We start from the raw sequence: 115343 nt of genomic DNA on the forward strand, positions 1-115343 counted from the left end.
TTTTTCGAAGTGGCGGTTGTCTAGTGATGTTGAGCCGGGTGCTTTTGAGCAGCGTTTGTTGGATTTGCGTGAGAGCAGCAGTGCGGATGGGGCGTCGGCGGATGATTTGCTGACGGAGCTTTTGTTGAAGCAGGGCTACTCGTTGACGGAGCAGGTCAATCCTGTGGAGATCGCCGGATTGGAGTTGCGGTCGGTGGCGGGGGGCCTTGTTCTGGCTTATCTGGATGAGCACGTTAAGCCGTCGTTGGAGCAACTTCGGGCGGTTGTGGAGGCTGATCCGCAGCGTCTGATTGTGTTGGAGGATGCGTTCCAGGGTGATGATGAGTTGAAGACGAACCTTGCCCAGTTGTGCAAGGGCCGGGGAGTTGAGCTGTGGACGGCGTAGCACGCGGGGCAGGGTTCCAGTTTGACGCGAGCCAGCCGTATCAGCTGGAGGCGATTGCGTCGGTGGTTGACCTCTTTGACGGGCAGCCGCAGGATGCGCAGAAGCTGGTGACGACGCTGCGCGGTGCAGCGGTGCTGGCTGGGGATGACCAGTCAGCCCTGGAGATTGACCTCATGCAGGAGGTAGGGGCTGTTGGCAACAGTCTGGTGCTTGATCGTGACCTGATCCTGGCGAATTTGCAGCGGGTGCAGGACCGTAACGGCCTGGAAGTCGTCTCGAAGCTGTTCGATGAGGGTTCCCTTGATTTCGATATTGAGATGGAGACCGGTACGGGTAAGACGTACGTGTATCTTCGTACGGTTTTTGAGCTGGCGGTGAAGTATAACTTCACGAAGTTCGTGATTCTGGTGCCCAGCGTCGCGATCCGCGAGGGTGTGAATACGAGTATCCGCTTGATGCGTTCACACTTTGAGAATCTGTATAGGCAGTACGGAATCAACTTTGATTCCTCGGTTTACAGCGGCAAGACGGCTGAGGAAGTGCAGTCGTTTGCGACGTCGACGAATGTGCAGATCCTGGTCATGACGATTGACTCGATCCGCGGCAATGCCAATACCCGGATTATTCATCAGACCCGGGACAAGCTGAACGGGTTGCGGCCGCTGGATTATTTGAAGGCAACGCGGCCTGTGGTGATCATGGATGAGCCGCAGAACATGGAGTCGCTGCTCTCCCAGTCGGCGGTAGGTGAACTAGATCCGGTCTTTACGCTGCGGTATAGCGCCACGCACGCGAAGCAGCGCAATGTGGTGTACCGGTTGGACCCGGTGGATGCTCACGATCTGGGTTTGGTGAAGCAGATCGTGGTTGCGGATGTGCAGCAGCAGGGCGCGGACGCATCCCCTTATATCAAGTTGGTGGAGGTCAGGCGGGAGCCGTCCTGGTCGGCGCGGTTGGAACTGTCGGTCCGTACAGCCGACGGCACCATTACCCGCCGGATTGTGAGCGTGAAGCAACATCAGGAACTCTCTGATGCCCGCCTGACGAACAACCCCGTCTACGAGGGGTGGCGGATCAACGAGATGAGCATTGAGCCTGCCAGCATCGACCTTACCCAGCACGGGTTCCTTTACGAGGGGGAGAGCCTTGGCGCCTCGACGGGAGCGATTTATAAGGAGATGATCCGCGAAACGATCCGGGAACACCTCCGCAAAGCCGTGCTGCTCCGGGGGCGGGGGATCAAGGTGCTCAGCCTGTTCTTCGTGGACAAGGTCGCCAGCTACCTCGGCAACGGTATGAACAACGACGATGCCGACGGTGACTTCGCCCGCTGGTTTGATGAGGTATTCATTGAAGAGCGGGCCAAGAACCCGCGCTACCAGGAGTTGCTGCCGCAGGATCCGCGCGAGCTTCGCCGGGCGTACTTCTCCCAGATCAAACGCGGCAAGACGACGACGTTCAAGGACTCGTCGGGTGCGACCAAGGCTGATGATGATGCTTATGAGCTGATCATGAAGGACAAGGAACGTCTGCTGGACGAGAATGAACCGGTCCGGTTCATTTTCAGCCATTCGGCCCTGCGTGAGGGCTGGGATAACCCGAACGTCTTCCAGATCTGCACCCTGCGCGAAATGGGGAAGGAGACGGAACGCCGCCAGACATTGGGCCGCGGCCTCCGCCTGCCCGTGGCGGAAACCAAGACGGGTTACCAGCGTGTTGGCGAACGAGGAATCGCGACCCTCACGGTGGTAGCGAACGAGTCGTATAAGAAATTCGCCGATGCCCTGCAGAAGGAGTACAAGGATGCAGGCGTGGATATTGGCCGCGTGCGCAGGGCTGAGTTCTCCAAGATCCTGCTTCGGGACGAGGACGGGGTGATGACCGATGAGCGGTTCGGTTTCCAGCGCTCGGCCCAGGTCTGGGAGCACCTGAAAGACAAGGGGTTCATTGACCAGGCTGGTGCGGTTACCTCGGCATTCCAGCCGGATACGCTGGGCTTCAGCCTTCAGCTGCCCGCTGAGTACTCGGTATTTGAGGATGAGATTACTGATCTCATCGGGCGCGCGCACATCGGTAAGTATGTCCGTCCGGCAAGTAAGCGCCGGGCACGGAAGCTCAATAAGCAGCTGTACTTGACCCAGGAGTTTGAAGATTTCTGGGAAGCAATCAGCGGCAGGACTACCTACCGTGTCAGCGTGGGGCGCCGAGAGCTCCTGAAGAACTCAATCAAGGCTATCCAGGACGCGCCGCCAATCGAACCTTTGCGCATCCATGTCACCCGGGCGGGTGTGAGGGTGCTGCGTGGTGGCGCCAAGGGTGAGGAACTCGGCAGCCGGGATACGGATCTTCGGGGAAGCTATGATCTGCCGGACATCATTACCGAACTGCAGGAGGCAACTTCCCTCACTCGCAGAACCATCATCGATATTTTGGTGGGCAGCGGACGTCTGTCCGAGTTCATTACGAATCCGAACGATTTTATTGCCATGGCCAAGCGGGTGCTGCAGGGCGAGCTGGCGAAGATCGTGGTTGAGGGCATTCAATACGAGAAGGTCGCCGGTTCCGTGTATGAGCTGCGGGAGTTGCAGGAGGATGGTGAGGAAGAGAAGGAACGTTTCCTTGACCAGATGTACCAGGTGCAACACACAGGTAAAACGGACTTCGATTATGTGGTGTTCGATTCCGATGTTGAACGCAGGTTCGCTGAGCTTTTGGACTCGCGTGAGGATATCAAGCTGTTTATGAAGCTCCCGCCGAAGTTCAAGATCGATACTCCGGTGGGCCCGTATAACCCTGACTGGGCGATCATCAAGCAGGAGGACGGGCAGGACCGGGTGTATATGATCCGGGAGACGAAGAGCACGAACGATGATTCGAGGCTACGTCCGTCGGAGGTGGCGAAGATCAAGTCCGCAAAGGCGCATTTCGCGGCGCTTGGTGGCGTGAATTATTCACGTTCCGTGCCGGCGGCCTGGAACATCTAACGTTTCCAACCGCCGGCCGTCCGTGCCCTAATCCGCAAGTCACGGATCAGGGCACGGATAGCTCTTCCTTGTGTGGAGGGGGTGGTCCGTGCCCCCTACAGCGAAGAGCTATGCATTAGTTGCACCGAACGTATGATTTGAGGAAGCCGGTGCTACTGGCTTCCGTCTCCAAGCCCAATTAGTTCTAATGCCTCAGCTGTCGACGGCTCGATCCCGTCACTGTGATTGAACGATAAAATGGTTCCGGCGTTGGAACGTGCCACTCACCGCCGGAATTCAATGGTCGCAAGCATCCCGTTGCGGCGCGGCATCCCAGCAGTGTCAGAGGGCGTCGGTAGCCTTGGGGGCGTCCCAGTCTACCTGCTTTGCGTAGGAAATAGTGCCCCACCGTGGGTATGGAGGAGCAACACAAGAATGAGATCCATCGTGGCAGCGTCAACGTGTTCCTGTGTCCGAGTACTCTCGGTTGGTTGGACGCTGACGGTCCGCGTCAAGGTTGTCAAATGACGTCGATCATCAGCGATTATCAGGCAAAGTACTATGCCCACGAGCTGCAGCGGAGCTACGCGAATGACCACGTTGGCAAGCTGGCCGGGCTGCTGTTTGACGCTCAGGTAGAACCGAAACCACATCAAATAGATGCAGCATTGTTTGCGCTGCAGACGCCGTTCCTGCCGGGAGTTATTCTGGCCGATGAGGTGGGCCTCGGAAAGACGATTGAGGCAGGCATCGTCATCTCGCAGTACTGGGCAGAACGTCGGCGAAGCATCCTGATTGTTGCTCCGTCGAGCCTTCGGCAACAGTGGCAGCAGGAGCTTTATGAGAAGTTCCTTATCCCGTCGACCATCCTCGAACCCAAATCTAAGGATGAGCTCCTTAAGCAAGCGGGTTCCCGTTCAGCGCAAGTCTTGATCTGTTCCTATGAATTTGCGCTGCGGAATGAGCTATCGCTGCTGAAATCGTGGGACCTTGTAGTCGCTGACGAAGCCCACCGATTGCGCAATCACTGGACGGGTAAGACAAAAGCAGCCGAGGCCGTCGCTCATATCGTTAAGGGCGCGCGCAAAACGGTCCTGCTGACGGCAACGCCTCTGCAGAACAAGCTCGAGGAACTCTACGGCCTTGTCTCCATCTTCGACCCCTCCTACTTCTACTCGCTCGAGGCGTTCCGTGAGCGGTACATCAAGAACCGTGAGATGACCGGTGATAATGATCTGGTCGAACGCGTGGCGGCGATCTCGAAGCGAACGCTCCGTCGGGATGCGGACAAGTACATTCACTTCACTAAGCGGATGCCGCTCACGGTGGAGTTCACCCCGTCGCCGGATGAGGCTCGGTTATATGACCTGGTGAACGATTATCTGCAGCGTGGTCAGTTGTTCGCGTTCGCCGGTAGTCAGCGTCACCTCTCCGCCTTGATCATTCGTAAGCGCCTAGGATCCTCGACCTACGCTGTCGCAAGCACGTTGGAGAACATCGCTAGTCGTCTGGCAGACGAGGTAGCGGCCGGGCAGCGGCGGGATGGCAGGGGTGGCCTTTTTACTGCGGAGTTCATAGCGGACGACGAACTCACTGGTGAGGTGCTCGAAGAAGCCGAAGAAGTCGGCGGTGCCACAGCCGAGGGACAGCACGGTGCAGTGCAACCGGCTGTTTATCTGGACGAAAACACACTCACGGCCATGAAAGCGGAGGTTGCGGAGTTGCGCGACTACGCTGCCCTCGCCCGCTCGATCACGGAGAACCAGAAGGCCGTCAAGCTCGGCGAAGCACTCGACCGGGGCTTTGAACGGTTGCGCGAGCTGGGAGCGCCTGAGAAAGCAATCATCTTCACCGACTCGACGAAGACGCAAGAATACATCGCGCGGACTCTGACCGGCATGGGACGCGGCGAAGGATTGGTGCTGTTTAACGGGTCGAACAACTCGCCGGAGCAAACCGTCATTTATCAGGAATGGCTCAAAAAAAATAAGGACGGTGAAGTGGCTACGGGGATTGTCGCCGTCGATCGGCGCAAGGCACTCGTGGAGTATTTCCGTGACCAGGGCAAGATCATGATCGCCACTGAAGCTGCAGCCGAGGGCATCAATCTGCAGTTTTGCTCGATGCTAGTTAACTATGACCTGCCCTGGAACCCGCAGCGCGTGGAGCAGCGCATCGGCCGCGTGCACCGTTTTGGGCAGAAGCACAACGTCGTGGTCGTCAACTTCTCGAATAAGGGCAATGTTGCTGAGCAACGAATTCTGGAATTGCTGACGGATAAGTTCAAGCTGTTCTCGAGCGTGTTCGGTGCCAGCGACGAAGTACTCGGTGCGATCGAGGACGGACTGGATTTCGAGAAGCGGATCAGCGATATCCTCACCAACTGCAAGACGGCCGGCGAATTGGACTCCGCCTTCAAGGAGCTGGAGGGACAGTATGCCACTGAGATTTCGAGTGAGATGGAGAAGGCGAAGGCAAAGGTCTTCGATAACCTGGATCCGCATGTACAGGATCGACTCAAAGCCTACGACGCCCAGTCAGGTGAGGTACTTAATAAGTTCGAACGCCTCCTGCTCGCGGTCACCCGCCATGAGCTGGCGGAACAGGCCAGTTTCGAGGGGGACGGCGGCACCTTCGTCCTCCACACAGCACCGATTGCCGAGACCCCCACCGGGCGGTACTTCTTCAAATCGAAGCCGCAGGACAACGCGCACCAGTACAGGTATGCGAGTCCGTTGGCGCAACATGTTCTCGGAACCGCGAAGAGCCACGCCACCCCGGCTCGGGAGCTAACGTTATCGCTCAGCCAGTCAGCACGCGCTAGTAACTCGGTAAAGGAACTCGCAGGCGCTAGCGGTGAACTGACCGTCGACCTCCTGACGTTCACGATGAGGGCCCGGGATGAGGATATTGCCGAATCTTATGTACTCGCCGGTGGCCTGACCGACGACGGACAATGGCTCGATGAGGAATACGTTACTGACATTCTTGACCTAAGTTGTACTGAGGTTGGCGATGAGGAGGTGCGGATCGAACAGGAGAAATTCGAGCCGCAACTGGCGGTACGCCGCACTGAGTTAGAACGCGAGGTACGGGGCCGCAACTCACGGTACTACGACCAGCAGGAAGAGCTGATCTACCGTAACCAACAAGACCGCAAGGCAGAGCACGAGGGCAAAATCCGCGAGTACCGCGCGATGGAGAAGGATGCTCGCAAACGTGCGCGCCAGGCCGACGACCCAATGGAACAGCTCCGGCTCAAGAAGGAAGCCCGCAAGTGGGAGCAACGCGCTGAGGAAGCCGATGAGGAATTTCGGGAAGTCCTTAAACAGCTACGTGCTGAGGCAAACAAGTACCTCGAACTGATCGAACAGTCCCTTCAAGGTACGCAGACCACGGAGCATCTCTTCACGATTCGCTGGCGTATTGATGCCTGAGCGGACCCTCCCCGTGACCGACAAGACTGTATTGACCATGAAAGAAGAAATCACATGACGGACGATGTCCACGAAATACCCTCAACGACACCTAATTTCCAGACCGCGCTAGCAGAGCAGCTTGCCGATTTGGTGCCGGAGGCTATCGCTGACGGCAAGGTAGACGTCGAGAAGCTCAAGGAACTGCTCGACGTCGATGCTGCTGACGGTAACGAGCGTTTCGGCCTCTTCTGGCCCGGTAAGAAGCGCGCCCTGCGAGCGGCACAGGAGCCGACGACCGCGACGCTGCGGCCTGACTTCGAGAACTCCAAGGACTGGGACACCACCAAGAACGTCTTCATCGAGGGCGACAACCTCGAAGTGCTCAAGATCCTGCAGAAGCACTATCACGCGAAGATCAAGATGATCTATATCGATCCTCCGTACAACACGGGTAAGGACTTCGTGTACCCGGACAACTTCAAGGAGGGTCTCGACACTTACCTGGAGTGGACGCGCCAGGTTAATGACGAAGGTAAGAAGCTCTCCTCGAACGCTGAGACAGAGGGTCGCTATCACTCCAATTGGCTGAACATGATGTACCCGCGGTTAAAGCTCGCACGCAACCTCCTAACGGACGACGGCCTATTCTTCATTAGCATCAGCGACCATGAGCAAGCGCATCTTCGAAAGCTTCTGGACGAAGTCTTCGGCGAGTCCAATTTCATCGGCGACATCATCTGGAATTCGACGAAGTCAGTAACTAATACTGCCTTGATTTCAGTCTCTCACACGTACAATTTTGTTTATGCGAAGAATATTCGGCATTTTACCGAAAACCGTTCTGATTTCCGTCTCCCTGACTCAGAGAAGGGATTTAGTAATCCTGACAATGATCAGCGAGGCCCATGGAAAGCTGACCCCTTCCAGGTAGGCGGCTGGCGTCCAAATCAGCAATACGAGATTGTCAATCCCAACACGGGGGTACGATATACGCCAAACCCGGGTTCGAGTTGGAAGAACGAGCGTAACAAATTCGATGAACTGATGGCAGATGGCCGTATTGTTTTTGGCGCTACGGGCAAAGGTGGGCCGATGCGTAAGCGCTTCCTGGTCGAGGCCCTCGAGCGCGGTAAAGTGACCAAGACTCTTTGGGATGACGTCCCGACAACAACAAACGCCACACAAGCCCTGAAAGACCTCTTCGGCGGGCGCTCTCCATTCGATACCCCCAAGCCTGTCGACCTGATCGTTCGAATGCTTCAGCTCGGAACACGATCAGACTCTATAGTGCTGGACTTTTTCGCAGGGTCTGGGACTACCGCTCATGGGGTAATGCAGCTTAATGCGGAGGACGGCGGCACTCGGCGGTACATACAGGTGCAGTTGCCGGAGCCCGTTACTGATGATTCCGAAGCTGCGTCCCAAGGATTGAAGACAGTAGCGGAGATAGCAAGGAAGCGTATCGATCTTGCGGGGCAGCGACTTAAGGCTGAACATAGTCAGCGGGTGGACGTGGCGAATGACCTCGACGTCGGTTATCGCTCCTTCGTGTTGAACGACACCAATTTTTCGAAGTGGCGGTTGTCTAGTGATGTTGAGCCGGGTGCTTTTGAGCAGCGTTTGTTGGATTTGCGTGAGAGCAGCAGTGCGGATGGGGCGTCGGCGGATGATTTGCTGACGGAGCTTTTGTTGAAGCAGGGCTACTCGTTGACGGAGCAGGTCAATCCTGTGGAGATCGCCGGATTGGAGTTGCGGTCGGTGGCGGGGGGCCTTGTTCTGGCTTATCTGGATGAGCACGTTAAGCCGTCGTTGGAGCAACTTCGGGCGGTTGTGGAGGCTGATCCGCAGCGTCTGATTGTGTTGGAGGATGCGTTCCAGGGTGATGATGAGTTGAAGACGAACCTTGCCCAGTTGTGCAAGGGCCGGGGAGTTGAGCTGTGGACGGCGTAGCACGCGGGGCAGGGTTCCAGTTTGACGCGAGCCAGCCGTATCAGCTGGAGGCGATTGCGTCGGTGGTTGACCTCTTTGACGGGCAGCCGCAGGATGCGCAGAAGCTGGTGACGACGCTGCGCGGTGCAGCGGTGCTGGCTGGGGATGACCAGTCAGCCCTGGAGATTGACCTCATGCAGGAGGTAGGGGCTGTTGGCAACAGTCTGGTGCTTGATCGTGACCTGATCCTGGCGAATTTGCAGCGGGTGCAGGACCGTAACGGCCTGGAAGTCGTCTCGAAGCTGTTCGATGAGGGTTCCCTTGATTTCGATATTGAGATGGAGACCGGTACGGGTAAGACGTACGTGTATCTTCGTACGGTTTTTGAGCTGGCGGTGAAGTATAACTTCACGAAGTTCGTGATTCTGGTGCCCAGCGTCGCGATCCGCGAGGGTGTGAATACGAGTATCCGCTTGATGCGTTCACACTTTGAGAATCTGTATAGGCAGTACGGAATCAACTTTGATTCCTCGGTTTACAGCGGCAAGACGGCTGAGGAAGTGCAGTCGTTTGCGACGTCGACGAATGTGCAGATCCTGGTCATGACGATTGACTCGATCCGCGGCAATGCCAATACCCGGATTATTCATCAGACCCGGGACAAGCTGAACGGGTTGCGGCCGCTGGATTATTTGAAGGCAACGCGGCCTGTGGTGATCATGGATGAGCCGCAGAACATGGAGTCGCTGCTCTCCCAGTCGGCGGTAGGTGAACTAGATCCGGTCTTTACGCTGCGGTATAGCGCCACGCACGCGAAGCAGCGCAATGTGGTGTACCGGTTGGACCCGGTGGATGCTCACGATCTGGGTTTGGTGAAGCAGATCGTGGTTGCGGATGTGCAGCAGCAGGGCGCGGACGCATCCCCTTATATCAAGTTGGTGGAGGTCAGGCGGGAGCCGTCCTGGTCGGCGCGGTTGGAACTGTCGGTCCGTACAGCCGACGGCACCATTACCCGCCGGATTGTGAGCGTGAAGCAACATCAGGAACTCTCTGATGCCCGCCTGACGAACAACCCCGTCTACGAGGGGTGGCGGATCAACGAGATGAGCATTGAGCCTGCCAGCATCGACCTTACCCAGCACGGGTTCCTTTACGAGGGGGAGAGCCTTGGCGCCTCGACGGGAGCGATTTATAAGGAGATGATCCGCGAAACGATCCGGGAACACCTCCGCAAAGCCGTGCTGCTCCGGGGGCGGGGGATCAAGGTGCTCAGCCTGTTCTTCGTGGACAAGGTCGCCAGCTACCTCGGCAACGGTATGAACAACGACGATGCCGACGGTGACTTCGCCCGCTGGTTTGATGAGGTATTCATTGAAGAGCGGGCCAAGAACCCGCGCTACCAGGAGTTGCTGCCGCAGGATCCGCGCGAGCTTCGCCGGGCGTACTTCTCCCAGATCAAACGCGGCAAGACGACGACGTTCAAGGACTCGTCGGGTGCGACCAAGGCTGATGATGATGCTTATGAGCTGATCATGAAGGACAAGGAACGTCTGCTGGACGAGAATGAACCGGTCCGGTTCATTTTCAGCCATTCGGCCCTGCGTGAGGGCTGGGATAACCCGAACGTCTTCCAGATCTGCACCCTGCGCGAAATGGGGAAGGAGACGGAACGCCGCCAGACATTGGGCCGCGGCCTCCGCCTGCCCGTGGCGGAAACCAAGACGGGTTACCAGCGTGTTGGCGAACGAGGAATCGCGACCCTCACGGTGGTAGCGAACGAGTCGTATAAGAAATTCGCCGATGCCCTGCAGAAGGAGTACAAGGATGCAGGCGTGGATATTGGCCGCGTGCGCAGGGCTGAGTTCTCCAAGATCCTGCTTCGGGACGAGGACGGGGTGATGACCGATGAGCGGTTCGGTTTCCAGCGCTCGGCCCAGGTCTGGGAGCACCTGAAAGACAAGGGGTTCATTGACCAGGCTGGTGCGGTTACCTCGGCATTCCAGCCGGATACGCTGGGCTTCAGCCTTCAGCTGCCCGCTGAGTACTCGGTATTTGAGGATGAGATTACTGATCTCATCGGGCGCGCGCACATCGGTAAGTATGTCCGTCCGGCAAGTAAGCGCCGGGCACGGAAGCTCAATAAGCAGCTGTACTTGACCCAGGAGTTTGAAGATTTCTGGGAAGCAATCAGCGGCAGGACTACCTACCGTGTCAGCGTGGGGCGCCGAGAGCTCCTGAAGAACTCAATCAAGGCTATCCAGGACGCGCCGCCAATCGAACCTTTGCGCATCCATGTCACCCGGGCGGGTGTGAGGGTGCTGCGTGGTGGCGCCAAGGGTGAGGAACTCGGCAGCCGGGATACGGATCTTCGGGGAAGCTATGATCTGCCGGACATCATTACCGAACTGCAGGAGGCAACTTCCCTCACTCGCAGAACCATCATCGATATTTTGGTGGGCAGCGGACGTCTGTCCGAGTTCATTACGAATCCGAACGATTTTATTGCCATGGCCAAGCGGGTGCTGCAGGGCGAGCTGGCGAAGATCGTGGTTGAGGGCATTCAATACGAGAAGGTCGCCGGTTCCGTGTATGAGCTGCGGGAGTTGCAGGAGGATGGTGAGGAAGAGAAGGAACGTTTCCTTGACCAGATGTACCAGGTGCAACACACAGGTAAAACGGACTTCGATTATGTGGTGTTCGATTCCGATGTTGAACGCAGGTTCGCTGAGCTTTTGGACTCGCGTGAGGATATCAAGCTGTTTATGAAGCTCCCGCCGAAGTTCAAGATCGATACTCCGGTGGGCCCGTATAACCCTGACTGGGCGATCATCAAGCAGGAGGACGGGCAGGACCGGGTGTATATGATCCGGGAGACGAAGAGCACGAACGATGATTCGAGGCTACGTCCGTCGGAGGTGGCGAAGATCAAGTCCGCAAAGGCGCATTTCGCGGCGCTTGGTGGCGTGAATTATTCACGTTCCGTGCCGGCGGCCTGGAACATCTAACGTTTCCAACCGCCGGCCGTCCGTGCCCTAATCCGCAGGTCACGGATCAGGGCACGGATAGCTCTTCCTTGTGTGGAGGGGGTGGTCCGTGCCCGCATCGCTAACGACCGGTTCCTGTGCTGTTTGCCGCCGCAGTATTCGCCCTGCGCAGGCCACTCCAAATCACAGCCTTAATGGGGTTGTTGGTAGGTGGCCGATCGCGGTGGCGTCGAGGCATCTATCGCGCCCCGGCCATCAGCGACTGTATCGCGACTTGTTCTCCTTCGGGATTCTCGACCTGCCAAAACTCAACACCGGGCACATTGTCCGCACCCGCGTAATGAGCTGCCGCGTTTAAGGTTGCAAATTCGTGGCCGTCGATGACAACCACTCCGTCATCGGTCACCTCTGCTCGCATTCTGATGGAATCGTCGACCGGGCTGAGGAGATCACCTGATGCCAAGACCCCTGCTTCCACCAGGTCTGCGATGTCCCTCTCAGCGTTAGCGGCTGATTGCCCTGCTGTTGGGAGGACGACGGTCAAGGCCTCCGATTGCCCCCACTTGAGGCGTTCGTATCCCGCCCTAGTCACCTGAGCCAGGAGAATACGTCGTTCGTAAAGGAACTCCTCGTAGTCCATGCCTTCCCAGCCGTCAGGAAGGGCGTGCCAGAACATCTGTTGCCGCAATGTCTCTTCATCGAAGCCCCGTTCCCTAACGAGTGCGGGCCAATAGTTGGCAGGCTCACGATCGGATATGACGTTATTGGTGCTCCAATCCGTGGGTGCAAAATTGGCAACTTGGTTGATCTTTTTGAGGTCTCGTATGCCGACGACGTTTTCTAGATATTTTCGGGGATTCAGATGGTGCCCCTCCGTCCCCTTGGTTGCCGGCTGTGAGGGGTCCATCCACTGCTGAACTTTATTGTGGAGCATAAACATGTCTGCATCGAGAATATTCAGGGCAGCCAGGTACGCCTGGTAGGAAGGCGAAAGCGCTGAGGACGACGAGATCAATGATTCGGGCATTCGCAGTGTCCAGAAGTCTTCGGACAGTTCGGCCGCAATCACTGACTCAAGCGTTGAGATGAAACTTCTTGCTTCGCTTCCGCTTATAGCGGTTAACCTATCCAAGTCCTTCTGTAGCTGAGTTTCCGCGCTTCCGGTGTAACGTCCAGATAGCTGGGACATGAAGAGCCAGCGGGCCATGAGGTTACGCAGAGTTGTAATATCCACGCCGAAACGTGTGCGCCCCATAATCCAGAGAGCATAACTGGACAGAATGTTCATGTCCGAGGTGACCATTTTTCGTGACTTGAAGCCGGCTACGGCCAGGCACCGGATGAACTCGGTCCAATGGAGTTCCTTCAGTACCAACGGCAGTGCCGCTTTGAGCTTGGCTAACTCCGCCTCCTGCCGATCCGGTACAACGAATCCGGTGCTACGGTCCTTGGCTTGAAGGGCGTTATAGGCGTCGCCGAGCTTCGCCCGGTTCTGCCCGACAGCCACTAGTACTCTCACTAGTTGCCCTGCGTCGACGGCAAGATAGTTGTTGATTGGAGTCCACGAAACGGGACGCTCGGCAATCTCGCTCGCACGCTGGGGCGTCAGGCGTGAATCCCGGGCGAACCGCTCCAATAGCTCTCTGCCCTCGGGCCAGAAAACACTGAGCCAGGTTAGAATGAAATCGGAGGCTTTGAGGCTGACTCCTTCTGAGTTGATCCTCACAAAGATATCCGCGACTACCTTCTTATCTGCGTCCGGTTGTATTTCAACCACAGTGAATTCATAGTTGCGCAGGCTATCCAGCCGGCCGAGGCGCTCTTCGATGAGCTCTTCCATGTCCTCGGTTAGTTCGCCACGAGCTTCCTCATAGCGTTTTTTGAATGATCGGCGGGTCTTATATGTATTTCCAAAAAACTCCGACACGTTGCTGATCCAGTCCACAGACTTTTCAATCGCAGTGTTAGTAACTTCAAACTTTTCTGTGACCGGGTTGAAAGCAATCGACATACGCCTGGAATTATAATCTGCGTCCCTCACCGTCGCACCCTTGAAGACCGCGTACAAGCTGGTTAGCCGCTGCTGCCCGTCAATGATCTGGTGGCTTCCTATCCGGCCCGTGGCACCGGAGATTGTTCGTGAAGAGTCCTCCTGTGACACGTTCCAGAACATCAATTCACCCACTGGATAGCCGCGATACATGGAATCGAGCAGATCTCGGATTTTCGACTTGGGCCATACGAACGGTCTCTGCAGATCAGGCAACTGCACAACGCCTGACTCGACGCTGTCGACCAGTCCCTGAACTTTCCATCCGACGGGTTTGAATACGGTACTCATAATAGGACTCCTCAGGTGGGGATATTCAGATTGCCAAACGGCCGAATCTCAGTGCTTTGGCCTTCAGCAGACTGCCCACGGCATGTTTGAAGGGTATTCGTGTTCTAGGGGCGTTTCGTCAATTGTATTGCCGTGATCTCCGGGGGCTAACGAGGGCATTCAAAGTTCGAGGATCTGATCAAGGACTGACAGTGTGCAGCTCTTGCGCGTCACAGCTTCGCTCCACATTATCCTCGCAATAAGGCATACCATCACTTACCCGGAGGAGCGGCGCTAGTACCTTGATTCCTTCCGCTCTGGCGAGACATGCAGGCGGTTTGATGGTTAGCACCCAGCAGCTCTACTGCTGCTCGCGTTCAGCTGGTAGGTGCGAGTGGCCGGGCCGAACCTCCTCGTCGATTCGGACCCGGAGCACCATTCTGCAAGGATGCTTCTAAGCCTGCTGATAAAGGAGTCACCCATGCCTTCCCCAACCTCTGTCTCACCCGCCGCCGCCTATGGGGTGCATTCCGAGGTCGGCAAACTGCGCAAGGTCCTCGTCTGCGCTCCGGGTCTGGCGCACGAACGGCTCACCCCCACCAACCGGGAAGACCTGCTCTTCGACGACGTGATGTGGGTGGAAAACGCCCAGCGCGACCACGCCGACTTCGTCACCAAGATGCAAAACCACGGCGTGGACGTGGTCGAACTGCACGATCTGCTCGGTCAGACCATGGACCTGCCCGAGGCACGGACCTGGCTGCTGGACCGGAAAATCGTGGCCAACCGGGTCGGGCTGGGACTGGTGTCCGGCACCCGGGCGTTCCTGGATTCGCTGACCGGCGCGGACCTGGCGCGCTACCTCATCGGCGGGCTGGCGACGTCGGACCTTCCCGCCGACTACCGCACCGGTTACATCGCCCTGGCCCGGGAATCCTCCGGCCGGCCCGAGTACCTGCTGCCGCCGCTGCCCAACACCCTCTACACCCGGGACACCACCTGCTGGGTCGGCGGCGGGCTGACGCTGAACCCGCTGTACTGGCCGGCACGCCACGACGAGACCCTGCTGATGCAGGCCATCTATACGTTCCATCCCGAGTACGCGGCGTCCACCGTCTGGTGGGGCGACGGGGAACAGGACTGGGGCCAGGCCTACCTGGAAGGCGGGGACGTGATGCCGGTGGGCAACGGCACCGTGCTGATCGGCATGGGGGAGCGCACCTCCCGCCAGGCCATCACCCAGCTGGCGCAGTCGCTGTTCGCCGCCGAGGCCGCCGAGCGGATCGTGGTGGCCGGCATGCCCAAGCTGCGCGCCGCGATGCACCTGGACACCGTGTTCACCTTCGCCGACCGGGACCTGGCCACCATCCACCCGGCCATCGTGGACGGCATCCACGCCTTCACCATCCACCCCTCGGACCGCAGCCCCGGCCTGGAGGTGCGGGACCACCGCGACCGGCGCTTCGTGGACGTGGTGGCCGAATCCATGGGCTACAAAAAGCTGCGTCTGGTGGAGACCGCCGGCGACTACTCCGCCTCCGAACGGCAGCAGTGGGACAGCGCGAACAACGCCGTCGCCCTGGAACCGGGCGTGGTGTTCACCTATGACCGCAACACCCAGACCAATGCGGCGCTGCGGAACGCCGGGGTCGAGGTGATCCCGATCGTCGGCGCCGAACTGGGCCGCGGCCGCGGCGGCGGACACTGCATGACCTGCCCGATCATCCGGGATGGCCTGGACTAACGACGACGGCGCGGGGCCGGCTGGCATGTGCCCGCGGCCCAGCCACGGTTTCGACGTGGACTCCAGCGAACGCACCGCCTTTGACGGGTACATGCCTTTCCACTGCAGGGACCCGTCCGACATCCGCCTCCGGGTGCTGGCCGCCGATTCGGACCCTGCCGTCTCCCTCTGAGAGGATTGTGGTGAGCCGCTGACGGAGGAGCCTCCGCAGGAAGCGGTCCGTCCCTCCACAGATGTCTAAGCGGTGTTGCCTCAGTGGCCGCAACATCCGATTGGAAAAGAACCGTGTCTAATGCGCCTGCTTCAGGGGACAAAGCCCCAGCAGCCAAACTCTCCCTGCTGACCCTCACCACAGTGGTGATCGGGTCCATGGTCGGGGCCGGGGTGTTTTCCCTGCCCCAGCGCTTCGCCGAGGAAACCGGTGTGTGGGGTGCGCTGGTCGCCTGGCTGATTGCGGGTTCCGGCATGCTGATGCTGGCCTTCGTGTTCCAGCGGCTGTCCATGCGCAAACCAGCGCTTGATGCGGGGGTCTTCGCCTACGCCAAGGCCGGCTTCGGAAATTACGTGGGGTTCTTCTCCGCAGCGGGTTACTGGGCCAGTGCCTGTGTTGGAAACGTCACCTACTGGGTGCTCACCATGTCCACGCTGGGAGCCCTGTTTCCGCAGCTGGGCGCAGGGGACACCCTTCTCGCCGTCGTGCTGTCCTCGGCCGGGCTGTGGGGATTCTTCTTCCTGATCAGGCGCGGCATCAGGGAAGCCACGGCCATTAACCGGATAGTCACGATTGCCAAGGTTGTTCCCATCCTGGTCTTTGTGCTGTTTGCTGTCTTTCTGTTCGACCCAGCCGTCTTCGCGGGAAACCTTAGCGGGGCGGACTATACGGGGCCGCTGTTCGAGCAGGTCAGCAACACGATGCTGGTGACGGTCTTCGTTTTCCTCGGTGTCGAAGGTGCCAGCGTGTATTCGCGCCATGCCCGACGGCGGGAGGACGTTGGCCGGGCCACCGTCCTCGGATTTCTGAGCGTCTTTGCCATCTTTGCCTCGGTCACGATCGTTTCCTACGGCGTCCTGCCGATGGAACAGCTCGCCGAGCTGCGCCAACCATCCATGGCGGGTGTCCTGGAAGCGGGAGTGGGGACCTGGGGGGTGGTGTTCGTCAGCGCAGGCCTGATCATTTCGGTGATGGGGGCCTACCTGGCTTGGAGCCTGATGGCAGCGGAGGTCCTGTTCGTGGCGGCCACGGAGAAGGACATGCCGCGGTTCCTGTCCCGCGTCAGCGATGACGATGTCCCGGTCAACGCCCTGCTGCTGAGCACCCTGCTCAGCCAGCTGGTAATGGTCATCACCTACTTCTCCGGGGATGCCTTCGACTTCGCACTGGACATGACCGCGGTCCTGACGTTGTTTTCCCTCCTTTTCGCGGCCCTCTATGCCCTCAAGCTCGGTTGGAGCGGGGAAACGTATGAAGGAGCCCCGAGCCGCACCCGGCGGGGCGACCTGGTCATTGCCGTCATTGCCACCATTTATTCAGTGTTCCTGGTCTATGCCGCCGGGCTGCCCCTGGTGCTGCTTTCGATGATCTTCTACGCCCCCGCCACCGTCCTGTTCGTGATTGCCCGACGTGAACAAGGGCAGCGCGTTTTCCGGGGAGGGGAGCTGGTTCTTTTCCTCATTACTTTGGTAGGAGCCGTTGCAGGCGTGCTCGCCCTGACCCGGGGCTGGATAGCGCTCTGAGCAGAGGGCGTAGCGCGGCGTGGTGTCCACCCGGAGGTGGCAAGCTGCGCAAGGTTCTGGTCTGTGCCCCGGGTCTGACCCACGAACGGCTCACGCCGACCAACCGTGAAGACCTGCTGTTCGACGACGTCATGTGGGTGGATCGCCCAGCGCGACCACGCGGCCTTCGTCGCCAAGATGACCAGCCGCGGCGTCGACGTCGTCGAACTCCACGACCTGCTGGGCCCGACCCGGGTACCTGCTGCCGCCGCTATGAATCTTCTACTGGCCGGCCCGGCACGACGTAATCCTGCTGATGCAGGCCATCCAACTGTTCCATCCCGCCTCCGAATGGCAGCAGTGGGACAGTGCGAACAACGCCGTCGCCCTGGAGCCGGGCGTGGTGTTTACCTATGACCGCAACACCCAGACCAATGCGGCGCTGCGGAACGCCGGCGTCGAATCCCGATTGTCGGTGCCGAACTCGGCCGCGGCCGCGGCGGCGGGCACTGCATGACCTGCCCGATCATCCGGGATGGCCTGGACTAACGACGACGGCGCGTGGCGGGCGGGCGGCACTCCGCGCGCCCAGCCGTGTGTACTAAGGTCTGCGAAGTGGTCTGCTCAAGCCTCGACCTGCCCCTCCGCCGTCCGCGGCCTTTCGATCCTCAATGACACGCCCTCACTGGTGCGGCTACCGCCCAAAATGGCGCGGAGTTCGGAAATGGACTGACGTTCGAGCAGCGACGGGTTCTTTTCCAGCATCAGGGAAATGGTTTCTCCGAGATGCTGCGGCGTCAGACCTTTCATCGCGGCCTCCAGCCCGTGAGGAACGCCGTCGGCCTCGATTCTGGCGTCACGTAACGTTCTCATCTGCTGATCGCTGAACGCCCTAGCTACAAGGGCCGCGACGAATCGTTCCCGCGCCTCTGCACTACCCATCCGCGACCGGTAGTCTCTGAACGCGGTTTCCAGCTGAGTGGAAGAACCTGACTTCTTAGGTTCGTTCACGGGCACTGTTGCCCCAGAGATGACAGCCTCCTCGCCCTCCGGGGCGTCGCCTGATTTTGTCCGAGCTGACTTAACTGCTAAGAGTGCAGCACCGCTCTTCGACCGTATGCTGCGGATGGTGTTTTGGTTAGCCGACTTTACTGCCGACATCGCGGTGCCGCTGGCTGACTTCAGCGCCGGTAGAGCGGTGACACGCCACCAGCCCGCGACGTGGGGTGCCGCTTTAACAGCAAGCATGGCTGCGATCACTGCAAGGTTAATCAGTGCTTCGACAGTTTCATCGAGTTCCTCATCGGTTAATTCGTGACCCTTTGTCGGGCGCGAATCTGCCATATAGATGTACTCGACGCTCGGCGACTGGGTTTCCTCGCCCTGTTGTTCGAAGAGCTCTGCATGCCCGACTAGATCGTTGGTTTCATCGTCAAACAGATGAGCGCGATACGCACCATCGGTATCCCTTGAAAATCCCAGATGCTGTCCATCTGGAATTTCGACATCGAATCTCTTCCTAGCCATTTGTCGCCTCAATCTAGTGGGTGAAAAACGTGTGCATCACGAAAGCGGATTCACAGCCTACAGCGCACATCAGATGCGGTCCGATATTCACCTATGCTGTGCCGTGCTCCGCAGCCGTACATCCCTCGTCCCCAGTAGAATCGACGGATGCCCGAAACCCTGCAGCTCCCCGCACCACGCGCCGCCACCACCTCCACCCGCCTGGCGCGCATCGTCACGGAAGCCTCCGCCCCGACGGTCCTCGTGGGAATCCTCCTGCTGCTGCAGCCCCTGCTCACCCCGGGCGTGACCTGGTTGCAGGGCATCGTGGCAGCGCTGTTCACAGTGGGGTTGCCCTTCGCCGGGATTCTATGGCTGAAGCGGCGCGGCAGGGTGACCGACCATCACGTGGGAGTGCGGACGCAACGGGCTCCGATCCTGGCCGCGTCCGCGGTGTCGCTGGGCATCGGCGCGCTGCTCCTGGTCCTGATGGACGCCCCGGCCGCAATGTTCGGCGAAATCGGCGGCGTCTTCATCGGCATGATGCTGTGCCTGGCCGCGAACCTGGTGTGGAAGCTCTCGGTGCATTCCGCCGTCGCCGCCTACGTGGGTTTGGCCCTGCTGGCACCGATCCCGGCGGTGGGTGCGGCGCTTGCCCTGCTGCTGGCGTCAGCCACGGGCTGGTCGCGGGTGAAGCTCGGCGACCACACCCCCACGCAGGTCCTGGCCGGTCATGTGGCCGGATGCCTGACCTTTGCCGCCGCCATGCTGCTGCCGTGAAGACAACGGAACAGAGGCCCGGCACTCAGCTGTCACCGGCGGCTCGCTGGTTCTCCAGGATCCTGCCGCCGGTCCTGGTGCTGGCGGTCCTGGTGGTTGCCGCCGGGATCGAGGCAGGGCTGGGGCCGGTGGGCGTTCTCCTGCTCCTGGCCGGCGTCGTCGTTGTGCCCGGCGCCATTTACAAGGGCACCAAGGGGCTGTTCCGACGCCGCGGCATCCCGGACAGCCGGCGGGCCGCCCTGGTAGCCGCCCTGATGCTTGCCGGCGTCATCGTCTGCTTCCTCCTGCCCGTACCCTCACCGGTGCCGGCCACGGTGACCGCGCTTTTGTTCGGCAACGTGGGCCTCGTCTTCTTCCGGCGATGGCTCAACGTGTCGGCGCATGTGTCGGTGCTGACCTTCGGCGTGCTCTGGATCATCGCGACCTACGGGGCCAACTGGGCGTGGCTGCTGATCTTGTTGCCGTTGATGATTCTCAGCCGGGTGTCCCTCGGGGAACATACCCGGCGGGAGGCACTGTCCGGCGCCGCCCTGGGGCTGGCCACCTTCGCCTTTTTCCTCGCGGTTCGAACGTGGAGCTGACCCACCCCACCGCGTAATGCGCAGCCCTTCCGCAGGTATCCCGCACACCAACACCGGGCAGATGTGCGCCAAAGACGAGCAGTTCTTACCTATACCCAAGCACCGGGATCGGCCATAAATTTACGGCGGTGCTCACCGCAGAGCTGACGGTGAAGCACCCTTCCTCTTTGGGCGGGCCATCGGCAGGCACGCGTAGCGGGCACCCGGCGACAGGCACGGTTTCGGCCGTGCAGCGCTGGAACACCCGTCCTGCACCACCAAAGCGACACCCGCCGCCGGCATCCGCCGCGCGGCCGGGCCAGGGGAACCCATGCCATCTCTTCAGTCTCTGCTCCACGATTCCTTTCTTCGACGCCGCACGCTGGTGATCATCGCCGCGCTCGTCCTGACGGCGCTCGTGCCGATAGCCGACAGCGTCTTTCCTGCCGGCTGGTCCTACACCTTGCTTGCCTCCGGCGCGCTGCTGCTGATGGTCGCCCTGCTGATGCTGGCCCGTCCCCGGACGGCAGGCCCCGGCGAACGGGTCAGCCCCGGCGAAGGCGTCAGGACCACCGGCGAACGGGTCAAGGCCGACGGCGCCGCACGGCCCGGTGCCGGGCTGCTGCTGTACCTCTCACCCGTCATTCTCCTGAACCTTGTCTACCCGCTGGTCAGCCCGGAGATGGCAGCCGTCACCGTAGGCGGCGTGCAGCTCACCCTGGTGGTGCTCGCCTCGTCCATCACCGTGCCGTGGCTGGCGCAGGCCGCGTGCCTGCCCGTTTACCGGGCGATCGGCGACCTGATGGCCGCCCGCGACATGGCCGCAATCACCCGACGGTTCTGCGCCACCTGGCCCGCAATGTTCCTTGGCGCCCTGCCGCTGGTGATCGTCTTCGTGGTTCCGCTCTGGCTCGCCACCGGCTGGTCCCTGACGGCGCTGGCAACCTACGCGGCCCTGTGTGCGCTGCACCTGGTCTTCGTCCAGTCCCTGGTCCTCGCCAACGTCGGGGACCGCCGCGGCCTCTGGGCGATCGCCTGGGTGGCCTACGCCGTCGCGCTCTTCGCCGTCCCCACCGCCTGGTGGCTCCCGCCGCTGCTCGGCGCCCTGACACAGATCATCGCGATGGGACGCGGACTGCGCTCCGTCGGCCTGGTGCAGCGGCCCGCTGCCCGGGACTTCTCCACCGACCTGGTCCGCGGCCTGCTGCTCGGTGCCGTGCTCTGGGCCGACAAGTTCGTGCTCTTCCTGGTCACCGACGGGAATTTCCAGGTGGTGGTGGTGTTCCTGGCGATGCTGCCCTCCGTCATTGCCTACAACTACTACTTCGTGAACCTCGCCCCGCGGGTGGACCTGGCCGTCACCAACCTCCACCGTGCCATCGCCGAGGAACCCCTCACGGTCCTCGCCAAGCGGTCAAGGCGGCTGAGCGTGACGGTGGACCGCGCCATCCTCACCACCGGTGCCGTGGGCATGGTCCTGACGCTCGTCATCGCGCTGCTCTTCGAGGGCCTCCAGCCGGTGAGCGTCCTCCTGGCCGTCGCCGTCGGCGTCGCGTCCTGGGCCTTTATGATCCTCACCCTGCTCAGCTACGAACTGGATTACATCGGCGAGAAGGTGCTGCCGCAGGTGCTGGGCGGCATCCACCTCACCCTCTGCATCGGGGCGTTCCTGCTGGTCGGCTCCACGCAGACCATCGCCGGCGCCGCCCTGATTTACGGCTCCCTGGTGGCGGCGGACCTGCTGCTGGTCGGCGTCGCCTGGACGCTGTACAAGCGCCACTGGACCCAGCCCGAATACACGCTGTTCTGGCGCCACGCCACCTCCTGGTAACCGCCACCTCCTGGTAACCGGCACCCCCCGAAGAACACCACCCCGCCCAGTCTCGCAAAGGAAACTTCCATGTACATGATCAAGACCCCGAAGGCCCGCCGGGCAGCGCTGAGCCAGTTCCCCGCCGTCGTGCTTCCCGCCCAGGAGGCGGCGCAGGGCCGGTACGACGACGTCGACGTGGCGATCGTGATGGAGTCCACCTACCCGTACCTCAAGGGCGGCGTCTCTGCAGTCGTCCACGACATCGTCACGCACAACCAGGACCTGACCTACGGGATCATCCACATCGCCTGGGACTCCGATGCTCCGCAGGAAGACCTGTACGACGTGCCGGAGAACGTCCTGTGGGTGCGGCCGGTCTACCTGAGCATGCAGGAACACCGGCACGACTTCATGGCGGTGTCCTCGAAGGACCTGGGCATGACCCCGGTCCAGCGCCGGGCGCTGGCCCACCGGGTGTTCGACGCGCTGTATGCCCTGTCCGAGCGCCGCGAGGTGGAACCACTCTGGGAACTCATCGACGAGGGCTTCAACGAGCGCACCCGCACCTACCCGCTGTGGGCGCTGCTGGGCACCCGTGAATTCATGGAGGTGCTCTCGGAGCGGATGCCCCAGCTGGGCATGTCGCTGGCGGACTCGTTCTGGACGCTGCGCAACTTCCTCTCCCTGGCCTACGCCCTCCTCAGCGAGACCATGCCCCGGGCCCGCGTCTACCACGCACACACCACGGGCTACGCTTCCCTGCTGGGTGCCGCGGCCGCCCGCGACCACAACACGTCCTTCCTGCTCACCGAGCACAACCTGTACGTCCGCGACACCGTGAACACGCTGCTGGACCGCAACATGGCGCTGTCCATCACCTCCGAGGACTACCGCACCTTCGACGTCACGCCCGAACACCGCGCGTGGATGGCCTGGTGGATCGAAATGGGCCACTTCTGCTATCCGAGCGCCGCACTGATCACCTACCTGTACCCGACGGCGATCACCGAGGCGGCGCGGCTGGGCACCGACATCGACAAGGCCGTGGTGGTGCCCAACGCCATGGTGATCGAGGAGTTCGACGAGAAGTACCGGGCACGGCTCGCCGCCCGCGAACACCTGGTGCAGCAGGGCAGCGACCACACCTGGAACCTCGTGTACATCGCCCGGATCGTACCGATCAAGGGGCTGCTGGACCTGCTCTCCAGCCTGGACCTGCTGCGCCGGCACGGCTTCCCGCACCTGCACCTGGACGTCCTCGGCCCCACCGAGCACGTCCCCGAGTACTACGAGGCGTGCCTGGCAAAGATCGAGAGCCTGGGACTGCAGGACCACGTCACCATCCGCGGCACGGTCAATGTCCGGGACATGCTCGACCAGTTCGACCTCCTCGTCCTGCCCAGCTACAACGAGGGCCAGCCCATCGTGGTCCTCGAAGCCATGGCCGCGGGCATCCCCACGGTCGGCAGCGACGTCGGCGGCATGCGGCAGCTCGTGAAGGACGGCCTGGCGACGGTGGACGGCCGCACCATCGGCCCCTGCGGCGAGCTCGTCGTCGCCGGTGACGTGGAGCAGATGGCGGACAGCATCCGCGCCGTCATCGGGGACATGGACCTCTACGCCGAGTACGCCGACAACGCCCGGACACGCGTGCAGGAGTTCTTCCAGATGCACGAAATCATGTCCTCCTACAACGAGATCTACCGGACCGTCGGCGACATCACCGACATGCACAACCTCGCCACCACGGAACTGGATCACCTTGCCCCCGTGGAGGCCAAATGACCGGTGTGGGTGCCTGGATCCGCTACGGCGGTCCGCTGCTTCCGGGGCAGCTCGCCTTCGCGGCCGAACACTACCGCGCCGCCATCCTGCAGCCGTGGGAGACGGCGGCGGCTGAGGAGCTCAAGCGGCTGCGGCCGGACATGACCGTGCTTTGCTACAAATGCCTGTCCTCCACGCGCAGCTACGAACCCGGTCCCGTCTACACGTCCGGCGTCTCGTTTGCGGAGGCGGAGGCGGAGGCGGAGTCTGGGTCCGGGCTCGGGGGAGCGGCCGACGGCGGCTGGTTCGCCACGCGCCTCGACGGCACCCGCATCGAGTGGGAACAGTATCCGGGGCACTGGCAGATGCGGGTGTGGGATCCGGCCTACCAGCGCCGCTGGGTGGACAACGTCGTCGACGAGCTGCGGGATTCGCCCTTCGACGGCGTGATGGCGGACAACGATGTCTTCGAGGACTATTACGGGCTGCGGCTGCCCGTTTCCGGGGCAGCGGACATGGCAGCGGTCCGCGCCGCGCTGGGCGACCTTGTGAACGCTGCCGGAACCGCGCTCAACGGCGCGGGGAAAATCCTCGTGCCGAACATCGCCGAATCGCGCCGCGAACCGGGCCGCTGGCAGGCCCATGCGGCTTACGGGGGAGGGTTCGAGGAAGTCTGGCTCGGCTACGGCCCGCAGCACCTGTTCGACCCCGTCACCGCGGAGGCGCAGCTGTCCCAGGCTTCCGGACCCGGGCTGTCCATCCTCCGGGTGCCGACCGACGGCGACGACGGGCATCCCAACTTCACGTACGGACTGTCCGCGTTCTGGATTTTCGGGGAAGGGCGCGGAGCCTTCTCCGCCACGGCCCACGACGACTACAGCCGCACCCAGTACGCGCCCGAACTGGACTGGCAGCTGGGCAGCCCGCGGACCGCGCCCAAGGGCAGGAACCACGCCTGGTGGCGGGAGTTCGACGGCGGATTCGCGGCCGTGAACTTCAACCGGGACGGCCGGCGGCGCCGCAAGGTAAGGGTTCCCGCCGGGCTGGTCGACGCCGGCGGCCGGCCCGCGCCGTCGTCCGTGGTGCTGCCGCCGCAGCGGGGAGTGCTGTACCGCCGTCCGGCCTGACTGCGGTGTTCGTGCGGCGGTTAGGACGCTGGATCGGCCACGGACGCGCTCGCAGGCTGCGTCCGGTGCGCGTCCCGGTGCCCTGCACCGCGCACGACGCCGAGCCCGCTGAGTCCGCACGCCGCCGCGGCAACGGCAAACGCCAGTCCGAAGCCGGATGCTTCGATGAGGGCTCCGGTCAGGGCTGCTCCGGCGGCCTGCCCGAGGATGAGGCTGATGAACAGGGCCGAGGTGCCGGCGGCGCTGCTGCTCGCCGTGGCGGTGGCCCAGATGATGAGGACCGACGTCGCGGCGGTGTAGGCGAGCCCGAAGACTGCGGCGGTGGCAAAGGAGATCCCGACACTCTCCGGTGCGAAGGCCATGATGCCGGTGGCCGCCGCGGTGGCCAGCACCGTGACCGGCCAGGTGAGCCGGATCGGATGCCGGGCCAGCCACGGCGCGGTCAGCACCGCGGCCGCGCCGCCGATGCCCAGGGCAATCCACGCGCCGGCGGAGAGGGTTACGGGCATGCCGCCCTGCTCCTCAAGCAGGGTGCGGCCGTACACCCAGACCGCGGCGCAGCCGATGCCGTAGAGGAACGCGGCAGCAATCGGCCAGCGCAGGGCGGCCAGACCCAGGCCCAGGCCCCGGGGCTGGCTTGCGCCGCGCTGCCGGGCGGCGTCGTCGTCGTTCCCCCGAGAGCCGTCGTCGTTCCCGTCGTCGCCTGCCGCGCTGCCCCCGCGGCGCCGCGACACGTCCGCCCGCAGCACCCCGACCATGCCCGCCACCGCGATCACCGCAATCAGCACCCACGCCAGCCGCCACGAGGACCCGAGGATCAGCGCAAGCAGCCCGGCCGCAACCACGCCGAACCCGGTGCCCGAGTTCACCACCGACTGCCGCTTCGCCTGCCGGATCGGCTTCGTGTTGCGCTGCACCAGTTCCACCAGGGCGGGGGAGGCGAAGCCCGCGCCCATTCCGGCCAGCAGCACGGCCGCGGCGAAGAACCCCGTCGACGGCGAGGCGGCGATCCCCGCGGAGCCCAGTGCCGCCGTCGAGCCGGCCAGAATCGTCATCAGCCGCGGATGCCGCGGCGCATAAACGAATCCCAGCCCGGCCGAGACGCAGTAGATCACCGAGGCGCCGGACGAGAGCAGCCCGCCGACGGCCGGAGTCAGCTCAAAGGAGGCGGAGAAGGCCGGGAGGAACAGGCCGTAGCCCAGCCGCGCCAGCCCGTAAGTCGCGGCGATGAGGGTCACCGCGGCGACCGCGAAGAGCGGGCCGGCGGTCGGAACGGAAGGCTGTAACGGTCGTTTCATTGAAACGTACGTTATATGCTGTGCAGATGGTTGCACAACCCAGCGCACGAAACCGTCTGCTTGACGCCGCCGAAGAGCTCGCCTTCACGCAGGGCGTCGCGGCAACGCCGGTGGACCGGATCCTGCAGCGCGCCAACGTCGCGCCGGCGACCCTGTATGCGCACTTCGGCAACAAGGAAGGCCTGATCGCGGCGGCGCTGCGCCGCCGGCTGGAGAACTGGGATGCGGCCTGGCAGCTCGAAATCGCTGCCGCCGCCACCGACCGGGACCGGCTGCTGGCGGTCTTTCCGGCCCTCACGAGCTACCGGTCCGGCGCGTCCGCCGCGCGCTGGTGCGCCGCGCTCGGCGTCGCCGCGGAAACCGCCGACCCGGGCCAGCAGCTCGCCGAAACCCTGTCGCAGGATACCCAGCTGCTCACCGACCGCTTCCGCGAACTGGCCGTGCCGGTGGTCGGTGCCGACGACGCCGCCGCAGTGGCGGCCCACCTGCTGCTGATCTTCACCGGCGTCCTGGGCATGCTGCTCCGCGGTGCGTCTCCGGCGGAAGCGGCCGCTACGGGCCGCGCCACCGCGGAGTTCGTCATTGACGGGTTCGGCTCGTCCCGCTCGGCAACGTAGTTCCGCCGGTCGGGGATGTTCCTCCTTGCGACGACGACGGCGGCCCCTTGCGTGCCGGAGCCTCGCCGGGGCTGAGGTACTCGACGTCGCGGCGGCCGTCGGTGAGGATCCGCAGGTCCTCGTCCAGGTTCCGCCGCAGCTCCATCAGCGCGAACTGGTAGCTGCCCGGATCGGCGGCGACCTCGCGCAGGTAGCGGTTGCTGGCGGCCGACATCCGCATCAAGACCTCCACGGCACCGGAACCGGGCGTGAGGTGCGCGAGTGTCTCCATCACGTTTTCCCGCAGATCCTGCACGGCGGACCGGTGCCGGGCTTCCATTGGTCCGGCCTCCGCCGGCTGCGGCTCGATCTGGGCCAGCGACCGTTTCAGGTGCAGATAGGTGACCAGTTCGTTCAGTGCCCGGGACTCGTGCCGCCGGTTCAAACTGCGCTTGGTCAGCCAGCCGGCGGCGAACCCGGTCAGCAGCCCGAGGACGGGCCAGAGAACGTTCCAGATCCAGTCCATGGCTGCCTCCCGTGTCGGCGTGCAGAAGAGGTTACTGGCCTGTGCGGGCAGCGGCCAGAGGGCAGCGGCAGTACCGGGTGGAAATTGGCGGTTCCGGTTGCTGTCTTCGCCTCCACAAGTCCTGTAGCCTTTGGGTCGATGCATTCGCATCCACATTCACTGTCTTGTCCATGGGGGACCTATGACTGTTTTGCCCACCGGCCGCACCGCGTCAACGACGGCCCGCGGCACCGTATCTTCTGCCCGCTCCCGGGTACTGACCCTCGGTGCGCTTGCGCTCAGCACCGTCGTCGTCCTGTCCGGTTGCGGCGGCGGCGACGCCGAGCCCGCGGCCGCTACGCCGTCGCCCACCAAGACCACCGCGTCTCCCACGCCGACGCCGACCCCGACCGTCACGCAGATCGCCAACAAGGCCTGCAAGACCGCCGGTGTCACCCGGACGCAGAAGCAGGCTGCAACCACCAGCCCCACACCCACCCCGACGGCCTCCACCAAGTCCGCCAAGGCCTCGCCGTCGCCGTCCTCTTCTCCGTCCCCGTCCCCGTCCGCGACAACGGCTTCGCCGTCTCCCACGGCGACTTCGCAGTCCGTGGTCTACGTCTGCACAGAAAACGACAACGGCCTGCTCGTCTGGATGGACGAGGACAGCTCCAAAAAGCTCGTTGCCGAGCGACAGGCAGCTGCCGACAAGAAAGCCGCCGATGAAGCCGCCGCAGCAGCGGAGCAACAGCGTCTTGACGACGAGGCAGCTGCAGAGGCACAACGGCTCGCTGATGAGCAGGCCGCCGCGGCGGAAGCTCAGCGGCTGGCGGAGGAACAGGCCCGCCAGCAGGTTGCTCCAGCGCCGCCTGCTCCCGCCCCCGTGGTCCCGGCTCCGGCCCCGCCCGCACCGCCGGCCAGCGTTTACTACCCCAACTGCACGGCAGCCCGAAACGCAGGCGGCGCTCCCGTTTACGCCGGCGGACCCGGGTACGGAACACACCTGGACCGCGACGGCGACGGCGTCGGCTGCGAGTAATCCACCCCGAGTTTCGGGAAGCAGTAGATGTTGCCCTTGGACCCGCCTAGCGTGGTTCCAAGGGCAACACCCGTTTAACGGCTCCGGCATCCCGGAGAGGACGGCGGCGTTGCCGTTCCAAGCCAGCCGGGGTCCACGGACCGGGGGCGGCCGGCCCGCACCACACCGCTGAGGCATCATGGCGTACGAATCAACACCAGCAGCAGCCCCCTCCAATCCGTCCATGCCGCAGCGAAGTCCCGGTCTCCGCAATCCCCGCTCTGCCTGGTTAGTCATCGGTCTGGCCGCCGGGTTGCTGTGGGTCGCCGCCCTGCAGGGCAGCCTGGGCGTCATTGTGTGGATGCTGGCCACCGGATCGCTGCTGGTGCTCACCGCGCTGTATGCGCTGGGTTTCCGACGCCGTAGCTGGGCCGGGCTCGACACCCTCGAACAGCGGAAATTTGCCCTGTCCCTCGGCGCCGTGGTGCTGGTGGTCGGCATGGTTGCAGGCGTCGTCTCGACACCGGATCCCGTTCCGGGCTCCGTCTCCGAGGACGCCGCAGGCCTCGAGCCCCGGCCGGACCTTTTCGCTTTCCCGACGACGACGCCGCCACCCGGGTCCGTGCTCCGGCAGGCACTCCCGCCGGACGTGGAGGACTCAGTGGAAGAAGCCGAGCCGGACATGTTTGCGGTGCTGGGGGATACGTCCAATGAGGAGCCGGCTGACGAGGCTTCGATTGCGGATGCAGTTTGCGGAACCCCGGGGCAATCCCGTGTGCAGCGGCAGATCGAGTACCGCTGCACCCACAACTCGGCCGGGGACCTGGTCTGGATGGAGAGCGGCATGGCAGATCAACTGGCGGAGGAACGCGCGGCCGCGGTGCAGCAGGCCGAGACGGCACGCCGGGCCGAGGAGGAACGAGCACGGCAGGCCTACGCCGAGTGGGAACAGGAGATGGCACAGCGCAGGGCAGCCGAAGAACGGGCACGGGAAGACGCCCAGGCGCCCCCGCCGCCGAACCCGGCCAATCCGCCGGGGAACCAGCCGCAGCCCCCGCCGATTGAACCGCCGGGAAAGCCTCCGGTAGAACCGCCGCCCGGACCGGGCGAGCCGCCCGCGGAACCGCCCCCGGAACCGGCGCAACCGCCTAGCGAGCCGCCAACCTCGCCGCCGAGCCCGGACCCCACAGCGCCGCCGTCGGTTCCGCCGACGCCGCCGGGACCCACCGACCCGCCGGACCCGGGAACTCCGGAACCGGACATCCCGATTCTTCCGCCGGAATTCCCGGTCCCGCCCAACCCGCCTTCGCCGCCGCGGCCAACCCCGCCGTCGTCGTTCGCACCGCCGTCTGTGGCACCGGAGGCGACCGAGGCGGCCGTCGAAGCGGGACTGCCCGCGGACCGGTAGCGCGGTAATCCGGGCAACCTACCGGAACGCGGAGATCCCCGTGATGTGCTGGCCCAGGATGAGGGTGTGCACCTCGTCGGTGCCTTCGTAGGTCCGCACCGATTCGAGGTTGTTTGCATGCCGCAGCGGCGAGTAGTCCAGGGTGATGCCGTTGCCGCCGAGAATTGCACGGGCCTCCCGGCAGATAGCGATTGCTTCGCGGACGTTGTTCAGTTTGCCCACGGAAATCTGCACCGGTTCCAGCGTGCCCGCGTCCTTGAGCCGGCCGGTATGGATCGCCAGCAGCACGCCCTTCTGAATTTCCAGCAGCATGTTCACCAGCTTCTCCTGGGTGATCTGATAGGCGGCCAGCGGCTTGTCGAACTGCAGCCGTTCCAGCGAATACTTCAGGGCCTCCTCATAGCTGTCCCGGGCCGCACCCATCGAACCCCAGAGGATCCCGTAGCGGGCTTCGTTCAGGCAGGAGAACGGGCCGCGCAGCCCCTTCGCCCCGGGCAGCAGCGCCGAATCGGGCAGCCGCACGTCCTCCAGGAACACATCGCACTGGATGGAGGCACGCATGGAGAGCTTCGGTTCAATGGGCACGGCGGAGAAACCGGGGGTGTCCGTGGGGACGAGGAAGCCGCGGACGCTGTCGTCGGTCTGCGCCCAGATGACGGCGACGTCGGCAATGGAGGCCAGCCCGATCCACCGTTTGGCGCCGTGCAGGACCCAGCCGTCGCCGTCGTGCCGAGCAAAGGTACTCATGCTGGACGGGTCGGAGCCGGCGGTGGGTTCGGTGAGCCCGAAGCAGCCGATCAGCTCGCCGCGGGCCATGCCCGGCAGGTACCGGTTCTTCTGCTCCTCGGAGCCCCATTTATGGATGGCGGTCATGGCCAGCGAACCCTGCACGGAGACGAAGGTGCGCAGGCCCGAGTCGCCGGCCTCCAGTTCCATGGCGGCAATCCCGTATTCGACGGCGGAGCGGCCGGGGCAGCCGTAGCCCTCCAGATGCATGCCGAGCAGCCCGAGGCCGCCGAGTTCCCGGACGATCTCCACCGGGAAGACCGCGTCCTCGTACCAGTCCTTGATGTTCGGGCGGATGCGTTCGTCCACGAAGGCGCGGACTTTCGCGCGGAGGGCGAGTTCGTCTTCGGTGAGGAGTCCGTCCAGGCCGAGGACGTCCGACGCCGCGCGGAGCGCCTCGAGGTCCGGCGCGGCCGGGGCCGTCGCGGGTGAAGGCGCGGTGGACGCGGAGGCGGCGGACGGCGTCGTGGGCGTGCTCATGGTTCCTCCTGCTGCCGCAGCGCTGCGGCCGAAACTGGACGGTTGTGCTCAGGTTGGTGTTGCCCAAGTCACACTACTATTTCGCGGGCAGTACCATTTCCAGCATGACTGAGGCTTATCTGGTGTCCGGCGTCCGCACTCCCGTCGGCCGCTACGCCGGTGCCCTCTCCAGCGTCCGGCCCGACGATCTCGCGGCTCTGGTGCTTCGGGAAGCGGTGAGCCGCGCGGGAGTTCGCCCGGCCGACGTCGACGAGGTGCTCCTGGGCAACACGAACCAGGCCGGGGAGGACAATCGGAACGTGGCGCGGATGGCGACCCTGCTCGCCGGGTTCCCGGACACGGTGCCGGCGATGACGGTGAACCGGCTCTGCGCCTCCGGGCTCAGCGCGATCATCACCGCGGCGCAGATGATCCGCTCGGGGGCGGCTGACATTGTGGTGGCCGGGGGAGTGGAGTCCATGTCCCGGGCGCCGTGGGTGCTGGCGAAACCGGAGAAGGCCTTTGCCAAGCCGGGGGAGCTGGCGGACTCGGCGATCGGCGCCCGGTTTACCAACCCGAAGTTCTACGACCTGCCCGGCACCACCTATTCCATGCCGGAAACCGCCGAGGAGCTGGCCGCCCGGGACGGAATCTCCCGCGAGGACTCCGACGCGTTCGCGCTGCGCTCGCATACCCGGGCGCTGGCCGCCATTGACGAGGGCCGGTTCACTGACGAGATTGTGCCGGTGGAAACGAAGAACGGCGTGGTCAAGACGGACGAGGGTCCGCGCCGGGGAACCAGCATCGAAGCCCTGGCGAAGCTGCGGCCCATCGTGCGGTCCGACGGCGTGGTGACCGCCGGGAACTCGAGCTCGCTGAACGACGGCGCGTCCGCCGTCGTCGTCGCCAGCGCCGACGCGGTCCGCCGGCTGGGGCTGAACGCCCGCGCCCGGATTGTCGACGGCGCCTCCGCCGGGGTGGCGCCCGCGGTGATGGGGATCGGGCCGGTGCCGGCGACGCAAAAGGTGCTGGACCGGGCCGGCTGGTCGCTCGGCGACATCGACGCCGTGGAGCTGAACGAGGCCTTCGCCGCCCAGTCGCTGGCCTGCATGCGCGCGCTGAACCTGGACGAGTCAATCGTGAACCGCGACGGCGGCGCCATTGCTTTGGGGCATGCGCTGGGATCATCCGGGTCCCGGCTCACGGTGACCATGCTGAACCGGATGGAACGCGAGGGTGCTTCCCGCGGCCTGGTGACCATGTGCGTGGGATTGGGGCAGGGCGTGTCGATGCTGCTGGAGCGGGTTTGATGTCCGGCGTTAGGCTGAGAGCCGTGACCGGACTGGCGCGGCGGTCCTAGCCGCGGCAGCTTCACTTTCACTTAGTCTCGAATAAACCAGTCTCAAACGGGGGTATCGCCGTGGCATTGTTCAGTACGAAACCGATTGTGGAGAAGAAGGAACAGTGGACAGCGTCCCAGCCGCCGCAGGAGGTTCTGGACGCACTGGCTTCGGCGTTCGAATCCCACGGAGAAGACGTCCGGCGGGAAAAGTGGTCGCTTGAGGTGCATATGGGTTCAAACGCGCTCTACCGGACGTTGGGCAACATGACGGCTGAAGGCCGCGCGAATATACCGGTGGCCTTGACCTTCACGGCGTCCCAGTCCGGTACCGGCTCCGCCATCGAAGTCCACGCGTCCGACACCTTCGGCTTTCGATTGGGCAGCGGAAAGGCCTTCGGAGTTCCGGAGACCTTCAACCGGCGGCTGGAGGAGTTCCTCAGCTATGCCGCAGGGGTGATCGGCATCGACCGTCCCGTCAGCGGACCCGTCCCTGCCCCGCCTCGCTTCAACTTCTAGGCCGCCGGGCTAGCGTCTGGACAGCCGGTTAGAAGAACCTCACCAACGGACCCGCGGGACTGCATTCTTGGGAATTCCTGTTTGCCAATTCGGGGGTCCGGGTATCTCGTCGGGAGTGGTAAGGAAGTCATCCAATGCCTTCTCCGCCATGCTCAAATCGTGGACGAACACCACGGGTTCCTCATACTCCTGCGGCGCGGTGACGCGGAAGCGGGAATCCGCCGCAGTACCCGAAGATGACCGATCGACAATCAGTACGGCCCATGTTTCCTGGGTGTCAACATCGGGATTGCGGTGGCACACCAGGCCTGTCGTGATGCTTCCGGAGATCTGCAGGTGCGCAGACCCATGCTCGATCAGTATTGCCGGCTTCGCCTTCCGTCCCCCGGTCATTGCGCTCAATTCAGTAACTGCAGCCTGCCGGATTTCCCCTACCGAGTTGAACCCTCGGTACCCTAAAAACCACTCGCCCTGGCGGGCATTCTTGCGCCGCGCGATCCGCACCTCCTGCAGGCCTATTCCCATCAGCATGCCGACAATGAAACCTAGAACCCAGACAAATCCGGGCATACCGACAATGAAAACGGGCATAAATGAGCCAACAAAGACGGGGAAGAAAATCCACGGCGACCGGATCGGAAGCAGTATGAATACTGCGCCAAAGAGCAGACCCGCCCCGAGCAAGGGGAAATCAGGGCGCAACATTCCCTGATATCCGTTGAGCAGGACGTACACGGCGCCAGCCAACGCCGTAACAGGAAAAATGAGCGGCGAAAAGAGGAACTTACGGGAAGGACGTACTCCGCCCTTCAAAGCACCGGGCTGTTGTGACATGAATGAGACCTTTCATAAATCCAGCAAAGAGCGAGTTAGCGGAGCTGATCCTATCCTTGAAAGGGAGCAGCAATCCTTTAGGCTTCACGGCATGACTGCCTTGATTTCCCACACGTCCTTCGACAGCCTCGATGCCCACGCCCAGTCGGTGTTCTGGGCCAAGGTGCTCGATTTCCACGAAGACCCCGAGGATCCCAACCAGCCCGACGACGACGAGTGCATGATCTCCTCCGCCGACGGCTCCCAGCGGCTGCTGTTCATCAACGTTCCGGACCGTAAACAGGTCAAGAACCGGGTGCACCTGGATCTGCAGCCTGCAGAGGTCGGCGGCCGCGACGAGGAGCTCGCACGGCTGCTGGCACTGGGCGCCACCGAGGTTGCCGACCGGCGCCTGCCGGACGGGACGGGCTGGGTGGTGCTCGCCGACCCGGAGGGCAATGAATTCTGCATCCTGCGCAGTGAGGCGGAGCGCTCAGCGGTCTAGGGACTGGAATGGTCGCCCTCGCCCCGCACGAGCCCGAGCCTAGCTCCGCACCAGCCCCAGCATCCGCCGGACAATCTCTTCCCCGGCCAGGATTCCGCGCGCCTCGGTGACCTGCAGGTGCGGCTCGAAGTAGCCGGCGTCGTCCAGTTCGCCGTGCGCGGGACGGAAGGCGATGTCGGCGCACTCCAGCATCGGGCGGTCCAGCAGGGAATCCCCGGCCGCGATGATGCGGTCGGCACCGATCCGGCGGGCGACCTCGGCCACGGCCTGCTGCTTGGTCACCGGAGTGGGCACGCAGTAGAGCTTGCGTCCCTGCAATGACACCGTCCAGCCGCGTGCATCGCACCAGTCCTCCAGACCCAGCAGGAACTCGCCGGGGAGGGCATCTCGATCCACAATCGCGTACGCGAACAGGTCCTCCGCGGAACGAAGCTTCAGAATCCAATCATGGAATTCAGGACGGCCCAGGTAAGCCTCGATCTCGGCCAGCGGCGCACACCCGGACGTGACGAGACCGCGCACGGAAGCCTGCCAGTCGGCGTCGGGCTCCCCGTGATGGAGGATGACGCCGCCGTTGGTGGTGACCGCATACTCGGGCGTGGGGCCGGGCAGCTGGATGCGCCGGTACTGCGCCACGGTCCGCGTGGTGACGGGTACAAACACGGAGGCCTCGGCGGCGGAGACCAGCAGCGCCTCGGCGGTCCGGGTCATAAAGGACAGCGGCTTACCCTCATAGACTTCGGCCACCACCATCGCCGGCGCCAGGGCATCCTCGGTGTTCAGGAACAGCGCATTCGCGGAGTAGATCAGGGTGCGGTCCAGGTCGGACGCGAGCATCGTTTTCACGCGTCGGCCCCCGGAACGGCAGCGGCAACGGCCCGGCCGTCGGCGCCCACGGCACCGGCGGTGAACCGCGGATGGATCAGGCCCACACAGCTGAACGGCAGGTCCGGCACCTCCTCCACGGGGACACCGCGCTGTTCGGCCAGCAGCAGCACATGCGCCACGTCCTCCAGCGCCCCCGGATGCACCAGCACCTTCCACGGCACCCGCCGCAGCAGCACGCGCGTGGTCTCGCCCACGCCGGGCTTCACCAGGTTCACGTTGTGGATGCCGTACTCCTCGCTGAGCCGCTCCACCGCCTGCCAGCCCACCCAGGTGGGGGTCCGGTCCGCAGCAGCCAGCGACGCCGCGGCGGACTCCGCCTCCGGCCGCACCTCGTCGAAGTGCGCCTCGATGGCCGTCAGGAAGTCCCGGGACACATCGGCGCCGGCCAGATGCGCGTAGAACTTCGCGCCGTGGAAATCGGACGGCGCAATCAGGTCCTTGTTGAACACCGTGCGGGACACCAGCCCGGAGACGGTCGAGTTCAGGCAGGCAGACGGAATCAGGTAGTCCTCCCGCGTGCCGAACAGCTCCACCGAGTGGCCGGGATCGGCCAGCACCGCGAGCTCGGAGGAGAACCGCACGCCGTCGGTCGCTTCGAACCGATCCAGCGCCGCGGTCAGCTCGCGCGTGATCGCGCCCTTGCCGGTCCAGCCGTCCACAAACAGGATCCGCTCGGGGGAGTACGTACGCGCCAGGTACCGCAGCGCGGTTTCGTCCATGCCGACGCCGCGCACAATGCTCATGGTGTAGTGCGGCAGGTCCAGCCCGTGCATCCGCTGCGCCCAGCGGCGCATCAGGATGCCGATGGGTGTGCCGGCCCGGGCGAGCGAGACCAGCACCGGCTCGCGGTTCCGGGCGGCCAGCGCCAGCTCGGTCACGGTGCCGACGGCGGACGCGACCCGGGGCGCGGAACGGCGCAGCGCCTCCTCGTACAGGTCCTGGTACTGCGCCGAGGGCAGGTACTCCATCGGCAGCGACTCGGCGTAGTTCGCGCCGCCGGACTGGATGGCTGCCTCCCGTTCCGCGGTCGGGGCCTCCAGCGCGGCGTCGCGCAGGTCCTTGAGCAGCCAGGTCACGTCCTCGGGCGCGTAGGATCCGAACTCCGGTCCGGTCAGCGGCACGGGCGCGGGGTCCGGTACGGTCCAGTCCCCGGGCGCGGGGACGTCGGCGGGCAGCAGTACGACGACGACGGCGCCGGTCACTGCGCGGAGCGCCTCGGTCACGCTGCCCGGGCCGGTGATGGAGGCAGGGTCGGTGCCGGGTTCGGGCAGCAGGATAATGCTGCCGAAGCCCGTGTCCGCGCCCAAACCGTCTGCGTCAGAGCCCTCTACACCCGAGCCGTCGGCAGCTCGGCGCGGACCCACGTTGTAGGCGTGCCGCGGGCCGGGACCGTCCTCGGTGACATCGTGGCTGGCGAAGTCCACGCTATTGGCAATGGCGTAGTCCGGCCGGTCGATCGGCACGATGGGGGAGCGGGTGGTGGTGGAGAACCGGACGGAGGTGCCCGGCAGGGCTTCGGCTACCGCGTTGGCGATGGTCAGCGGCACATGGATGAACTCCTCGCAGCCCAGCACCAGCACGGGACTGTCTTCTGCAGCCGGCAGGGCGGCGGAGATGCGGGCGGCAACGAGTGCCAGGCTCTCGGCGGAGACGGCTCCCGGCAGGCCGTCCGGCAGGCTGCCGAGGTAATCGCTGGAAACGCCGGCACGGTTGCCGAAACGGTCACTGCGAAGCCGGCGTGCGGCACCGGAGTAATCCAGCACGGTCACGGTGCCGGGTTCGGCGGCATCGGATGCGGCAGCGGGCTCCGGAAGCCCGCCGATCAATTTCTCTGCCCGGGCCAGGATGTCCTCGCCCAGTTCGATCCGGCCCGTCCCCAATGCAACCACACGGATGCTGCAGCCCAGTTCTGCGGCCAGCTCGTCGAAGCGGGTCCGGTCCGCGTCGGAGCGCAGGTCGATCAGCGAGGCCACCACATACAGCGGATGCGGTGCGGCGGCATGCAGTTCGGTGATGGTGTTGATGACGGTGGCGCCGGTGCTGAGCTCGTCGTCCACCAGCACCACCGGAGCGGGGCTGTTCAGCAGCGCCGGATCCACGGGCAGCAGCCGGTGCGAGGTGGCGTGGGAATGGGCTTCCTCGAACGCCCCGTAGGCCACGGCTCCTGCCGGGGCGTGCCGGGTGGAGTGGATGTAGTAGGAACCCAGCATGTCGGCTACAAGCCGGCCCAGCCCGGTGGCGGTCTCGGCGTAGCCAATGGTCACCACTCCGGGGTGGGAAATCGGCAGGTCCCACAGCCGTTCCCGGGCATACTGCAGCCGGGCGCGCGGTGACCGGGACGCGGTGGGGCGGCCGCCGTCATCGTCGCTCGCCGGCTCGGCCGTATCGTCGCCGCCCTCGAGCACCGCCGCGAGTTCACCGGCGACGCCGCGCAGCACGGCGTCGTCGACCGTGCTGCCGAGTGCCGCCCCGGCCAGGGCGCCCAGCAGCTCGCCGGCGGCCAGGACCAACGCCGGCTCGGTAGGCACATGCTTGGCCAGCACCCGGGAAACCAGCAGGTGCGCCCGGCGCGGGTTGCGGCGCAGGGCCAGTCCCACCAGGTCCTCCACCGGCAGCAGCGCGGCAGGATCGGAGGTGATCCGCACTCCCAGGGCCTCGTTCACAAATCCGCCGGTCCAGGGGTGGTGCTTCAATTCATGCTCGCTTCCAGAAGATCTACATAAGTGATGTCGGGGGCAGCGACGCCGAAGGCGGCGGCCCGGACGAGGGTGGAAGCTGCCCACGCCTGATGCGGTTTCATTTCGTTCATCTTGTTGCGGTACGGCGACGCCGCGGCACCGCCGCCGGACGCACCGGAAATGTGCAGTGCGTCCAGGTACTCCTCGTGGCTGATCACGGACATGGCGTGGACCAGTGGAACGTGCGAGGGGTGGATAACGGTCTTGCCGAGCAGTCCGTTCGCCTGGTCCAGTTCGATTTCGCGGATCAGCCCGTCCAGGTTCGCGGTCAGCAGCCGCTGGCGCAGGCCCAGTTCGTCGGCGTCCGCGAAGGGGGAGGAGCGCAGCATCGGGCGCAGCAGCCGCTCGCCGGAGCTGTAGTGTTCCCAGACCGGGCCGCTGATGACAAAGCCGTCCGGCCGGCCGAGCATGTTGACGATGTCCCCGATCACCGCCGAGACCACCTTGACGTCGTAAATGGTGAGGTCCCGGGAGCGGCGCAGACCGTAGGCGCTGGACATGTCGGTGGCGCCGATCCGCACGGCAAGGATGTCCGGACGGTTCGCTTCCAGCACCTCGAAGATGCCCGTGAGGGTAGAGGTGCGGGTCTCGGCGTGGATCATCAGGGGCGACTCGAGGATCGGCATGATGCGCAGCGGCCGGGCCCCGGGATCGGCGGCCCACCGGGTGTCATTCACGGTGTGCAGGGCGTCGAGGAAGCGCCGGGCGGCACCGGTGGTGTTTTCGAACTTCGGAATCACGAACCCGGTGAGGACGTCCAGGGAATTTCCGCTGCGCTCGGCGAGGCTCAGCAGCTGCTCCGGGGTGCGCACCCGGACAAAGAGCATCAGGTCTTCGGGATCGCCGGAGCCGCGGATGCCGGCAGTGTGCAGCTCCGCGAGGGCTCCCACGACGTTGGTTTCGGCGGCCGGGACATCGGCGTCGGCAATGGAATCCTCGAGGCAGATGACCATGCTGAGGGCACCGCGGGCGGCCTGCTTGCGGACGTCCTTGACCAGGTCCGGCCGCGTGGCCGGGCAGTAGAGCGTGGCCCCGAGTGCGGTGGCCAGCAGCCCGGCGTCGGAATCGAGGGTCAGTTCCTGCGGGGCGAGGTGGAACAGGCGGGCGGTTTCCGGCTCGCTGAGGTAGGAGAAATGGCGCACGCCGTTACCGCCCCTGGTACGGGTGGCGGGTGGTCATGTTGAACCCGAAGGACTCCCAGATGGCCTTGAACTCCAGGCCGTACGGCAGTTCCTCGGCCCGCAGTTCCAGCACGTTCCCGATGCGGATGACCGAGAGCACGTAGAAGCTGCGCGGGCCGGCCTGCGCGGGAAGCGTCACCGACTTGCCGTTGTAGACGCCCACGCTCATGGGCTGCTTCGGCTTCGGGAAGAACAGTGCCCGCCGCAGCTTGTCCACATGGCGCAGCGGAATCAGGGCCAGGTCATCCTCATAGCCGACCAGCGGCCGGTTGCCCGGAGTGGAGACCAGGGCGCCTTCCAGGTTTTCGGGCCGGAATTCGCCCGCGGCAATGGAGCCGGTGGTGTGCTCCGGTCCTTCCCACACGGCACGGACGGTTCCGGCAACCACCAGGCTGCCCACCGCCGATTCCATGGGGGTCAGGCGCAGTACCGGGTTCTGCCGGTCCAGGCTGCGCAGCTCGCCCAGCCCCGGGGCCGGGAAAAGGCGGCTGTGCAGGGGGGCGGTGGATACGGGTTCCGGTGAGCGTGCCGCGGACGTCGGCCGCGCGGTGGCACCGGCGCGGCTGCTGGCAGCCTCGGCATTGGGGGACAGGCCCAGCGAGAGCGACGGGGAGACCGACGGTGCGGCCTCCTGCCGCGGCGGCGGGGACAGCGAGAGGGACCCCGGAGCAGGCGACGCCGGCCGGGCAGCCGGAGTCGGCGTCGGCGTGGTGCGCGGTGCCGGGTTCGGCGCGGCGGCAGGTGCCGGCGTCGTTTTCGGTGCGGCGGCGGCCGGGGATGCAGCCGGAGCCGCAGCGCGCGGTTTGACCCGGCGGCTCAGGAAAGGAAGGTCGGTGCGGACGGCCGACGAGCGGTTGACGGCCATCGCCTAAAGATCGAATCCGAAGTCGGCAGCCAGGCCGAGCAGGCCGGTGGTGTACCCCTGGCCCAGGGCGCGGAATTTCCAGTCGGTGCGGTGCCGGTACAGCTCGCCGAACATCATGGCGGTGATGCTGTCCCGGTTGGCCGAGGGCAGGTCGAAGCGGACCAGCTCCCCGCCGTCGGGGCGGGCCACCCGGATGTAGGCGCTGCGTACGGCCGCAAAGGTGCCGGGACCGCGCATCTCCGGATCGGCATACACGGCGAACACGATCTTCGAGACGGCCGCCGGCACCCGGGACAGATCGACGTCGATCTGCTCGGTGTCGTCGTCGCCCTCGAACAGAACCGAACCCTCCGGGCTGGCGATCTGGTTGAAGAACACCAGGTGCGCGTCGGAGAGGACCCGGCCGTCGGCGCCGCACAGCAGCGTCAGCGGAACCAGCTCGGACGCGGGTCCGCGGCTGGGGATGACATCCCAGCCCAGGCCCACCATGACGGAGGTCAGGCCGGGGTTTTCCGCGGTAAGGGCGGCGTTGGCGCCGGCTACCAGGGTTCCCATCAGTGCTCCCCGAAGGTCAGGGAGGAGGGGGAGAACTTGTCATCGAGGAACCGTCCGTGGGCGGACAGCTCGGCAATGGCGCCGGTGCGGACCTGGTTCTCCAGGTCCCGGGCAATGCCTTCCAGGATGGTCAGCTGGTCAACGAGCAATGTGGTGGCCTCTGAGGTCTCGGTCCGCTCTCGGTCGCTGAGGGCCACATAGGCACGCAGGGGAGTGGGGAGGTAATTGGTGATGATGGCGTTGAGCAGCACGTTTTGTTCGGTGGAGGCACCGTGGCTGCCCACGTAGTCCACCAGCGGTGCCAGGATGTCGTCGATCTGCCGGACCATGGAGGACACCGACGTCGGCAGGGCGCCGCCGGCCCGGCGCACCGCGGTGCGCAGGTTCTCCAGGGACTTTACGGTCTCCTGGTGTTCGGCGTCGGGGCCCGACGCCGATGCGGCTGCGGACAGCTCCGGGGCCGGTTCCGGCTCGGGCGAGTTGCCAAAGAGGGAACCGAAGAACTTGCCTACTGGCATGGCCGTCCCCTGCCCGCCGGAGCTGTCCTGTCCGGCATCTAGCGGGACTCGCTCTGGCGGGACCGCTCGAGGTACGGCTTGGCCTGCGTGATGGTGGACTCCAGGGACTTCACGGTGCCCTCCATGTTGCGGGCCGCCTCGGAGCGGAACGTATCGATCGCGTCCATGGTCTGGTACACGTTGTCGAACGCCTTCTGCAGGGTTTCCACGCTCACGCCGGAGGTGGAGGCCTGCTGGTGGATCCGGGCGGTCTGGTCCTTGAGCATTTCGCTGGTGCTCAGGATCATGTTGTTCGTGGTGGTGTTCACCGCGTCGATCTGGTCCAGCACCATCTTCTGGTTGGCCAGGGCCTGGGCAACAATCACGGCGGTGCGCAGCGCGGAAATGGTGGTGGTGCGTGCGCGCTCGACGCCCTTGATCAGTTCCACGTTGTTCTTGCGGATCAGGTCCATGGCCAGGTAGCCCTGCACGGACACGGCCAGCTGGGTGAGGATGTCCTGGCGGCGCTGGCGGATGGGGAAGAGCACGTCCGCCTCCAGGGCGTTGGCCTGCTCAATCTGCCCGGAGTTCTTGAGCTTGTTGACCTTCTCCACGCAGGCGGCATCGAGGGACTCGGCGAGCACGGAGTATTCGCTCAGCGTCTGCATGGTCTTCCACAGCTCGACCTTTTCCCCGGCGAGGGCGGCGTTGTCCTTGAGCAGCTCATCCTGGCCGGCCATCAGGGCCTTGATGATCTTGTCCAGCTGCACCTGGGCGGACTCGTACTTCTGGAAGTACTTGGCCAGCTTGTTGCCGCCCGGGATGATGCCCAGGATCTTGCGGCCGGTGCCCAGATTCGCCTGGTTCGGGGTCAGGTCCTCGACGGTGCTGCGCAGGTCGCCCAGGGTGACGGCGACCTTCTTCTGCGCGTCGTTGCCGGATTTCTTCGCCCCGTTCACCGAGGTGGAGGAACGGTCCAGCAGGCGGGAGGAATACCCGGCGGACTGCACCATTTCCGCGCCGGCCAGCTTGTTGATGGAATCCACCTGTGCGGTGAATTCCGGGCTGCGTGCATCCAGCTTGGACACTTCCTCCATGAAGGACTTGGCCTGGGCGGCGATTTCGACGCGGCGTTCCTCCGGCACCGGAACCATGCCCGGAGCGCTCTCGGGAGCGACCGGAGCGGGCGGTTCCGGAGCGTTCAGCACCAGGGCGGCTTCGGTGGCGTCCGGGGGAGTCAGCGGTGAGGTCATGGTCCAGCCTTTTCTTGGATGAGCTGCGTATACGGATGCGGGGAGTGTCCCGGCCTGCGGAACACTCCCCGCAGGGTGTAACTGAAAAAGCGAGTCTAGCCCAGCTGCACACCGAAATCGGTTGCGATGCCGGCCAGACCGGTGGCGTAGCCCTGGCCAACGGCCTTGAACTTCCACTCGCCGTTGTTGCGGTACACCTCGGCGAAGATCATGGAGGTCTCCGGTGCGGCGTCTTCGCTGAGGTCGAAGCGGACAATTTCGCTGTCATTGTCCTGGTTGATCACGCGGCAGTATGCCCCGCGGACCTGACCGAAGTTCTGGTTCCGGACATCCGCCTGGTCGATGGAAACCACGATGACCACGCGGTCGACGTCGTCGGCCATCTGCGTCAGGTCGATCAGGATCTGCTCGTCGTCGCCTTCGCCGGCGCCCGAACGGTTGTCACCCAGGTGGGTGACGGACCCGTCCTTGGCGGCGGGCTGGTTGTAGAAGATGAAGTCGTCGGAGGACCGCACCTTGCCGTTGGGCGCGATGATCAGCGCGGAGGCGTCAAGGTCGAAGGGCTCGCCCGTGGTGGTGCGCGGGTCCCAGCCCAGGCCGACGACGGCCTTCTGCAGTCCGGGATCGGTCTTGGTGAGGGAAAGGTTGTTTCCCTTGGTGAGGGTCAGTCCTGCCATGGTGTTCAGCTCCTTGTAGACGAAGTGGAGATTAGTCGAGGGTGATGCCGAAGTCGGTGGCGACCCCGTACAGGCCGGACGCGTAGCCCTGGCCGATGGCACGGAATTTCCATTCACCGCGGTTGCGGTAGATCTCGGCGAAAATCATGCAGGTTTCCGCCGCGGCATCCTCGCTGAGGTCGTAGCGGACCACCTCTGCATCGGTGTCCTGGTTGACTACCCGGCAGTACGCATCGCGCACCTGCCCGAAGTTCTGGTGCCGGGCGTCCGCCTGGTCGATCGAGACCACAATGACCACGCGGTCGACGTCGTCGGTCAGGATGCTGAGGTCAATCAGGATCTGCTCGTCGTCGCCGTCGCCCTGGCCCGTGCGGTTATCGCCCAGGTGGACCACCGAGCCGTCCTTGGCGGACAGCTGGTTGTAGAAAATGAAATCGTCCTGGGAGCGCACCTTGCCGTCGGCTCCGAGCAGCAGTGCGGAGGCGTCCAGATCGAACGGATCTCCGCTGGTGGTGCGCGGATCCCAGCCCAGGCCGATCAGGGCCCGTTCCAGGCCTGGATCCGCCTTGGTCAGGGAAAGGTTGCTTCCTTTGGAAAGAGTCAGGCCGGACAAGGTGCTCTCCTTACGGACGGGCGGGTGGTTAGAGCGAGCGGGCTGCGGTGGGGATCAGGTCCATGACGGTACGCCCCTGGGCGCGTTCGCCGATGGCCTTGAAGCTCCAGCCGGAGCCTTCGCGGCCAACCTTGGCCATCACCATGGCCGTGTGGGTACCGGCGTCGGTCAGCTGGTAGCGCGCAATCTCCGGGCTGCCCGGCGTGGAATCGTCGATCAGGCGGCAGAAGGCGTTCTGCACCTGGTCGAAGGTCTGCCGGCTGTAGCTGGAGATCACGAACACGATGTTCTGCACCGCGGGGGAGACGGCTGCCAGATCCACCAGGATGACCTCGTCATCGCCCTCGCCGGCACCGGTGAGGTTGTCGCCGGTGTGCTTGGTGGAGCCGTCCTTGCTGGCGAGCTGGCCGTACCAGACCTGGTCAACAGCGTTGCCGTTGGCGTCGAAGAAAATGGCCGAGGCATCCAGGTCAACTTCGGCGGTCTTCTTACCTCCGAACAGTCCGCGCTTGGCCGGGGCTGCGGAATCCCAGCCCAGTCCCAGGCGCGTCTTGCTCAGCGCTCCGCCGTCCTTCTTCGTCAGTGAAAGCGACTGACCTTTCTGCAGGCTCAGGCCCATGATTCTCCTTCTTTATTTGGTGTAGACAGGTTCTTTGGCCGCGCCGGACTTCGCTGCGCGCTTGTTGCGCACAATCGAGGAAGTCAGCGACGCAAGGATGAAGACGACGCCGATCAGGCCGGTGATGACCTCGTTGATCTCGATTTCGATGGTGAGCAGCAGGATGGTCGCAAGGGCGCCAATGGCCCAGTGGGCGCCGTGGTCCAGGTACACGAACTCATCCAGGGTGCCCTGCCTCACGAGGAACACGGTCAGGGACCGGACGAAGATCGCACCGATCAGGCCAAGGCCCAGGGCAATGATGATCGGGTCCGAGGTGATGGCGAAGGCGCCGATGACGCCGTCGAAGGAGAAGGACGCGTCAATGACTTCCAGGTAGAGGAAGAGCATGAAGGCTGCCTTGCCGGTGGCCTTCACCAGGGCGCCGTTGCCGGACTTCGGGGCACGTGCCTCGGCGTCGTCGGCATCGAAGTCGTCGTCGCCGTCGACGTCGAACATGTCACCCAGGCCGGTGACCAGCAGGTAGGTGATCAGGCCGGCAGCGCCGGCGACGAAGACGTCGGTGGTGTGCGAGGGATCCGAGAGGCCACCGGCGGCCAGCAGGGCGCCGAGGCCGACGATCAGGGAGGCGCCGTTGACCTTGCCGATCTTGGCGAACGGGGTTTCCAGCCAGCGCAGCCAGCGGACGTCACGGTCTTCGAACATGAAGTCCAGGAAGAGCATCAGCAGGAACAGGCCGCCGAAGGCGGCAATCTGCGGGTGCGCCTCGTGGAGCAGGTAGCCGTAGCTGCCGGGCTCATCCGGGTCGCCCTTCTCGAGGGCCAGCTGCAGGGCTTCGATCGGGTTGATGCTGGCGGTGACGCCCACAATGACCAGCGGGAAAACGATGCGCATGCCGACGACGGCGATCAGGATGCCCACGGTGAGGAACATCTTCTGCCAGAATTCGCTCATCTTTTCGAGAATGCGCGCGTTGACCACGGCATTGTCGAAGCTCAGGCTGATTTCAAGGACGCCCAGGATGGCGCAGAGAATGAGTGCCTCTACCCCGCCGTAGAAGAACGCCGTGACCAGCGCAGCGGCCGTGATAACAAACGACCAACCGAAAGTTTTGAAGAACACTCTGCTTGCAGCTCCTTCAGTTCCTGCGCGCAGCCGGTGGGGGCGGGAAGGGCAAAAACCAAGTAGGGATGGATGGATTCGAGAAGAATTAGGCTTCAGTATGTCGCACCCCTGATGCCGCGGGCAACTACTGCCGGTGACGTTCGCGGAGAGGGTAGCCGTGGGGGAGTCCACGAAACCGCAGCGGCGGCTCCCATGATTGGTCGGCGGCCCCGGTGGTCTGAAAGAATAATGGAAAGCCTGCTTACTCAGGCACCCGTTTGAAGGAGGACTGCATGCAGGACGAAATGTATGGGAACGGCAGCACGGAACCCGTCATGAACATTCCGGCGGCCGACGTCGTTAGCGGCGGCGCATCCGCCGCCGCGCCTGCCGAGGTGGATCCCGCCGAGGTTGCCATCCTGGCCCAGGCCGAGGACCCCGGAACAGATCCCCTCCGGCTGCAGGAGCTGGCCACCGACTATCCGCTGGCCCGCCCGGCCGTGGCCGCGAACCCGGCTGCCGGCCCGGAGCTGCTTGCCTGGCTCGGCGCGCTTGGCGACGCCGGCGTGAACGAGGCCCTGGCCCGCCGCGGCCGCTAGCCTCCACCGCTCCATCCGCATAAAGAACATCCCGCTGCATGTGCAGCGGGATGTTGCGTTTCCGCTCCGGTTCCTAGATCTCGGCCACGGCCACGAGCGGGAACGTTGGGGTGGTGGAACCGCCCGCCGGTTCCACCGTCAGGGCCACGGCTCCGGCCCGGGCAACGTCGCCGCTGAGCCAGATGCTGACGTCCCCACCGGAAAAGTGCGTATCCGGAACGGGATTGTCGCCGTCAAGCAGCCATAGCTGGTACTCCCGCCCCTCGCCGGGATCGGGCAGGGAGTCCGCGACGAACAGGGCCTCGTCTTCCTCCCGCGAAACGACCAGGGTGGCCGGCCGGCCGTTGACGTCGACACGGTGGGTGGCGAGGTCCGGTGCGGCGAGGAGCCGGTTTTCCCGGCCCTGTTCCTGAGCTGCAAGCTGTTCCTGCTGGCGCTGCTCTGACTGGACGCCCAGGTTCCACCCGCCCAGGGCGATTCCCGGGAGGAGCACCGCGGCTGCGGCTGCGGCCAGCAGACGGCGGCCGCGGCGCCGTCGTCGTTCCTCCAGGGAGACGACGACGGCGGGCACGGCCTGGGGGCCGGGCAGCGGCTTGGTGCCGTGGATGGCAGCGAGCACGGAAGTCCGCAGGGCAGGCGGGGGAGTCGAAGCCGTTCCGGCGGCGAGGTGGGCGGTGACGTCGGCGAAATCGGCAACCTCAGCCTGGCAGCGCGGACATTCCGCCAGATGCTGTTCGAATTCTTCGCGCTCCGCAGGCTCCAGGGCGTCCACGGCGTAGAGCGGGGCCAGCTCATGGAGATCCCCGGCGTTCCGGCTGTGCTCGTTCATGATCGTCCCCCCAATGCTGACCGAAGCTTCTTCAACCCGTCACGGATGCGGGCTTTGGCGGTGCCCAACGGGATGTCCAGGCGCAGGGCGACCTCCTGATAGGTGAATCCCTGATAGTAGGCCAGGGCAACAGCTTCACGCTGAAGAGGAGTCAGGGCACTCAACCCGTTGCGCACCTCGTGGGTGTTCATTCCCTGCTCCACTTCCTGCCACGTCTGGTCCACTGGCGTTCCCGTCCGCTGGTCCTCGTAGGTCTGTTCCCGGTCCCTTTCCCGGGCCACCTGGCGTACCCGGTCCACCGCCCTGCGGTGGGCAAGGGTGCATAACCATCCCAGCACCGTTCCCCGGGCCGGGTCGAATCGCGCGGACTGCTGCCAGGCCATCAGGTAAACCTCCTGGACAACCTCGGCGGCGATTTCCGGAGACCGGGTCACCCGCACCGCCAGCCCGTACACCTTCGACGAGGTGGCATCGTAGAGGGCCGCGAAGGCGGACTCATCCCCTTCCCCGCAGCGCCGCACCAGATCGGCGAGCCCGGCCCCCTGGCCATCCTCCGGAGTTTCCGGCAACGCGGAGGGCGCACGCCAGGCGGTGGAGTCCGTCGGACCGGTCCCGGGGTCAGTCATGGGCTCCCACAGGTCATCCCTTCGGCGACGGCACCCGGCCGCGGCAACGGACGGGGATATGTTCGCTGAGAACACTGTCATACTTTTGCACCGCTCAGATACCGGGTCTCCATACCCGGTGTTCGCAGCCAGGCCGACGCCGGATGGGTCTCGTCCCTTTCTCCCCGGACAAGTAGCCGGTGAAGATTTCAAAGTATTTTTTCCTGGAACCCATCCGGGAACGGATCGGCTCCGAACCTTCCATGTCTAACCACCGATGCACAGCACCTCGATGTGCACACCGACACGACGAAGGAACCGATCATGAACAAGAAGATGCGCCTGCTAGCCGTTCCCACCCTGGCCCTGGGTGCGCTGGCCCTCTCGACGGGCCCCGCCATGGCCCACGGCGAAGACTCCTGGTCGAGCCAGGCCACGCTGAACACCATGAATAATTCCGGCACCACCGGCCAGGCGATGGTGGAGGTGCACGGTATGGAAGCCAAGGTGACGGTCAACGTCTCCGGTGCGGCTGAAACGTTCATGGACGGTCCCTTCCCACACGCCCAGCACATCCACATCGCCGCGCAGGGTGTCTGCCCGGGTCCCGACGCCGACACCGACGGCGACGGCGTCGTCAACACCACCGAGGGCCACCCGTTCTACGGCCACATCGGCAACTCCCTCACCACCGAGGGCGATACCAGCGCAGACTCCGCCCTGGCCGTGGACCGCTTCCCGGGCGGATCCGCCTACACCTACGAGCGCACCTTCGAACTGACTCCCGAGACCGCAGCCTCGCTGAAGGACGGGTCCGCGGTAGTCGTAGTCCACGGCGTGGATCCCGCGCTGATGCCCGCCGCCGCAGCGGAGAAGATGTCCGACCTCGATGAGACGCTGCCTGCCGCAGCGACCCTCCCCGCGGCCTGCGGCACCCTCGCCGGTTCGCAGATGGCTGCGATGCCCGAAGGCGGAGCCGACACAGGCGTGGAGGCAGCAGCCAGCAACGGCAACGCCGCCGGAATTGCCGTAGCCGGCGCCGGTGTCCTGGCCCTGGGCGGCGCAGCGATGGCATTCCGCCGTCGTGCCAACGCCTAAGACTGACTCTTAGCTGAAGCGTCGATTCCCATGACGGCATCCCGCCACGGCCGCCGCGCCAAGCCAGCCTGCAGCCCCGCCGGCTGAGCAACCTCCGGTACTGGCCCGCTCCGCACCGGTGTCCTTATCTATCCCGGCTACCGGCACCGAATCCAGGCTCCTGCAGCTGGGACTGCGGGAGGACGGCTCCCTCGAGGTTCCGCCGGTGCAGCCAGGCTCGCCGGCAAGCTGGTACACCGGCTCGCCTACGCCGGGGGAACGCGGCCCGGCTGTGCTGCTGGGGCACGTCAACGCCACCGGCGGCGGCGAGGGGGTCTTCGCCGGACTGCGGACCCTGAAACCCGGCGACCGGCTTGAGATTGCCAGGGAGGACGGGAGCACGGCAGTATTCTCCGTTGATCGTGGAGAGCAGTACGGCAAAGACGAGTTTCCGACGCTCGCCGTCTACGGCAACACGCCAGGCGCCGAACTTCGGCTGATCACCTGCGACGGTTTCGATCCCGCCACCGGGACCTTCGACGACAACTACGTTGTCTATGCCACCCTCAGCCCCTGAACCTTCCCCGAATCTGCGTCTGAATCCGGGGAAGGAACCGGGTCGGAACTTCCCTTCCTTTTAACCAGTAGCCCGTGACGGCCCGTGCTAGGGTCTTGTGCGATACGTATCTGTTGGCTCGGGGGGACCATCACTTACTCCTTCCCGGGTCCTTTCTGGCATCCTGGGGGAGTCTTGAAACACTGCACGTCCTGCGGCGCTGAACTGCAGCCGCATTGGAAATTCTGTACCAATTGCCAGGCAGCACAGCCGGCGCAGACGCACGGCGTGACCGCCGCATCCCCCGGCACTGAATCTGATGCAGCACCGAACGCCGGAACGCACGACGCCGCGCCCCGGCAGGCCGCAGACTCCCAGCAGGCGGTCGACCAGCAGGCGACCCAGCGGTTCGAGCAGAGCCCCGAGCAGCCGACGCAGCGGTTCGAGCAGTCCCCCGGGCAGCCGCAGCACAGCAACCAGCAGCAGGCACCGATGCACGTACCCGCTGCGGCAACCTCCGTTTTCGATCCGCCCGTTGTCGCGCACACTGCCGGACAATCCGGTCAGGCCGGCTCCGCTTACGCCAGCCCCGCAGGTGCGGGCCAGGCAGCCGCATGTCCGGGTGTACCGGGAGCCAACAACGGCGGTTCCGTCGGCGGCGGACCCACTGGGCCGCAGGGCCCCGCCGGACCCGGCGCACCGTCGTCGGGCGGTAAGAAGCCCTCCCGCAAGATCATCATCCTGGTCTCCGTGCTGGCCCTCCTCGCGGTCCTGGGGCTAGCGGCGTTCTTCTTCGTGCAGAACATGGTCCGCGGAGGTGCCGGGTCTGCCGAAGGAGCCGCGGACAAGATGGTGGAGGCCATTGAGTCCAAGGACTTCATCGGACTGGCCACCATGGTCCCGCCCGAGGAACGCGAACCGATGCAGCGCATCCAGGAACAGCTGGAGGACAAAGCCGAGGAATTCCGGCTGGAGGAAGCCGTCAGCAAGATTTCCGACGAGGACTCCGAAGATGGTGAAGAGCTGACTTTCGACGGCATCAGCATCACCTTTGACGGCGCAGACCCCGAGGTCACCGAGATCGATGACGAGACCGCGCTGATCAAGTACACCACCGGCGAGGCACGGTTCCAGTTGGATCCGGCTGAAACCACGGGAGCCATCCGCTCCGGGCTCGAGGCCGCCGGCTACGAGGACGAAGCAAAGATCGATGAGACCGTCCAGCTCAACGAAATGGGACCGGATGGTTCCCCGCTGACGCTCATTGCCACCCAACGCGACGGCCGTTGGTACGTGAGCCCGCTGTACAGCATTGCCGAAATGATCAACGAGACCGGAAGCTTTGGCCGCGGCAGCGTCCCCGAATCGGCCGGCGGAAGCGACAGCCCCGCTGCAGCTGCGCAGGCCGCGGTGGAGGCCGTGCCGAACGTGGTTTCCGAAGGAAGCCTGACCCCGCTGGCTGGCACACTGTCCATCCATGAAGGCAGCCTGCTGTACCTGTACCAGGACATGTTCGACGAGATCATGGCAGGTGCCGGCGGGGAAGAGCTGAACATCGACGACGTCCGGTTTGCTGACGGTGAGAAGGACGGGGACCGTGCTGTCGCCGTTGTCGAGAACATTACGGTCGAGAGCGAATACGGCGACAAGATCACCCTGAATGGCGAATGCATCGAGGGCGAGAGCGAATCCGACAGCATCTGCCTCAGCGATTCCGGCTACTCCATTGATCCCTCCGTGGAGATGCTGGGCGGTGCCAAGATCATGAGCCTGACCACCATCAAGGAGGACGGCAAGTGGCGGGTGAGCCTGGGGCACACCGTTGCGGACTGGATCATCAACTGGAGTGATTCCCTGACCCGTGAGCAGGCCCTGGCCATGCTGCAGATCGCGCACACCGAGGACACCACCGGAGACATCAGCGTGGACGAATCCACCGACGTGGAATTCAACTCGGCAGGCTTCGCCGTCCTCAACCTCACCGTGGACGAGGACATGGCGCTGGAGGCCGAAGAGGAATACGAGTTCGGCGACATGCTGGTTTATTCGGAGGACGGCAAGGAGAAGATCACGGACCTCGGATGGGGCGAGGAAGTCGAGGCGGGCGACTACAAGCTCGTGGTCTTTGCCGGCTCCGAGTGGCAGGAAGAATTCGCCGAGCAGGGCAACGACTTCAAGTACTCCTCCGAGCTGACCCTGGTCGAGGCGAAGGGCTACGGCTCTTCGGACTCCTCGTACTCTTCGGACGATTCGGATTATTCGGCAGATTCAGTGCCTTCCGGCTCATACATCAGCAGCGATTTTGGTGTGCTTACCACTGAATCTGCGGAGGAAACCATGAAGAGCCACACCATCGCGGGAACCGATGTCGAAGCCGATCTGGAGATCAGCGCCGTCGGCTCATCGACTTCGACAGTGGTACTCGGCATATCGCTGGACGGTAAGGAAGAGAAGCTTGAAATCCCGAAAGGGGAGAGGGTCGATTACTCCATCGCCTACCCCAATGACGGCAAGGACCATGAGCTGACGGTCCACATGCTGTCCTCGACGCCCGAGAGCGACTACGACCTCGTGAGCTATACGGTCGCGGTCAAGACGAAGTAGCAGGCTTCCCGGCGGGCGGTTTAGCCTGCGGCCGGGTCTGCCGGAGAACCGGCATCAACGATTTTTTGAAGATTCAAGGAAGGCAATATGAAATTCTGTCCCGAATGCGGCAAACAACAAGAACCGGGGGGCCGGTTCTGTGCGGAGTGTGGGTACGCCATAGGTGCAGCGCCCGTTGCATCGGCGCCTGCTGCCGAACCCGGAACACCAGCGGCCGGGACCCCCGGCGCTGAGCCCATGGAAGACCGGCAGCTCGCCGCAGTCGGGGCACCCGGCCAGGCGGGCCATGGCTACGGCGCACCCGGCCAGCCCGGCCAGGGTTACGGCCAGCCGCCTTACGGTCAGCCAGGCCAGCAGCAGCGTCAAGAGCAGCAGTACCCGGGGAACAGCAACCCGGGCTACGGCCAGGCCCAGGCGCCAGTCCAGCCCGGCACCAAGCGGCCGTCTCCCTTTGCCGGGGTTCCGATCAGTGACTATGTCCGCGACGGTATTGCCGTCCTGGCCCTGGTCGCCTCGCTGTTCATGACCTGGACGAGCACGGGCAGTTACGACGACGGCAGCAAAGCGGGCACCCGCGTTGATGTACTGCTGATCACCCTCCTGAGCATCCTCTCCGTGGGCGTCAGCTACCTGTGGCGTGCCGGCGTCTTCGGCCCGACGGTTGGATACCGGAAAATCCAGGACATCCGCCTCCTCGCGAACCTTCCATACATCATTCTGGTGCTGGTCTACTTTGTCCTGAGCATGGTCTCGGGCTTTGGCGACGACGGCTCCCGCTACCTGGGCGGCGCCGTCGCCTTCGGTCTCGCCGGTGCCCTCCTCGCGGCACAGCCACGCAGCGGAGAGATCGCTCCCGGCGATGTTGATGCGGCACGCCACCGGCGCTGGCTGTTCGTGATGCTGGGCGTCGTGGGGCTGGCGGCTCTCACCACCCTGGTGCAGATCATCACGTTTGCCGTCGATGCGGGCGACTACATGAGCGATCTCTCCGGCAGTTTCTGGACCTACGTGATCGCACAGTGCCTTGCCGGGCTCCTCTCGGTTGCGGTCCTTGCACTTATTGCGTTCAAGGTCTTCCGTGGGTCTGACACCTGGCGCTTCGCCGGTGTGGCGCTCGGCGTCGGCGCGGCCTTCCTTTCCCTGCTGGCAATCATGGGTGTGGAGACGGTTGGGCTGGCCTACTTCCCGGGTTCCGCATGGTTCTCCATCCTGTTCTGGATGGCCTTCGGCGCTGCAGTTTCCGCTCCGTCCGTCGCCCGCACCACCCGCAGCACTGCAGTAGCCCCGGCGGACCGTTTCACGGCCCTCCGGCCGGTCCTGGTCCTGACCCTGGTCCTGGCGTCTGCCCTGGCGGTACTCATGCTGGTTGGCCTGGTGCAGACGGTGGTGGACGATCTGGACGGCGTGGCCACCTGGTCCGTCGGGCTCGTCCTGGCGCTCCTGCTGGTCGCCGCCACCGTGGTGGTCCGGAAGCTCGCTGGGCGCGACGAGCGTTCCGCCTTTGTCATGGGCAGTGTGTACGCCGGTGCCGTGTTTGTCCTGTCCCTGATCCTGATGATCCTCTTCGAAGTCCAGGACTTTGAAGATGATTCGATGGACGTTGTACTGCTGCCGACCGGAACTGTCACGTCCCTGATCATGGTGCTCACCTGGGTGATGCCGTTCGCCGTACTGGCCGTGCTTTGGCTGGACAAGGCTGCACGGGCGCACTTCAAGTCGCTTCCGACATCCGGTAACTCCGGCAGCGGTTTTGCCTTTGAAGGGGCACCGGCACAGGCCCAGCAGCCGGGCATTCCGACGCAGCAGGCCTTCTTTGCTGGTCAGCAGCAGCAGTTCCCGCAGCAGGGCCAGCTCCCGCAGCAGGGCCAGCCGGTTCAGCCGCAGCAGCAGTTCCCGCAGCAGGTCCAGCCGGTTCAGCCGCAGCAACAGCAGGCCCCCGCCACCGCTGCATCGACAGCTCCCGTTGGGGAACCTGCGGTTCAGTCGGCTCACGCCCAGGAACCGGTCCAGGAACAGGCCCAGGCAAAGGATCCCGCCCAGGAACCTGTCCAGACCGCTCCCGTCCAGGAACCCGTAGCCGAGCCGGCTCCGGTCCAGGAAGAGGTGTCCGAGGACACCGTTCGGCGTGCTCCCGTTGCTGATCCCGATGCAGCCCTGCTTGCCGAAGCCGCCGACCCGGCCACACCCCTGGCCAGGCTCCAGCAGCTGGCAACCCACCCGCGCGCACGCGTGGTGGTGGCAGGCAACCCGTCCACGTACCCGGCACTGCTGAGCTGGCTGAGCCAGCTCGGGGATCCGGCCGTGAACGAGGCGCTGGGCCGCCGCCGGTAACAGGCACTAAGTAATAGGTACTAAGCGGCGGCCGGCGTCGTTGGCACGGATTATCACCGCCAACGACGCCGGCCGCCGGCGTTTAACTTCCTCCAGCTCAGTGACTCAAGGGACGCTCATGAAGAAATCAGCCTCCCGGGATGCGGCACTGCGGCTCGCGGCCGGCGTCGTTTGCGCGACGGCACTGCTCTCCGGGTGCTCGACCGCACCTGCCGCGGGTCCGCCGTCGGGCCGTACGACGGCGGCGGCGCCCAATCCCGCCCCGACCCCGACCCCAACCTCAACCCCAACGCCGGAACCACCCCGGCCCTCCGCCTGGCTCGCCCAGGCAACCGGCGACGCCGGACGCCTGGCCATCCTCGGCGACTCCTTTGCGGCGGGGGAGGGGGCCGGCGAGTACCAGCCTGCCGTGGCCGGCGGCGGGGATTCCTGCCACCGCAGCCTCCACCCGCCCGCTGCGGAACTGTTTGCCCCGCAGGACATCGCGAATCTGGCGTGTTCCCGGGCCACCACCGGGCACCTGACCGGGCCGCAGCGGCTGGCCGCAACGGATTCCGGGGACGGCCCCGCCGCGGACCCGGGCACCGTCCCCGCGCAGCTGGAGCAGCTGCGCGTGTTCGACCCGACCCTGGTGGTGCTGTCGGTGGGTGGCAACAACCTCGACTTCGCCGGGATCCTGCAGGCCTGCCTCCTCGAAGCCACGCCCTGCAGCGACGATCCGGCGCTGGGCGCGCACGCGGCGCAGCAGCTGGCCACCCTCCGGCCGGACCTAGCAGACACCTATGACAGCGTCGCGGTTGCGGTTTCCGCTCCGGTGCTGGTGCTTCCGTATCCCCAGCTTTTTGACGAGCCCGACGGCGGCTGCGGCCGGCTCAGTCCCGAGGAACAACGCTTCGGGCGGGACCTCATCAATGACCTGAACGCCGTCATCCGGTCCGCCGTGGAGAGCTCCGCCGCGCCGAACCTCTACTACGTGGACGCCGTCGAAAATGCCCTGGCCGGGCACGGCGCCTGCAGCCAAGAGCCGTTTGTGCATGCCGCGGATGTCTCCGGCCTGCTGCAGGCAGCCGATTCATTCACCGCCAACCAGGAGCTGCTGCACCCCACCTACGAGGGCTACCGTGCCATGACCGCGGAGCTGGTCCGCTGGGCCGCCGCGCACCCCGTGCCGTAGTGGCCCGCGTCACGGAAAAGCCCTGCACCTGCGTAATACTGGGACCGTCGGCAGGGACGCCGGCAGGACCGAAAGGACAGGCCCATGGTGACCGAACCTCCGCAGCGGACCACGGCATTCGATGGATTCACCACGCTCCGGGCCACCGAAGGCGCGGATCGGGTCCACATCCGGCTTCACCGGCCCGAGGTCCGCAACGCCATCGACGCTGCCATGGTCGCGGAGCTGCATCAGGCCTGCGCCGAGCTGGAGCGGCACCCGCGGGTACTGATCCTGTCCGGAACGGAGGTCGGCGGCAAAGGAATATTTGCCTCCGGAGCGGACATCGCCGAGCTGCGCGAACGGCGCCGCGATGACGCCCTTGCCGGCATCAACTCCGGCCTCTTCACCCGGATAGCCGCCCTGCCGCTGCCCGTGATCGCCGCCCTGGACGGTTTTGCGCTCGGTGGCGGTGCGGAGCTGGCCTACGCCGCGGACTTCCGGCTCGGCACGCCGCGGCTGAAGATCGGCCAGCCCGAAGCGGGGCTGGGAATCATGGCGGCCGCCGGCGCCACCTGGCGGTTGAAGGAACTGGTGGGGGAGCCGCTGGCCAAGGACATGCTGCTGGCCGGGCGGATCCTCTCCGGGCAGGAAGCCCTGGCCGTCCGGCTGGTCACCGAACTCCACCACCCCGCCGGTCTGCTGCCGGCCGCCCATGCGCTCGCAGACCGCATCACAGCCTCGGATCCCCTGGCCCTGCGGCTGACCAAAGCGGCCTTCGCCGCCCCGCGCGGGGCGCATCCGCTGATCGACAACCTCGCCCAGGGCATCCTGTTTGAATCCGAGGCCAAGTTCGACCGTATGCAGGCCTTCCTCGACCGCAAGGAGAACCCCCGTGGCACTCGGGAGCGCTGACAGCTTGCCCGCCCGGGTAGGGGTGCTGGGCGGAGGCCGCATGGGCGCGGGCATTGCGCACGCCTTCCTGCTGGCCGGAGCCGAGGTGGTCGTGGTCGAACGCGACCGGGAAGCCGCCGACGCCGCCCGCATCCGGGTTCGCGGCTCACTCGCCAAAAGCGCGGACCGCGGGGATGCGGACGAAAGCGCCCAGGAGCTGCGTGCCGTCTTCGCCGTGGACTACGCGGCGTTCGCGGGCTGCGGCCTGGTGGTGGAAGCGGTGCCGGAGGACTTTGCACTGAAGTCCGCCGCCCTGCACGCTGTGGAGGAACAGCTCGACGACGGCGCCTGGCTGGCCACCAACACGTCCTCGCTGTCCGTGGACCGGCTGGCTGCGGACCTCAAACGGCCGGAGAACTTCTGCGGGCTCCACTTCTTCAATCCCGTGCCCGCCTCCCGGCTGGTGGAACTGGTCCTCGGCAGCCGGACATCCGACGCCCTCGCGGAGAGCGCACAGGAATGGATTGCTGCCCTGGGCAAGGCCGCCGTCGTCGTCCGCGATGCGCCCGGTTTCACATCCTCCCGCCTCGGGGTTGCCCTGGCGTTGGAAGCCATGCGAATGGTGGAGGACGGTGTGGCCTCGGCCGAGGACATCGACACTGCCATGACGCTGGGCTACCGCCACCCCACCGGCCCGCTGCGGACCACCGACCTGGTGGGCCTGGACGTGCGCCTGGGAATTGCCGAATACCTGCATTCGATGCTGGGCGATCGCTTCGAACCGCCGCAGATCCTGCGGGACAAGGTGGCCCGCGGCGAACTCGGACGCAAGACCGGGCAGGGCTTCTTCAGCTACGAATAGCCTCGCCCGGGGCCACCGTGTCCAGGAACGTCCGGATCATGGCGGGGTGATCCAGGGCCATGGCCACCGAAATGACCGGTGCCGGGGCGAGCAGTCCGTGCACCGTGTCCTCCCCGGCGATGAACCGCCGGTCCACCAGGGTCTGCCCGCGGCTGTGTCCGGCGAGCTCCACGCGCACCGGGTAATCCTGGAGCACCACCGTCTCCGGCGCGGCGATCAGGCAGGCCGCACCGGCGTCGCCGATGGTCATGGGATCCAGCGTGCCGTCATTCGCGCTCACCGCCGGAAGGGGCTCCGACCCAACGACGCCTCCTGCCGCCCGGGTCCGCGCGCCGGAGGCCAGCAGCCTGCCCACCAGCCGTGCACCGGGATCCGCAGAGGCTTCCAGCAACAGGTACTCCGGCGCATCGAGGGTGGCGAGCATAAAAACGTCCAGCCCGTACATGGTCACGGGTACACCGCTGTCCAGCACCACGGCCAGAGCCTCGGGATCGTGCCAGGCATTGAACTCGGCATGCGAGGTGGCGTTGCCGATTCCGGCGGACCCGCCCATAAACACAATCCGCTCCAGCTTCCGGGCCGTGCGCGGGTAGGCACGCAGGAACACCGCCAGGTTGGTCAGCGGGCCGATTCCCAGCAGCGTCACCGGTTCCGGGGAGTCCTCGATGGTGCGGTGCAGCAGTTCGACGGCGGCCAGCGGCGAGGCCTGGGTGCTGGCGGCCGGCAGCTGCAGCCCGCCGATCCCGTTGGCGCCGTGGAAGGCATGCGCATTGCGGGGTTCATTGATCAGCGGCCGCTCTGCTCCGCGGGCCACCGGAACATCCGGCCGGCCGGCAAGGTCCAGTACGTCCAGGGTGTTGCGCAGCACCTGGTCGACGTCGGTGTTCCCGGCCACGCAGGTCACCGCCCGCAGGTCGATGCGCGGGCTGCGGGCCAGGAAGGCCAGGGCCAGGGCATCGTCGACGCCGGTGTCGACGTCGGCAATTACCGGGATGCGGCGCGGCTGTTCGGGGGAGGAAGAGGAAGGCACGGCGCCGTCTTTCGCTTAAACTGCTGGAAATTACCTGACAAGGTAACCAGAGAATCCAACGCCGCGGTACTTCATGAAGGGCAAAAGCATGCCGAACCCGCTTCCGCCGGATACCGTCGCCGTCCTGGGCGGCGGAGTGCTGGGACTTTCCACCGCGGTGCAGCTGCTGCGCGGCGGCGCCGACGTGCTCCTGGTGACGGAGGCAGCGGTGGGCAGCGGAGCCTCGGGGCGCTCGCTGTCCTGGCTGAACGCCGGCGGCGGCTACGGCGAGGACTATTACCGGCTGCGGATGGCCGGTATCGACCGGTACCGGACCCTGCTGGCCCGGAATCCCGGCATCGACTGGCTGGCGTTCGACGGCGGCCTGTACTGGGACGATGATCCGTTCACCGTACTCGAGCGGCACAACCAACAGACCCGGCAGGGTTACGAGGCCCTGATGGTGGAACGCGGGGACGTGCAGGGTGTCGTTCCCGGCGTTGACCCGGGAGCGCTGCCGCACCGGGTGCTGGTCAATCCGGGGGAGGGCTGGGTGTCGCTGCCGCACCTGGTCCGGCACCTGGCCGAGGAGTTCACGCTGCGCGGCGGCACCCTGATTGAACATGCCGGCCGGTGCACTGTGACCCGGGAAGACGACGGGACCGACGGCGGCGTCCGGGCGCGGGGGCTGCGTACCGCCGGCGGCGAGGAATACGCGGCCGACGCCGTCGTCGTCGCCTGCGGAGCCGGTACGCCCGCGGTACTCGCCGAGGCCGGCGTTGACCTACCCGATGCCTCGGATCCGGCAATGCTGGTGATCAGCGAACCGGTGGAGCACGGACTGCAGGCCGTGCTGAATACACCGCGGATTTCGCTGCGTCCGCACCCGGGTGGACGGCTCGCCATGGACTCCACCTGGTACCTGGACCGGGTGACGCGCAACGGGGACGGCAGCTGGAGTGTGGATCCCGACGTGCCGGCCGAACTGGCGGCCGAGGCGAGCCGGGTGCTCGCCGGGCATCCCGAGGTGGTGCCGCAGGGCTGGCTTCCCGGGCTGAAGCCGGTGCCCGGGGACGGCGAGCCGGTGCTTGGCGAGCTGGCGGCGATGCCCGGCTGCTGGACCGCGTTCACGCACTCGGGCGCCACCCTGGGCCTGATCGCCGGGGAGCTGGTGGCCAGTGAAATCCTCCTGGGCCGCCGGCATCCGCTGCTGGAACCGTTCCGGGCCGAGCGCTTCGGCTTCGGCTGGGACTCCTAGGCCGGGCGCGTTCCTAGGCCGGGCGCGGCGCCGCCAGCACTGGAGCGAAGGCCAGCTCGGCGGCGCCGACCAGCAGCAGCTCCGAGCGCAGCGCGGCCCGGCGCAGCCGTACCCGCTCGCCCAGGCCCGACACCGCCTCGGCGGCAACGGCGTCGGTCAGCCGTTCCGGATTGGCGGCAAACAGCGTGCCGAGGAAACCGCCCAGGACAATCGTGTCCGGGTTGAAGATGTTCACGAAGTTCGTCAGCGCCACCGCCAGCTGGTCCAGCTGCCGGTCCGCTTCGGCGCGCACCGCTGCGGTCTGCTGCTGTGCCATCGCGGCGTCCAGGGTGTCCTGGTCCGCGCGGTCCAGGCCCAGCACCTTTAGCAGCCGGGCCAGGTTCACTTCCGTTTCCAGGCAGCCGCGCCGGCCGCAGTGGCACTGTTCCCCGTCGCTGCGGACCAAGGTGTGCCCGAGCTCGCCCGCGTAGCCGTCAGCGCCGCGCAGCGGCGTACCGGCAACGATGATTCCGCCGCCGATGCCGCTCGCACTGCCGTTGAGGTACACGGCATGGTCCGTGTCGACGGCGGCGCCGAAGAGGCTTTCGGCCACCGAACCCACCGTGGCGTCGTTGCCGGCGAAGACCGGCAGGTCCAGTGCCTGGGCCAGGGGGCCGGCCAGCGGTTCGTTCCGCCAGCCCAGATGCGGGGCCAGCAGCACCTGGCCGTCGGAGGTGCGCGTCAGTCCGGGCACGGCAACGCCCACGCCGGCAATCCGGTCCATGGCGGCAAGGTCCGGGGCCATCCCGGCCAGTACGGCCCGGGTAATGCTTATTGTTTCGTCCACGCTCGGCGGCGAGACGGTGTCATGGCGGACCCGGCGGTGCACCCGGCCGCCCAGGCCCACGAGGCCCACGGTGACGGCGTCGACGTCGGGGTGGACCACCACGGCGGCCACCCGTTCGTTGGGGTGGACCAGCGGACTGGGTCGGCCCACCCGTCCGGCAGGCGGATCCGTTTCATAGGCCAGTCCGATGGCGGCCAGTTCGCCTACCAGGGCTCCGACGGTGGAACGGTTGAAGCCGGTGAGCCGGGTCAGGTCCGCCCGGGAGAGCTGCCCGTTCCGGTGCAGCAGGGTCAGGATGCGCGAGAGGTTGGTGGAGCGCAGGTTGTCGGTGCCGCGGCCTGCCGGGGCGGGGGCGCTGATAATGCCGCTTTCCACGTCTGCGTTTCCTTTCCTGGTGCTGGTCATCTTTCAGCCTACCCGCCGTCGTTGTACTTTCGTTGGTGCAGACAACAAAAGCGCGCTCCGGTTGCCGGCAGTGTTGGCGGAAGCTTGGGTTTGTACCGAAGAACCATTGACAGGAGACGCTTCGCAAAATATGTTGTTGCTTCCAACTAATACTTGATCTGGAGCTATCGTGACAATGACGCCATCGCCTTCCGACCGCTTTACCTTCGGCCTCTGGACCATCGGCTGGACCGGAACCGACCCCTTCGGCACCCCGACGCGGGCCGCCCTGGATCCCATCAAGGGCATGCATAAGCTCGCCGAACTCGGTGCCTACGGGGTGACCTTCCACGACAATGACCTGGTTCCCTTCGACGCCACGGCGCAGGAGCGGGACATCATCATCAAGAACTTCACCGACGCCCTGGCCGAAACCGGCCTGAAGGCACCCATGGTGACCACCAACCTGTTCACGCACCCCGTGTTCAAGGACGGCGGCTTCACCTCCAATGACCGCTCGGTCCGCCGCTTCGCACTGCGTAAGGTGCTGCGGAACATCGACCTCGCCGCGGAGCTCGGTGCGGAAACCTTCGTGATGTGGGGCGGCCGCGAAGGCAGCGAATATGACGGTTCCAAGGACTTCGCCGCCGCCTTTGACCGCATGCGCGAGGGCATCGACACCGCTGCCGGCTACATCAAGGAGAAGGGCTACGGGCTGCGCATCGCCATCGAGCCCAAGCCCAACGAACCGCGCGGCGACATCTTCCTGCCGACCATCGGCCACGGCCTGGCCTTCATTGCCCAGCTTGAGCACGGCGATATTGTCGGCCTGAACCCGGAAACCGGACACGAGCAGATGGCCGGGTTGAACTTCACCCACGGCATCGCCCAGGCCCTGTGGTCCGGCAAGCTCTTCCACATTGACCTCAACGGGCAGAAGTCCATCAAGTTCGACCAGGACCTGGTCTTCGGCCACGGCGACCTCACCAGCGCCTTCTTCACCGTGGACCTGCTGGAAAACGGCTTCCCGAACGGCGGCCCGCGCTACGAGGGCCCGCGCCACTTCGACTACAAGCCCTCCCGCACCGAGGGTTACGACGGCGTCTGGGAAAGCGCCAAGGCCAACATGGACATGTACCTGCTGCTCAAGGAACGCGCCCTGGCCTTCCGTGCCGATCCCGAGGTGCAGGAAGCCATGCAGTACGCGGGCATCACCGAGCTGGCCGCTCCGACGCTGGCCGCGGGTGAATCGGTTGCGGACCTGCTCTCCGATACCGCGTCCTTCGAGGACTTCAACGCCGACGCCGCCGCGGAGCGCGACTTCGGGTTCGTGAAGCTGAACCAGCTGGCGCTGGCACACCTGATGGGTGCCCGCTAGGCTTCCTGCGCACGCCGCCGCAATCCACCGCATCGTGCTGCCGCCGGGTCCTGGGGGGACCGGCGGCAGCCCCGTTGAAAGGCTCGACATGCCACTCGTTGCCGGAGTCGACAGCTCCACCCAGTCCTGCAAGGTAGTTATCCGCGACGCGCAGACCGGTGCCCTGGTCCGTGAGGGCACGGCCCGCCACCCGGCGGGCACGGAGGTGGACCCGGAAGCCTGGTGGGTGGCGCTCCTGGAAGCAGCCGCGGCTGCCGGGGGACTGGACGACGTCGATGCGGTCTCGGTGGGCGGGCAGCAGCACGGCATGGTCTGCCTGGACGAAACCGGTGCAGTGGTCCGTCCGGCGCTGCTCTGGAACGATGTGCGCTCCGCCGGTGCCGCAGCCAAGCTCATTGCCGACGCCGGACCCGACGGCGCCCGGTACTGGGCCGACACCACGGGTACCGTGCCGGTGGCCTCGATTACCGCCGCGAAGCTGCGCTGGCTGGCCGACAACGAGCCGGAAAATGCCGCCCGCACCGCGGCTGTCTGCCTGCCGCACGACTGGCTGAGCTGGCGCCTGGCCGGCTACGGCCCCGGCAGCGGCGCCAACGGGCTGGCCGCGCTGACCACCGACCGGTCCGACGCCTCCGGCACCGGCTACTGGTCCCCGTCCACCGGCGAGTACCTGCCCGAGGTGCTGGAGCAGACCCTCGGCCACGTGCCGCAGCTGCCCCGCGTACTGGGTACGCTCGAGGCCGGCGGCCGCACCCCGGCAGGCGCCCTGATCGGCCCCGGCGCCGGTGACAATGCGGCGGCCGGACTGGGTGTTGCTGCCGGAGTGGGAGACGTGGTGGTGTCCATCGGCACCTCCGGCACCGTGTTCGCCGTCGTCGACGATCCGACGTCGGACGCGAGCGGCCTTGTGGCCGGCTTTGCCGACGCCACCGGCCACTTCCTGCCGCTCACCGCCACCTTGAACGCCTCCCGTGTCCTGGACGCCACCGCGTCCCTGCTTGGGGTGGAACTGAATGAACTGACCCGGCTGGCGCTCTCCGCTCCGGCCGGCGCCGACGGACTGGTGATGGTGCCCTACTTCGAGGGGGAACGCACCCCCAACCTGCCGGACGCCACCGGTTCCCTGCACGGCATGACGCTGCGGAACTTCACACCCGCGAACCTGGCCCGTGCCGCCGTCGAGGCCGTGGCCTGTTCCCTCGCGGACGGCTTTGCGGCGTTGAAGGACACCGGAGTGTCCGCGCAGCGCGTGATCCTGGTGGGCGGGGCGGCCCGGTCCGAGGCGATCCAGCAGACCATCGCCGCCGTCTTCGAGCTGCCCGTCACCGTGCCGCGCCCGGGGGAGTACGTGGCCGACGGCGCCGCCCGGCAGGCCGCCGCCGTCCTCACCGGCGCGTGGCCCGCCTGGAACGACGGCGCGTCCGTGGTGGTGACGGCCGATCCCACCCCCGGGGTCCTGCGGCGTTACCGGCAGGCGGCCGGAACTCCCACGCTGCCGGCTGCCCGGTAGGATCGGGGCCATGACTTCCTCCTTCGGGCCCAACGGCCACCCCGTCGAACTGGCTGCAGGGGACTACCGGGCCACCATCCTGCCCGTCGGAGCCACCCTTGCCGGCCTGACGTTAGGGGGCCGCCATCTGGTGCTGCCGCTCGGGGAGAACGAGATTCCGCAGGCCTTCTCCGGCAAGGTGCTGATGCCCTGGCCGAACCGGATTGCCGGCGGCCGCTACACCTTTGCAGGCACCGACTACCAGGTGCCGGTCAACGAACCCGAGACCGGCATGGCCCTGCACGGGCTGGTGGCCTGGGACGCCTGGGACGTTGCCGAATCCTCGCCGGAGCGCGTGGTGCTGCGGCACCGGCTGATGGGCCAGCCGGGGTATCCGTTCCAGCTGGAACTGCAGGCGGTCTACGCGCTCGATGCCGAAACCGGGCTGAGCGTGGAGTTGTCCTCCGCCAATGCGGGTACGGCGTCCGCCCCCTACGGCGTCTCTGCGCACCCGTATCTCACTGCCGACCGGGTGCCGGTGGACCGCTGCGTGCTGGACGTGCCGGCTGCGCAGGTCCTCGGCGGCCCGGAGCAGTCCGGCAGCCCCCTGGATTTGAGTGAACTGCGGGACACGGCGGGAACCCTGCTCTCCTTCTCTGCGCCGGAGCCGATCGGTGCCCGCACCGTCGACCATGCCTTCACCGGCCTGCCCGACGACGCGTGGCGGGTCACGCTCACGAATCCGGAGACCGGCTTCGGCGCCGTCCTGTCCGCTGCGGGCACAGATGCTCCGTGGCTGCAGGTCTATTCCGGCGAGAAGATGGACCGCCTGGGTGTGGCCGTGGAACCGATGACCTGCCCGCCGGATGCCTTCAACTCCGGCAGGGACCTCATTGTGCTGGCTCCCGGTGAGGAGCACCGGCTGTCCTACCGGATTGCGGCTGCCTAGGACGGGGCGCGGCAGTAGACTTCCCGGCATGCAGACCCTGGAGACGCCCCGACTGACCCTGCGCCCGTTCACGTCCGAGGACGCGGACTTCGTCCTGGACCTGTACTCCCGCATGGAGGTGCAGCGTTTCCTGGGAGCCGTTCCGAAGCTGATGACGGATCTCGACGAGGCGAACGCCCTCATTGAAGCCTGGACGCGCCTGGATGACGGAACCTGCGGCGTCTGGGCGGTGCAGGACAAGGAAACCGGACAGCTGGCCGGGACGCTGCTGCTCAAGTCCATTCCGGCGTCCGGCCCGGAGCGGAAGCCCTCGGGCGATATCGAGATCGGCTGGCATTTCCATCCCGACAGTTGGGGACACGGCTATGCTCCGGAGGCTGCCTCCGCGGTCCTGCAGCACGGATTCAAGCAGGGCCTGCCCCGTGTGGTGGTGGTGATCGATCCTGCCAACACGTCCTCCCGGCGGGTCTGCGAGAAGATCGGCGGAGTTCCCCAGGGCAGCACGGACCGGTATTACAACGCCATGCTCGAACTGTTCACCGCCGAGAACCCGGGTTAACCCGCCAGCTGCTTCTGCAGGAACGCCAGTGCGGCGACGTCGTCCTCGATGGCCCCGGCCTCGTGCCCGTTGAACGGCCACACCGTCAGCTCCTTGGGACCGGCGTAGTTGTTGTACGCGGCGTAGACCGTGGACGGAGGAGTGGTGGTGTCCATCAGCGCCACCGAGAACAGTGCAGGGGCGGTGGACCGCGGCACCAGGTTCACGGCGTCGAAATAGGCCAGCGTTTCCATCACGGTCTCCACCTGCCCGCGCTGGACCGCCAGGTAGTCCCGGATTTCGCGGTACGGATAGGAATCGGTGACGGTCACGGCGCGCGGGAAATCGGACAGGAACGGCACGAACGCGACGACGGCGGCCACGTCCGGGCAGAGCGCCGACGCCGCGAGGGCCAGTGCCCCGCCCTGGCTCTGTCCCAGCACGGCCACCCGCGCCGGATCCACCGGGACCGGGCCGTCCTGTGCCAAAGACCGCATCGCCTCCACCGCCCGGACGGCGTCGGTGAACAGGCGACGGTAATAATAGGTCTGCGGATCCAGCACGCCGCGGGTCATCACGCCGGGAACCTGCGGACCGGCGCTGCCGGCGGGGTCGGGCGTGGCCCCCTTGCTCCAGCCGGCGCCCTGCCCGCGGGTATCCATCTGCAGGTGCGCGAACCCGGCAGAGGCCCAGAACAGGTTCTCGTGTGCGTCCCCGCGCCCGCCGCCGTAACCGACAAAGTGTACGACGCCGGGCAGCGGAGCGTCACCGCGCAGGCTCCGGGCCGGCAGCCGCAGCCAGGCCCGGATGGGGTCACCGCCGAACCCCGGGAACACCACGTCGTAGAGCTCCACGGTCCGCAGCCCGCTGGGGTAGGGGATGACCTCTACCGCCAGCGGGTGCTGCCGCGCCTCCTCCAGGGTGTCCGCCCAGAACCGGTCCAGGTCCTCCGGGGGACGGGTGCCGCCGCGATAGGCGGCCAGTTGGTCGGCGGGCAGATCGGCGTACATGTTGGCTCCCGGGTTTGACGGAAAGGTGCTCAGCCCAGCGGCGCCACGTCCGCCGGGCAGTGCAGCCGCCGGGTGTGGTCCACCACCCGCACGGTTCCGGTCAGGCTAACACCGGCCGTTCCGCGGATATCGGCACTCGACGCCCCAAGACGCAGCTCCAGGTCACCGGGCTCCACAATCCGCTGCCCGTCCCGCCCGGTGAAGGACGCGGCGTCGGCCGGAACCGTAAACCGCACCTTCGCTGCTTCTCCGGCGCGCAGCGGAACCCGGGCAAAGCCGGCCAGCCGCTGCACCGGACGCACCACGGAGGCTACCGGATCATGGAGGTAGAGCTGGACAATTTCGACCCCGTCGCGCCCGCCGGTGTTGGCCACCGTGACGGAGACGGAGGTTTCGCCGTCGACGCCGAACTGTGCCGGGCCGTCCAGGGCGACATCGGACCAGTCGAAGCTGCTGTAGCCCAGCCCGTGGCCGAACGCGAAGGCAGCGGTCGGGTCGATGCTGGAGACGTCGCTCAACTCTGCGAGCGGAGCGGCCAGATAGGTGGACGGCTGCGCACCGGGGGACGCGGGAACGCTGACCGGAAGCCGGCCACTGGGATTCACCCTGCCGCTCAGCACGCCGGCAATCGCCGGGCCGCCCTCTTCGCCGGGGAAGAACGCGTGCATCACCGCGGCGGCTTCCGTGGCGGCGCGGCCCAGGGCATAGGGCCGCCCGGTGAGCAGCACCAGGACCACGGGTTTGCCGGTGTCCAGCAGTTCATCCAGCAGTTGCTGCTGCACCCCGGGCAGGACCAGCGATTCGGTGTCGCAGCCCTCGCCGCTGGTGCCGCGACCGAACAGTCCGGAGCGGTCGCCCAGCACGGCCACCACGACGTCGGCCCCGCGGGCTGCGGCCAGCGCGTCGGCGAATCCTTCCGTTTCCGGACCGTCCACGCTGCAACCGGCAGTCACGGTGATCGAACTGTCCGGGAATTCGCCCCGCAGCGAGGCCGCGACCGTGGGCAGCTCGATTCCGGCCGCCACCTCCGGGTGCTGCACGCCCACGTGGGCGGGGAAGGAGTAGCAGCCAAGGAACGCCATCGGGTTATCGGCGTTGGGGCCGACGACGGCGATCCGCTCCGGTGCGGACAGCGGCAGGATTCCGTTGTTGGTGGTGAGGATCAACGCCTGCTCTGCGACCTCGGCCGCCAGGGACCGGTTCTCCGGAGAATCCAGGTCCACCGAACCCAACACCCCCGACGAGTCCGTAAGGTCCGCTCCGGCCAGGACCGAGGGCACCGCGGACCAGTCCGGGTCCAGCAGCCCGAGTTGCACCTTCTGTGTCAGGACCCGGAGCAGCGCGGTGTTGATGACGGATTCGTCCAGCCGCCCCGACTCCACTTCTTCGATCAGGTGGTCGCCGAAGGCATCCACGGTCGGCAGTTCCACGTCCACGCCTGCGGTCAGCGCAGCAGCGGCGGCTTCGCCGAGCGACCCGGCCACCCGGTGCAGTTCCTTGAGGAAGCTGATCCCGAAGTAGTCCGCCACCACTGTCCCGTCGAAGCCCCACGTTTCGCGGAGCAGCCCGGTGAGCAGTGAGCGGTCCGCAGCGGAGGGAACGCCGTCGACGTCGGTATAGGCGTGCATGACCGAGCGCACTCCGGATTCCCGCACGGCCATTTCGAAGGGCACCAGCAGCACGTCGGCGCGTTCGCGTGCGCCGATGGAGACCGGGGCCAGGTTGCGGCCGGCCTTGGACGCCGAGTAGCCCACGAAGTGCTTCAACGTGGCCACGATGCCCGCGCCTTCGAGGCCGCGGATGTAGGCGGAAGCGATGCTGCCCACCAGGTAGGGGTCTTCACCGATGGTCTCCTCCACCCGGCCCCAGCGGGCGTCGCGGACGACGTCGAGCACGGGAGCGAGCCCCTGATGCACGCCCACGGAGCGCATGTCGGTACCGATGGCCGCACCAATCCGACCGATCAGTTCCGGGTTGAACGTTGCTCCCCAGGACAGCGGCACCGGATACGCCGTCGCACCCCAGGCCGCGAATCCGGCCAGGCATTCCTCATGTGCCACCGCCGGGATGCCGAACCGGTTGGATTCGGCGATCCGCTGCTGGGTGCGCATCAGGGACAGGGCGCCCATGCCGGCGTCGACGGGCAGGGTGCCGAACGGGCGGGTGAGCTGGCCCAGTCCGTTCGGCAAGAGATCCTCCAGCGGCACCGGTTCCTTCATGTCGTGCTGGTGGGGTGCCACCTGGCCGCCTTCGCTGGAGGCGCCGACCCAGACGCCGAAGAGCTGGGCCACCTTTTCCCGCAGTGTCATCTGCTCCGCCAGCCGGGCGGCGCGCTCGCGGGCGGGCAGGGAGGTGTCCCGCCAGGGGAGGTGCTGAACTGTTGTTTCTGTCATGTCTACTTTCCGCCAACGCCCATAAGGCCCTGGACCAGTGCGCGGCGCGCAAAGAGGTACACCAGCAGGACGGGAACCATGGAGAGCATCACTGCGGCGAGGATGCCCGGCACGTTAATGCCGTACTGGGTTTGGAAGTTGAAGAGGCCAAGCGTGATCACCTTGGTGGATTCCGACTGGGTCAGGATCAGCGGCAGCAGGAACCCGTTCCAGCCCTGCAGGGCGGCGAACACCGCAATCGTGGACAGGCCGCCTTTGGACAGCGGCAGCACCAGGCGCAGGAAGGTGCGGGCGGTGCTGGCACCGTCCACGGACATGGCCTCATAAAGCTCTGGGGTAATGTCCCGCATGGTCCCGGAGAGGATCAACGTGCAGATCGGCAGTGCGAACGCGGCCGTGGGCAGGATGATGCCCAGCAGGGTGTCATACAGGCCCACCGAGTTAATCAGGTAGAACATCGGCACAATCACTGCCTGGACCGGAATGGCCAGCCCGAGCAGGAAGAACCGGAAGATCAACGTCGTCGAGCGGGACTGGCTGCGCACAATGGCGTAGGACAGCGGCGGCACCACCAGCAGGACAATGGCCACCACGCCGGCCGTGACAATGAAGGTGTTCAGGAAGTACTTGCCGAAACCGCTGTCGAAGACCAGCAGGAAGTTTTCGAAGGTCAGGCTGGTGGGTACGGACAGCGGGCCGTTGGCGCTGAACTCGGCACGGCTCTGCACGCTGGCGGCCACCATGACATACAGCGGCAGGGCAACGATCAGGAGCCAGACGGTGACCGCAGCTCCGGCAATGTAATTGGGGCGGGTACGCATCAGACTCCCTCCATGGTGCTGCGCATTTTGTCGTAGCCGGAGACCTTCACCATGATCAGCGAGATGGCGGTGGCCACCACTACCAGGACCAGCGCGATGGCGGAGCCCATGCCGAAGTTGTAGCGGCGGAAGGCTTCCTCGAACATGTAGAACGCAGTGATGGTGGTGTCCGTCCCGGGGCCGCCGTTGGTCAGGATCAGGACCGTTTCGAAGGTGGTCAGTCCGCCTACGACCATCAGGATCACCGAGGTAATGATGCTGTTGCGCAGCTGCGGCAAGGTGATGGAGAAGAACTGGCGGGCCCGTCCGGCGCCGTCGATTTCCGCGGCCTGGTACAGCACCGGAGGAACGGACTTTGCGGCGCCCTGGTAGATCAGCGTGTGGAAGGGGGTGAACTGCCACATGCCCACGAAGATGATCACGCCGATGGCGGTGGACTGGTGGCCGAAGAGGTTGCCGTCCCCGAACAGCCATTTGAGCTGTGCCGGAACACCGAAGTTCGGATCCAGCAGCGCCCGCCACAGCACCGAGATGGCTGCGGAGGAGAGCAGCAGGGGGAGGAAGAAGATGGCGCTGAGCACGGCCCGGTTTCGCTGCGGTCCGGCCGCCCAGACACCCAGCAGGATGCTCACCGGAGTCTGGGTGACAACGCCGAGCACAATGAACAGCACGCTGAGCCACAGGCTCTTGAGCATTACCGAATCACCGGCGAGTGTTTCCCAGTTCTCAATGCCGACAAACTTCGGTTCGCCCAGCCCCGTCCAGGTCATAAAGGACAGCACAACGACGGCGATCAGCGGCACAACGGCGAAAAGTACGAAAAAGACGGTGGCGGGCAGGGTCCAGGCGACGCCCGGACGGTTTAGCCGGGCCCGGCCCGGCCGCACCGGACGACCCTTGGCGGGGTTGTCCGGTGCGGCCGGAGGCCGGGGTGGAAGCAGAGTGGTCATGGTCTCGGCTTTCGATCCGGCTACTTCTTCAACGACTGCATGGCTTCAATGAAGCCGTCTTCGTCGATGCTTCCGGCGAAGAAGTCGGCAACAGCGCTGTGGATGGTGGGCGTTGCGGCCGGCGGGTAGGCCTGGTCCCAGGACAGCTGGAAGTTGGGCGCGTCCTGCACCAGTCCGAACTGGAAGCGGGCGTAGTCCGGGTTGGTCGCCTGGTCCAGGAACTGCTCAGTGCTGGTGGTGGTGGGCAGGTTGCCGATGGCCATCTGCTCCTGGACAAATTCGTCCGAGTACATCAGCTTCAGGAAGTCGCGTGCGGCTTCGGGGTAGCGGGTGTCCTTGAGTACGGAGTAGTAGTTGTTGGTGTTTCCGACCAGGTTGGCAGGATCTCCCTTGCCTCCCTCGATCTCGGGGAACTCGCTCCAGCCCAGCCCGCTGGCCGCGAACTCGGGGTTGACGTCCTGGATGGTGGAGTATTCCCAGGAGCCCATGAGTTCGAAGCCGGCCTGACCCGTGGAGAGCAGGGTGTGGGAGCCGCCATCGGTGAACTTCACGGACTGGAAGTTGCTGCCGAAAGCCCCGGCGTCCACCAGCTCACGCAGCATGCCCAGCGATTCCCGGCTTTCTTCGGAATCCCAGACGTCGGTGTCGCCGTCGATAGCAGACTGGAACAGTTCCGGTCCGGCTACGCGGTCATAAACGTAGGAGAACCACATCTGGGTGGGCCATTCGTCGCCGCCGCCCAGTGCGATCGGGGTCTTACCTGCAGCCTTGAGCTTCTCGACGGCGTCGAGCAGCTCATCCCAGGTCTGCGGCGCTTCCTCGATGCCTGCCGAGGCGAGCACTTCCTTGTTGTGGAAGAGCATTACGGGCTGGGTGCCGCGCATCGGCACACCGTACGGGGTGCCGTCGACCGTGGCGACGTCGAACACCGAGGGGAGGAAGGCATCCTTCAGTTGCGGATCCTCCTCGATGAAATCATCCAGCGGCATCAGCAGGTCTGCGTCCACGAAGTCGGAGATGCTGCCGCCGCCCCAGTTGAAGAAGATGTCCGGTGCTGCGTCGGTGCTCATGACTGTCTGCAGCTTCTGCTGGTATTCGGCGCCGGGAATGGTATCCAGCACCACCTTCACGTCGGAGGTCTCATTGAAGCGTTCGACCATGGCGGATTCGACGTCGTTGCTCGCGTCTCCGTAAACGAGGACATGGATCTCATTTTCGGGACGGTCCGAGGCAGCGGAGTCGCCGCCTCCACAGCCGGCCAGGGTGAGGCTGAGCGCCAGCATGCCGGCGGCAGCCAGGACCGGGGTCCGGGACGAGGGTTTGTTCATCATTGAACACCTTCCGAAAGTTTCGGTATATTAGTCGAAAGTTACTAGACGCCGTCAGCATAAGATGTGCGTAATGTGATGCGCAACACTTTTGGATAAACTGTTGTCCGCTTTGCTTCGAACCCCGAAGGACTATCCATGCAGTCATCACTGCCGCAGAATCCGGTCACGCTGGCCGATCTGGCCTCCGAGGCCGAGGTCTCACTCTCGACAGTTTCGAAAGTTCTCAACGGGAGGACCGACGTTTCGCGGAAAACCCGCTCGAAAGTCGAGGCGTTGCTGGAGGAACACGGTTATCGCCGCAAGGGCGGGGCCAAGTCGCGGCTGCTGGAACTGGTGTTCCACGAACTCGAAAGCGCCTGGGCATTGGAGATCATCCGCGGTGTGGAGAACATAGCCCGGGAGAAGGGCCTGAGCGTGGTCCTCACGGAGAGCGGCACCCGGCACGCGCCGTCGCCCGAGTGGGTGGAAGGGGTGATCGCCCGCCGGCCGGTCGGCGTCGTTCTGGTCTTTTCCGACCTGGCGCAGGACTCGCGGCGGCAGCTCGAAGCGCGGTCCATTCCGTTTGTGATCATCGATCCGGCAGGGGATCCGGCTCCGGATGTGCCGTCCGTGGGGTCGGCCAACTGGTCCGGTGGCATGATGGCCACCCGGCATCTGATCGAGCTGGGGCACACCCGGATTGCTGCGATCACCGGGCCGGAGGACATGATGTGTTCGCTGGCGCGGATTGACGGGTACCGATCTGCTCTGAACAACGCCGCCCTGCCGCTGGACCGGGACCTGATCCGGTATGGCAACTTCCACGTTGACGGCGGGCGCGACCACGCCCTGGAACTGCTCAGCCTTCCGGACCGGCCTACTGCCATTTTTGCCGGCAGCGACCTCCAGGCCCTGGGGGTGCTCGACGCCGCCCGGCAGCTGGGCATCAGCGTCCCGGACGAGCTCTCGATTGTCGGGTATGACGATCTGCAGGTGGCACAGTGGTCCAGTCCGGCGCTGACCACCGTGCACCAGCCGCTGATCGAAATGGCCGAGGAAGCTGCCCGGATGGCGGTCCGGCTGTTCGAGGGGGAGCGGCCGAACAACCTGCGCCTGGATCTGGCCACCTCATTGGTGGTGCGGCAGAGCACTGCCCGGGTGCCGGCGGCCGTGGGTTCCTGAGGGCGGCTTCGGGCAGGCGCAGTGAACAAGTCATAGACAGGCTCAAAACGGCGGTGCCTGTTCCTGCTCGGCCTCTTCATGGTCCGTTCGCCCATGATCCTTTCGTGGGTCCGGCACTGGACACGGTGGTCCGAGTTCCAGGAACGGCTCTGTCCGATAGACCCGTCCGGTCGGCGAAGTCCACTCAATAACACCGGGCACCGGCTGGCAGGCTTTCCAGAAACCCAGAGTCTTGAACCGGTGGTGCCGCCGGCACAGGTGTTCGAGGTTTCCGTGGTCCGTAGGCCCGCCTTTCGCCCAATCGACGGTGTGGTCAATGTCCGCGTTCGCGGTGCTGACCCGGCAACCTGGGAACCTGCAGGTTCCGTCCCGGGCCCGAAGCCAGCGGCGGAGCCCGGCCGGGACTTTTCTGCGCCGTCCTACCCCGAGGATTTCTCCGGTCTGCGGGTTTTGGGCGAGCCCGGTCCAGCCGACGGCGTCGCGGGCCAGCCTGCGGGCTTCTTCGGCGCTGATAGGTCCGTAGCCGTGCAGTTCTGCCGGCTGGTCGTCGGCGCCGAAGAGGGTTTCGGCGCTGATCAGCACCATGATTTCGGTCCGAGGGACGATTCCCTCGTCCGGTCCGGCTGGGTGATCGGGGCCGCCCTCCGAGCCGCTGCCGAAGCCGGTTCCGTCCTCGCCCCGGTTGGCTGTGCCAGTGTCACTGCCGGTGTGGCCGGTGCCGGGCCGGACTCCGGTCGCGTCTCGGGTTCCGGCCTCGTCCGGGGTTCCGGGCCTCGTGAACAGTCCCCGGCTGCCGGCCATCAGCAGCTGCGCCAGAATATCCGCACGCAGCTGATCCGTGGTCCGGGAATCCCCTCCCGCCTGTTCACCCCGCGCCGCAGTGCTGAGAGCGGTATAGATCTGCTGTGCTTCCGCGGCCCGCAGGTGGGCCGACAGGCAGGACATGCCGTCCTCTTCCCGGTCCAGGGTGACCATGCGCTGCTCGAAAGCAGTCAGGTGCCTTTTGCTGACGGTCTCCGGGAACTTCTTTTCGCGCAGCCGCCGCGCCCTGGCCGAGAACTGCGTCCGCGTCTGACTCTCCGCAGCCGTCAACAGGTCCGCCTCGAACGCAGGCAGTTTCGAGGCAGGAACGTTCTGGCACTGGTCCAGGACCACCTGGGCATGCTGGTACGAGAACCGTCCCTCTTCCAGCCCGGCCAAGGTCGCCGGATGGGTGCCGCACAGCTGCCCGGCCTCGCTGAGTAGCCGCTGACCGGTCACCTGCGGAACATTCAGAATGGCGGCGCATTCGGACGCCGCGAGGCTAAAAGCGATCCCGGGTTTATTCTGCTCCGACGGGTCGAAGAAATTGTGCCGGAAGATTTGCTCCATCCGGTTCAATAGGTGGGCCCGCTGCGCCTGCCCCCAGGAAATCAGATGCTCCACCCGGACCAAGGCCTCACCAACCGTGGCTTCGTCGAAGGCTTCAAGGTTCTGCAACGCAAGGGTCCCGGTGAAACCGTCCGGGTAACTTTCAACGGCGGAGGGCTCAGTAGAAGTGGAAGGCGTGGCCGCGGGTTCGGAGGCATCGCCGTCGGAATCCGCGGCCCCGGAGGCCTCCGCTGCATCGGTGTCACAGAAGGCAAGGGGCATGGCGTCGGTGCCGACGCCTGCGGCCTGTACACCTAAATCCGCCCGGTATACAGACAAAGTTATCGAAGAGCGGGGCGCATTTGCTTCACCAGGCTGCCCCTCCGGCTGCTGGTCTTTATCGCCCGGCTCTTCGGTTGTCGGTTCGGTATTCCCGAGCTGATCCATACCTCAGGATTTCATCCCGCACTGACATTTCCGGGCCCAAACCAGCCCCTCAACGGCTTCCCCGGAAATCAAAAATACCTGTCTTTTCGGCACCACTACCTGCCCCCTGGAACCTGGCTCCGGAAAGTGTCCGCCGGGGGAGCCTCCAACGTCTCGGACCGATATCGCAGCACCCGGGTTCGACGGACCACCTGATCATGGCCAAGGTCAGCGGGACCGATACGCCGGAGAGAGAGCCGCCCAGCTATGCCGCAAAGTGTTGAAGATGTCCGCGATGAAATCCTTTCGGCCGCTTCTGCCGTCCGAGCCGCAGCGAGGGTGGACGACGACGAGTGGCGGAGTGGGGTGGCAGACTGGATTAAGCGGATGTTTGCCGGCATTACTGAAGTCTCTGACCTGAGGGAGAGAGCCGCTGACTGCCTGCGCCTGTACGGAGGGATGGGCTCCTTTGCGGACGTCGGCACAGAGGCCATGGCCAGCGCGGTCGACAAGCTGCGTGTCCCTCTGGTCCGTGCGCGCACGTTCGCGTTCGACTGACGGGCCAGCGCTGAGCCTTGCCGGACTACCCTGGCGCCCGGTGAACCGCCAAACCACCCGCCAGACGGCGAACCAGCGGGATCAGCCCGCAGATGGTGAAAGGATTTCCACGCGGTTCCCGAATGGGTCCTTGCAGTGGAACCGCTCGTAACCCTCGAGGGTGAGCCGGTCAGTCCAGGAGACCTCGAAGCCGCGCGTTGAAAGCCTGGCCCCCAGTTCCTCGAGCCGCCCGGCGAGCGACGGCGGCTTCTCCACCTCGGTCAGTCCCAGTGCCTCACCATAAAACCGGCGGGCCTGGTCCTCGCCGTCCTTGGGAATTGAAACCTGAACATGGTGCAGCCGCATGAATCCCCCGGGTCCCGACTGATTGCAATAACGAACCTGATTGTGCCAGAAGGTGCCGTTGACCGGCTCCGGGGCGGGTTTCAGACTGGGAGCAGCACGTTCGCTGTCCGCCCCCGAGCCCCCGCCACCGAGCCACCAACCGAAGGCGCTTCCCATGGACAAGAACTTCCTGAACTACCCGGACTGGCAGGCCACCGCCGACACCCTTCACCTGTACCTGCAGGTGGCGGGCAAGGTGAAGCTGGAACACAGCTACCCGGAGCCGGAATGGGGCCACGTCCGGATGCCGCTTACCGTGGAGGGCATTGGCACCGGCATCATCCCCGGACCCGGCATGAACTTCGAGATCTACTTCAACCTTCGCCAGCACCACGTGGATGTTCAGAACAGCAACTACATCCGCACGCGGTTCGAACTCAGCGACGGACTGAGCGTGGCGGACTTCTACCGCCAGCTGATGGGGGCACTGGAATTCATTGAAGCTCCCACCACTATCAACACCGCGCCGCAGGAATTCTATGACCCGGTGCCGTTTGACTCCGATACCAAGCACTCAAGCTACGACAAACACGCGGTGGAGCTCTTCCTGGACAACCTGCACTTCGCCCACCGAAGCCTCGGACAGTTCTTCGGGCCGGTGCGCGGAAAGGTCTTCGCGCCGTCGTACTGGTTCGGCACCATGGATCTTTCCGGGACCATCTTCAGCGGCCAGTCGGAGCCGTACCCCGGGAACGGGGTGATTGCGGTGAACTGCTTCGATGAACGGTTCTGCGAGTTCGGGTTCTGGCCCGGGGACCCTACCTCCACGGAACCGTCGTTCTACGTGATGCCTTATCCGTTCCTCTCCAACATCGGGAACTACGGGACCATGCTTGCCCCGTCAAAGGCGGAATTCCTCACGCGCTCCAGCGAATTCATCCTTACGCTTAGCGACGCCTTTTCCTATGACGATCCACAGCAGGCAGTAGTGGACTTCTGCCGCACCAGCTTCGACATCCTGCAGCGGATGGATCCATGGGGGGACATCGACTGGATCACTCAGCCGCTGACTTATTAACCGCAGTGGTTCACCCCAGAGGTTGATCTTCGTCGCAGGCGTGCTTTCGGTGGGGTCCGCAGCCGGACGCCGGGATACGATTCTGACAACCCGTTGGTGACCCTTGTTGCCGCGGCAGCATCCGCCCCACTTCAGAGAGCACCGATGTCACCCCGCAAACTGTTCCGCACCCTTGCCCTGGCCGAAGCCGTGACCTGGACCCTGCTCCTGATCGGTATGTTCGCCAAATACGTGCTGGATTTCGAAGCCCTGACGCCCATCTTCGGCGGCCTTCACGGCTTCGTGTTCCTTGCTTACGGCGTGGTCACCCTGTTTGTCTGGGCCAACCAGAAATGGCCGGCACGCACCGGCATCCTCGGCCTGGCGACCACGGTGATCCCGTGGGCAACCATTCCCTTCGAACGGTCGGTGGACCGCCGCGGGATGCTCGACGGCGGCTGGCGGATGGCCCCCGGCGGCGAAAAGCCCACCAACGGCGTGGACCGGATCGCCGCACTGGTGCTGCGCCGGCCGGTCGCGTCCGGGATGGTGGCCCTGGTGGCAGTGGCCGTGGTCTTCAGCGTCCTGCTCTACCTCGGCCCGCCCGTGCCCAAGGGATAGCCCAAGGGATAAATAACCCAAGGGATAACCCAAGGGATAACCCGAAAGAACGGCTAGGACTCCGCGGTACCGGACCCGGTACCGGCCCCGGCGGCCCCAGCGGGCGTACCGGCCCCGGCAGCCTCACCGGCGCCGGAACGCAGCCGACGCCGGCCCGGACGGTTGGAGCCGCCCCCGCGGTACGCCGTCGTCGCCGTGGCCAGGATCAGGACGATCAGGACGGCACAGCCGATGATCACCGAAACCATGGCCATGGCCCCGCCGCCGAGAATCCCGACCAGCGGGCTGATGATCCCGGCCAGGCCCACCTGCAGGGCACCGATCAGCGCCGCGGCACTGCCGGCCATGTGCCCGTAGTCGTTCAGGGCCAGCACGGAGGAGTTCGAAGCAATGAAGCCGTGCATGGCCAGGACCAGCCACAGTCCGGCGGTCAGGCCTGCGACGCCGCCGAGCCCGGTCAGCACGATCACCGGCAGCAGGAGCGTCAGCCCCAGCAGCAGGATCACTGCCAGCCGCAGGATCCCCATGGGGGCGTAGCGGCCCACGAGCCACGCATTGAGCTGTGCCGAAATGACCATGCCGACGCCGTTGATCGCGAACACCGCCGCGTACTGTGCCGGGCTGAGGCCGTACTCGTCCTGGAAGACGAACGGTGAGCCCACCACGTAGCTCATGATCACGGCCATGCCCAGCCCGGGAACCGTGGCCAGCGCCAGGAACTGCCGGTCCTTCAACAGGACCTTGAAGCCGCTGAACGTGCTCGCACCGCCCTTGGTCCGGCGTCGTTCCGGCGGCAGCGTTTCGGGCATCCACTTCAGCACAATCGCTCCGAGCACAACGCCGATCAGTGCCAGCGCCAGGAACACCGCCCGCCAGTTCCACAGGCCCGAGACGGCCTGCCCGATGCTGGGGGCCAGCAGGGGCGCCAGCCCGATAATCAGCATCAGCCGGGACAGCATGGCGGCCGCAGAGGATCCGGTGAACCGGTCGCGGACCACGGCCAGGGCCACCACGCCGGCGGCCGCATTGAAGAAGCCCTGCAGCAGGCGCAGCACAATCAGCGCGCCGATGTTGGGGGCCAGGAAGCAGAGCAGGGACACGACCACGTGCAGGGCAATGCCGATAATCAGCGGCAGGCGCCGGCCGAAGCGGTCCGAGAACGGGCCGATCACCAGCTGCCCCACGGCCGCGCCGAGCAGGGTGCCGGAGAGCGTGAACTGCGCCGCGGCGGCACTGGTGTGCAGGTCCTCGGCAACTTCCGGCAGCGCGGGAAGGTACATATCGGTGGTCACGGCCGGCAGCGCGGCCAGCGCACCGAGCATCAGGATGTACTTGATGCTGGTGCGGCGTGCGGTGTTTCGTGTTCCGGTTTCGGGCGGGGTAACGCTCACAGGCACTCCTGGTGCGGGTTGCGGTAACAAAATCCTAGGGGTGGCGGACGCCGGCACCGGCCAGCACTGCCCGGTAGCCTTCCCGGTAGGTGGGGTAGGCAAACTCGAATCCGGTTCCGCGCAGGCGCCGGTTGCTCAGCCTGCGGTTGCCGCCACGGCTGCTGGACGTTTCGCCCGCCGGAGGCAGTTCGCGGCCGAGTTCGGCGGCCAGGAATCCGAGTACTTCGGCCAGCTCCACCGGCTCCATATCCACTCCAACATATAGCGGGGCGGGATGTGAAACCCGGGTGGCCAGATGCACGATGGCCGCCGCGGCGTCGTCCCGGTGGATCCGGTTGGTCAGCTGGGTTCCGGTCGGTACGACGGCGGTGCCGGCGGTGACGGAGTCGATCAGCCGGGTGCGTCCGGGCCCGTAGATGCCGGACAGCCGCAGCACCACCGCGTCGGGTCGGCGGGCGTGCAGTAATTGTTCGGCCTCGAGAATGACGGCTCCAGTGGCCGACGCCGGCTCGGCCGGTGTTTCCTCGTCCACTTCGCCGCCGTCGGCGTCGCCGTACACCGCCGTCGAGGAAACGAACAGGATGCGGCGCGGCTGCACGCCGTCGCGCTCCAGTGCGTCCAGGACGTTGGCCGTGCCGGTGACGTAGGCGGCGCGGTAGGCTTCCTCGGTCCGGCTATCGGCGGCAACGGCAATGACGACGACGTCGGTGTCCGCGGGGATGCGCGGCAGGTCGCCGGCGGTGAGGTCCACGGACTGGCCGGTAATCTCCTGCGGCAATTTCTGCGGGGAACGCCGCCAGCCAAGCACGGAGAAGCCGGCCGCAGCGAACCGCAGGCCGGCTTCCGTGCCCAGATCGCCGCAGCCGGCGATCAGGACCGTCATGTTCTACTCAGCCAGGGCGGAGATGACGGCTTTCGCCACATCCTCGCTCGACTGGGGGTTCTGGCCGGAGATGAGGTTCCGGTCACGGACCACGTAGCTGGTCCAGGCCGGGCCGGTCTCGATCTCGGCGCCCTTTTGCCGCAGCACTTCCTCCACGAACCAGGGAGTGTTCTCGCCGGTGCCGCCGTTGAGCTCTTCCTCGTCAGTGAAGACGGTGAGCTTGCGGCCGGAGAAGATGAATTCGCCGTCCGCGGTTTCGGCAGCCAGCAGGCCGGCCGGGCCGTGGCAGAACGGGGCAATGATCTTGCCCGCGGCGTCGGCCTCAATGAGGATCCGGCCCATGTCCTTGTCGAACGCCAGGTCCGCCATGGGGCCGTGACCGCCCGGCATCACCACGGCGTCGTACTCCGCGGTGTCTGCGTCGGCGAGCACCAGCGGCGAGGAGAGCTCGGCGTCGATGTAGGCGATGTACTGGGTGAAGGCGGCGGCCTTTTCGGGGCTGCCGGCCGACTCGGGGGCCAGGGATACCTGGTCCACGGTGGGCTTCTTGCCGCCCGGGGTGGCGATGCGGACGGTGTGTCCGGCTTCGCGCAGCACCCGGTGTGATTCAACCAGTTCCTCGGCCCAGTAGCCGGTGGGGTGTTCGCTGCCGTCCTTCATGGTGAGGGAGTCTGCTGCGGATACAACCATCAGGATATTTGCCATGCGTTCTTTTTTCCTTTGCTTGGCGGGAAAAGCGGAAAGTGTTTTTACTTGGCCGGTGCTGCGGCGGCGCCGGCGGCGTCCAGCTCAGCGAAGGTCGCATCGTCGAGTGAGATGTTTGCGGCACCGAGGTTGTCCTCGAGGTGGGCAATGGAGCCGGTGCCCGGGATCGGCATCATCACGGGGGAGCGGCGCAGCAGCCAGGCCAGGGCAACCTGGGAGGTGCTGGCGTTCAGGCGCTTGGCTGCCTCATCCACCGGGCCGCCCGGCTGGGCCAGTTCGCCGGCGGAAATCGGTGCCCACGGAATGAAGCCGATGCCGTTGTCCTCGGCGTACTTCAGCACGTCTTCGGAGGAACGGTCCGTGAGGTTGTAGCGGTTCTGCACGGTGGAAACGGTGAAGAACTTCGCGGCAGTCTTGAGTTCCTCAACGGAAACCTGGGACAGGCCGAGTGCCTTCACCTTGCCCTCCTGCTGGAGGTCGCGCAGGACGGCGAACTGCTCTTCGGGATCAACCTTGGGGTCAATGCGGTGCAGCTGAAGCAGGTCCAGGGAATCGACCTTGAGCTTGCGCAGGGAGAGCTCGGTCTGCTGGCGCAGGTACTCGGGACGGCCCACCGGCACCCAGACGTCGGGTCCGGTGCGGACGAAGCCCACCTTGGTGGCGATGCGGACGCCGTCCGGGTACGGGTAGATCGCTTCGGCGATGATTTCTTCGCTGATGTTCGGTCCGTAGGAGTCGGCGGTGTCGATGAAGTCGACGCCCAGCTCGACGGCGCGGCGCACCACGTCGACGGCGGTTCCGCGGCTTTCGGGTTCGCCCCAGATGCCGGGTCCGACAATGCGCATCGCCCCGAAGCCCAGGCGGTGTACGGTGCCGAGATCCTTGAGATCGATGGTGGGGGACAGGGCGCCAGTGGTTTCCGTCGTATCAGTCATATAGGCGTCAACACGGGCCGTCGTCGGGTTTATTCCTCAGCAGCCTTAGTTCGGAAGCCGGCGGCCGGTGCTGTGCGGGCAGCCGGGGTCCGGAAGGCGGCCTTCCGGACCCTGTTGTCCGGACACCCGGAGTGGGCTAGCTTGTAGCCACCGTGGCAGGGCATTCGAAGCTTCCGCCTGCGGATACAGCAGCAGCAACCCCTGCAGCAACACAGAGAGGTGTTGGCGATGACAAAGACATCCGCCCAGGTGGTCACCGGGCTATACATCAACGGCGAGTCCCCGAGGACGCAGGAAACCCTGGCGGTCGCGGATCCTGGCAGGCCGGGGCAGGTGGCAGGCCACGCAGCGGCCGGGTCGCCGGAGGACGCGGCGGACGCCGTCGCTGCCGCGAAGGCAGCCTTTCCCGCCTGGTCCGCACTGTCGGCACAGGAACGGGCGACGCGGATGGCCGACGCAATTGCCGGCATAGCCGACCTGCGGGATGAGGACGCGGCCATCCTGTCGCGTGAGAACGGCAAGATCGTTATGGAGAGCTGGGTGGACGCCCTCGTTTTCGAGCTCCGCTGGCAGCTTGCCCTGTCCCTGGCCGATCAGGTGGATCAGGACGGGATCCTTGAACCGGCCCCGGGCATTCCCGTGACCACCACCGTGTCCTACCAGCCGCTGGGCGTGGTGACGGTGATTGTGCCCTTCAACTGGCCGGTCGCAATCCTCGGCGCATCCCTGCCCCACGCCCTGCTGGCCGGGAACACCGCCATCGTCAAACCGCCGCCCACCGCGCCGCTGGCAACCACCCGGATTGTGCAGCGCGTTGCCGAGAAACTGCCGCCGGGAGTGCTGAACGTCGTCACCGGCCGGGACAGCGACATGTCCGGCTTGATTCGGAATGAGGACGTTGCCAAGGTCTGCTTCACCGGCAGCGTCAACGGCGGCAAACGCATCATGGAAATGGCCTCCGGGTCCTTGACCCGGGTCACCCTCGAGCTCGGGGGAAACGACGCGGCCATCATCCTCGATGATGCACTCCTGGATGACACCCGGCTGGACCGGCTCCATGCCGCGGTCTTCGATACGACGGGCCAAATCTGCATGAACGCCAAACGGATCTACGTGCACCGCACCCGCATGGAAGAACTGGTGCAGGGATTGTCGGCCCGGTTGGAAAACGCTGTCATCGGCTACGGCCTCGACGAAGGAACAACCATGGGGCCGCTGCATTCCCCGGCGCAGAAGGCCTTCGTCGAGGGCCTCATCCAGGAGGCAGAGGCTGCCGGCGCCGATGTCCGCCGGTTCGGCGCCCTGCCCGAGGATCCGGACCTGCGGGACGGCAACTTCCTGCGCCCGGCACTGGTCCTTGATCCGCCGCCGGAACTGCGTGTGGTCACCGAGGAGCAGTTCGGGCCCGTCATCCCGATCATTCCGTTTGATTCCGAGGACGAAGCCATTGCCTGGGCCAACGACAGTTGGGCGGGGCTCTGCGGATCGGTTTGGACCGAGGACCCGGCCAGGGCCAACGCGGTCGGTTCGCGCCTGGCCTGCGGCTACGTGTGGGTCAACGACCACGGAGCAACCCGATTGGACCTTCGTGCCCCGTTCGGCGGCATGAAGCAGTCCGGCATGGGCCGCGAACAGGGAATCCAGGGCGTCCGGGCCTTCCAGGACACCCGATCCATTGCCCACCTTGACGAAGCTGCAGCCGCGGCTGCGCACTGACGCGTACGAGAGGAACCGAAGATGTCCCCGAATTCCCTGCAGGAGGTTCTGGACGCGTCCGGAAACACCGTGGAGTACCTGCGCAACGTGCAGGTGGGCGCTTATGTCTACCCGGTCGTCGCTGCCGAGTTCACCAACTGGCGCAACGAGGTGAGGGCCTGGCGCGAATCGGCAGTGCTGTTTGACCAGTCCCACCACATGGACAACCTGACCATCTCCGGGCCCGGAGCCCTGCAGCTGATGTCGGATACCGCCATCAACTCGATGGAGAACTTTCCCGTTCACCGCGCCAAGCAATATGTTCCCGTCACCCCCTACGGGCACGTCATCGGGGACGGAATCCTGTTTCGCGAAGCCGAGGAGGAATTCGTCTTTGTCGGCCGCTCGCCTGCTGTGAACTGGCTGCTCTACAACGCGGAGCAAGGGGGATACGACGTCGAGCTGAAGACCGACCGGCGCTCGCCGTCGCGCCCCATGGGCAAAGCCGTGTTCAGGGACAACTGGCGGCTGCAGATCCAGGGGCCCCGCGCCTGGGACGTCATTGAGAAAGTGAACGGCGGCCCGCTGGAGCAGCTGAAGTTCTTCAACATGTCCCACATGAACGTGGGCGGAACCCGGGTACGGACCCTGCGCCACGGCATGGCGGGAGCGCCCGGACTGGAGCTCTGGGGCCCGTACGAGGACTACGACCGGATCCGGGACACCATCCTCGCAGCCGGCGCGGAGTTCGGGCTTGAGCCTGCCGGTGCGCGGGCCTACTCCTGCAACACCCTGGAATCCGGGTGGATCCCGTCGCCCCTGCCCGGCATCTACAGCGGGGATCAGTTGGCAGACTATCGCCGGTGGCTGGGTGCCGACAGCTTCGAAGCTAACTCCGCCGTGGCCGGGTCCTACGTGCCGGACTCGGTCGAGGAGTACTACACCACCCCCTGGGAACTCGGTTACGGGTCCTTTATCAAGTTCGACCATGACTTCATCGGCCGGGATGCGCTGCAGGCCATGGACCCGCAGGCCCAGCGTCGGAAGGTCACGCTGGCCTGGGACGGTGATGACGTAGCAACCATTCACGCCTCCATGTACCAGCAAGAGGAACTGCCCTACAAGTTCTTCGACCTGCCGAACGCCAACTACGGTGCCTCGAACTTCGACACGGTTCTGGACGACTCGGGCCGGATGGTGGGCATTTCCATGTTCACCGGTTACAGCTGGAATGAGAAGCGTCCGCTTTCGCTGGCCGTGGTGAACCCGGACGTGGAGATCGGATCGCGGCTGTCGGTGGTCTGGGGCGAACCGGACGGCGGGACCCGGAAATCTTCGGTGGAACCGCACCGGCAATACAACGTCGGCGTGGACGTCAGCCCGGTGCCTTACTCCGAAGTTGTCCGCAGAACGTACACGGACGGCGGGTGGCGGAAAGCGGCGGCTGTTTAGCCGGTACCGGTTCGAGGGACAGCTGCGGTCCGGACTTATCTGCCGAACGAGGACTGAAGCTGTCCGCAGCACTGTTCCACACCGTCGCCGGCGGTCCTATCGTCAAGGCCATGGACTGGAAAATCGAGCTCGTTCCCGTGCCGGTGTCCGACGTCGACGCCTCCAAGCGGTTTTACGTGGACCAGGTGGGTTTCAACGCTGACTTTGACGAACGCATCGACGAGACCCTGCGCTTTGTGCAGCTGACCCCACCGGGCTCGGCCTGCTCGGTGGTGATCGGCCCGGGCACCACCGATATGGTTCCGGGCACGCAACGGATCCAGGTGGTGGTTCCCAGCGCCGCCGATGCCCGGCAGCATCTGGTGGACCACGGCGTGGCCGCCAGCGAGATCACCCCGCTGGACTGGGGAACGTTTGTTTATTTCAGCGATCCGGACGGCAACCAGTGGTCGCTGCAGGAACTGCCGGCGATTCCGCCCACCCTGCCGTCACAGCTGTAGCAAGGGTCCACCCTGCCGCGCTTGACCTCAACCGCGCTTGAGCCTGTTGACTTCGAGCAGCACGTCCGGAATCAACGTCCTCAAGGAGCATCATTTTGCAGGCCGAACATCAGGTCGATACCGGGCCGGACCGCGCCGGTTTCTGGTCCCGCCGTTACCTCCCGACCACGGTAGGGCTCTTCACCCTTGCCTTCCTGTTTGCCTTCGAATCCCTCGCCGTCGGCACGGTGATGCCGGTGGTCGCGCGGGAGCTGGACGGCCTGTCCCTCTACGGCCTGGCCTTTGGTGCGCCGATGGCCACCGCCGTCGTCACCATTGCACTGGCCGGCGGCTGGACCGACGCGCGGGGACCGGCCCCGGCACTCCGGACCGGCGTCGTCCTGTTCTCCGCGGGCATTGCCGCCGCAGCCCTGGCACCGTCCATGGTGATGCTGGTCCTTGGCCGGTCGCTGCAGGGACTTGGTGCAGGACTGGCGGGAGTGGCAATGTACGTCGTCATTGCCCGCGCCTACCCGCAGTCCCTGCGGGCCAAGGCCTTCACGGTGCTCAGCAGCGGCTGGGTGTTTCCCGCGCTGGTGGGACCGGCCCTTGCCGGCTGGCTGAATGACCTGCTGGGCTGGCGGTCGGTTTTCGGAGCGGCGCCGCTGTTTGCCGTGGCCGCCTATGCGGGCCTCGCGCCGGTGCTCCGGAAGCTGCCGGGGAGCAAAGCCTGGCATCCGAATTATGTGCGCACCGCATGGGCAGTCCTGGCGGCCGGGGGAGTGCTCGGCATCGGGCTGACCGGAGGCGAAGCCACGGGATGGGCGCTGCTGCCGGCCGCAGCCTGTGCCGCCGTAGTGCTGCTGGCCGGGCCGCGGCTGCTGCCGCGGCGGACGTGGACCCTGGGCCGCGGCCTGCCGGCAACCATCCTGCTGCGCGGCTTCATCGGAGCGGCCTTTGCCGGGGCGGAGGCTTACCTGCCGCTGGCACTGTCCGTGCACCGGGGGTTCACGCCTACGCAGGCCGGGCTGCTGCTGACCGTCTCGGCCGTGACCTGGTTTGCGGGCTCGCTGGCCGCGGCCAACCTGGCGGTCCTGGCGAACAAGGTGGCGAGGGTCCGTTTGGGGGCGCTCCTTATGGCTGTAGGCATCGGGGCGACGGCATGGAGCGTGGACCCCCGGGTGAGTATCCTGCTGCCCGTGCTGGGCTGGGCAGTTGCGGGCGCCGGCATCGGGATGGCATTCCCTACCCTGTCCGTACTGATGCTGGACTTTTCCGCCGAGGGGGAGGAAGGAACCAACAGTTCTTCCCTGCAGGTCAACGACAACCTGGTGCAGTCGTTGTGGCTGGCCCTGGGCACAGTGGCTTTCGCCCTGATGCTGCCGGTGGCGCCGCTGGGTGCGTTCGTCGGAGCCTTTGCCAGTGCCGCCGGCCTGGCCGCCGCAGCGCTTGCCTTTTCGGGGCTGCTGGCACCGCGGCGGCCCGCGCCGGCCTAGAGTTTTGCAGCCCTAGAGTTCGGCGGCTACGGCGTTCAGGATCTCGGCCAGGTCCGCCTTGCTCTGGCCCCAGTCCGTCAGCGTAGTGGGAACCGCCGGAGCGCTCGTGGCCAGCACCCGCGTGGTGCCGGCGTCGATCGGTGCAAAGGAGAGCACAATGTTGGATCCGTAGGATTTCCAGGTCATTCCGACCGAGAACTCGGCCCGGTCCATCCACACCCCGGTCAGGCTCATCTTCGGCACCCTCAGTGCTGCGCGCTCGACGGCGGGCGGCAAGGCAGCCATGGGTGCGGAGACCACCAGTTCACCCCGGCCGCGGGCCCGCTTGGAGGTTACTTCGAGACTGAGTGTTTTTGCGTTCCCCATATTCGTCATGCAACAGAGAATAGCGCAGGTAACGCAGGCCACAGGGGACCGGTTCCGCGGCGGCTGCAGGCCCCGGCCGGAGGCACCGGGGGAAGAACCGCGCTCTCCAGGCATACCAATCCGCGGGTTTATATTGAAAGATGGTTCCACCCGAGGAACTGCAGCGTTGCGGCTCCGCTGAAAGGCAGCCATGAAGATTGCTTTGTTCGCCACCTGCATTGTGGACGCGATGTATCCGTCCACCGCCCGTGCCACGGTGTCCATCCTGGAACGGCTGGGGCACGACGTCGTGTTTCCGGCTGGTCAGGCCTGCTGCGGGCAGATGCACCTGAACTCCGGGTATTTCCCGGAAGCGGTGCCTGTGGTCCGCAACCATGTGGAGGCATTCGAAGCCGAGGAGTACGACGTCGCCGTGGCACCTTCGGGTTCCTGCGTCGCCTCGGTGAAGCACCAGCACGCGATGCTGGCCCGTACGGTGGGTGATGCGGACCTTGAGTCCCGGGCCACCGCCGTCGGCGTCCGGACCTATGAGCTCTCCGCACTGCTGACCGATGTCCTGGGCGTGACGGACGCCGCCGCCCAGCTGGGTTCCTGGTATCCGCACCGGGTTACCTACCATCCCAGCTGCCACGGCATGCGGCTGCTGCGGCTGGGGGATAGGCAGGCGGACCTGCTCCGGAGCGTGGAGGGACTTCAACTGGAACCGCTCCCCGAGGCGGACCAGTGCTGCGGCTTCGGCGGAACGTTTTCCCTCAAGAACGCCGATGTTTCCTCGGCCATGCTGGCGGACAAAAACGCGAACATCGCCGCCACCGGCGCGCAGCTGTGTACCGGCGGCGACGCGTCCTGCCTGATGCACATCGGCGGCGGACTCTCCCGGGAAGGCAGCAGCATCTCAACCCTGCACTTCGCGGAGATCCTCGCCAGCACGCGTGAACATCCGGCACCGCCGCCGGACGCCATCCGCGGCCGGACCCGGAATGCCGCCCGCCTCGCAGGAAAGGCACACCAATGAGTTCCACCTATCTGGGGATGCCGGGTGTTCCCGTTTTCGGCAGCGGCAACCTGCACACCGCTGAACCCTTTCCGGTTGCGGCCCGGCGGGAACTGGACAACGAGCAGCTGCGTGCCAACCTCGGCCACGCCACACACACCATCCGGGACAAGCGGCTGCGCGTGGTGGCCGAACTGCCGGACTGGGAGGAACTGCGCGAAGCAGGCAGCGCAACCAAGACCGCCGTGATGGCGCGGCTGCCCGAACTGCTTGAGGAGTTCGAGGGGAACTTCACGGCACGCGGCGGGATCATCCACTGGGCACGGGACGCGGCGGAAGCCAATGAAATAGTGCGGGAGCTGATCCGCGACGCCGGGGCGGACGAGGTGGTCAAGGTCAAGTCCATGGCCACCCAGGAGATCGGGCTGAACGAGTACCTCGAAGAGCAGGGCATCTCGGCGTTTGAAACCGATCTGGCGGAACTGATCGTCCAGCTGGACCACGACAAGCCCAGCCACATCCTCGTGCCGGCCATCCACAAGAACCGCAGCCAGATCCGGGACATTTTCCTGCGCGAGATGCCCGACGTCGATCCGGACCTCACCGATACCCCGGCCCGGCTGGCCGAAGCGGCCCGGCTGCACCTGCGCCGGAAGTTCCTCTCCGCGAAGGTAGCCATTTCCGGCGCGAACTTTGCCCTGGCCGATACCGGCACGCTCGCCGTCGTCGAATCCGAAGGCAACGGACGGATGTGCCTGACCCTTCCGGAAACCCTGATCACCGTGATGGGGGTGGAGAAGCTGCTGCCCTCGTGGACGGACCTGGAGGTGTTTATGCAGCTGCTGCCGCGTTCCTCCACCGGGGAGCGGATGAACCCGTATACCTCCCTGTGGACCGGGGTGACCGAAGGCGACGGGCCGCAGAACGTGCACCTGGTGCTGCTGGACAACGGGCGCAGTGCGGCGCTCGCCGATGAAAGAGGGCGTTCGGCCCTGCACTGCATCCGCTGCAGTGCCTGCATGAATGTCTGCCCGGTGTATGAACGCACCGGCGGGCACGCCTACGGATCCACCTATCCCGGACCCATCGGAGCCATCCTTTCGCCCCTGCTGACCGGGATCACCTCCGAGGAAAACGCATCGCTGCCCTATGCGTCCTCGCTGTGCGGGGCCTGTTATGACGCCTGTCCGGTGAAAATCAACATCCCGGAGATCCTGGTGCACCTGCGCTCGGAGGACGTTCAGAGCCGCCGCGGGACGAAGAAGGTGCCGGGGCAGATGGATGTGGCCATGAAGGCGGCGTCCTGGGTGATGGGCTCGGGGCGGCGGATGGCGCTGGTGGAGAAGGCCCTGCCGCTGGGAAAGCTGGCGGCCGGGCCGGACCGGAAAATCAAGAAGCTTCCCGGCGTTGCGGCCGGGTGGACCCGGAGCCGGGACCTTCCGGCTCCGCCTACACAGTCCTTCCGGGACTGGTGGGCCAAAGAACATGAACAAACTGCGTCGAAAGAACAAGCATGAGCGCGCGTACGGAAATCCTGGACCGGCTGCGGTCCGCCCTCCACGATGCCCCGGAAGCACCGGAGATTCCACGGAAGTACCGGCATACGTCCGGCATGAACGAAGCCGAACTCATTGAACTGCTCAGGGACCGGCTGCTGGATTACAAGGCAGGGGTCAGCGTGGTGGATGAAGCCTCCGTACCCGCCCGGGTGGCTGAACTGCTGGCCGGGACGGCTTCCTACGTGGTTCCCGCAGGACTGGACGCGCGCTGGACGGCGTTGGCCCCGGGACGGGTGGTGGACTCTCCCGAGGAGCCGTTGAGCGTGGAGGAACTGGACGGTGCCGATGCCGTGGTGACCGGCAGCGCGGCGGCGGTGGCCGAAACCGGAACCATCATCCTGGACGGCAGCCCGGGACAGGGCCGGCGGGCCTGTTCGCTGATCCCGGACCACCACGTCTGCCTGGTTCGTGCCGGCGACATTTACGGGGTGCTGCCGGAGGCGGTGCGGCGGCTGGATGTAACCCATCCGTTGACCTGGATCAGCGGCCCGAGCGCCACCAGCGATATTGAGCTCCAGCGCGTCGAGGGAGTGCACGGGCCGCGGAGGCTGGACGTGGTGATCATCCGGTCCTGACAGGCAGCCGGCTAGGCGGCGAGCAGCTCCTTCATCCGGGAAAGGTCCTCAGCGAGATCCGTGCCCAGGGAGATCGCCTTCTGCGGCGGCTGCCCGGGCAGGGCGGATGCGCCCGTCACGTCCGCCAGGAAGGCAACCGTCGACTGCAGCGATTCCATCGCCTCCGGGCGGTGCAGCTGGAACTGATACTCGTGTCCCAGCTTCGGTTTGTAATCCTTAGGCCAGAACCTGCGGCGGACGGGTACCCCAAGGCCCTCGAGCCGGTCTGCCAGGGGTACCGACTGCTCCCGGGTCAGGTCGTCACCGTTTCCACCGGAAATGTAGGTGGGCGGAAAACGGTTATCCACGTGTTTCGGGATGCACATGTGGTCTGCGGCAGGGGTGGCAGCCCAGTTCCTGGACCCGGTGTAGGCCCACAGGGCTTTCCTGAGTCCCCAGCCCACCGGCCCGGCCATGCCGGCCACGGATTCCAGATCAAAGACACCGCAGTTCAACACGATTCCGCACAGCTGGCCGGGGCCCGCCGCAGGAACCACTCCTGTGTCCCGGGCGTACTCCGGGTTCGTGATGACCAGGGCCAGCTGGGCGGCCAGCTGCGCGCCGGCGGAATCGCCGGCCAGCACAATCCGGTCGGGGTCCAGCCCGTAACGGTCCGCGCGCTCGCGGATGAAGCCCAACGCAGCGTTCAGTTCTTTTACCGCGGTCGGATAGACGGCTTCGGGTGAGATCGAGTACCCGACCCCCAGTACGGCGTAACCGTATCCGGCGAGGATCCTGAGGTACGGCGCCACATCTTCCTTGGTGCCGGAAATCCATGCCCCGCCGTGGATCCACATCACCACCGGGAGCGGTTTCCGGGCCGGATCGTCAGGAAGGAACAGGTCAAGGGAGGGTTTGCCGGCGGACCCCAGATAATGCAGATCCCGGTGCCTGGTCACTGTGAACCGGGGGATATGGGGAAGGACCTTTTTCACCGGAACCCTGCCTGCACCGGCAAAAACGCCGCGAATGAGCAGCGCAGCCGGCCGGGGATCCCGCTGCAGTACGGCAGCGGCACTGATCCCGGCAACGGCGGCAGCGCCGGCCAGGATCCCCGCCGAAGTAAGCGAGGAGAGCTTCATTCCCTTAAGCTAAATCCCCGGAAACAGGCCTCTTTCGGCCGGTCCCGCGCCGTTGAGCGGCTCCGGGCGAATAGCTGCGAGGAATCTCATGGCCGGTGGTGGTGGACGGCACCGCGGGGACGCGGCTCTCCGGATCCCCGGGGCGTGGCCCGGCCTGCCGGACGCTGCAGCGGGTTCCGTAAGGTCCCCGGCAGCTGCAGCGCCCGGCGCGGCCCCGGTCAGGCCGGGCTGTTCCCCGTTCGCCAGCCGCCCTTGTACTCCTTGCGGACCGTTTCGGAGAACGGCACCGGGCTCACAGTTGCACGCACATCAAGCTGCCGGTGCGGTTCCACCGTTGTTTTGGCGCTGCCGCCGTCGGGCTCGCCCCACACCACCCGGAGTTCGGCGCCCAGGGGCACCGACGGGTCGACCGTTGCCAGCGAGAGGCCGCGGCGCTCGTTCGCCGAGTACCCGGTGAACATGGAGAGGCCCACGACATTCCCGTCCGCATCGATGACGGAGTCGTAGTTGGAGGATCCGTAGTTGGCTAGGGGAAGGTCAAAGTGCTTGTAGGGTTCCTCCGTGCCCAAGGGCGAGGCCAGGATCTTCCCCAGGTCTTCGGCGTTCCAATCCAGCGTCACTTTGCGACGCTGTGCCGACGGGTCCATTTGTTCCAGGGCCTCCCGGCCAATGAAGTCGTGGTCGAACTTCACGAAGGACCCGTAGCCCAGTTCCCACGGGGTCAGGTAATAGTCCTCGATGTTCGGGCTGACAAAGCTGCCTGCAATGGCGTTGGAAGCTTCGTAGCTGTCCGCTCCCAGCCACTCCCGATACGGCCGCAGCTCCTCACCCGTGTAAATGGCCGGCAGCGGAGAAGGGATCCAGCCGGACTCGAGCGTATTGGACGGATAGGCGCGGGCGCCGACGGCGGCCATCCCGTACTCCGCGCCGACGTCCATGATGGTGTCCCGCACTTTCTCGTAGGACCCGTAATCGCCCCAGATCTCCAGCCCGGGAGCTCCGGCCATCCCGTGGCGAAGCGTCCGGACCCGTTCGCCGGCAATTGTCATATGGTCCATGTTGAAGAATTTCAGCTGCTCCACCGAGGAGCCGTTCAGCTTCTCGATAATCTGCCAGGCGTTGGGGCCCTGGATCTGGAACCGCCAGTAGCGGCGGGATACCGGACGGCCCATCGGCCGTGAGGGGGAGCGCCGGTCGATCTGGACGTCGAGGTTATAGCCGCCGGTTTCGGCGTTGAAAAGCAGCCAGTTGGCTGCGGGTGCCCGTCCCACGTAGATGTATTCGTCGTCGTCCTCGTGGAAGAGGATGCCGTCGCCGATCACGTGGCCTGACGGGCCGGTGGGAACGTACTGTTTCGCCTTGTTGACCGGGAAATTCGCAACACTGTTGACCGCGGTGTCAGAGATCAGCTTCAGGGCGTCAGGGCCCTTGATGAACAGGTTGTCCATGTGGTGGGACTGGTCAAACAGCACCGCCGTCTCGCGCCAGGCCCGCTGTTCGCTGCGCCAGTTGCTGAACTCCGGAGCCACGACGGGATAGATGTACGCCCCGATCTGGGAGTTGCGGAGTCGATCCACAACATTTCCGCTCGAGTCGAGGACGTCCTGCAGATTCTTAGGTGCCACGTTGAACCTCTTCTTCGCTGGGATATGGAAACGCTTCTTCTCCGGAACCGGCATCTCCGCGGCAGGCCAGGGATCCCATTTGCTGTCACTGGCCCGCCAGTGGAGACGAAGCACGGATTGACCCCGACCCTAGGGCCATCTTCGATCGCTGTCGAGAGCCGTTAAGCGGAGCCCCGGGCGCCGGGGTTCCGCGGGCCGCCGGATACCTCTCTGGCCGGGCAGGCTAAACGCGGCTAGGGTGCAGCTACCGACAGGGTGGCCGGGACCTGGCCTGCCTCCGGCTAATGGAAACTGGAGGGCACGATGAGGAAAACCGGTGTTGCTGTGATTCTGGCGGCGGCCTTATTGGGTGTTACCGGATGCGGCGGCGGTTCGCCGTCGTCCGAAAACGAAACCGAAACCGAAACCGCAGCCAGCGGGGAGCTGGTGTCCATAGAAGTGGGGGTGATTCCCATTGTGGATGTGGCTCCCATCTATCTGGGCGTGGAGCAGGGCTTCTTCGAGGACGAAGGCCTGGAACTGACCCTGACGCTTGCACAGGGCGGGGCGGCAATTGTCCCGGCAGTCACATCCGGGCAGATGGCATTCGGCTTCTCCAACGTCACCTCCATGATCGTGGGCAAGTCCAAGGGCCTGCCCATCCGGATGGTGGCCCCGGGCGCCAGCACCACCGGCGACGTCGACGCGGACTTTGCGTCGGTAATGACGCTTCCCGGCAGCGGAATCGAGGAAATCGCGGACCTGGCCGGCAAGCGGGTGGGCGTGAATACGCTCAACAACATTTCAGACTCCACCATTTCCGAAGCGGTGAAGCAGGCCGGCGGCGACTACGAGAGCATCGAGTTTGTCGAGATGCAGTTTCCCGACATGCCGGCCCAGCTCGACGGCGGCAACGTGGACGCCATTGCCGCCGTGGAACCCTTCGTGACCATCACCGAGGCGCAGGGCGCCGTTCCGGTGTTCTCGAACTACGCGGAGCCCATCAAGGACCTCACCGTGGCGGTTTATTTCACCTCGGACCAGTACGCGCAGGAGAACCCGGAGATTACGGAGAAATTTGTCCGCGCGATGACGGCATCGCTGGAATACGCCGATCAGAACCCTGACGACGTACGTGCGGTCCTGCCGACCTACACCTCGCTGGAACCCGACGTCATCGAGCAGCTGACCCTGCCCAGGTACTACGGCGAGATCAACCAGGATTCGCTGGAGGAGGTTATACGCATCTCGCTGGACCGCGGCCTGATCGAGGAAGAACCTGATCTCGAAGCGCTCCTGCCCCGGTCCGGTTAGGTTCAGCTGCGGTATCCGTGCACCCATTCCGCCGTGGTCTTGATTCCACCGAAGGTGTAGAAATGCAGCCGGACATCGCCGTGGGTTGCGGGTGAAAGAGCCTGGGCCAGGTCCTGGATGAACCGGTCCGGGCCTGCCGTGCCCAGCAGATTGGTCAGGGAAAACCCATATTTATGGGCGATTCCTGCTGAGGAGGCAACACCGAACCGGCGGGCGTAACCGAGGAGGCGCTTCACGCCGGCGGGGCCGGGGACGCCGATTCGGACGGGTGCACTCACGCCGCGGCTGCGGAGTTCCTCAAGCCAGACAAGGACCGGCGCCACGTCGAAGCCGAACTGCGTGGTGATCGACGCCTCCAGACCGCCCTGCTCCAGCGCCTGGATCTTGTCTTCCAGGGCCGTCCAGAGGGTGCCGGTATCGATGTCCGGATGTCCTTCGGGATAGCCGCTGATGCTCACGGCCCGGACCCCGTGCCCGGGCAGCAGTCCGCTGCGGATCACGGACAGTGCGTCCGGGAAGGGGCCCAGCGGGGAAACCGGGTCACCGCCGACCACAAAAAGCTCACGCGTTGCGTCCGCGTCCTCGAGCGCCGCCAGGAACTTGTCGAGGTCTTCCCGGGATTCCAGCCGCCGCGCGGAAATATGCGGAACGGGAACGAATCCCCCTGCCCGGACGGCTGCAGCAGCGGCGACTCGCATCGGCAGGTCCTCATTTCCCAGGAACGTGACGTTGATCCGCGTCCCCGAGGGGAGGGAAGGCTGCGCTTCCTGGAGCGCGCCAATGTCCTTGCCGGTCATCTCAAGCGAGAAACCAGTGAGTAGCCGCGCGGGGGCGGAAGGCGTTTCAACGGGGTCCGGAGTCATGCGCGTTACCCTAGCGACCGCGGAAACCGGTGTCCACGGTTCCGGCCGTGGAGCTAGGGCAGCATCCACTCCAGGACCGGAGTGGACTGCAGATAGACCAGGATGCAAAGGGCCAGGAGCAGCAGCACGCTCCAGCCGATCACCTTGCGCAGGAGCACGGATTCCTGGCCGCTCATATTCACGGCCGCCGCACCGATGGCCAGGTTCTGCGGACTGATCAGCTTGCCCATCACGCCGCCGCCGGTGTTGGCTGCGACCAGCAGCTGGGGGTCGATGCCGGCTTCAATTCCGGCGGTCTGCTGCAGCTTGGCAAACAGGGCATTGGCCGAGGTATCGGAACCGGTTACCGCAGTGCCGATCCAGCCGAGCACGGGGGACAGGAAGGCGAAGAAGCTGCCGGTGGCCGCCAGCCACGTACCGATGGACACGGTCTGCCCGGAAAAGTTCATCACATAGGCCAGGGCCAGCACGCCCAGAATGGTCAGCGCTGCGGCACGCATCCGCTTCGCCGTGGTCCAGATCTCCCGAACAGCTGCCCCCATGGTCAGCGGATACCGGCCGTTTTCGTTGAACCGGGAGTACACGAGGGCGACGATCAGGCCGGTGATCAGCAGGAGGGTGCCGGGGCTGATCAGCCAGTCGAAGTTGTAGATGGTGGAGGACTGGGTCTGGCCGTTGCTGTCCAGCAGGGCTTCGTGCAGCACCGGCCAGGGGATTTCGATGTTCGTTTTGGCCAGCGTCTCCGGTACGTCGATGCCCAGCGTCCACAGGTTGACGAAGCCGAAAATGACGATGACCGCCACATAGGGGAACAAGGCCATCCACGCCCGGGACGGGGTCAGCCGGTCCTCTGCGGTGTCATCCGCCGAGGTCAGGACGTCCGACGCCGCACCGGATCCCGGCGTCCAGCCGTCCGCCCGCGCCTGGGCCAGTTCCGCCTTCATCCGTTGGCCGGCCTCGCCTCCGTTGTGCGGATGCCAGAAGCGCAGGAACCCGACGGCGGCCAGCATCGCCAGGAGGGAGGCCACGATGTCGGTGAGTTCGTAGGAGAAGTAGTTCGAGCAGAGGAACTGGAAGATGGAGAAAATGACGCCGGTGAACAGGGCGACGGGCCAGCAGTCCCGCAGGCCCCGGCGGCCGTCCAGGATGAACAGCAGGATCAGCGGCACGAAAACGGCCAGCACCGGCGTCTGCCGGCCTACTACGGCACCGATTTCATCGCCCGTGTAGCCGGTGAGGTTGGCGGCGGTGGTGATGGGGATGGCCAGGGCGCCGAAGGCCACCGGTGCGGTGTTGGCCACCAGCACCGCCGTGGCCGCACGGATGGGGGCGATCCCCAGTGCCAGCAGCATGGTCACGGTAATGGCCACCGGGGCGCCGAACCCGGCCAGGGCCTCCAGCAGGCCGCCGAAACAAAAGGCCACCAGGATGGCCTGCACCCTCAGGTCTCCGCCGCCAATCGCATCGAACACCCTTCGCAGGTCCTCAAACCGGCCGCTGAGCACGGTCACCTGGTACAGCCAGACGGCCATCACGATGATCCAGACCACCGGGAACAACCCGAACGCTGCGCCCTGCGTGGCGGAGAGCAGGGCAAGTCCAATGGGCATGCCGAAGCCGAAAACGCCGACGGCGAGGGCCACCAGCAGTGCCCACGCCCCGGCCACGTACGCCCGGGTTTTGGCGAACGCCAGCAGGAAGAAGAACGTCAGCAGCGGAAGCAGCGCCACCAGGGCGGACAGGGCAACGCTGTTGAGGACGGGATCGGTGCTTGGGGTGAAGCTGTCCATAAAGACCTCCGCGTCGAGCCGGAAACGGCTTCAACGGATGGAGCTTCCCTGCCAAGGCGGAACACCGGCTCAACCGGGGAAGCACTGGAACAAGCGTTCATTCAAGCGTACGGCGGCGTATCCGGCAGGTAACCCCCGGAGGCATCTGAGGGCCTTACACCGGGCAGGAAACACACCGGGCAGGAAACGTTTCGTGGGGGCGGGGGGGGTGGCGCCCCCCCCCCCCACCCCCCCCGCCCCGGCCCCGCGGCGGAAGCGGACATAACCGGCGGCGGCCACCGCAATGGAGATAACGGCTGAAAGCGCCAGCCCCAGCCAGAGTCCGACATTCAGGGCAGCTGCTCCGGCAACGGCGCCGAGCAGGATCAGGGCGATGGCCGCCGCCCGGCGGACCCAGTACTGGCTGTTCCCGCCGGCGAGCCGGGAATCCGAGGCAAGCCCCGTGATGGTGGAGGTGACCACCACAGTCGTAATCTCGGCAACCTTCAAACGCTTGGCGGTTGCGGCCTGGACGCCCATTGCCGCGGCGAGCACCGACGTCGTTGTACTGCCCAGGATCTCGCTGCCCTGGACATCGGCCACGGCCGTAAAAACGGCCAGCGCGGAAATGAAACCGGCCACCACCATCAACGAAACGGAGGTACGCGAGGACCAGCCCTCCGGTCCCTTACGCAGCATCCGCCCGGCGAGGGCAGCCCCCAGCATAAAGAAAACCAGCGCCAGGACCGGACGCAGGATCGGCAGGTTGGCTCCGCCGGCAAAGGCCATGCCCAGCAGCACCACGTTGCCCGTCATGTTTCCGGTGAACACCCGGTCCAGACCCAGGTAGCCGACGGCGTCGACCACCCCCGTGGAGAAGGTCAGAGCCAGCATCAGCCACAAATGCAGCCGGTCGGTGGGTACGGCGTTTAGTCGTTTCACTGGTGAAAGATCTCCTTAGGCAGCCGTCGGTGCGTATACGAACCCGTGGCGGAATGTCCGATTGTATTCAAAATCCGCCGAGTTGGTGCAAGGATTCTCCTAAACCCGTTCCCGGCCGAAAGCTGCCCCATGACCTATACCGCCCCGGATCCTTTCACCACCCGGCCCACTCTGCAGGGCACCTTCGGGATGAGCGCGTCGACGCACTGGTTGGCCACGGCTTCAGCCCAGGCCGTCCTGGAGCGCGGCGGAAACGCGTTTGATGCCGCTGTCGCGGGCGGTTTCGTCCTGCATGTCGTGGAGCCTCACCTGAACGGTCCGGGCGGGGACATGACCGGCGTGTTCGCGACGGCGGAAAACCCTTCCGAACCGGTGGTCCTGATGGGCCAGGGGCCGGCCCCCGCCGCAGCCACCCGGGAGCACTACCTCGCCGAGGGCCTGGAACTGGTGCCGGGCGCCGGCGCGCTGGCCGCAGCCGTTCCCGCCGCCGTCGACGCCTGGCTGTTGCTGCTGCGCGACCACGGCACCTGGGAACCGGCTGACGTGCTGGCCTTCGCTGTGGATTATGCCCGCAACGGCCATCCGGTCCTGGCCAGGGTCGGGAGCACCATCGAGTCCGTGGCAGAGCTGTTCACCGAGCACTGGCCGACGTCGGCCGCGCAGTGGATGCCCGAAGGCCGGGCTCCGCGTGAGGGCGAGATCATCCGCAACGAGGCCTATGCAAAGGTGCTGGACCGCCTGATCGAGGCCGGCTCCGGCGCGGGAAGCCGGACCGAACGGATCGACGCCGCCCGGCGCGAATGGCGCGAGGGTTTCGTGGCTCGCGCTGCGGCTGATTTCGCGGCCGTACCGCACCGCCACTCCTCGGGCACGGACCATGCCGGCGTCATCACCGCGGCGGACTTCGCGGCGTTTGAGGCAGGGTTCGAACCGGCCGTCACGTTCGACTTCCGCGGCTACACCATCGCCAAGACCGGGGCCTGGGGGCAGGGCCCGGCGCTGCTGCAGACCCTGGCCATCCTCGCCGGGTTCGACGATGAGCGGCTGGACCCTTCCACTGCGCTGGGCGCACACACCATCCTGGAGGCCCAGAAGCTGGCGATCGCGGACCGGGAGGCGTACTACGGCGACTCGCAGGTTCCCCTGGACTACCTGCTCAGCGAGGACTACGCCGCCGGGCGCCGGGCCCTGATCGCCGACCGCGCTTCCCTGGAGTTCCGTCCCGGCACGGTACCCGGCCGAACGCCGTTTGTTCCGCCGCTGCGCACCGAATACCTGCCGCCCGCCCTGGCCGGGGCCGGGGGCACCGGCGGATTTGCCGGCGTCGGCGAGCCCACGGTGATGGCCACCGGCGAGACCCGGGGGGACACCTGCCACATCGACGTTGTGGACCGGTGGGGCAACATGGTCTCGGCCACCCCCTCGGGAGGCTGGCTGCAGTCCTCGCCCACCATTCCGGAGTTGGGCTTTTGCCTGGGCTCCCGGCTGCAGATGACCTGGCTGGAGGAAGGTGCTCCATCCACGCTGGCACCGGGCAAACGGCCCCGCACCACGCTGACGCCCACGCTGGTCCTGAAGGACGGCAGGCCGGTGGTGGCCCTGGGCTCGCCCGGCGGGGACCAGCAGGACCAATGGCAGCTGCTCTACCTGCTGCGCACCATCGTGGGCGGCTACACCCCGCAGCAGGCCATTGATGCTCCTGCCCTGCACACCACGTCCATTCCCGGTTCGTTCTGGCCGCGGACCTGGACGCCGGGCGGCGCGGTGGTGGAAGACCGGCTGGGGGAGGACGTGATTGCGGATCTGGAAGCCCGGGGGCATGCGGTGACACGGGCCGGGGACTGGGCTTTGGGACGGCTGTCTTCGGTGGTGCGGGAACCGGACTCGGGCCTGCTGCAGGCAGCAGCGAATCCGCGGGGAGCGCAGGGGTATGCAGCCGGGCGCTGACGGCACCCCGGGCATTCAGGACAGCATCCGGCGGGACATCATCTTCGGCCGGATTCCGCCGGGAACGCGTATCACCGAGGCATCCCTTGCCGGAACCTACGGGATTTCCCGGGTGCCCGTGCGGGAAGCGCTGCGGGCCTTGGAGGCCGAGGGGTTCGTGGAGTCGCGGCCCTACGCGGGATCAACTGTTTCGCAGATCCCCGTGGACGAAGCCGACGACCTCTTTGCGGTGCGTGCCGTCGTGGAAGCGGCCACGGCACGCCGGGCAGCGGAGCGTGCCGCGCGGCAGTTCGCCGCGGACGTGCCGGACGACAAATGGTGGGGCACACGGCGCGAAGTGGCCCGGATTCTCGACGCCGGCGATACCGCAGTGGCCGACGGCCTCCTTGACCTGCTGCCCGATTTGAACGTGCGGTTCCACCTGGGCGTCGCGGCGCTGGCTCAGAGCCGGTCACTGACTGCGCTCCTGCGGCAGCTTTCGGGCAAGATCGAGTGGCTCTACGCCACGGATGTGGATCACCGGGGCAAGGACTCCTGGGGCGAACACCGGCAGGTCATGGCCGCCATCGACGCCGGAACTGCGGGGACGGCAGCTCAGCTGATGGAAGCGCACGTCCAGCAGTCCCGCGCCGGCTACCTCAGCCGGTTCGGCACCTCCCGGGGCTGAAGCGCCGCCCGGAGACCGCAGCAGCCTGCGGGGCCGTTCCGTTCGGCAAGGTGCCCGCCTATAGTGCAAGAGGGGATTCCTCCTACTGTGAGCGAGGCTTCACGATGGCCAATATCACCACCCGACCCGTCACGAAACTTGGAATCGTGGGAGCCGGAAGCGTTGGCACTTCAATGGCTTACGCGGCGATCATCAGGGACACTGCCCGCGAGATCGCGATTTACGACATCGACGCCGCACGGGCCGAGGCCGAAGGGCTGGACCTGGCGCACGGCACCCAGTTCACCGGTGCCAACACGGTCACCGGCGGAGGCCATATCGAGGCCCTGGCCGGCTCCGACGTCATAGTCATCACCGCCGGAGCCCGCCAGCAGCCGGGCCAGAGCCGGCTGGACCTTGCGGGCGCCAACGTGCGCATCCTGGAGACGCTGATGCCGCAGCTCATGGAGCAGGCCCCGGATGCCGTCTACATCATGGTCACCAACCCGGCCGATGTGCTCGCCGTAGCCGCCCAGAAGATCGGCGGCCTGCCGCGCAACCGGATGTTCTCCTCCGGCACGGTCCTGGATACCTCCCGGCTGCGGCTGCTGCTGGCCCGCGAAGCGCACGTACTGATGACCAGCGTGCACGCCACCATCATCGGGGAACACGGCGACACGGAGTTCCCCGTCTGGTCCAACGCAACCATCGGGCCGGTGCCCATCCGGGAATGGGAAATCAGCGGCCGGCAGGTTTTTACCGATGAGTTCCTTGCCGCCGCGACGGACGACGTGGTCAACGCCGCCTACAAGGTGATCGAGGGCAAGGGGGCAACGAACTATGCGATCGGGCTGGCCGGAGTGCGGATCATCGAGGCGGTGCTCAATGCCGAAAACGCGGTCCTTCCCGTCGCGGCAATGCTGGACGGGGAGTACGGGATCAGCGGCGTGGCGCTCTCCCTTCCGTCCATCGTGGGCCACAACGGCGTCTACAAGATGCTCGAAATGCCCTTGGACGAGGCCGAAGCCGGGAAGCTGATGGCCTCGGCCGAAACCCTGCAGGGAACGCTGGACTCCCTGGGGATCTAGCGGGCCTGTCCCACCAGTTCGCGCAGCCGGCGGGCATTGCGGACCGCGTGCCCCTCGAGGTCATTGTTGAAGTAGGCGTAGACGTCCCTGCCCGCCGACTCCCACTCGCGGATCCGGGCCGCCCACCATTGCAGGTCTTCCTCGGTGTAGGAATCGACGTAGAGCTGCTCCGGGTTCGGTCCGTGCAGGCGGACATACACAAACCCGGCGGTGGCCCGCAGGGTGCACGGCAGATGCGCTCCGCTCATCACGGTGTAGGCGGCGCCGTGCCGCTCCAGCAGCCGAAAGACTTCTTCGTTGTTCCAGCTGTCGTGGCGGAACTCCACCGCCACCCTGATGGTGTCCGGGAGCTTCGCCAGGAGGTAATCCAGGCGGTCGTCGTCGCGCTCCATGTCCGGGGAAAGCTGAAGCAGGAACACGCCGCTGCGGTCTCCCAGCGCGGTGAAACAGCGCTCGATCCGGCCGATCCACTCATCCGGATCGCGCAGCTTCCGCCCGTGAGTGAGTCCGCGGGGAGCCTTGACCGAAAAAACGTACCCTTCCGGGAGTCGGTCCCGGTAGGCGGCAAACGCCTCCTCGCGGGGCCAGCGGTAAAAACTGCCGTTGAACTCCACGGTGTCGAATTCGCTCGCATACTTTTCCAGCCACACCCTCGCCGGCACCCCCTTGGGGTACAGCACGTTGCGCCAGTGGTTATAGGCCCAGCCCGATGTTCCGATATGGATGCTCACACTCTCCAAACTATCCGGTTCCGCCGGAGTGACCCAGCCGTCGCCCCAGGCGGCCTCCTGATGAAATAACCCGGGCCGTGCCGCGGTTGCAAATAGCGTGCCCGGGCAAAAAAGCCCGCGCGCAAGCAACTGAAAGGCAAGTCCCCCTATGACTGTTCCGCTCTCGATTCTCGATCTCGCCATCATCGATGAGGGCGAGACCGCACGTGATTCCTTTGCTTCTTCGCTGGCGCTGGCCCAGGAAGCGGAAAAGCTGGGTTACACCCGTATCTGGTACGCCGAGCACCACAACATGCCCACCATCGCTTCCTCCGCCACCAGTGTCCTGATCGGCTACATTGCCGCACACACCCGGAGCATCCGGCTCGGAGCAGGCGGAGTCATGCTGCCCAACCACGCCCCGCTGACCATTGCGGAGCAGTTCGGCACCCTCGAAACGCTTTTCCCGGGCCGCATTGACCTTGGCCTCGGCCGTGCCCCCGGCACTGACCAGAAGACCCTGCATGCGCTGCGCCGGGACCACATGTCCTCGGACAGCTTCCCGCAGGACGTCCAGGAGCTGCAGGGCTACCTGAGCGGAAATACCCTGATTCCCGGCATCCATGCGACGCCGGGTGCCGGCACCAACGTGCCGCTGTACATCCTGGGCTCCTCCCTCTTCGGCGCCAAGCTTGCCGCTGCCCTGGGCCTGCCGTACTCCTTTGCCTCGCATTTCGCCCCGCAGGCGCTGCAGGACGCCGTCACCATCTACCGCCGCGACTTCAAGCCGTCGGCCCAGCTGGCCGAGCCGTACGTGATTGCCGGCGTAAACGTTGTGGCTGCCGAGACCACCGAAGAGGCCCAGCAGATGTTTGCCGATTCGCAGCGCCGCCGCGTGACCCAGCTCTTCGGCCGGGACCGGACCTTCACCGACGAAGAGGCGGATGCCATCCTTCAGTCGCCGGGCGGACAGCAGGTCAAGCAGATGGGCCGCTACTCGGCCGTTGGCAACCCCGGGGAAGTCCGGGACTACCTCGACTGGTTCACCGGCCATGCGCAGGCCGATGAGCTGATCGTCGCAACGCAGACCGCCACGCTGGAATCACGGCTCCGCTCCTTCCAGCTGCTCGCGGATGCCGCGCTGCCAGTCCACTCCTGAACCGGACCTTCGTTCACGGCGGCCTGCGGCTGCTGTGCTAGATATGAAGGATGAGCCCTAACCCCCACGTCATCCATTGTTCCGTCGGCATGCGCTGGGGGGATATGGATGCCTACGGGCATATCAACAACGTTGAGATAGTCCGCATGCTCGAGGAAGCACGCGTGCATGCCTTCGGCCCTCCCGGCGGAACGGGAGGGTCGGGGCAGCAGCCTGCTGTCCCGTTGTTCACCGATGTTCCGCCCGGTACCCAGTCCCTCGTCGTGGAACACCGCGTCCGGTACGTAGCGGAACTGACGTACCGGAACATTCCGGCCGACGTCGACGTCTGGATCAGCGCGGTCAAAGGCGCCAGCCTCACGCTGGCCTACGTTATCCATGACCCCGTGACCGGGCAGGACTGCGTCCGCGCGGAGACCACCCTCGCCTTCGTTGACGGCGCGACGGGTGCCCTGCAGCGCCTGACGGCGGCGCAGCGGGAGATGGCGGCCGCCCACACGGGGACGTCGGTCTTCGCCTGAGCCCGGGCTTTTCCTGACCGGGCTTCGGCGCCCGGATAGATCCGGGCCCTGTAGCCGGCGGGCCGCGGCCACTAGCATCTTCGGTAGTCCCGGCAGTTCCTGCACCGGAAGCCTAAGGAGATGCACCGTGTGGCACAACCTCGGCATCACCCCCTCTGAAGCGCTCTGGGTTGTCCTCAGCGCCATCGGCATTTACGCCGCCTTCTTCCTGCTGGTCCGCGGGTTCGGGCAACGCGCACTGGCCAGCTGGTCCACCTTCGACCGAGCCATCGTGATTGCCCTGGGGTCCGTGCTTGGCCGCGTGGTCCTCGGCTACACACCCACGCTCGCGGCAGGCATTATCGCGCTGGCCACTATGTTCGCGATGCTGGGGTTGGAGGGCTACCTCCGCCGCTCCAAGAGCGGGGCCTACCTCACGAGCTCGCCGATCCTCCTGATGGCCGGAAGCGAGGTCCTGGACGAGGGACTGCGCAAGGCCCGCATCCTAGAGGATGAGCTGTACTTCAAACTGCGGCAGTCCGGGATCCGGAACCTGTCCGAAGTGGCTGCGGCCATCCTGGAGCCCACCGGCGACGTCAGCGTCCTGCGCCGAGGCCAGCGCATAGACCCTGTGCTGCTGCGCCGGGTGCCCAACACGTCACGGATTCCGCGGGACCTGGTGCTGCCGGAGTAGGGCAGCCGTTCAGCTGGGATGGAGGCAGGCTGCACCAAGGGCCAGGCCGGGCAAACGGGGTGCCGGGGGAGTGGATTAGGCATGCGGGCAAACCTCGTGTAGGCTGAAACGCAGTTGTTGTGTTGCGCATTTTGTATTTCAAGTGGCGAAACCCAATTGGTCTAGCTGCTTTTTCTGTAGAAGCGGTAAAGGAACACCGCGACTGAAACCTCCCGAAAGTCGGGATGTGTTTCGAATGCAGAAGGAATTAAAAAAATGGCTACAGGTACCGTGAAATGGTTCAACTCCGAAAAGGGCTTCGGCTTCATTGAGCCCGACGACGGCAGCGCCGACGTCTTCGCTCACTACTCCGCGATCAACTCCAACGGCTACAAGTCGCTGGACGAGAACCAGAAGGTTAGCTTCGACACCGAGCAGGGCCCCAAGGGCCCGCAGGCCTCGAACATCCAGGCCCTCTAATTCTTTAGAGACTTTGTAACGGCCTAGCGCCGATACTACATAGAGCAGGACGGGATCTCCCGTCCTGCTCTTGTGTTTAACCCGGATGTTCTACCCCGTGTACCCGCCGGCCTATGACGGGCTGTCCCATCGGCCCCCGGTGCCGTCCCCGGTGCCAGGGCGTGGCATGTGCCCAGTATCAGGCCGCCTCCCGCCTCCCGCGCTCTGTCGGTCCCGGTAAACCTCCGGTGTTTCCCTGCAGTTTGGGTAAAACCCTTCAGTTTGTGACAATCCCCGCTCCGCGCTGCGCAGGGATTGCCACAAACCGCAGGGAATCGGACAAACCGAAGGGAATCCGGGGCACCGGAAGACCCCGGTCAGACCAACGTGTGCCATCGTGTGCGGGCAGGGAAGATGCGGTGCGCAGTCCCCGATGCGGGTGCCCGGCTGGAACGCACGGTTGGCAGTCCCCGCGCAGGCGCCCGGGCACGGAAGGTGCGGTGCGCAGTCCCCGTGCAGGCGCCCGGGTTAGGCGGCTTTAATATTCCTGCGAGCTCTGCGAGCGAGGGATTTCGTTGCCGCCGTTCCGGGCACCGGAGCGGGGAAACCCGGGCACCGGAGCGGGAGCCCGAGCACCCGGGCACCGGAGCGGGGAAACCCGGACCCCGGAGCGGGGAAACCCGAGCCACGGCACGGGTAACGAGCACCCCGCAGCGCTCAGTCGTGAATCCGGACGGCTGCCTCGCGCAGGTACTGCTCCACCCTGCTGTACGCGTCCTGGGTCAGGGCCTTCCACAGGTTCATGCTCAGCACCGGGTCCCGTTCGGCCAGCTCGTCGATGGAGTCCGCCGTCAGCACCTTGACCTTGACCGGCCCCGCCGCCTTCACGGTGGTTTCCTGGCGCTTGTCCTCGCCCATGGCCATTTCGCCGAAGGTCATGCCCGGACCCAGCGTGGCCAGCTTGACCCTGCTGCCGTCCGGACCGGGCATGGACGTGGTGATGTGCCCGGACACGATGAAGAAGACGCCGCCGAACCGCTGGCCCACGCGCCGCACCACGTCGCCGTCGTCGTAGGTCCGGTCCTCCATCATTTTCTGCAGCAGCTGTGCTTCTTCCGGATCAAGCGGGCTGAGGGCGGGGGAGTCGGCGGGGTCGATGCTGTCCGGCAGGACAAGCTCGGTGCCGTACCCTTCCAGCAGCCTGTTCTCGCACCACTCGATGGCTGCGGAACGCATGGAAAAGGATGCCGTCTCCCGGCCCAGTTCCTGCAGGGCAGTCGTGACCGAACCCTCGATATCCACCAGGGCCAGTTCCCGTCCGGCACGGCGGAGCATGTCTTCTGCTTCGGCAATAAGCCGGATGGCGACCTCGGACACTTCGTCCACGCTGCGCAGATCGGCAACCACGAGTTCGACGTCGTCGGGCAGTTCCGTGAGCGCCCGCACCATGGACTCGGCTCCGGCGAAGAGGAGGTCGCCGTTGAGTTCGATCATCTGGACGCGGTGGCCGTGCTCGGCGAGGATTTCCGCAGCCTCATCGGTGCGCCGGATCCCGGACGGGGTTGTGGTGATGTCGTAGATGGCGCGGATGGCCGAGCGGCCGGTCCGTGCAGCCCGGACAAAATGGAGGCCGAGGTCATGCGAGAGCCGCTGGCTGACAGCCACGCCGCGCACGCTGTTGCCGTGCGCGTCCAGGGGAGGGGAGTAGACCGCCAGGCCCACCTGTCCGGGCAGGACGGCGAGGATGCCGCCGGCCACTCCGGACTTCGCGGGCATGCCCACGCTGCTGATCCACGACCCGGCGTCGTCGTACATGCCGCAGGTGGTCATCACGGAAAGGACGCGCTCCACCGAGGCGAGGTCCAGGACCTCTTCCCCGGAGAGGGGATGCCGGCCGCTGTTGGCCAGGGTGGCGGCCATCAGGGCCAGGTCCCGGGCATTGACCATCACCGAGCACTGCCGGAAGTAGTCCTTGATGATCGGGGCGGGATCGGACTCGATGATCCCGAAGGACCGCAGCAGGTAGCCCAGGGCGGTGTTGCGGTGGCCGGAGCGCAGCTCGGAGGCGTAGATCCGCTGGCTCACGTCGAGGTCGCGGCCGGCGAAGGCCGAATAGGTATCCAGGATGCGCTTGAAGCGGGACCGGCCGCCGGACCCTTTGACCAGGGAGGTGGCGGTCAGGGCGCCGGCGTTGATCATGGCATTGGCCGGGCGGCCCGTACCTTCGGCCAGGGAGATCTCATTGAAGGAATCCCCGGACGGTTCAACGTCCACCTTCTCGTCCACCGCCTCCATGCCGAGATCAGCGAGGGCCAGGGCATAGGTGAAGGGCTTGGAGATGGACTGGATGCTGAACTCCTCCCGCGTATCCCCAACCTCGTAGACGAAGCCGTCAGCGGTGGCCAGGGCTATCCCGAAACAATCCGGGTTGACGTTGGCCATGGCCGGTATGCCGCGGTACGGGGTGCCGTCTTTCAGACCGGCTATCTCGGCGTGGATCCTGCGCAGGTAGTTCTCGATCGGGGAGTCCATACTTCAAGCCTAGGGGCTGGCGGAGGGGTGACTCTCCACCGATGTCGCGGTATACTTTTGGTTGTTGCAGTGTTGTGCAATTTGTACGTTCAAGCGGCGAAACCCAGATCTAGGGCCAGCCGCTTTTTCTGTATTTTGCACGGAAGGCACGGCAGCGTGAAACTCCCCGAAGGTCGGGGCAGGTTTCGTTCAGAAGGATGATTAAAAATGGCAACAGGTACCGTGAAATGGTTCAACGCTGAAAAGGGCTTCGGATTCATCGAGCCCGACGACGGCAGCGCTGATGTTTTCGCCCACTACTCCGCTATCAACTCCAGTGGCTACCGGTCTCTCGAAGAGAACCAGAAGGTCACTTTCGACACCGAGCAGGGCCCCAAGGGTCCGCAGGCGGTAAACATCCAGGCTGTCTAATAAGACATTAGGTCCGTTTCACGGGCCGGCCTGAATCAGAAGCAGGACGGGATTAATTCCCGTCCTGCTTTTGTTTTGCCTGCTCATTTAAAGCGCTGATTTCCAGACCGGAGCGGCGAAGAGCATCTTCCAATAGCTCCAAATCAATACGGGCATGCATGCGACCAAGATCACCCGCTTCAGCGGGCCGCCGGCCGATGATGGCGAACACGAGCTTCTCGTGATCGACCAGGGCGCGCTGCTCCATTTGGCGCATCCCTTCGGCATCTCCCCAGGGATGCCGGGGTGCCGATATGCTGACCCGTGCCTCGAGATCCAGCAGCAGTGTCGAGAGTGTCAGGTTGTGTGCCGCGGCGCAGATGGCGAGGTGGAGCTGTTCGTCGGCGTGCTGTGACTCCAGTCCCGAGGCGGCACGGCGGAAAGCCTCAAGGCTCTGTTCCAACACGGCCGTGTCATGTGTTGTACGGTTCTCTGCGGCCGCACGGCATACGGCACCCTGCAGGTGGGCTATGGCTTCGGAGGTGTCCTTCAATACCTCCCAGCGGCTTCCCAGTACGCGGTGGACCGCCGGGCGGGAAGTGGAGACCGCGGAGGCTGGCAGTTCATTCACAAAAGAACCACCGCCCCGTCCCCGCTGGGTCCGCAGGAGGCCTTGCCCGGCTAGACGGGAAATTGCGGCGCGGACGGTCATCCGTCCCACCTGCAATGACGACGCGAGGTCCCGTTCGGAGGGAAGCCTGGAGCCGGGCAGATACTCGCCAACGGCTATTGCGGTGATGAGGCGGTCCGCTATGTCGTCAACACGCGTCGACGGTTCGAGCGGGGTGTCTAGGCCGCCGACGCTGCCGCTCATTGCCGTCCTCCTGGTTCCGCCGCATCACTGTCCCCGGAAGCGGCACGTAATAAACATTGTAATGACGTTATTGGTCTTGTTTCGAGACCTTTCCTCGACCATGATGGCTTTCGCCGGGATTGGCGCGGGCCGTCTCGGTGAGTGCCCCGGCAGTAGCCACCTCCCCTGAACGAAAGTGCAAAGCCATGAATCGAACCGCCGGCTCCGCAGAGCGGGACGCCCAGCAGGAGCTGGAATCCCTGGGCTATAAACAGGAACTACGACGTTCGGTCTCGACTGCCGATCTGCTGATTTACGGTTTGATCTTTATGCTGCCCATCGCGCCCTGGGCCATCTTCGGTACGGTCTACAACGCCTCCGAGGGCATGGTGCCGCTGGTGTACCTCATCGGGCTGATTGCGATGATCTTCACCGCCCTGGCATATGGGCAAATGGCCAAGTCCATCCCGCTCGCCGGATCGGTGTTCTCATACGTTGGGCGCGGCATCCATCCCAATGTCGGGTTCTTTGCCGGCTGGGCCATCCTGCTGGATTACCTGCTGGTACCCACGCTGCTCTACGTTTTCGCTGCCGAGTCCATGGTCGGTATCTTCCCGGGGACGCCGCGCTGGCTGTGGGCCCTCATCTTTGTAGCCATCAATACGGTCATCAATCTGTCTGGGGTCAGCTCGATCAAGATCATGAACCGCGTGTTCCTTGCGGTGGAGCTGGCCTTCATCGTCATCTTCGTTGTCATCGCCGTCACGGCATTGAATAACGGCACGGTTCCGGGCGCCGAACTGACCATGGAACCCCTGTGGGACCCGGAGAAGGTGTCCGGTCCGCTGATCGCCTCCGCGTTGTCCATTGCCGTCCTGAGTTTCCTCGGGTTCGACGGAATCTCCACCATGAGCGAGGAATCGACCGGTGGCCGCAGCTCCGCCGGCAAAGCCATGGTGGGTGCCCTGATCATTGTCGCTTCCTGCTTCATCCTGCAGACCTGGCTGGCCAGCGCACTGGCGGGCGGCCGGGACTCCTTCAGCGACGATGAGGTGGGCAACGCCTTCTTCACCGTGGTGGAAGCAGCCTCCAGCAGCGGCTGGGCAACGGCCTTCTTCGCGGTCAACGTAGTGGCCGTAGGTATCGCCAACGCCATGGCGGCGCAGGCCGCCACTTCCCGACTGCTGTACTCGATGAGCCGGGACCGGCAGCTGCCGGCATTCCTCAACCGGATCAACGGTCGCCGGGTGCCGCAAAACGCCATCCTGCTGGTGTCCGGCATCTCCGCCGTCCTGGTCCTGTTCTTTGTGGGCCAGATCGACCTCATCTCATCTCTGGTGAATTTCGGAGCGCTGTTCGGATTCATGCTGCTGCACCTGTCCGTTATCGCGCTTTACGTTGTGCGCCGGAAGTCCCGGAACTACCTGCTTCACCTGGCCGTTCCGGTGACCGGATTCCTGATCATCGGCTACGTCCTGTTCAATGCCAACACGGAGGCGAAGGTAGGCGGCCTCGTGTGGCTTGCCATCGGAGCCTGCGTCTTCCTTTACTACCGCGCCACCGGGCGCAAGACCGAACTGTCCGCAGAGGACGCCGCCCCGGTCGGTCTCGCAGACGAGCGAAAGGCCTAGCACGATGGATCACTTTCTGGACAAGAGCCACGGCAAGTTCAGCTTCTCGCCGGATGAAACCCCCGCGTTGAAAATAACCCCGGGGACGGGGGAGACCATCGGTTTTGAAACCAGTGACGAGGTCTACGCACAGCTACACGAATTCCGCGATATGGACAAACTGACGGTGGGCATCAATCCGGTCACCGGTCCGGTCTATGTTGAAGGTGCCCAACCGGGCGATGCCCTGGCAGTTACTATCCACGAGATCCGGCTCAAGGACCGCGGGTGGTCCGTCAGTCTGCCCGGATCCGGCGCACTCCAGCAAGTTATGGGCAAGGACATGTTCACCCGCCGCATCCCCATCGACGAAGCGGGCGTCCACGTCACGGGCCGGCACACCTTCGCTCCGCAGCCGATGATCGGGTGTATCGGCACAGCCCCGGCCTCGGGCAGCAATTCCACAATCATGCCGTCCACGCCGCAGGGCGGCAACATGGATCTCGTCCAATGCCGGGCGGGATCCACGGTCTACCTTCCGGTCATGGTAGAAGGCGCCTACCTGTCCATCGGCGATATTCACGCCATCATGGCCGAAGGCGAATCCTCCTTCGTCGCTATCGAGGCCGAAGGCACAGCGGTGGTCAGCGTGGATGTCGTGAAGGGCATGACCCTTCGGGCGCCCCGTGTCGAGACCGCTGAGGAATGGATCTTCGTCGGGCTCGGGGATCCGGTGCAGGAGAGCATCACCCGCGGGTACGAGGACATGTTCGATTTTCTGGTGACCGGCAACGGCTGGGACCGGGGGGACGCGTATGCGGTGATGAGCGCCGTCGGGCACTCACAGCTCGGCGGTCCCACCGGCTCCGCCGATCCAGACCCCCTGCACCCCTTCAACGCAGTGGGGGCCGTGACCATCCACCGCCTGCCCAAGGATGTGCTCTAGAGCTACTAAAGGTGACCTTGGGATGGGGTGACACAACGCACAATAGAGCGGTATCGTGCCCCCCACCCCCAAAGGTTAGGAACAAAGGCATGGCTGCTGACACCCCTCCCCAGAGGCCCCTGAACCACGCGGACGCAGTGGATGACGACGGCGGCACCCCCGCCAAATGGAAAGTCATTGGCCCCGGGCTGGTGGTCGCTGCCACAGGCGTCGGCGCCGCCGATATGGTGGCGACACTCGTGGCAGGATCCCGGTACGGCTACGGATTGCTCTGGGCCGTGATCCTTGGCGTGATCCTGAAGATCGTCCTGGTGGAAGGGGCCGGCCGCTTCACCCTTGCCACCGGCCTGACGATCTTCGAGGGCTGGCGGTCCCTGGGGAAATGGACCACCTGGTATTTCGGCCCATACATCATGATCTGGGGCTTCATCTACGGAGCCACCGCTATGTCCTCCGCAGCCTTGCCGCTCGCCGCCGTGTTCCCGGTCCTGCCGCTCACGGCCTGGGCGGTCCTGATGGGACTTGCCGGTTTTGTGATGGTCTGGTTCGGCAGGTATGCCACCTTCGAGAAAATCACCGCTGTGCTGGTGGGCCTGATGTTCGTGACGGTGGTGGGGCTTGCGGTGATTGCCGTGCCGAACATTCCGGCAATGTTCACCGGCTTGATTCCGATGATCCCCGAGGGCGGAGTGTTCTACACACTGGCGCTGGCCGGCGGTGTGGGTGGAACCATCACCCTGGCTGCCTATGGCTATTGGCTGCGCGAAAAGGGCTGGTACACCCCCAAATGGATGCGGGTCATGCGGATCGACAATTCCATGGCGTACGTGATGACGGGCATCTTCGTGGTGGCGATGCTCATTGTCGGTGCCGAGGTGGTCCGTTCGGCAGGAGTGTCCCTCTCCAGCGGCGATGAGGGGCTGCTGGATCTCTACGATGTGTTGAAAGCGGAGTACGGAGATGTGGTCGGCACCGGATTCCTGATCGGGTTCTGGGCAGCGTCCTTTTCCTCGATCATCGGGGTATGGAACGGCGTTTCGCTGATGTTCGCCGATTTCTGGGGGAACATCCGCGGCAAGGAATCAGGCCACCCCGACACCCGCATCGGCGGCAAGTATTTCCGCTTCTACCTCATCTGGCTGACCTTCCCGCCGATGATCCTCTTCCAGCTCGGCCAGCCCATTGGACTCATCCTGGTCTACGGAGTGCTGGGCTCCCTGTTTATGCCCTTCCTCGCGCTGACCCTGCTCGGGCTGCTCAATGGCCGCCGCATCCCCAAGGCGTGGGCCAACAAACTGCATACCAACATTGCCCTCGGATTCACGGCGCTGCTGTTCATAGCCCTGGGCGTCCAGCAGCTCTGGACCAACATTGCCGGCGCGTTGTAGCCACGCCTAACAGGTCCCGTAACCGTGCGCAGTCCGCCGATGCGGGCGGCCTAGTTTAGCGCAGCGGACGGGCTTCCACGAGGGGTAAAACAGAGTAAAAGAAAAGTCGTTACGGGCCATCTACGCAGCGATTCTGCTCCGCTACGCTATAGGGGGCGAGAGAAGGTTGCAGGATGGAAACCAGCGCAACGGGTGGCCAGGACAGGCTCATTGCAGGCCGATACCGACTCATCGAACCAATTGGACGCGGTGGCATGGCCACGGTCTATCGGGGTCGGGATGAAGCGCTCGGCCGCGACATTGCGGTTAAGCTCTTCCGGTCCAGTGCCGTTGCTCCGGATGACATTGGGCGGCAGGAAAACGAGATGCGCCTCCTCGCCTCACTCTCGCATCCCGGCCTGGTCACCTTGTTCGACGCGGGCAAGGACGACGCCGATGCCGGCAACGAGGGTGAACCGCGGACCTATCTGGTGATGGAACTGGTGGATGCCCCGGATCTTCGCAAGCGCCTGCGCGAAGGCGCGGTCCTGCCGATGGATGTCCCCTTCATCGGCGCTGAACTGGCCGGAGCCCTGGCGTACATCCATGACAGGGGCGTGGTTCACCGGGACGTGAAGCCGGCGAACATCCTGCTGCCGCCGGCCGTCGCGGGGACCTCGCCGCGTGCCAAGCTGACGGATTTCGGTATTGCCCGGATCCTGGACGGTGCCCGGATCACGGCAGCCGGTGCCACCCTGGGCACCGCCAACTACCTCAGCCCGGAGCAGGCTTCCGGACTGGGGGCCGAGGCAGCAAGCGATATCTACTCCCTTGGGCTGGTGCTGCTCGAATCCGTCACCGGCAGGGTGGAGTTCAACGGGAGCGCGATTGAAGCGGCCGTCGCCCGCCTCAGCCGGGACCCCGAGATCCCCGCCTCCCTCGAAAGCCACTGGCGCGGACTGCTTTCCGCGATGACGAGCAGGGACCCGGATCTGCGGCCGACGGCGGCTGAAGTTTCCGCGGCCCTGCTGGACTACCGCTGGGCGGAAGGGATCCTGCAGCCGGGACGAGTCCCGCAGCTGGCCTCGGGGCCGGATGCCCCGGACCGGCAGGGCGCTCCCGCGGACGGGGTTGCTCCTGCAGAACCGGGGTGGGACCCCTGGAGCGGACCGGCAACAGCGGAGGCCGGCCCCGCACCTGCACTGGACGGCGACGCCGCCGGAGCAGCGGGATCAGCCGGAGGGGGCGCCGCAGTCGTTCCGGCGACAGACCCGGGAACCGCAGACAGGCAGTCCCTGGGGCTCCACCCATCGGCCCCGCTGCCCTCGGTTCCCCCGCCGTCTAACCTGCCTGACCTGCCGGACCTGCCGGTCCTGTCCGGACCGATGACATCCCCGCCGAGTGTCCCGCCGACAGTGGGGACGGTGCCGGTTCCGGCACCGGAGCCGACGTCGCGGGTACAGGTGCTCGCGAGGCCAAGGCAGTCCCTTGCCGGGCGTGCCCTGCTTGCTGTCCTGGTGATGGCCTTGCTGGCGGCAGCTGTGATCCTGATGCTTGGGCGCGCGGGGGCGTTGCCGCATGGTGGTGTCATCCCGGGGGAGATCGGGCAGAACCTGGAACGGCTGCAGGATACCAACGACCCGTAGCCTCATCCCGGCGCGGGATACTGGAGCAATGAGTACTTCTACGCCTGTCCCGTCCGCCGCCCCCAGCGATGACAGCCAGTGTCCATGCCTAAGCGGTGAAACCTATGGAAACTGCTGTGGCCGCTTCCATTCAGGAGCGGCCGCGGCGCCCACTGCAGAGGCCCTGATGCGCTCACGGTACAGCGCCTTCGCCACCGGCAACGTGCCCTACCTGTTGGCCACGTGGCACCCGGACCACCGCCCCGCCCATCTGGAGCTGGACCCGGAGATTGAGTGGCGGCGCCTGGATATCCTCTCCACCTCCGGCGGCGGCCCGCTGGAGCGCACGGGCACCGTGGAATTCCGTGCCCACTACCGGGTGGACGGCCGGCGCGATGTGCAGCAGGAAAATAGCAGCTTTGTCCGCGAGCGGGGCCAATGGCTCTACGTGGACGGAAGATAGCCGCCGGCTTCTTCCGAAGCACGGAGGGCGGGACCTAGGCTGGAAGGCATCCGACGGCGGCCGCTCTGAAACAGGCACGTTCCGGGAAGCTCCCGAAAGCAGGCGCATCAGGGGCCTGTACGTAAGTCGGACGAGCAGGCGAGGACACCATGAAAGCACTCGTTTACGAAGGTCCCGGCCAAAAGTCATGGAAGGATGTTCCCGATCCGCAGATTCGGGACCCGCGCGACGCCATCGTCAAGATAGACACCACCACCATCTGCGGTACCGACCTGCATATCCTCAAGGGCGACGTTCCGGCAGTTACACCGGGCAGGATCCTCGGGCATGAGGGTGTCGGCACCGTGACGGAGACGGGGTCCGGGGTGAACGCCTTCAAGACCGGAGACAAGGTTATTTTGTCCTGCGTCTCGGCCGACGGCTCCTGCAGTTTCTGCAAGGATGGGCTCTATTCGCACTGCACCGGAGAGGAAGGGCAGTCCGGCATCGGGTGGATCTTCGGACACCTGATCGACGGGACACAGGCCGAGTACGTCCGTGTTCCCTACGCGGACACGTCCATGTATCGGCTGCCGGAAAACGTCTCCCAGGAGCATGGTGTCCTGCTCAGCGACATCTTCCCCACCGGGTTTGAAATGGGTGTGCAGTACGGGCAGGTCCAGCCGGGCGACGTCGTCGCAGTGATCGGCGCAGGCCCCGTGGGGCTGGCCGTGATTGCGACCTCGGGACTGTACGGTGCCGCGAAAATCATCGCCGTGGACCTGGACGCCAACCGGGTGGAGCAGGCCCGAAAATTCGGTGCCACCCACGGAGTGAACTCCGGGGATAAGAACTGGCGCGAACAGATCATGGACCTGACGGATGGCTGGGGCGTGGACGTCGCGGTGGAGGCCGTGGGCATCCCTGCCACGTTCGAGATGTGCACCAGTATCGTCCGGCCCGGCGGCAACGTGGCCAACGTGGGGGTGCACGGGACGCCCGTGAGCCTGGAACTGGACCGGCTGTGGATCGAGAACATCAACATCAGCATGGGCCTGGTCAACACGAATACCCTGTCCATGCTCCTGAAGCTGATTGCCGAGGGGAAGCTGCCGGCCGAGGAGTTCATCAGCCACCGCTATTCGCTGGCCGACATCCTCACGGCGTATGACACCTTCTCCCGGGCCGCCGAAACGAACGCGCTCAAGGTGATCCTGCAGGCCTGAACGGTTCTTCTGCGGGCAGGAGGGCGGCAGCCGGTTCCGGTTGCCGCCTTTTTGTGCACCGGCGGCACGGGCAGATAATGAGAGCTGCGGCCGCGTCTGCCGCCGCAGTTCTAAGTTCAGAAGAGGGTTTCCATGTCTAACGGCACCATGATTGCAGGACGGCTCAACGTTGAGACCGGCACGTTCGCCATGAAGGAAGTTCCGATTCCCGATCCCGGTCCGGGCTTTGTCCGTATCAAGGTCGGAGCTGCGGGCGTGTGCCTGTCAGACGTCCACCTGATCCAGGGCATGCTGCGTCCGCAGTTCCTCGAGGGCAACGAGGTCACCCTCGGCCACGAGGTGGCCGGCACCGTGGACCTTCCCGGAACAGGAGTCACCTCCGTTGCTCCCGGAGACCGGGTGGTGGTGCAGGCCGGGTACGAACACAACGGCGTCACGCTG

At 65.4% G+C, this 115343-nt stretch carries 99 protein-coding genes and 2 pseudogenes (1 of these 101 running past the window's edge); 60 read left to right on the forward strand and 41 right to left on the reverse strand.

All coding sequences use genetic code 11. From position 1 onward, the window contains the following. From LOC60_RS08920 to LOC60_RS08940, 5 genes and pseudogenes are all read left to right on the forward strand, one after another. Nucleotides 1-385, forward strand: a pseudogene (locus LOC60_RS08920) (site-specific DNA-methyltransferase); the annotation flags it as partial. Beyond that, nucleotides 373-3369, forward strand: coding sequence for a restriction endonuclease (locus LOC60_RS08925; RefSeq protein WP_230024503.1), 2997 nt, complete (start codon nt 373-375; stop codon nt 3367-3369). The pseudogene LOC60_RS08920 and the gene LOC60_RS08925, both read left to right, overlap by 13 nt. 503 nt (nt 3370-3872) lie before the next feature. Then, entirely contained in the window at nt 3873-6785 is a 2913-nt protein-coding gene (locus LOC60_RS08930) for an SNF2-related protein (RefSeq protein WP_230024505.1), read from the forward strand. 54 nt (nt 6786-6839) lie between these two features. Next, the gene (locus LOC60_RS08935) at nt 6840-8717 is read left to right on the forward strand and encodes a site-specific DNA-methyltransferase (RefSeq protein ID WP_230024506.1); all 1878 of its coding nucleotides are present in this window, start codon (nt 6840-6842) and stop codon (nt 8715-8717) included. Continuing rightward, complete coding sequence (locus LOC60_RS08940) at nt 8705-11701, forward strand: restriction endonuclease (RefSeq protein ID WP_230024503.1); 2997 nt, start codon at nt 8705-8707, stop codon at nt 11699-11701. The genes LOC60_RS08935 and LOC60_RS08940 overlap by 13 nt, the downstream gene beginning before the upstream one ends. 217 nt (nt 11702-11918) lie before the next feature. On the opposite strand, the gene LOC60_RS08945 is transcribed toward LOC60_RS08940, so the two are convergent. Next, on the reverse strand, nt 11919-14021 hold the full coding sequence (locus tag LOC60_RS08945) for a GmrSD restriction endonuclease domain-containing protein (protein ID WP_230024507.1): 2103 nt from the start codon (nt 14019-14021) through the stop codon (nt 11919-11921). 460 nt (nt 14022-14481) lie between these two features. Between LOC60_RS08945 and LOC60_RS08950 the strand changes: the two genes are divergently transcribed. The 4 genes and pseudogenes from LOC60_RS08950 to LOC60_RS08965 all read left to right on the forward strand — a co-directional run. Next, the gene (locus LOC60_RS08950) at nt 14482-15744 is read left to right on the forward strand and encodes an arginine deiminase (protein WP_230024508.1); all 1263 of its coding nucleotides are present in this window, start codon (nt 14482-14484) and stop codon (nt 15742-15744) included. Beyond that, nucleotides 15731-15916, forward strand: a complete 186-nt coding sequence (locus tag LOC60_RS08955; RefSeq protein WP_230024509.1) for a hypothetical protein — start codon at nt 15731-15733, stop codon at nt 15914-15916. Before LOC60_RS08950 ends, LOC60_RS08955 begins: the two co-directional genes overlap by 14 nt. Before the next feature lie 113 nt (nt 15917-16029). Next, on the forward strand, nt 16030-17478 hold the full coding sequence (locus LOC60_RS08960) for a basic amino acid/polyamine antiporter (protein ID WP_331460794.1): 1449 nt from the start codon (nt 16030-16032) through the stop codon (nt 17476-17478). A 325-nt stretch (nt 17479-17803) separates the two neighbouring features. Further along, nucleotides 17804-18006: pseudogene (locus LOC60_RS08965) on the forward strand (arginine deiminase family protein); the annotation flags it as partial. 75 nt (nt 18007-18081) lie between these two features. On the opposite strand, the gene LOC60_RS08970 reads toward LOC60_RS08965, so the two are convergent. After that, on the reverse strand, nt 18082-18984 hold the full coding sequence (locus tag LOC60_RS08970; protein ID WP_230024510.1) for a hypothetical protein: 903 nt from the start codon (nt 18982-18984) through the stop codon (nt 18082-18084). Between the two features lie 147 nt (nt 18985-19131). Here LOC60_RS08970 and LOC60_RS08975 point away from each other — a divergent pair, with 147 nt between their 5' ends. From LOC60_RS08975 to LOC60_RS08995, 5 genes are all read left to right on the forward strand, one after another. After that, a complete protein-coding gene (locus LOC60_RS08975; protein WP_230024512.1) occupies nt 19132-19743 on the forward strand; it encodes a phosphatase PAP2 family protein in 612 nt (203 codons plus the stop codon). Next, nucleotides 19740-20324, forward strand: a complete 585-nt coding sequence (locus tag LOC60_RS08980; protein WP_230024513.1) for a hypothetical protein — start codon at nt 19740-19742, stop codon at nt 20322-20324. The genes LOC60_RS08975 and LOC60_RS08980 overlap by 4 nt, the downstream gene beginning before the upstream one ends. Before the next feature lie 310 nt (nt 20325-20634). Then, on the forward strand, nt 20635-22134 hold the full coding sequence (locus tag LOC60_RS08985) for a hypothetical protein (RefSeq protein ID WP_230024514.1): 1500 nt from the start codon (nt 20635-20637) through the stop codon (nt 22132-22134). A gap of 69 nt (nt 22135-22203) precedes the next feature. Beyond that, nucleotides 22204-23901 carry a GT4 family glycosyltransferase PelF gene (gene pelF, locus LOC60_RS08990; protein ID WP_230024515.1) on the forward strand — a complete coding sequence of 566 codons (1698 nt, stop codon included), beginning with the start codon at nt 22204-22206 and terminating at the stop codon, nt 23899-23901. Then, nucleotides 23898-25007, forward strand: a complete 1110-nt coding sequence (locus LOC60_RS08995) for a putative glycoside hydrolase (RefSeq protein ID WP_230024516.1) — start codon at nt 23898-23900, stop codon at nt 25005-25007. The genes pelF and LOC60_RS08995 overlap by 4 nt, the downstream gene beginning before the upstream one ends. A gap of 20 nt (nt 25008-25027) precedes the next feature. Here LOC60_RS08995 and LOC60_RS09000 read toward each other — a convergent pair whose 3' ends face one another. Then, nucleotides 25028-26305, reverse strand: coding sequence for an MFS transporter (locus LOC60_RS09000; RefSeq protein ID WP_230024517.1), 1278 nt, complete (start codon nt 26303-26305; stop codon nt 25028-25030). A gap of 26 nt (nt 26306-26331) precedes the next feature. Here LOC60_RS09000 and LOC60_RS09005 point away from each other — a divergent pair, with 26 nt between their 5' ends. After that, nucleotides 26332-26922, forward strand: coding sequence for a TetR/AcrR family transcriptional regulator (locus LOC60_RS09005; RefSeq protein ID WP_230024519.1), 591 nt, complete (start codon nt 26332-26334; stop codon nt 26920-26922). Here the strand turns inward: LOC60_RS09005 and LOC60_RS09010 are convergent. Then, entirely contained in the window at nt 26885-27427 is a 543-nt protein-coding gene (locus tag LOC60_RS09010; RefSeq protein WP_230024520.1) for a hypothetical protein, read from the reverse strand. The genes LOC60_RS09005 and LOC60_RS09010 overlap by 38 nt on opposite strands. A 181-nt stretch (nt 27428-27608) precedes the next feature. Between LOC60_RS09010 and LOC60_RS09015 the strand changes: the two genes are divergently transcribed. Both LOC60_RS09015 and LOC60_RS09020 read left to right on the forward strand, forming a co-directional pair. Further along, complete coding sequence (locus LOC60_RS09015; RefSeq protein ID WP_230024521.1) at nt 27609-28445, forward strand: excalibur calcium-binding domain-containing protein; 837 nt, start codon at nt 27609-27611, stop codon at nt 28443-28445. Nucleotides 28446-28668: 223 nt separating this feature from the next. Further along, nucleotides 28669-29832 carry a hypothetical protein gene (locus LOC60_RS09020; protein ID WP_230024522.1) on the forward strand — a complete coding sequence of 388 codons (1164 nt, stop codon included), beginning with the start codon at nt 28669-28671 and terminating at the stop codon, nt 29830-29832. Between the two features lie 18 nt (nt 29833-29850). Here LOC60_RS09020 and LOC60_RS09025 read toward each other — a convergent pair whose 3' ends face one another. Further along, nucleotides 29851-31098, reverse strand: a complete 1248-nt coding sequence (locus LOC60_RS09025; protein WP_230024523.1) for an acyl-CoA dehydrogenase family protein — start codon at nt 31096-31098, stop codon at nt 29851-29853. A 104-nt stretch (nt 31099-31202) separates the two neighbouring features. Here LOC60_RS09025 and LOC60_RS09030 point away from each other — a divergent pair, with 104 nt between their 5' ends. Together LOC60_RS09030 and LOC60_RS09035 are read left to right on the forward strand one after the other, a co-directional pair. Then, a complete protein-coding gene (locus tag LOC60_RS09030; protein ID WP_230024525.1) occupies nt 31203-32387 on the forward strand; it encodes a thiolase family protein in 1185 nt (394 codons plus the stop codon). Nucleotides 32388-32497: 110 nt separating this feature from the next. Further along, nucleotides 32498-32935: a hypothetical protein gene (locus tag LOC60_RS09035; protein WP_230024527.1), complete on the forward strand. Its 438-nt coding sequence runs from the start codon at nt 32498-32500 to the stop codon at nt 32933-32935. A 39-nt stretch (nt 32936-32974) separates the two neighbouring features. Here LOC60_RS09035 and LOC60_RS09040 read toward each other — a convergent pair whose 3' ends face one another. Further along, nucleotides 32975-33769: a hypothetical protein gene (locus LOC60_RS09040; RefSeq protein WP_230024529.1), complete on the reverse strand. Its 795-nt coding sequence runs from the start codon at nt 33767-33769 to the stop codon at nt 32975-32977. A gap of 91 nt (nt 33770-33860) precedes the next feature. Here LOC60_RS09040 and LOC60_RS09045 point away from each other — a divergent pair, with 91 nt between their 5' ends. Further along, nucleotides 33861-34253 (forward strand): VOC family protein, encoded by a 393-nt coding sequence (locus tag LOC60_RS09045; protein WP_230024531.1) that lies wholly within the window; start codon nt 33861-33863, stop codon nt 34251-34253. 39 nt (nt 34254-34292) lie between these two features. On the opposite strand, the gene LOC60_RS09050 is transcribed toward LOC60_RS09045, so the two are convergent. The 11 genes from LOC60_RS09050 to LOC60_RS09100 form a co-directional block, all read right to left on the reverse strand. Then, the gene (locus LOC60_RS09050) at nt 34293-35090 is read right to left on the reverse strand and encodes an HAD family hydrolase (RefSeq protein ID WP_230024911.1); all 798 of its coding nucleotides are present in this window, start codon (nt 35088-35090) and stop codon (nt 34293-34295) included. 5 nt (nt 35091-35095) lie between these two features. Next, on the reverse strand, nt 35096-37834 hold the full coding sequence (locus LOC60_RS09055; RefSeq protein WP_230024533.1) for a phosphoribosyltransferase domain-containing protein: 2739 nt from the start codon (nt 37832-37834) through the stop codon (nt 35096-35098). Continuing rightward, nucleotides 37831-39021 (reverse strand): HpcH/HpaI aldolase/citrate lyase family protein, encoded by a 1191-nt coding sequence (locus LOC60_RS09060; protein ID WP_230024535.1) that lies wholly within the window; start codon nt 39019-39021, stop codon nt 37831-37833. The genes LOC60_RS09055 and LOC60_RS09060 overlap by 4 nt, the downstream gene beginning before the upstream one ends. 4 nt (nt 39022-39025) lie before the next feature. Beyond that, entirely contained in the window at nt 39026-39925 is a 900-nt protein-coding gene (locus tag LOC60_RS09065) for a hypothetical protein (RefSeq protein ID WP_230024537.1), read from the reverse strand. A gap of 3 nt (nt 39926-39928) precedes the next feature. Then, the gene (locus tag LOC60_RS09070) at nt 39929-40480 is read right to left on the reverse strand and encodes a TerD family protein (RefSeq protein ID WP_230024539.1); all 552 of its coding nucleotides are present in this window, start codon (nt 40478-40480) and stop codon (nt 39929-39931) included. Further along, nucleotides 40480-40998: a hypothetical protein gene (locus LOC60_RS09075; RefSeq protein ID WP_230024541.1), complete on the reverse strand. Its 519-nt coding sequence runs from the start codon at nt 40996-40998 to the stop codon at nt 40480-40482. Before LOC60_RS09075 ends, LOC60_RS09070 begins: the two co-directional genes overlap by 1 nt. A gap of 38 nt (nt 40999-41036) precedes the next feature. Next, complete coding sequence (locus tag LOC60_RS09080) at nt 41037-42230, reverse strand: toxic anion resistance protein (RefSeq protein ID WP_230024543.1); 1194 nt, start codon at nt 42228-42230, stop codon at nt 41037-41039. A 95-nt stretch (nt 42231-42325) separates the two neighbouring features. After that, the gene (locus LOC60_RS09085) at nt 42326-42907 is read right to left on the reverse strand and encodes a TerD family protein (protein ID WP_230024545.1); all 582 of its coding nucleotides are present in this window, start codon (nt 42905-42907) and stop codon (nt 42326-42328) included. A gap of 31 nt (nt 42908-42938) precedes the next feature. Beyond that, on the reverse strand, nt 42939-43520 hold the full coding sequence (locus tag LOC60_RS09090; protein ID WP_230024547.1) for a TerD family protein: 582 nt from the start codon (nt 43518-43520) through the stop codon (nt 42939-42941). Nucleotides 43521-43548: 28 nt separating this feature from the next. Continuing rightward, nucleotides 43549-44139, reverse strand: a complete 591-nt coding sequence (locus LOC60_RS09095) for a TerD family protein (protein WP_230024549.1) — start codon at nt 44137-44139, stop codon at nt 43549-43551. 12 nt (nt 44140-44151) lie between these two features. Further along, nucleotides 44152-45261: a DUF475 domain-containing protein gene (locus LOC60_RS09100; RefSeq protein ID WP_230024551.1), complete on the reverse strand. Its 1110-nt coding sequence runs from the start codon at nt 45259-45261 to the stop codon at nt 44152-44154. 275 nt (nt 45262-45536) lie between these two features. Here LOC60_RS09100 and LOC60_RS09105 point away from each other — a divergent pair, with 275 nt between their 5' ends. After that, nucleotides 45537-45842 (forward strand): variant leucine-rich repeat-containing protein, encoded by a 306-nt coding sequence (locus tag LOC60_RS09105; RefSeq protein WP_230024552.1) that lies wholly within the window; start codon nt 45537-45539, stop codon nt 45840-45842. 73 nt (nt 45843-45915) lie between these two features. Here the strand turns inward: LOC60_RS09105 and LOC60_RS09110 are convergent, their stop codons facing one another. Beyond that, nucleotides 45916-46671: an anti-sigma factor gene (locus LOC60_RS09110; RefSeq protein ID WP_230024554.1), complete on the reverse strand. Its 756-nt coding sequence runs from the start codon at nt 46669-46671 to the stop codon at nt 45916-45918. Beyond that, entirely contained in the window at nt 46668-47297 is a 630-nt protein-coding gene (sigK, locus tag LOC60_RS09115; RefSeq protein WP_230024556.1) for an ECF RNA polymerase sigma factor SigK, read from the reverse strand. Before sigK ends, LOC60_RS09110 begins: the two co-directional genes overlap by 4 nt. Before the next feature lie 303 nt (nt 47298-47600). Between sigK and LOC60_RS09120 the strand changes: the two genes are divergently transcribed. From LOC60_RS09120 to LOC60_RS09150, 7 genes are all read left to right on the forward strand, one after another. Next, the gene (locus tag LOC60_RS09120) at nt 47601-48374 is read left to right on the forward strand and encodes a hypothetical protein (RefSeq protein ID WP_230024558.1); all 774 of its coding nucleotides are present in this window, start codon (nt 47601-47603) and stop codon (nt 48372-48374) included. A gap of 100 nt (nt 48375-48474) precedes the next feature. After that, entirely contained in the window at nt 48475-48930 is a 456-nt protein-coding gene (locus LOC60_RS09125) for a class F sortase (protein WP_231713331.1), read from the forward strand. A gap of 267 nt (nt 48931-49197) precedes the next feature. Next, nucleotides 49198-51513, forward strand: coding sequence for a hypothetical protein (locus tag LOC60_RS09130; RefSeq protein ID WP_230024562.1), 2316 nt, complete (start codon nt 49198-49200; stop codon nt 51511-51513). A gap of 237 nt (nt 51514-51750) precedes the next feature. Next, entirely contained in the window at nt 51751-53844 is a 2094-nt protein-coding gene (locus LOC60_RS09135) for a DUF7937 domain-containing protein (protein ID WP_230024564.1), read from the forward strand. 118 nt (nt 53845-53962) lie between these two features. Beyond that, the gene (locus tag LOC60_RS09140; RefSeq protein WP_230024566.1) at nt 53963-55018 is read left to right on the forward strand and encodes an SGNH/GDSL hydrolase family protein; all 1056 of its coding nucleotides are present in this window, start codon (nt 53963-53965) and stop codon (nt 55016-55018) included. An 84-nt stretch (nt 55019-55102) separates the two neighbouring features. Further along, nucleotides 55103-55912, forward strand: coding sequence for an enoyl-CoA hydratase/isomerase family protein (locus LOC60_RS09145; protein WP_230024568.1), 810 nt, complete (start codon nt 55103-55105; stop codon nt 55910-55912). Then, nucleotides 55893-56753 (forward strand): 3-hydroxyacyl-CoA dehydrogenase family protein, encoded by an 861-nt coding sequence (locus LOC60_RS09150; RefSeq protein WP_331460795.1) that lies wholly within the window; start codon nt 55893-55895, stop codon nt 56751-56753. Before LOC60_RS09145 ends, LOC60_RS09150 begins: the two co-directional genes overlap by 20 nt. Here the strand turns inward: LOC60_RS09150 and LOC60_RS09155 are convergent. Next, nucleotides 56740-57783: a nucleoside hydrolase gene (locus tag LOC60_RS09155; RefSeq protein WP_230024570.1), complete on the reverse strand. Its 1044-nt coding sequence runs from the start codon at nt 57781-57783 to the stop codon at nt 56740-56742. The genes LOC60_RS09150 and LOC60_RS09155 overlap by 14 nt on opposite strands. Nucleotides 57784-57871: 88 nt before the next feature. On the opposite strand from LOC60_RS09155, the gene LOC60_RS09160 reads away from it, so the two are divergent. Next, complete coding sequence (locus LOC60_RS09160; RefSeq protein ID WP_230024572.1) at nt 57872-59020, forward strand: NAD(P)/FAD-dependent oxidoreductase; 1149 nt, start codon at nt 57872-57874, stop codon at nt 59018-59020. A 13-nt stretch (nt 59021-59033) separates the two neighbouring features. Here the strand turns inward: LOC60_RS09160 and LOC60_RS09165 are convergent, their stop codons facing one another. Continuing rightward, complete coding sequence (locus LOC60_RS09165) at nt 59034-60221, reverse strand: ROK family transcriptional regulator (RefSeq protein ID WP_230024574.1); 1188 nt, start codon at nt 60219-60221, stop codon at nt 59034-59036. A 205-nt stretch (nt 60222-60426) separates the two neighbouring features. Between LOC60_RS09165 and xylA the strand changes: the two genes are divergently transcribed. From xylA to LOC60_RS09185, 4 genes are all read left to right on the forward strand, one after another. Beyond that, nucleotides 60427-61608: a xylose isomerase gene (xylA, locus tag LOC60_RS09170; RefSeq protein ID WP_231713334.1), complete on the forward strand. Its 1182-nt coding sequence runs from the start codon at nt 60427-60429 to the stop codon at nt 61606-61608. 88 nt (nt 61609-61696) lie between these two features. Further along, a complete protein-coding gene (locus tag LOC60_RS09175) occupies nt 61697-63118 on the forward strand; it encodes a xylulokinase (protein ID WP_230024577.1) in 1422 nt (473 codons plus the stop codon). A gap of 10 nt (nt 63119-63128) precedes the next feature. Then, complete coding sequence (locus LOC60_RS09180) at nt 63129-64046, forward strand: aldose-1-epimerase (RefSeq protein WP_230024578.1); 918 nt, start codon at nt 63129-63131, stop codon at nt 64044-64046. A 28-nt stretch (nt 64047-64074) separates the two neighbouring features. Further along, entirely contained in the window at nt 64075-64605 is a 531-nt protein-coding gene (locus LOC60_RS09185; protein WP_230024579.1) for a GNAT family N-acetyltransferase, read from the forward strand. Here the strand turns inward: LOC60_RS09185 and LOC60_RS09190 are convergent. Genes LOC60_RS09190 through LOC60_RS09210 form a run of 5 tightly spaced genes read right to left on the reverse strand, consistent with a single transcriptional unit; the run spans nt 64602 to nt 71089 of the window. Then, nucleotides 64602-65594, reverse strand: a complete 993-nt coding sequence (locus tag LOC60_RS09190; protein WP_230024580.1) for an acetylxylan esterase — start codon at nt 65592-65594, stop codon at nt 64602-64604. The genes LOC60_RS09185 and LOC60_RS09190 overlap by 4 nt on opposite strands. Before the next feature lie 29 nt (nt 65595-65623). Beyond that, a complete protein-coding gene (locus tag LOC60_RS09195) occupies nt 65624-67987 on the reverse strand; it encodes a beta-glucosidase family protein (RefSeq protein WP_230024581.1) in 2364 nt (787 codons plus the stop codon). 2 nt (nt 67988-67989) lie between these two features. After that, nucleotides 67990-68808, reverse strand: a complete 819-nt coding sequence (locus LOC60_RS09200; protein ID WP_230024582.1) for a carbohydrate ABC transporter permease — start codon at nt 68806-68808, stop codon at nt 67990-67992. Further along, nucleotides 68808-69758: a carbohydrate ABC transporter permease gene (locus LOC60_RS09205; RefSeq protein WP_230024584.1), complete on the reverse strand. Its 951-nt coding sequence runs from the start codon at nt 69756-69758 to the stop codon at nt 68808-68810. Before LOC60_RS09205 ends, LOC60_RS09200 begins: the two co-directional genes overlap by 1 nt. A gap of 20 nt (nt 69759-69778) precedes the next feature. Beyond that, nucleotides 69779-71089 carry an ABC transporter substrate-binding protein gene (locus LOC60_RS09210; protein ID WP_230024585.1) on the reverse strand — a complete coding sequence of 437 codons (1311 nt, stop codon included), beginning with the start codon at nt 71087-71089 and terminating at the stop codon, nt 69779-69781. Nucleotides 71090-71224: 135 nt separating this feature from the next. Here LOC60_RS09210 and LOC60_RS09215 point away from each other — a divergent pair, with 135 nt between their 5' ends. Then, a complete protein-coding gene (locus tag LOC60_RS09215) occupies nt 71225-72250 on the forward strand; it encodes a LacI family DNA-binding transcriptional regulator (RefSeq protein WP_230024586.1) in 1026 nt (341 codons plus the stop codon). Between the two features lie 42 nt (nt 72251-72292). On the opposite strand, the gene LOC60_RS09220 is transcribed toward LOC60_RS09215, so the two are convergent. Beyond that, entirely contained in the window at nt 72293-73882 is a 1590-nt protein-coding gene (locus LOC60_RS09220) for an HNH endonuclease signature motif containing protein (protein WP_230024587.1), read from the reverse strand. Nucleotides 73883-74293: 411 nt separating this feature from the next. Here LOC60_RS09220 and LOC60_RS09225 point away from each other — a divergent pair, with 411 nt between their 5' ends. Continuing rightward, the gene (locus LOC60_RS09225; RefSeq protein ID WP_230024588.1) at nt 74294-74584 is read left to right on the forward strand and encodes a DUF6966 domain-containing protein; all 291 of its coding nucleotides are present in this window, start codon (nt 74294-74296) and stop codon (nt 74582-74584) included. 81 nt (nt 74585-74665) lie between these two features. Here the strand turns inward: LOC60_RS09225 and LOC60_RS09230 are convergent, their stop codons facing one another. Next, nucleotides 74666-74929 (reverse strand): hypothetical protein, encoded by a 264-nt coding sequence (locus LOC60_RS09230; RefSeq protein WP_230024589.1) that lies wholly within the window; start codon nt 74927-74929, stop codon nt 74666-74668. Between the two features lie 154 nt (nt 74930-75083). On the opposite strand from LOC60_RS09230, the gene LOC60_RS09235 reads away from it, so the two are divergent. Beyond that, nucleotides 75084-75986 (forward strand): DUF5996 family protein, encoded by a 903-nt coding sequence (locus tag LOC60_RS09235; protein WP_230024591.1) that lies wholly within the window; start codon nt 75084-75086, stop codon nt 75984-75986. 144 nt (nt 75987-76130) lie between these two features. Further along, on the forward strand, nt 76131-76586 hold the full coding sequence (locus LOC60_RS09240; RefSeq protein WP_230024592.1) for a DUF3817 domain-containing protein: 456 nt from the start codon (nt 76131-76133) through the stop codon (nt 76584-76586). Between the two features lie 53 nt (nt 76587-76639). Here the strand turns inward: LOC60_RS09240 and LOC60_RS09245 are convergent, their stop codons facing one another. From LOC60_RS09245 to LOC60_RS09260, 4 genes are read right to left on the reverse strand one after another with little or no spacing between them, the layout of a single operon-like run. Beyond that, entirely contained in the window at nt 76640-77977 is a 1338-nt protein-coding gene (locus LOC60_RS09245) for a multidrug effflux MFS transporter (RefSeq protein WP_230024593.1), read from the reverse strand. A gap of 34 nt (nt 77978-78011) precedes the next feature. Next, nucleotides 78012-78860 (reverse strand): NAD-dependent epimerase/dehydratase family protein, encoded by an 849-nt coding sequence (locus LOC60_RS09250; RefSeq protein ID WP_230024594.1) that lies wholly within the window; start codon nt 78858-78860, stop codon nt 78012-78014. A 3-nt stretch (nt 78861-78863) separates the two neighbouring features. Next, a complete protein-coding gene (locus LOC60_RS09255) occupies nt 78864-79565 on the reverse strand; it encodes a type 1 glutamine amidotransferase domain-containing protein (protein WP_230024595.1) in 702 nt (233 codons plus the stop codon). A 44-nt stretch (nt 79566-79609) separates the two neighbouring features. Next, nucleotides 79610-80500, reverse strand: a complete 891-nt coding sequence (locus tag LOC60_RS09260; RefSeq protein ID WP_230024596.1) for an aldo/keto reductase — start codon at nt 80498-80500, stop codon at nt 79610-79612. 228 nt (nt 80501-80728) lie between these two features. Between LOC60_RS09260 and LOC60_RS09265 the strand changes: the two genes are divergently transcribed. The 4 genes from LOC60_RS09265 (at nt 80729) to LOC60_RS09280 (ending at nt 85622) form a co-directional block, all read left to right on the forward strand. Beyond that, complete coding sequence (locus tag LOC60_RS09265; protein WP_230024598.1) at nt 80729-82216, forward strand: aldehyde dehydrogenase family protein; 1488 nt, start codon at nt 80729-80731, stop codon at nt 82214-82216. Nucleotides 82217-82237: 21 nt separating this feature from the next. Continuing rightward, nucleotides 82238-83647 carry a vanillate/3-O-methylgallate O-demethylase gene (gene ligM, locus LOC60_RS09270; protein ID WP_230024599.1) on the forward strand — a complete coding sequence of 470 codons (1410 nt, stop codon included), beginning with the start codon at nt 82238-82240 and terminating at the stop codon, nt 83645-83647. Nucleotides 83648-83757: 110 nt separating this feature from the next. Further along, nucleotides 83758-84147 (forward strand): VOC family protein, encoded by a 390-nt coding sequence (locus LOC60_RS09275; protein WP_230024600.1) that lies wholly within the window; start codon nt 83758-83760, stop codon nt 84145-84147. Nucleotides 84148-84242: 95 nt separating this feature from the next. Next, complete coding sequence (locus LOC60_RS09280) at nt 84243-85622, forward strand: MFS transporter (RefSeq protein WP_230024601.1); 1380 nt, start codon at nt 84243-84245, stop codon at nt 85620-85622. Nucleotides 85623-85634: 12 nt separating this feature from the next. Here the strand turns inward: LOC60_RS09280 and LOC60_RS09285 are convergent, their stop codons facing one another. Further along, nucleotides 85635-85997 (reverse strand): hypothetical protein, encoded by a 363-nt coding sequence (locus LOC60_RS09285; protein ID WP_230024602.1) that lies wholly within the window; start codon nt 85995-85997, stop codon nt 85635-85637. 181 nt (nt 85998-86178) lie between these two features. Here LOC60_RS09285 and LOC60_RS09290 point away from each other — a divergent pair, with 181 nt between their 5' ends. From LOC60_RS09290 to LOC60_RS09300, 3 genes are read left to right on the forward strand one after another with little or no spacing between them, the layout of a single operon-like run. After that, entirely contained in the window at nt 86179-87003 is an 825-nt protein-coding gene (locus LOC60_RS09290; protein ID WP_230024603.1) for a (Fe-S)-binding protein, read from the forward strand. Next, nucleotides 87000-88499, forward strand: coding sequence for a LutB/LldF family L-lactate oxidation iron-sulfur protein (locus tag LOC60_RS09295; protein WP_230024605.1), 1500 nt, complete (start codon nt 87000-87002; stop codon nt 88497-88499). Before LOC60_RS09290 ends, LOC60_RS09295 begins: the two co-directional genes overlap by 4 nt. After that, on the forward strand, nt 88496-89116 hold the full coding sequence (locus tag LOC60_RS09300; protein WP_230024606.1) for a LutC/YkgG family protein: 621 nt from the start codon (nt 88496-88498) through the stop codon (nt 89114-89116). Before LOC60_RS09295 ends, LOC60_RS09300 begins: the two co-directional genes overlap by 4 nt. An 11-nt stretch (nt 89117-89127) precedes the next feature. Here the strand turns inward: LOC60_RS09300 and LOC60_RS09305 are convergent, their stop codons facing one another. Both LOC60_RS09305 and ligM (LOC60_RS09310) read right to left on the reverse strand, forming a co-directional pair. Beyond that, nucleotides 89128-90237 carry an alpha/beta hydrolase gene (locus LOC60_RS09305; protein ID WP_230024607.1) on the reverse strand — a complete coding sequence of 370 codons (1110 nt, stop codon included), beginning with the start codon at nt 90235-90237 and terminating at the stop codon, nt 89128-89130. Between the two features lie 218 nt (nt 90238-90455). After that, nucleotides 90456-91862 carry a vanillate/3-O-methylgallate O-demethylase gene (gene ligM / locus LOC60_RS09310; protein ID WP_230024608.1) on the reverse strand — a complete coding sequence of 469 codons (1407 nt, stop codon included), beginning with the start codon at nt 91860-91862 and terminating at the stop codon, nt 90456-90458. A 303-nt stretch (nt 91863-92165) separates the two neighbouring features. On the opposite strand from ligM (LOC60_RS09310), the gene LOC60_RS09315 reads away from it, so the two are divergent. Further along, complete coding sequence (locus LOC60_RS09315) at nt 92166-93155, forward strand: ABC transporter substrate-binding protein (protein ID WP_230024609.1); 990 nt, start codon at nt 92166-92168, stop codon at nt 93153-93155. A 2-nt stretch (nt 93156-93157) separates the two neighbouring features. Here LOC60_RS09315 and LOC60_RS09320 read toward each other — a convergent pair whose 3' ends face one another. The 3 genes from LOC60_RS09320 to LOC60_RS09330 all read right to left on the reverse strand — a co-directional run bounded on the left by LOC60_RS09320 (nt 93158) and on the right by LOC60_RS09330 (nt 96729). After that, complete coding sequence (locus LOC60_RS09320; protein WP_230024610.1) at nt 93158-94018, reverse strand: methylenetetrahydrofolate reductase; 861 nt, start codon at nt 94016-94018, stop codon at nt 93158-93160. Nucleotides 94019-94071: 53 nt separating this feature from the next. Continuing rightward, entirely contained in the window at nt 94072-95808 is a 1737-nt protein-coding gene (locus tag LOC60_RS09325; protein ID WP_230024612.1) for an L-lactate permease, read from the reverse strand. 69 nt (nt 95809-95877) lie between these two features. Beyond that, entirely contained in the window at nt 95878-96729 is an 852-nt protein-coding gene (locus LOC60_RS09330) for a YoaK family protein (protein ID WP_230024613.1), read from the reverse strand. A 129-nt stretch (nt 96730-96858) separates the two neighbouring features. Between LOC60_RS09330 and LOC60_RS09335 the strand changes: the two genes are divergently transcribed. The 3 genes from LOC60_RS09335 to LOC60_RS09345 all read left to right on the forward strand — a co-directional run bounded on the left by LOC60_RS09335 (nt 96859) and on the right by LOC60_RS09345 (nt 100410). Next, nucleotides 96859-98676, forward strand: a complete 1818-nt coding sequence (locus LOC60_RS09335; protein ID WP_230024614.1) for a gamma-glutamyltransferase family protein — start codon at nt 96859-96861, stop codon at nt 98674-98676. After that, nucleotides 98660-99343 carry a GntR family transcriptional regulator gene (locus LOC60_RS09340; protein ID WP_230024615.1) on the forward strand — a complete coding sequence of 228 codons (684 nt, stop codon included), beginning with the start codon at nt 98660-98662 and terminating at the stop codon, nt 99341-99343. Before LOC60_RS09335 ends, LOC60_RS09340 begins: the two co-directional genes overlap by 17 nt. A 104-nt stretch (nt 99344-99447) precedes the next feature. After that, nucleotides 99448-100410: an L-lactate dehydrogenase gene (locus LOC60_RS09345; RefSeq protein WP_230024616.1), complete on the forward strand. Its 963-nt coding sequence runs from the start codon at nt 99448-99450 to the stop codon at nt 100408-100410. On the opposite strand, the gene LOC60_RS09350 is transcribed toward LOC60_RS09345, so the two are convergent. Next, the gene (locus LOC60_RS09350) at nt 100407-101141 is read right to left on the reverse strand and encodes a DUF72 domain-containing protein (protein WP_230024617.1); all 735 of its coding nucleotides are present in this window, start codon (nt 101139-101141) and stop codon (nt 100407-100409) included. The genes LOC60_RS09345 and LOC60_RS09350 overlap by 4 nt on opposite strands. 148 nt (nt 101142-101289) lie before the next feature. Between LOC60_RS09350 and LOC60_RS09355 the strand changes: the two genes are divergently transcribed. The 4 genes from LOC60_RS09355 to LOC60_RS09370 all read left to right on the forward strand — a co-directional run bounded on the left by LOC60_RS09355 (nt 101290) and on the right by LOC60_RS09370 (nt 103932). Next, entirely contained in the window at nt 101290-102279 is a 990-nt protein-coding gene (locus LOC60_RS09355; protein ID WP_230024619.1) for an LLM class flavin-dependent oxidoreductase, read from the forward strand. A gap of 50 nt (nt 102280-102329) precedes the next feature. Further along, a complete protein-coding gene (locus tag LOC60_RS09360) occupies nt 102330-102800 on the forward strand; it encodes an acyl-CoA thioesterase (protein WP_230024620.1) in 471 nt (156 codons plus the stop codon). Nucleotides 102801-102927: 127 nt separating this feature from the next. Beyond that, nucleotides 102928-103473 carry a DUF421 domain-containing protein gene (locus tag LOC60_RS16310; RefSeq protein ID WP_230024621.1) on the forward strand — a complete coding sequence of 182 codons (546 nt, stop codon included), beginning with the start codon at nt 102928-102930 and terminating at the stop codon, nt 103471-103473. A gap of 255 nt (nt 103474-103728) precedes the next feature. Beyond that, a complete protein-coding gene (locus LOC60_RS09370) occupies nt 103729-103932 on the forward strand; it encodes a cold-shock protein (protein WP_146362594.1) in 204 nt (67 codons plus the stop codon). A gap of 696 nt (nt 103933-104628) precedes the next feature. Here the strand turns inward: LOC60_RS09370 and glsA are convergent. Beyond that, a complete protein-coding gene (gene glsA, locus LOC60_RS09375) occupies nt 104629-106443 on the reverse strand; it encodes a glutaminase A (protein WP_230024622.1) in 1815 nt (604 codons plus the stop codon). A 207-nt stretch (nt 106444-106650) separates the two neighbouring features. Between glsA and LOC60_RS09380 the strand changes: the two genes are divergently transcribed. Next, entirely contained in the window at nt 106651-106854 is a 204-nt protein-coding gene (locus LOC60_RS09380; RefSeq protein WP_146362590.1) for a cold-shock protein, read from the forward strand. A 52-nt stretch (nt 106855-106906) separates the two neighbouring features. Here the strand turns inward: LOC60_RS09380 and LOC60_RS09385 are convergent, their stop codons facing one another. Next, a complete protein-coding gene (locus tag LOC60_RS09385) occupies nt 106907-107707 on the reverse strand; it encodes a FadR/GntR family transcriptional regulator (protein WP_230024623.1) in 801 nt (266 codons plus the stop codon). Between the two features lie 185 nt (nt 107708-107892). Here LOC60_RS09385 and LOC60_RS09390 point away from each other — a divergent pair, with 185 nt between their 5' ends. From LOC60_RS09390 to LOC60_RS09420, 7 genes are all read left to right on the forward strand, one after another. Beyond that, nucleotides 107893-109317 carry an APC family permease gene (locus LOC60_RS09390; protein WP_230024624.1) on the forward strand — a complete coding sequence of 475 codons (1425 nt, stop codon included), beginning with the start codon at nt 107893-107895 and terminating at the stop codon, nt 109315-109317. 4 nt (nt 109318-109321) lie between these two features. Next, nucleotides 109322-110242 carry an acetamidase/formamidase family protein gene (locus LOC60_RS09395; protein WP_230024625.1) on the forward strand — a complete coding sequence of 307 codons (921 nt, stop codon included), beginning with the start codon at nt 109322-109324 and terminating at the stop codon, nt 110240-110242. Nucleotides 110243-110331: 89 nt separating this feature from the next. Continuing rightward, the gene (locus LOC60_RS09400; RefSeq protein ID WP_230024626.1) at nt 110332-111630 is read left to right on the forward strand and encodes an Nramp family divalent metal transporter; all 1299 of its coding nucleotides are present in this window, start codon (nt 110332-110334) and stop codon (nt 111628-111630) included. 173 nt (nt 111631-111803) lie between these two features. Next, the gene (locus LOC60_RS09405; protein WP_269440178.1) at nt 111804-113255 is read left to right on the forward strand and encodes a serine/threonine-protein kinase; all 1452 of its coding nucleotides are present in this window, start codon (nt 111804-111806) and stop codon (nt 113253-113255) included. 28 nt (nt 113256-113283) lie between these two features. Next, nucleotides 113284-113697, forward strand: a complete 414-nt coding sequence (locus LOC60_RS09410; protein ID WP_230024628.1) for a YchJ family protein — start codon at nt 113284-113286, stop codon at nt 113695-113697. Nucleotides 113698-113846: 149 nt separating this feature from the next. Further along, nucleotides 113847-114902: a zinc-dependent alcohol dehydrogenase family protein gene (locus LOC60_RS09415; protein WP_230024629.1), complete on the forward strand. Its 1056-nt coding sequence runs from the start codon at nt 113847-113849 to the stop codon at nt 114900-114902. 132 nt (nt 114903-115034) lie between these two features. Beyond that, nucleotides 115035-115343: the beginning of a zinc-binding dehydrogenase gene (locus tag LOC60_RS09420; RefSeq protein WP_230024630.1), read on the forward strand. It continues 708 nt past the right edge of the window; 309 of the gene's 1017 nt are visible here — the first part of the coding sequence; the start codon lies at nt 115035-115037; the stop codon falls past the right edge of the window.

This window comes from Arthrobacter sp. zg-Y769 (genome assembly GCF_020907405.1).
In the GTDB taxonomy this organism is placed as follows: domain Bacteria; phylum Actinomycetota; class Actinomycetes; order Actinomycetales; family Micrococcaceae; genus Arthrobacter_B.

What these genes read in the sequence shown, in the direction of transcription:
- LOC60_RS08930 (WP_230024505.1), top strand. Translation starts at nt 3,873, where the DNA reads ATGACGTCGATCATCAGCGATTATCAGGCAAAGTACTATGCCCACGAG.
- LOC60_RS08935 (WP_230024506.1), top strand. Translation starts at nt 6,840, where the DNA reads ATGACGGACGATGTCCACGAAATACCCTCAACGACACCTAATTTCCAG.
- LOC60_RS08945 (WP_230024507.1), bottom strand. Translation starts at nt 14,021, where the DNA reads ATGAGTACCGTATTCAAACCCGTCGGATGGAAAGTTCAGGGACTGGTC.
- LOC60_RS08950 (WP_230024508.1), top strand. Translation starts at nt 14,482, where the DNA reads ATGCCTTCCCCAACCTCTGTCTCACCCGCCGCCGCCTATGGGGTGCAT.
- LOC60_RS08955 (WP_230024509.1), top strand. Translation starts at nt 15,731, where the DNA reads ATGGCCTGGACTAACGACGACGGCGCGGGGCCGGCTGGCATGTGCCCG.
- LOC60_RS08970 (WP_230024510.1), bottom strand. Translation starts at nt 18,984, where the DNA reads ATGGCTAGGAAGAGATTCGATGTCGAAATTCCAGATGGACAGCATCTG.
- LOC60_RS08975 (WP_230024512.1), top strand. Translation starts at nt 19,132, where the DNA reads ATGCCCGAAACCCTGCAGCTCCCCGCACCACGCGCCGCCACCACCTCC.
- LOC60_RS08985 (WP_230024514.1), top strand. Translation starts at nt 20,635, where the DNA reads ATGCCATCTCTTCAGTCTCTGCTCCACGATTCCTTTCTTCGACGCCGC.
- pelF (WP_230024515.1), top strand. Translation starts at nt 22,204, where the DNA reads ATGTACATGATCAAGACCCCGAAGGCCCGCCGGGCAGCGCTGAGCCAG.
- LOC60_RS08995 (WP_230024516.1), top strand. Translation starts at nt 23,898, where the DNA reads ATGACCGGTGTGGGTGCCTGGATCCGCTACGGCGGTCCGCTGCTTCCG.
- LOC60_RS09000 (WP_230024517.1), bottom strand. Translation starts at nt 26,305, where the DNA reads ATGAAACGACCGTTACAGCCTTCCGTTCCGACCGCCGGCCCGCTCTTC.
- LOC60_RS09005 (WP_230024519.1), top strand. Translation starts at nt 26,332, where the DNA reads ATGGTTGCACAACCCAGCGCACGAAACCGTCTGCTTGACGCCGCCGAA.
- LOC60_RS09010 (WP_230024520.1), bottom strand. Translation starts at nt 27,427, where the DNA reads ATGGACTGGATCTGGAACGTTCTCTGGCCCGTCCTCGGGCTGCTGACC.
- LOC60_RS09015 (WP_230024521.1), top strand. Translation starts at nt 27,609, where the DNA reads ATGACTGTTTTGCCCACCGGCCGCACCGCGTCAACGACGGCCCGCGGC.
- LOC60_RS09020 (WP_230024522.1), top strand. Translation starts at nt 28,669, where the DNA reads ATGCCGCAGCGAAGTCCCGGTCTCCGCAATCCCCGCTCTGCCTGGTTA.
- LOC60_RS09025 (WP_230024523.1), bottom strand. Translation starts at nt 31,098, where the DNA reads ATGAGCACGCCCACGACGCCGTCCGCCGCCTCCGCGTCCACCGCGCCT.
- LOC60_RS09030 (WP_230024525.1), top strand. Translation starts at nt 31,203, where the DNA reads ATGACTGAGGCTTATCTGGTGTCCGGCGTCCGCACTCCCGTCGGCCGC.
- LOC60_RS09040 (WP_230024529.1), bottom strand. Translation starts at nt 33,769, where the DNA reads ATGTCACAACAGCCCGGTGCTTTGAAGGGCGGAGTACGTCCTTCCCGT.
- LOC60_RS09045 (WP_230024531.1), top strand. Translation starts at nt 33,861, where the DNA reads ATGACTGCCTTGATTTCCCACACGTCCTTCGACAGCCTCGATGCCCAC.
- LOC60_RS09050 (WP_230024911.1), bottom strand. Translation starts at nt 35,090, where the DNA reads ATGCTCGCGTCCGACCTGGACCGCACCCTGATCTACTCCGCGAATGCG.
- LOC60_RS09065 (WP_230024537.1), bottom strand. Translation starts at nt 39,925, where the DNA reads ATGGCCGTCAACCGCTCGTCGGCCGTCCGCACCGACCTTCCTTTCCTG.
- LOC60_RS09070 (WP_230024539.1), bottom strand. Translation starts at nt 40,480, where the DNA reads ATGGGAACCCTGGTAGCCGGCGCCAACGCCGCCCTTACCGCGGAAAAC.
- LOC60_RS09075 (WP_230024541.1), bottom strand. Translation starts at nt 40,998, where the DNA reads ATGCCAGTAGGCAAGTTCTTCGGTTCCCTCTTTGGCAACTCGCCCGAG.
- LOC60_RS09080 (WP_230024543.1), bottom strand. Translation starts at nt 42,230, where the DNA reads ATGACCTCACCGCTGACTCCCCCGGACGCCACCGAAGCCGCCCTGGTG.
- LOC60_RS09085 (WP_230024545.1), bottom strand. Translation starts at nt 42,907, where the DNA reads ATGGCAGGACTGACCCTCACCAAGGGAAACAACCTTTCCCTCACCAAG.
- LOC60_RS09095 (WP_230024549.1), bottom strand. Translation starts at nt 44,139, where the DNA reads ATGGGCCTGAGCCTGCAGAAAGGTCAGTCGCTTTCACTGACGAAGAAG.
- LOC60_RS09105 (WP_230024552.1), top strand. Translation starts at nt 45,537, where the DNA reads ATGCAGGACGAAATGTATGGGAACGGCAGCACGGAACCCGTCATGAAC.
- LOC60_RS09110 (WP_230024554.1), bottom strand. Translation starts at nt 46,671, where the DNA reads ATGAACGAGCACAGCCGGAACGCCGGGGATCTCCATGAGCTGGCCCCG.
- sigK (WP_230024556.1), bottom strand. Translation starts at nt 47,297, where the DNA reads ATGACTGACCCCGGGACCGGTCCGACGGACTCCACCGCCTGGCGTGCG.
- LOC60_RS09120 (WP_230024558.1), top strand. Translation starts at nt 47,601, where the DNA reads ATGAACAAGAAGATGCGCCTGCTAGCCGTTCCCACCCTGGCCCTGGGT.
- LOC60_RS09135 (WP_230024564.1), top strand. Translation starts at nt 51,751, where the DNA reads ATGGAAGACCGGCAGCTCGCCGCAGTCGGGGCACCCGGCCAGGCGGGC.
- LOC60_RS09140 (WP_230024566.1), top strand. Translation starts at nt 53,963, where the DNA reads ATGAAGAAATCAGCCTCCCGGGATGCGGCACTGCGGCTCGCGGCCGGC.
- LOC60_RS09145 (WP_230024568.1), top strand. Translation starts at nt 55,103, where the DNA reads ATGGTGACCGAACCTCCGCAGCGGACCACGGCATTCGATGGATTCACC.
- LOC60_RS09160 (WP_230024572.1), top strand. Translation starts at nt 57,872, where the DNA reads ATGCCGAACCCGCTTCCGCCGGATACCGTCGCCGTCCTGGGCGGCGGA.
- xylA (WP_231713334.1), top strand. Translation starts at nt 60,427, where the DNA reads ATGACGCCATCGCCTTCCGACCGCTTTACCTTCGGCCTCTGGACCATC.
- LOC60_RS09175 (WP_230024577.1), top strand. Translation starts at nt 61,697, where the DNA reads ATGCCACTCGTTGCCGGAGTCGACAGCTCCACCCAGTCCTGCAAGGTA.
- LOC60_RS09180 (WP_230024578.1), top strand. Translation starts at nt 63,129, where the DNA reads ATGACTTCCTCCTTCGGGCCCAACGGCCACCCCGTCGAACTGGCTGCA.
- LOC60_RS09185 (WP_230024579.1), top strand. Translation starts at nt 64,075, where the DNA reads ATGCAGACCCTGGAGACGCCCCGACTGACCCTGCGCCCGTTCACGTCC.
- LOC60_RS09190 (WP_230024580.1), bottom strand. Translation starts at nt 65,594, where the DNA reads ATGTACGCCGATCTGCCCGCCGACCAACTGGCCGCCTATCGCGGCGGC.
- LOC60_RS09195 (WP_230024581.1), bottom strand. Translation starts at nt 67,987, where the DNA reads ATGACAGAAACAACAGTTCAGCACCTCCCCTGGCGGGACACCTCCCTG.
- LOC60_RS09200 (WP_230024582.1), bottom strand. Translation starts at nt 68,808, where the DNA reads ATGCGTACCCGCCCCAATTACATTGCCGGAGCTGCGGTCACCGTCTGG.
- LOC60_RS09205 (WP_230024584.1), bottom strand. Translation starts at nt 69,758, where the DNA reads ATGACCACTCTGCTTCCACCCCGGCCTCCGGCCGCACCGGACAACCCC.
- LOC60_RS09210 (WP_230024585.1), bottom strand. Translation starts at nt 71,089, where the DNA reads ATGATGAACAAACCCTCGTCCCGGACCCCGGTCCTGGCTGCCGCCGGC.
- LOC60_RS09215 (WP_230024586.1), top strand. Translation starts at nt 71,225, where the DNA reads ATGCAGTCATCACTGCCGCAGAATCCGGTCACGCTGGCCGATCTGGCC.
- LOC60_RS09220 (WP_230024587.1), bottom strand. Translation starts at nt 73,882, where the DNA reads ATGCCCCTTGCCTTCTGTGACACCGATGCAGCGGAGGCCTCCGGGGCC.
- LOC60_RS09225 (WP_230024588.1), top strand. Translation starts at nt 74,294, where the DNA reads ATGCCGCAAAGTGTTGAAGATGTCCGCGATGAAATCCTTTCGGCCGCT.
- LOC60_RS09230 (WP_230024589.1), bottom strand. Translation starts at nt 74,929, where the DNA reads ATGCGGCTGCACCATGTTCAGGTTTCAATTCCCAAGGACGGCGAGGAC.
- LOC60_RS09235 (WP_230024591.1), top strand. Translation starts at nt 75,084, where the DNA reads ATGGACAAGAACTTCCTGAACTACCCGGACTGGCAGGCCACCGCCGAC.
- LOC60_RS09240 (WP_230024592.1), top strand. Translation starts at nt 76,131, where the DNA reads ATGTCACCCCGCAAACTGTTCCGCACCCTTGCCCTGGCCGAAGCCGTG.
- LOC60_RS09250 (WP_230024594.1), bottom strand. Translation starts at nt 78,860, where the DNA reads ATGACGGTCCTGATCGCCGGCTGCGGCGATCTGGGCACGGAAGCCGGC.
- LOC60_RS09255 (WP_230024595.1), bottom strand. Translation starts at nt 79,565, where the DNA reads ATGGCAAATATCCTGATGGTTGTATCCGCAGCAGACTCCCTCACCATG.
- LOC60_RS09260 (WP_230024596.1), bottom strand. Translation starts at nt 80,500, where the DNA reads ATGACTGATACGACGGAAACCACTGGCGCCCTGTCCCCCACCATCGAT.
- LOC60_RS09265 (WP_230024598.1), top strand. Translation starts at nt 80,729, where the DNA reads ATGACAAAGACATCCGCCCAGGTGGTCACCGGGCTATACATCAACGGC.
- ligM (WP_230024599.1), top strand. Translation starts at nt 82,238, where the DNA reads ATGTCCCCGAATTCCCTGCAGGAGGTTCTGGACGCGTCCGGAAACACC.
- LOC60_RS09275 (WP_230024600.1), top strand. Translation starts at nt 83,758, where the DNA reads ATGGACTGGAAAATCGAGCTCGTTCCCGTGCCGGTGTCCGACGTCGAC.
- LOC60_RS09285 (WP_230024602.1), bottom strand. Translation starts at nt 85,997, where the DNA reads ATGACGAATATGGGGAACGCAAAAACACTCAGTCTCGAAGTAACCTCC.
- LOC60_RS09290 (WP_230024603.1), top strand. Translation starts at nt 86,179, where the DNA reads ATGAAGATTGCTTTGTTCGCCACCTGCATTGTGGACGCGATGTATCCG.
- LOC60_RS09295 (WP_230024605.1), top strand. Translation starts at nt 87,000, where the DNA reads ATGAGTTCCACCTATCTGGGGATGCCGGGTGTTCCCGTTTTCGGCAGC.
- LOC60_RS09300 (WP_230024606.1), top strand. Translation starts at nt 88,496, where the DNA reads ATGAGCGCGCGTACGGAAATCCTGGACCGGCTGCGGTCCGCCCTCCAC.
- LOC60_RS09305 (WP_230024607.1), bottom strand. Translation starts at nt 90,237, where the DNA reads ATGAAGCTCTCCTCGCTTACTTCGGCGGGGATCCTGGCCGGCGCTGCC.
- LOC60_RS09315 (WP_230024609.1), top strand. Translation starts at nt 92,166, where the DNA reads ATGAGGAAAACCGGTGTTGCTGTGATTCTGGCGGCGGCCTTATTGGGT.
- LOC60_RS09320 (WP_230024610.1), bottom strand. Translation starts at nt 94,018, where the DNA reads ATGACTCCGGACCCCGTTGAAACGCCTTCCGCCCCCGCGCGGCTACTC.
- LOC60_RS09325 (WP_230024612.1), bottom strand. Translation starts at nt 95,808, where the DNA reads ATGGACAGCTTCACCCCAAGCACCGATCCCGTCCTCAACAGCGTTGCC.
- LOC60_RS09335 (WP_230024614.1), top strand. Translation starts at nt 96,859, where the DNA reads ATGACCTATACCGCCCCGGATCCTTTCACCACCCGGCCCACTCTGCAG.
- LOC60_RS09340 (WP_230024615.1), top strand. Translation starts at nt 98,660, where the DNA reads ATGCAGCCGGGCGCTGACGGCACCCCGGGCATTCAGGACAGCATCCGG.
- LOC60_RS09345 (WP_230024616.1), top strand. Translation starts at nt 99,448, where the DNA reads ATGGCCAATATCACCACCCGACCCGTCACGAAACTTGGAATCGTGGGA.
- LOC60_RS09355 (WP_230024619.1), top strand. Translation starts at nt 101,290, where the DNA reads ATGACTGTTCCGCTCTCGATTCTCGATCTCGCCATCATCGATGAGGGC.
- LOC60_RS09360 (WP_230024620.1), top strand. Translation starts at nt 102,330, where the DNA reads ATGAGCCCTAACCCCCACGTCATCCATTGTTCCGTCGGCATGCGCTGG.
- LOC60_RS09370 (WP_146362594.1), top strand. Translation starts at nt 103,729, where the DNA reads ATGGCTACAGGTACCGTGAAATGGTTCAACTCCGAAAAGGGCTTCGGC.
- glsA (WP_230024622.1), bottom strand. Translation starts at nt 106,443, where the DNA reads ATGGACTCCCCGATCGAGAACTACCTGCGCAGGATCCACGCCGAGATA.
- LOC60_RS09380 (WP_146362590.1), top strand. Translation starts at nt 106,651, where the DNA reads ATGGCAACAGGTACCGTGAAATGGTTCAACGCTGAAAAGGGCTTCGGA.
- LOC60_RS09385 (WP_230024623.1), bottom strand. Translation starts at nt 107,707, where the DNA reads ATGAGCGGCAGCGTCGGCGGCCTAGACACCCCGCTCGAACCGTCGACG.
- LOC60_RS09390 (WP_230024624.1), top strand. Translation starts at nt 107,893, where the DNA reads ATGAATCGAACCGCCGGCTCCGCAGAGCGGGACGCCCAGCAGGAGCTG.
- LOC60_RS09395 (WP_230024625.1), top strand. Translation starts at nt 109,322, where the DNA reads ATGGATCACTTTCTGGACAAGAGCCACGGCAAGTTCAGCTTCTCGCCG.
- LOC60_RS09400 (WP_230024626.1), top strand. Translation starts at nt 110,332, where the DNA reads ATGGCTGCTGACACCCCTCCCCAGAGGCCCCTGAACCACGCGGACGCA.
- LOC60_RS09405 (WP_269440178.1), top strand. Translation starts at nt 111,804, where the DNA reads ATGGAAACCAGCGCAACGGGTGGCCAGGACAGGCTCATTGCAGGCCGA.
- LOC60_RS09410 (WP_230024628.1), top strand. Translation starts at nt 113,284, where the DNA reads ATGAGTACTTCTACGCCTGTCCCGTCCGCCGCCCCCAGCGATGACAGC.
- LOC60_RS09415 (WP_230024629.1), top strand. Translation starts at nt 113,847, where the DNA reads ATGAAAGCACTCGTTTACGAAGGTCCCGGCCAAAAGTCATGGAAGGAT.